Below are 112764 nucleotides of genomic sequence, written 5' to 3' on the forward strand. Positions count from 1 at the left end.
CAAGTTCATCGCCAACCGTCGCCTGTCGCAGATCGGCTTGAAGGAAGAGTACCCAGGGACCACTAACCCGTTCCCGTGGATGAGCGAGATCATGGACTTGAAGAAAGAGAAGAACTTCTTTGAGACCAGGGTGATCGAGTATCAGACCGGTGGGGCGTTGAGCTGGGATTGATCAGCTCATAGTTGCGATGTGAAAAAGCCCTGGGGTCGCACCCGGGGCTTTTTTATGGCCGCTGGTTTGCCATTTCTTGAAGTACATCACCTCAAGCACCTGGCCCGTAAGGGTTCGGATCGCATCTCCAATGCTGTAGCCTTGTGCCCCAATTGCCATCAGCGTTGTCACCGGTCGAGCGACCGGGATGATTTCACTGCGGGGTTTTACTCGAGAATCAGCAGATTGATACCGGAGTAGACTCCTGCGGTCACAGCTTATGCATTCCAAAAAAATAGTAGATAGGACCGAGGCCACCCCGTGAACCCAGACATGCTAGAAGCCGGCCCCGTGGGCGCCAAGGTACTTTCAGTGTTCGACTTCGACGGCACCCTGACCCGCCACGACAGTTTTGTGCCGTTTCTCAAGTTTGCTTTCGGCAAGCAGGAATTCAATCGCCGGATGCTCAAGCTGGCGCTGCCGGGCTTGCGCTTTCTGGTGCGCCGGATGAGCCGTGATGAGCTCAAGGCGCAGTTGATTCGCACCTTCATGACCGGCGTAGAGAAGGCCTGGGTGCAGCGCAAAGCCGAAGAATACTGCCAGGCTTATTGGAACAAGCTGATGCGCCCTGCCGGTTTGCAGTCGGTGGCCGATGAAATTGGCTCCGGTGCCGAAGTGACGTTGTGTTCGGCTTCGCCGGCAATCGTGTTGCAACCTTTTGCCGATCGCCTGGGAATCAAACTGATCGGGACCGAGCTTGAGGTGGTCGATGGGGTGTTGAGTGGGCGCCTTACGGGCAACAACTGCCGTTGTGAGAACAAGGTGTTGCGGCTTGAAGCGGTGTATGGCGACCTGGGTGAGTATCGGCTCAGGGCCTGGGGTGACACGCGCGGGGATCGCGAGTTGCTGGCGGCGGCGCAAGATGCGCATTGGCGGCATTTTCATTCGGCCAAGCGCCGAGGCAAACCGAAGCCGTAAGCCGCTTGGAACCAGCCCTTTCAGACGCGTTGAAAGGGCTGCGCCCTGATAGCGGACATTTGTGCTACCTGCGCAACCCCGCTATTAATAGCGAATCTTGCCACGGACCCGCCCCGATGAAATTCGACACAGCCTATTGCCTGAGCCTGGACGAAAAGCTGTCGATCTATGACGTGCGCGACCTGAATTTCGACGAAACCGCCGCCTTCGACTCCGACAAGGACAGCTTCCTCTGCCCCAACGATGATTGCCGCGCAGCGTTTGCGGCGGGCAATGTGCTGGGTACGTTCAATGGCAAGAACGTCAACTACCTGCGCACCCCGCACTTCAAGAACCTGCCCAGCACCCGGCATATCGACGGCTGCCGCTATGCCAGCCACAAGGCCGCTGCGGGAGACGCTGCGGACGAGCGCGAGGAGAACTTCCCGTCGGAGTTTGTGCTGACTCGACGTCAGTACGAACGCAAGACAGTCATCCAAGGTTCCGCAGACGCTATCCCACAAGATCCGGCGAAAGCACCTTCGAAAACCTCCAATACTTCCCACAGCGCCAGCGAAACCACCCCGGACAAGACCAGCGTCTTCGCCCACCCGGTGGAATGCTACGTGTCCAATATCGACGACAAGGACAAGCTCAAGGGCATGCCGTTGAAGATCGGTGAGCACACCGCGACGTATTGGGCGTTTTTCAAGAAGATCGAATACCTGCAAGACAACAAGGGCTTGATCTACTGGGGCCGGATCAAAGCGATCAAGGACTACACCAGCAGCGTTCGCATCGACTTTGAAAAGAAAGTGTGGCTCGACAAGAAGCCATACTCCGTCAACGTCTACCTGAACAAGAAGCTGATCGAGAACTACCGCAAGCGCAAGGCGTTCCTGGAGCAGATCAGGGCCGCCGTAAACAGCGATCGCCCGTTGTATTGCTTCTTTTATGGTGTGACGCCGGAGTTGAAACAGGTACCAAGCAAGAAAAACCCCGAGCAGACCTTCGGGGTGTTCAGTGCCGATATCCAGAACCTGGACCACCTGCTGATCCGCGAGGCGCCGGGGCTGGAGGAGAAGTGACCGGAAGCGCCCGCCAATCGCGGGCCGATCAGCCGAGAAAGAATCCAGTTGATGAACGGTCAAAACAACTGTACAAAAACACAGTATAGTTTGCCCTCCCCCGTTGGATTTCTGGAGAACCGCATGTCCTCTCTGGCAGTGAGCACCACCGTAGATCAGCAAATCGTCCTTCATCAATTCACCCCCCGGCACAGTGTGCAGGCCCGCGCGCTGCTGGGCTGGAGCCGGGAAGACCTGGCCCGACAAGCCGGGGTTGGGGTGGACGCTATCCAGCGTTTTGAAAGCCATCAGGAGGTGGATGACGCCATCCGCATCGCCCTGGCATTTCGCCTGGAGCACGAAGGCCTGGTGTTTTTCCCAGGGTTTGCGCCGGGATGGGGCATGAGCGGGCGTCGCTCCCCTGCGCCACAGGCGGATGCCGAACCGGCTCGTCGGAGCCTTATCGCCCGGCTGCTGGGCTCGCCATCCTCGAACACGCCTCAACCCAACGGCGCTTAGGCCCGATGACCGCGCAAAGGGTCACCTCACGGGCATGTCGGCGTGAGCCTGCATCGCCTGTTGATAGACCCGCACCAAGACCGACAGCGAGTCCCGTGCCCAACGGGCACCGTAGAACCAGAGTACGACCCTCGTGCCTTGGAGACCGTCGCTGAATATCTGGCATACGCCTGGGTATCCGGTTTTGCAGAAGAGGTGGAAGGCTGGGCTTTGGCCGTCTGACACCAACGCGTCGAGGCGATGCTCGTTCGTTCGCTTGTCGATCTCGTTGCTGGACTCCAGGGTGAAGTACGCGGCATCCGGTAACTGTGCCTCCACTGGCACCACTTGGGCGCCGGCAGCCTTTAACACCTCCAAAGCCTGGAGAAATCCGCTGGAATGCTCCACCGTTTCACGTACACCGTTGCGCAAATATCCGTCGGCAAAACCGATACGCCAATCGGCCAGGGCGGGAGCGGATTTGGCGGCGTTGTTTTCCATGATGGGCGGAACTTCCACCATGACCTGGCCTACAGGGTCCAGGCCGCTCAAGGCAATAAGCAATAGCGACGGATCACGTACGGTCTTCATCATCGGCCCAGGGATATCGAACCTGGGGCCCTGGACGGCAGGCGCAGCAGCAGGCTGAAACTCAATGCCACCGCGAGACGTTGACACATTGTCTGTCGACCCAGAAGGAGCGGCAGGCCCACAAGGCATTGCGTTAAAGGCGTTGAACACCAAAGGCAACCCCACGGAACAGGGTGCACCGGGTGACAAGGTTTTCCTACATTTGTCCTCCATCAGGCCCCACTCCCAGAAAATGGCTTTCCGAGATCATCGCACCCTTTTCCAGTCGATTCTCCGGGCAGAAATACCTTGAAAGCCCTTTTACCGTGTGGCTTTAGCAACCCCTTTCAACTCACTAACTGTTCTGCCGCCTGGGCCTCGACATCCAGCCACCAGGCATGCCCACGTTCAGGGGCAGCCAGCATAAAAGCCTGGCCCATGGCGGGTGTGGCAATTGACACATTGCGCTCCCAGGCCAGGGCCATGATGCGGTCAAACGGCTCATGCCAGGCATGAAATGCCAGGTCAAAGGTGCCATTGTGGATCGGCAGCAACCAGCGCCCCTTCAGGTCGATATGGGCCTGCAAAGTTTGTTCGGGCTGCATGTGGATATCGGGCCAGTCGACGTTGTAAGCACCGGTTTCCATCAGCGTCAGGTCAAATGGCCCATATTGCTCGCCAATACGCTTGAAACCTTCGAAATAGCCGGTGTCGCCACTGAAAAAGATACGCCGGGCATCATCGACCATCACCCAGGACGCCCACAGCGTCTGGTTGCCATCAAACAGGCCACGGCCGGAAAAATGCTGGGCTGGGGTGGCGACAAAGTGGATGCCGTCCACTTCAGTGCCCTGCCACCAATCCAACTGCCGCACCTTGCCTGGCGCCACACCCCATTTGATCAAGGTGTCACCCACGCCCAGTGGCGCGAGAAAATAGCGCGTCTTGGCGGCCAATTGCACAACAGCTTGGCGGTCCAGGTGGTCGTAATGGTCATGCGACAAGATCACCGCCTCAATCGGCGGCAGTTCTTCAAGGCTGATAGGCGCCTGATGAAAGCGCTTGGGGCCGGCCCAATTGAAAGGCGAAGCCCGCTCGGCGAACACCGGATCGGTCAGCCAGAACTTGCCGCGCATTTTCAGCAGGACGGTGGAATGCCCCAGGCGGTAGACACTGTGATTCGGGGCGCTCAATAACTGCTCACGCGTCAGGCGCTGTACCGGGATTTCACCTACCGGCCGCGTGCTGCGGGGCTTATGAAAGAGCATCTTCCAGAAAATCTGTAGCGTTTTGCCAAAGCCTGCACGGCTGACCGGCGCATGATTATTGAACTGACCTTGCTGCTGCTCGGACGATTTGAGCGCTGGGGAAGAGGTATCGACACGGGTAGAGATCGTGGCCATTACAGAGTGACTCCGGTACGTTCTGCTGATGCAGGTCAACAACTACACTGCACAGTGTAGTTTCAAGATTGCAACAAAACCCGGACCAAGTAAACTACCGAGTGTAATTTTCTTCCCAGAGCCGAAAGCCCCATGACTGCACCTCAACGCCTCACCGACCGTAAACGCGAAGCCATTGTGGCAGCGGCCATTGCCGAGTTTCGCGATAACGGTTTCGAGGTCACCAGCATGGACAAGATCGCCGCCACCGCTGGCGTATCCAAGCGCACGGTGTACAACCACTTCCCCAGCAAGGAGGAGTTGTTCACCGAGATCCTGAATAAGTTATGGGCCAGCAGCGTTGCGCAACTGGATGTCAGCTACAGCAGCGCACAGCCCCTGCGCGACCAATTGCGGGTGTTGCTGCAAGCGAAGATGAAGATGATGTCGGACGCCAACTTCCTAGACCTGGCCCGCGTGGCAATTGCCGCGACCATCCATTCCCCGGAGCGGGCCCAGGGCATCGTCAATCGCCTGAGCGAACGTGAAGAAGGGTTCACATTATGGGTGCGCGCAGCGCAGGAAGACGGTCGCCTCAAGCCCGTGGACCCGTGCTTTGCCGCCCATCAGGTGCAAAGCCTGCTCAAGGCCTTCGCCTTCTGGCCGCAAATCACCCTGGGCCAACCCACCCTGGATGCGGCTACCCAGGCCAACGTGATCGAGTCAGCGATGGACCTGTTTCTGGCCGGCTACGAGATTGCCACCCGCCCCCAATAAATCCCTCTGTCGTCAATACGACACTGGCGGGTCGTTTTTGCCTGAATCCTGCGGATCCCCGCGCAAATGGCCTGGAAGGACACTGATTATTCCTGCGTAAATCACTGACAATAATCACCTGTCATCTGGCGTAAATGGCCTTTTGACAAGGCACGCCTTCGCAACTTAAAAAAAGAACAACCTGACGCAGGAATCTATGGAAAACCTTCGAGGCAAAGGGCTGTCGTTTGCCCGGCGCATTTATCGGCCGCGCATTCTCGGGCTGGGCATCGGCAGCCTTTGCGTGCTGGCCGCCCTATACCCGCTGGCCATGCCCGGATGGGTCTGGGCACTGTGGCTGTTCAATGGGTTTATCTGGCCGCACCTGGCATACCAGCTATCAAGCCATTCAGCGTTTCCGTACCAGGCCGAGCGACGCAATCTGCTGTATGACTCAGTGTCCGGCGGGTTCTGGGCCGCAGCCACACAATTCACGCCCCTGACTGCAGTGACCATCCTCGCGATGATGACCATGCATAACGTCGCGGCGGGCGGCAAAAAGCTGATGATCCAGGGCATGCTCGCGCAACTGGTGGGCGTGGCAGTGGCCTGGCTGGTGTTCGGTCCTGCGTTCAACCCCAATGTCGGCCTGATCCAGGTGTATGCCTGCCTGCCGATGCTGATTCTCTACCCCGTCGCCATCGGCATGGCCAGCTATCGCCTGGCTATCAAGCTCTCGGAACACAAGCGCGCCCTGAGTGCCTTGAGCCGCACCGACAGCCTGACCGGCCTGCTCAATCACGGGTCGTGGAAGGACTTGCTGCAACTGAAGTTTCACAAGTGCCAGCAGCAACAATCCCAGGCCACCATCGCACTGATTGATGTCGACCACTTCAAGCAGATCAACGATGCCTATGGCCATATCGTCGGCGACCGGGTCTTGCGGCAACTGAGTAAGGAGTTGCAGCGCAATGTGCGGGAAAATGACCTGACGGGCCGCTACGGTGGCGACGAGTTCTGCGTGATCCTGCCGGACGTGTCGCTGGAGCAAGCCAGTTATGTGATGGAACGCCTGCGGGAAATGTTCAGCCGCTACCGCGACCCGCAGGTTCCAGAACTACGGGTCAGCCTGAGCATTGGCCTGGCGGCCTACCAGGTGCAATTCACCCAGGCGCATATGTGGCTCAACGCGGCGGACCAAGCCCTGTACGCCGCCAAGGGCACCGGGCGCAATCGGGTGACCGTCGCCGATTCACTGGTCGCACGCTCCGCCTGAAGGGGCTAATTACTCAGACCGCATGTTCGTCCACCCTGTAGAAGCCGGCTCGCCGGCGGGCGCTGAGCATGGTTGCCAATGCTCGGCTGGGCTTGTAGGCGCCGGCTGGCCGATGTCTATAAAGGGCGACGCAGGTGCCGGCCCAGCTCATCGAACAACGTCACCACTGAACGCAGCGCCCGACTGTCCGGGCGCGTCAGCAACCACAAGGCTGTGTCGTAACCTGTAAGCGCCGGCCCCAACGGCTGCAATCCCTGGCCATCCGCCAACAGAAAATCCGGCAGCGCCGCCACGCCCAGACCGGCACGTACCAATTGGGTTACAGACAACATGCTGTTGCACCGATAACTGGGCCTTACGCCGGGTAAATACTGGCGACGCCAAGCCACGGTGGGATGGTCGGGCAAGAAATCATCCGGGGCGATCCACGCCAGGGCCGCCAAATCTTGAGTAGCGTGTTGCTCTATGTAACCGGCACTGGCGCAGACCCGATAGGACACCGTCCCCAAACGCCGTCCCACCAGGTGCTCCGGCGGCGTCCTGGTCAGGCGCAAGGCAATATCCGCGTCGCGGCGGCTGAGGTTGGCGAAATCATTGGACGTACTCAATTCCAGGGTCAGTGCCGGGTAAGCGGGCATGAACTGCGCCAAGGCCGGCAATAACAGGCCCTGCAACACTGAGTCGGTGCAGGTCAGGCGCACCGTGCCGCTGATCACTTCACCGCCCTGCTCGACCCCCACGCGGGCTGCCTGCAGCGCCTGTTCGGCACGCTCGGCCTGCTGGGCCAAGGTGGTGGCCAAGCTGGTCGGCAGGTAACCGGCGCGGCTTTTTTCGAACAGTGCCTGCCCCAAAGACGACTCAAGACGCCGCACGGCCCGAAACACCGTAGACACATCCACCCGCAGCAAGGCCGCAGCCCGCGCCAAAGTGCCGCCACGCACCAGGGCAAGGATCAGCGCCAGGTCGGAATAGTCGATTTGATAGTGCGTGGCTGCATTGAACATGTGGGGTAACGCCAATATTGATTGCGCGAACGCCAATCTATAGTGCCCTTCAGGACTCGACAAGCCATTGGACGCACGCCATGACCCCCTCTGCTCTGCACCTCGCCCTGATCGGCGATTACGATCCTCAAGTCACCGCCCACCAAGCCATTCCCCTTGCCCTGCAACAGGCGAGTACACACCTGAGGCTGACACTTCAGATTGAATGGCTGGCCACCGACACCCTTAAGGACAACCACACCTTGCAGCCTTTCGACAGGTTCTGGTGCGTACCTGCAAGCCCCTATCGCGATGCCGACGGGGCGTTGCGGGCGATCCGCTTTGCCCGCGAACAGCGGCGTCCTTTCCTCGGCACCTGCGGCGGTTTTCAACATGCCGTGTTGGAATATGCACGCAATGTGCTGAGGTGGGCCGATGCCGAACATGGCGAGTTGGCACCTGATGCGCCACGGGCGGTGATCGCCCCCTTGTCGTGTGCTCTGATCGAAACCATCGCGCCCATCCACTTGATGGCCTTCACCCGTATCGCCGAGGCTTACGGCACCCTTGAAATCCAGGAGGGTTATCGTTGCCGCTATGGCCTCAATGCCGACTTCAAACAGGCACTGCTGGAGGACAATCTGATTGGCAGCGCCCATGATTCGGCGGGCGAGGTGCGGGCGATAGAACTGCTGGACCATCCGTTTTTTGTCGCCACTCTGTTCCAGCCAGAACGCGCGGCACTTACCGGTGCCAGCGTGCCGCTGGTCAGCGCATGGCTCCAGGCCTGCCTGGAGCGCTCGGCATGATCGCCCAGACACCCTCCCCGCCCTACTACGCAGTGATCTTCACTTCCCTGCGCACCGAGACCGACCAAGGCTACGCACAGGCCGCCGACCGCATGCTCGAACTGGCCCGCCAGCAACCGGGGTTTCTCGGTGTCGAATCAGCCCGCGGCGATGATGGCCTGGGGATTACCGTGTCCTACTGGAGCAACGAGGCCGCGATCCTGGCCTGGAAACAACACGCCGAGCACCGCAACACCCGCGAACAGGGCCGGGCCATCTGGTACGGCGCGTTTCAGACACGGGTATGCAAGGTAGAACGGGCTTATGCCTTCACCGCAAACGGCACCACCCCCGCGCCTACGGGATTGGCGTGATGGCGATCAACCTACCAGGCTGCGCACCGCGCTGATCTGCGGGATCTCCACCCGGCGCATATACACCCGCAGCGGCTCGGTGATGTTGATGCGGTCGTCGATGTTCTGGTCCAGCAGGAGTTGGATGTGCTCGCGGGACAGGGTCATGGCCTGGTCGGCCGCCGGCTGCCAGACAAACTCGCTGGTGGGGATGATGCCGTCGTCGGCGACGTCCATGCCGAACGAGTCTTCGCTGAAACGCACGATGTACTGGCCGGTCTTGCGGTTCAGGCCGACAAAGCCGTTGAGTTGGTCGGCGGCCTGGCAGATGAGTTCTGAAGTGATGCGCATGCTAAACCTCACTGAAAAATCCCACAGGGGAAGTGAACGATGGTTTACACGCGAGGCAGAGAAAGAAGGCAATGCAGGTTTCCCTCTGGCGGGGAAACTCGGGCCAAGAATACTGCATAGCACGGCACAAAAGCGCAGAAAAATAGCGCATGCGCACGTTAATGTCGGTTTGGTGATAGCGCGATTTGCATGCAATTGTTAAAAAGGAAGCCTTCTTGAAGCTACCTCCACGAAAGGACCTCGCACATGCCTGCTACGTTTACCAAGAGTGCCCTGCTGCTCGCACTGATGATGGGCCTTGGCCACGCACAGGCTGCAAGCCCCATCAGCCCGGTTGAACTGGCGACCAAGGAGGGCATTCCGCACCCTGCCGTGATCGCCCACCGGGGTGCGTCCTACGATGCACCGGAATCCACCGCCGCCGCCTACAAGCTCGCCCGCGACCTGGGTGCCGACTACCTGGAACTGGACCTGCAACGCAGCAAGGACGGCGTGCTGTTCGCCCTGCACGACAATAACCTGCAACGCACCACCGACGTGGCCACCAAGTTCCCCGAGCGCAAGGACAGCCCGGCCAACGAGTTCACCTGGAAAGAACTGCAAAGCCTGGATGCCGGCAGTTGGTTCAACACCGCCTACCCAGAGCGTGCGCGCCCGGGCTTCGTCGGGTTGAAAATCCTCAGCCTGGACGAAATCATCAAGATCGCCGAAGGCAACCCCCAGCATAAACCCGGCCTGTACATCGAAACCAAAGAGCCCAAGCAGTTCCCGGGGATCGAAGCCGATCTGAAGGACAAGCTGCTGGACAAGGGGTGGCTGAGTTCCGTGGGTTCCAAGCTGGGCAAGAGCAACACAGGCGTCGGCCAGGGCAAGGGCCGCGTGGTGTTGCAGACGTTCGAGACGGCCAGCCTCAAGGAACTGCAGAAAGAGATGCCCAACACCCCGAAAATCCTGCTGTTGTGGGTAGGTGAAGGCAGCATCGAGCCCAAGTCCAAGGTGACTTTCGCCGAGTCCGGCGAACCGACCAAGGCGGCCTACTATGCCAAGCAGGAACCCAAGGACGCGGCCGAATTCGAGAAGTGGGTCGATGAAGCCAAGAGCCTCGGTGCAATTGGCACTGGCCCATCGGCACAACTGACGAACCTGGGCGACCAGAGCTATTCGGACCTGGTCAAGCCCGAGATGAACCAACTGACCCACGACAAGGGCCTGCTGGTGCACGTCTATACCGTCGACGAGCCGGTGGACTTCGAGAAGGTCATGAGCGCCGGGGTCGATGGCATCTTCACCAACCGTGCCGCCGAACTGCTGAAGTTCTACAAGCGCTGGCCGTCTTCCAGCGTGCAGGATCTGCTGCAGGACAACGGTTACTGAGTGAGCGAGTGGTCAGGCCAACTGTGGCTGGGGCCTGATTACGGCCTGATCCTCGGTGAGACGGGGCGTACGGCGCCCCACGCGCATTACGCCCATCAATTTATCCTGTCCGCGGAGAGCCCCATCACGGTCAGCCTTGATGGGCACCTGCAAACGGCTTACCGCCTGTTCATCCCCTCTCGCCAGCCCCATGCCATCGTGCATGCCCCCGGTACAGTGTTGATGGCTTATGTGGAACCCGGCGCATTTGAAAGCCAGTCGTTGCAACACGCCCTGGAGACCGCCGATTTTTCCCATGAGCGCCTGGAGCAGACATTGCGCCAGCTACCACGTCGCCAGGCGGACGATGAGCGCGTGCAACGCGCCCTGCACACCCTCGATCAACAGTTGAGCGGCAAGGTCTCGGCGCAGTCATTGGCGCAGGCGGCGCACCTGTCGTTGAGCCAGTTGGAGCGCCTGTTTGTCAGCCAGCTCGGCGTGCCGGTGCGGCGCCTGGTGATGTGGCGCCGCCTGCGCCTGGCCCTGGATCTGGCCCTGAACGGTCACACCCTGACCCAAGCAGCCCATGGCGCGGGGTTTGCCGACTCGGCGCACTTCTCGCGGACCATGAAGCAACTGTTTGGCGTGACCGCCGGGGCCTCCTTGCGCCATCTTCAAGTACATCTCCTACAGTAGTGCGCTTGGCACCGCAGGCTCCTTGCTCAGTTGCGCCGCACTGAAGGGATCACGCAACTGCTCGACGTAATCCACCGGAAAATCCGGCCGGCTGCCAATCCCCAGGTCGCCCTCGCCCATTCGATAGTCCTCGGTGTAAAACGCAGTCCCCAACAGCCAGTCCCACAGGTTGAAAAACAAACCGAAATTCACATCCCCTGCGCGCCCGTACTTCATATGGTGGAAGCGATGCACGGGCGCCCAGGCAAATACCAAGCGCAACGGCCCCAGGCGCATATCGACATTGGAGTGCTGCAGCAACAGTTGGATGGCAATGGCCAACGCCAGCAGCATCGCCACCTCCAGCGGAATGCCCAGCAGGATCAACGGCAGCAGGCCGGCCGTGGCCTCCAGCATCTGGTGCAAGGGATGCTTCATCAAGCCATTGAACCCATAGAGCCGCTGCACGCTGTGATGCACCGCATGCAAACGCCAGAGTGCGGCGATGCGATGGCTGGCGTAATGCATCAGGGTGATGCCCGCATCGGCAATGATGATTGCCAGCAGCAATTGCGCCCACAGCGGCCAGGCGCGCGGCCAGGCGCCCTCGATCGCCAGCCATGCCGTGAGCAGCGGCAATGCCAGCAACCCCAGGGCATTCAGGCTTTCATTGACCAGCGAGTGGAGGACATCCCGGCGTCGGTCGCCCGAAGGGCGGTTCCACTGGGGCTCGTAGGGCAAGCACAGCTCGGCGATAAACGACACGCCGATGGCCAGCGCAAACACCGCCAGCAGCCACTGCGATGCCCCTAGCGTGACCAACCAGAGCCCCGCGCCAATAAAACCCGCCCAGAACAAGGGCGCGTATAGCCAAGCCAATATGTGTTTCATAAGTGTCTCCCGTGGGTGAGACACCAGCATGAAATTCCCCGGCGCGGGGCGATTGAACAAACAACGCAAACGTCCTACACAATTAAGGGTAAATTAAGTTGCGCGGGGTAATCTGATCCCACTTAAACAGCTCACCCCAAAGGACCACATCATGAAAAACCTGACCGCTCTGTTCGCTGCTGCTGCCCTGACGCTGACTGCCGGCCTGGCCCAGGCCGATGTTCGCCCGGACCAGATTCCAAGCCTGCTGCAATCGGGCGCCGTGAAGCCATTTGAACAGCTGAATGCCGCCGCCCTGGCCAAACATGCCGGCGCCACCATCAACGACACTGAGCTGGATAACGAAGCCGGGCGCCTGGTCTACGAAGTTGACCTGACCGACACCACTGGCAAGAAGTGGGATGTGAAGCTCGACGCCAAGACCGGCGAAGTGCTGGAAAACAAGCAAGACACTTAAGTTGCCCCAGCAACACAACGCGCCGCCTTCGGGCGGCGCAGTTGTGTCTGGTCAGGCGCTAAGGCGCGCCGTCACCTCATTCAGCTCAGCAGACAGCCCACGCAGGTTATGACTGGCCGCTTCGGTGCGCTGCACGTTGTCCAGGTTGGCGGTGGCCACCGTGGTGATTTGCGTGATGTTGCGCGAGATATCCTCGGCCACCGAGGTTTGCTCTTCGGCCGCTGTGGCAATCTGCCGGTTCATATCGCGGATCGCCTCTACAGCCTGGGTGATATGACTGAGCATCGCCCCGGCCTGGGTGACCTTTTCGACGCTCTCATCACTGCATGACTGGCCGCTGACAATCGCCTCGGCGGCATCCACGGCGCCGGTCTGCACTGCCTGGATGATCTGGTTAATCTCGATGATCGACGCCGCTGTGCGTTGCGCCAGGCTGCGCACCTCATCGGCCACCACCGCAAACCCACGTCCGGCTTCGCCTGCTCGCGCGGCCTCGATCGCCGCATTGAGGGCCAGCAGGTTGGTCTGTTCGGCGATGCCGCGAATCACTTCCAGCACCGTGCCGATGCGCACGCTGTCTGCTTCCAGGCGGCGGATAATGCCACCGGTGTTGAGGATCTCGTTACGCATCTGGCCGATGGTGGCAATGGTCACTTGCATCACCTCGCCGCCCTCACGGGCCGAATGATCGGCCTCGTCTGCTGCCCGCGAAGCGCTGGCGGCGTGGCGCGCGACTTCCTGGGCGGTGGCGGACATTTCGGTCATCGCCGTCGCCACTTGATCGGTACGGCTGAACTGATCCTGGGTGCCCGTCGCCATCTGCCCGGCAATCGAGTTCAACTCGCCACTGGCGCTCACCAGGTCCTTGGCACTGCGCTGCAGGCGGCCAAAGGTTTCAGCGAGGAAGTCGCGCAACGTATTGGCGGCTTGGGCCAAGTGCCCCAGTTCATCCTGGCGCTGGCTGGCAACGCGCTCGGCAAACCGGCCATGGCTCAATTGGGCCACATAGTCGATCAGGCCACGGATCGGCAAAATCAGGTTGCGGTTGATCAACCACAGGCTGAACAGACCGATCAGCCCTCCAGACAGCACCATCACCGCCAGGCCCAGCATCACGGTACGTTCGGCATAGGCGCTGATTGCCAGGGATTGCTGCTTGCCCTGCTCATGCAGTTGGGTAACCAGCGCGCTCATCTGCTCACTCACCGCGCGGTCCACACCCTTGACCGCGTTATCCCCGGCCGCCGCATCAGCCCCGGCGGCCACGTAAGCGTCACGCCCCTTCTGGTAGGCCACGCCCAGCATCTGGTGCTCTTGACGCAAGGTTTCCAGGCGACGGTTCAAGCCTGGATCGCCCTGGGTGTTGCTCACCAGGCGCGCCAGGATGCCCTGCACGTCTTGCTGCCGATCCTGGAACTGCCCCCAGTACTTGTTCATATCCTGGGGTTGCTTGCCACGCAGCAGGACGTTTTTCCATTCCTGGACCTGGACCTTGAATTGCAGGTTGGCTTCATCAATCAGCTGTGAGGTTTGCAACGGCCCCTCCAGCAAACTGCGGTAACTCTGCACACCGTTGGAGAGAAAATGAAAACACGCCAGGGCAATCAACAGCATTGCCAACAGGCTGCCACCGAGCAACGACAAAATCTGTGCTCTCAAGGACTTTCGCAAAAAACTCATCGGGGAGAAGCCTCGAAACAGGGAAATGGGGACCTGCACCGCAACATCCCTGTCAGCCAACACATGGCCAATCCAATTGCATACTTGCACCTTGAATCGGCCGGACTAGACGCTTCTTGAGCCCAGTGGATGAGCGGTCGTACGGCGTCGATCTGTGACTGACACAAAACGGTCAAATCCCCTTGCAATGATTGCGCAACGCGCATCTGTCGCCCTCCCCTGCGAGCCACCATGAACCACAGCATCGACCACGGCCACCAGGACTCCGACCTGTTTGGCCTGCTTTACGGTTTCCGCTTCAGGCCCGGCGAGAAAGCCGAGCAGATCGACTCGGCGGCCGTGCTCAAGGCCTTGCAAGCCCCGGCCGCCCCCGATGAATTCCTCTGGCTGCACCTGAACCTGGCCCACGCCGCCTGCCAGCGCTGGATGCAGGCGCACCTGGAGTTGCCACCGGAGTTCTTCGAAGCCTTGCACGAAGGCTCGCGCTCCACCCGTATCGAGCATGTGGACTCGGCCTTGCTGGCGGTGGTCAACGACGTGGTGTTCAACTTCAGCAGCATGATGTCATCGGACATTTCCACCTTGTGGGTCTGCGCCCGCAGCCGCCTGCTGATCAGTGCGCGCCTGCAACCGCTGCATTCGGTGGACAAGCTGCGCTCATCGGTAAAGGCCGGCGAACACTTCCGCTCGCCCCTGGAATTGCTGGTGCATCTGTTGCGCGATCAAGGCGAGGTGCTGACGCAGATCGTGCGCAAGACCAGCCTCAGCGTCGACCAGATCGAAGACCAGTTGCTGTCCTCGCGCCTGTCCACCAACCGCGCCGAACTGGGGGCCATGCGCCGGGTGCTGGTGCGCCTGCAACGCCTGCTGGCGCTGGAGCCGGGCTCGCTGCTGCGCCTGCTCAATCGCCCGCCGCAGTGGCTGCAGAAGGAAGACGTAAAGGAGTTGCGCAAATCCACCGAAGAGTTCGCCCTGATCATCAACGACCTCACGGCCCTGGGCGAACGGATCAAGTTGTTGCAGGAAGAAATCGCCGCCAACCTCAACGAACAGAGCAACCGCACGCTGTTTACCCTGACGGTGGTCACGGTACTGGCGCTGCCGATCAATATCATCGCGGGCTTCTTTGGCATGAACGTGGGTGGCGTGCCACTTTCCCAGGATCCCGAGGGTTTCTGGATTCTGGTGGCGCTGGTGGCGACGTTCACCTTGATTGCCGGCAGATGGGCGTTTCGCAAGCGCCAGGATTACTAAGGCTCAAATGCAATCAACCTGTGGGAGCGGCGGTGGGTTTTAGACCAGCGGCCGGCTGACAACACCAAACACTGACTTGAGGCAGCACCTCTGTAACATTCTGCAATGATCATGGGAAACATCCTCCCCACTCTGGATGCTCCGGCATGGCCACCCCTTCCCTGACCGCCTCCCACCAGGCAGCCGCCCCTGACGCAAAACCGCAACTGGACACCAAACCCAGCCTGCTCACGGTGATCGTGTTCTTTTCCGTGCTCGCCATGGGCCTGTTGTTCACCGCCTACAGCCTGATGCACGACATGCACGAACTGGGCACGGTGGTCACCACCTGGACCCCATTCCTGCTGCTGGGTGTGGCGCTGCTGATTGCCCTGGGGTTCGAGTTCGTCAACGGTTTCCATGACACCGCCAACGCCGTGGCGACAGTGATCTACACCAACTCGCTGCCGCCGCAATTCGCGGTGGTCTGGTCGGGGTTCTTCAATTTCCTCGGGGTGCTGCTGTCCAGTGGCGCAGTGGCCTTTGCCATCATTGCCTTGCTGCCGGTGGAGTTGATTTTGCAGGTTGGCTCTTCCGCCGGTTTTGCGATGATCTTCGCCCTGCTGATCGCGGCAATCCTGTGGAACCTGGGCACCTGGTGGCTGGGTTTGCCGGCGTCGTCCTCCCATACGCTGATCGGGTCGATCATCGGGGTGGGCGTGGCCAATGCCCTGATGCATGGCCGGGACGGCACCAGTGGCGTGGACTGGGCGCAGGCGATCAAGATCGGCTATGCGCTGCTGCTGTCACCGCTGATCGGTTTCGGCTTTGCCGCCCTGCTGTTGCTGGCGCTGCGGGCCTTTGTGAAAAACCGCGCGCTGTACAAGGCGCCCAAGGGCAACACCCCGCCGCCGTGGTGGATTCGCAGCCTGCTGATCGTGACCTGCACCGGCGTATCTTTTGCCCACGGCTCCAACGATGGCCAGAAAGGCATGGGCCTGATCATGTTGATCCTGGTGGGCACTTTGCCCATGGCCTACGCGTTGAACCGCACCATGCCGGCCGATCAATCCCTGCAATTTGCCGCCGTGGCTGAAGTCACCCAGCAAGCCCTGGTCAAAATCGCCCCGCAACCGGCGCCGGAGGACCCACGACCGACGCTGTCGACCTATGTGCGCACCAAGGACGTCACGCCCGAACTGATCCCCGCCCTCGCCGCCCTGACCGGGCATATCGGCGAGCAAGTCAAAGGCTACGGTTCCCTGGCCAAGGTGCCCGCCGAGGCCATGGGCAACGTGCGTAACGACATGTACCTGACCAGCGAAACCATTCGCCTGATGGACAAGGGCAAAGTCGGAAATTTCGACGCCGACACCGAGGGCAAGCTGCAACTGTTCAAGCAACAGATCGACAATGCCACGCGCTTTATCCCGCTATGGGTGAAGATCGCCGTGGCCATCGCCCTGGGCCTGGGCACCATGGTCGGCTGGAAGCGCATTGTGGTGACCGTCGGCGAGAAAATCGGCAAGACCCACCTGACCTACGCCCAGGGCGCCTCGGCGGAAACCGTGGCCATGCTGACCATTGGCGCCGCCGACATGTTCGGGTTGCCGGTATCGACCACCCACGTGCTGTCGTCGGGCGTGGCCGGGACCATGGTGGCCAATGGTGGCGGCTTGCAGATGAAGACCATCCGCAATCTGCTGTTGGCCTGGGTGCTGACGTTGCCGGCAGCGATTGTACTGTCGGGCAGTTTGTACTGGTTGTTTACCCAAATCTTCTGAAACTCTGGCACCCGGACGTGACCGACAAGGTCACGCCGGTAGCTCGCGAATAACCCGAAAGTGCCGCGTATATTCAGGATGCCCGCGTCATCGTTAACGTCCTTCGCGAGCAAGCTCGCTGTTGAAGAACTTTCCCCGCAGCACGTCGTAGCCCCAGTGGTACACATAGGTGTACGGCAGGAAGAACAGCAGCACGCCGATATCCAGGATAAACGCCTGCATCAGGCTGATATTCAGCCACGCGGCAATCAGCGGCACGGCGAACAGAATCAGCCCGCCCTCGAACAGCAGCGCGTGCATGATCCGGGTCTTGACGCTATTGGCCAGTTGCAGGCGCACTTTGAGGCGGTCGAAAAGGCTGTTGAAAATCATGTTCCAGGTCAGCGCCAACAAGCTGATAGCCAGGGTCACAGCGCCCATTTCCAGAGCCGGCCGGCCAGTGATCCACACCAGCAGCGGCGTACAGATCAACAGGGCCAGGCCCTCGAAACCAAGGGCCTGCAAAACGCGTTCAGTGATGGACTTGGTGGTGTTCATAAGCCTTGCTCTGTGAATGTCGAGGGTTGCCATCATCACTCCCACACTCGATACTTCATAATCAATAACCATCGACCAAGGCGATAGATGATGGCCTCTCATGAAGTGTTGCAAGCGTTTGTGCAGGCGGCGACCCAAGGCTCGTTTTCGGCAGCGGCACGCAAGCTGGGCAAGAGCCAATCGACCGTCAGCGCCGCGGTGGCCAGCCTGGAGATTGATCTGGACGTGGTGCTGTTCGACCGCAGCAGTCGCAAACCCACCCTGACCCCGGCCGGGCATGTCCTGCTGCAACGCGCCGAGCAGGTGCTGGAGGCCAGCAGCCGCCTGGAGCTTGCCGCCAGCCAGTTGTCCCAGGGGCTGGAACCCAAGCTCAGTATTGCCATGTCCGACACCTATCAGTCGGGACGTTTTGAAACGCTGCTCAGCGCCCTTGAGCAGCGTTATCCGGACCTGGAGCTGGAGTGGCTGATTGCCGAATGCGAAGACCTTATCGCCTTGGTCCAAAGCGGGCGGGCGCAGCTCGCGTTTATCGAGGCGCAGGAGGTCTACCCGCCAGACCTGACCCATGCCACCGTCGAAGAGCGCGCGCAACTTGCGCTGTTTGTATCGCCGCGGCATGCACTGGCCGGCCTTGAGGGCATCAACCAGCAAACCCTGGAACAACACCGGGAGCTGCGCCTGGCAAGCATCATCAGTCCCAACGAAAACCGGCCGAGCGGCCGTGTATGGTCCGCCCCCAGCTTTTTGATGCTGATGGAAATGGCCATCCTCGGTTTTGGCTGGGCCCCCTTGCCGCGCTGGCTGGTGGAGCGTTTTGCCAATGGCCAGCTGGTGGAGCTCAAGGCACGCGGCTGGCCACGTTCGGTGGCGGTGGATGCCTTGTGGTCACGACAACAGCCGCCGGGCCCGGCCGGCAGTTGGTTGCTGCAAAAGATGCTTGAGTAACCTCAGCCGGCGCCTACAAAGGGCTATCGGTGCAGGTTGCCAGGCGTCGTTCGATAAAGCGTTTTTCCGGGGCCTGCTGGGTCAGGCCCAGGGCTGTTTCATACGCCTGGCGCGCCTCTTTCATCCGCCCCAGTTGCCGACAGAACTCCCCCCGTGCCGAATGCGCCAGGTGGTAATCCCGTAACTCGCCACGCGCCAGGATCCCCTCGACTTGCTGCAACCCCGCCAACGGCCCATCGCGCATGGCCAGGGCAACGGCGCGGTTGAGCTCGATCACCGGCGACGGCAGCATCCGCAGCAGCACGTCATACAGGCCGACAATCTGTGGCCAGTCGGTCTGCGCCGCACTCGGGGCCTCGGCGTGTACCGCGGCAATCGCCGCTTGCAGGCAGTAAGGCCCGAAACGCCGGGTGGCCAGGGCCTGCTCTACCAACCCACAGCCCTGGGCAATCAGCGCTGCATCCCACAGCGTGCGGTCCTGCTCGTCCAGCAGCACCAGCTCAGCAGCGGCAGAAAGCCGGGCCGGGCGCCGGGACTCATGGAGCAGCATCAACGCCAGCAGGCCCATGACTTCCGGCTCCGGCAGCAACTCCAGGAGCAGGTGGCCCAGGCGGATGGCCTCGCGGGTCAAGTCGTCATGGGTCAGGTCAGCGCCCATGGACGCCGAATAGCCCTCGTTGAACACCAGGTAAATCACCCGCAATACGCTGTCCAGGCGCTCGGGCAACTCCGCCAGGGACGGCACCTGGTAGGGAATCCTGGCCTCGCGGATCTTGCCCTTGGCCCGCACGATGCGCTGGGCGATGGTGGCCGGCGTGACCAGGAAGGCCCGGGCAATTTCCTCGGTGGTGAGGTCACAAATCTCACGCAGGGTAAGCGGCACTTGCGCATCCGCCGCCAGCGCCGGATGGCAGCAGGTAAAGATCAGGCGCAGGCGGTCGTCTTCCACGTCTTCGGCACTCCAGTCAGCCGCTTCCAGCGTATCGGCCTGCTCCTGCAACAACGGGGTGAAACGGGCCTGGCGACGCAAGCGGTCGATGGCCTTGAAACGCCCGGCAGACACCAGCCACGCTCGGGGATTGTCGGGCACACCGTCCTGCTGCCAGCGTTCGACCGCGACGAAGAACGCCTCGTGCAGGGCTTCTTCGGCGAGGTCGAAATCCCCCAGCAGGCGAATCAACGTCGCCAGGATGCGCCGCGACTCACTGCGGTAGACCGCCTCGACTTGGGCCTTGACGGTCAATCGGGCATGCCCGTGGTCACCAGGGTCACCAGCCGGTCCAGGCTCTCGCCCCAGCCCTGATGAAAACCCATGGCTTCGTGGGCTTGTTTATCGGCTTCGCTCCAGTGCATGGCGCGGGCGGTGTAGCGGGTCTTGCCAGCCACCTCCTCGAAGGTCACTTCGGCGCTCATAAACGGCTTGCCCGAGGGGATCCAACCCGGCAGGAACGCATCGGTAAACACCAGGCGGCGCGGCGCGTCGATCTCCAGGAACACGCCCTGGGTCGGATACTCACTGCCGTCCGGCGCGCGCATCAGGGTGCGAAACAGGCCACCGACCCACAGGTTCATTTCGCACTCGGGCGTGGTCATGCCGTGGGGGCCCCACCATTGTTGCAAAAGCGCAGGCTCGGTCCAGGCGCGGAACACCCGGCTGGGCGGGGCGTCGATCACCCGGCTGATGGACAGTTCAAATGCAGCAGGTTGAGTGTTCATGGTTAAACCTCCTGAGTTTTATAAGTGTTGAGTCAGAGATTCAAATCACGCACGGGGCGCACTTCCACGCTGCCGACCCGCGCCGCCGGAATGCCGCCGGCCACCTGCAGCGCCTCATTCAAGTCCTTGGCTTCGATCAGGTAGAAGCCGGCAAGCTGCTCCTTGGTTTCGGCAAACGGCCCATCGGTGATCGACAACTTGCCGTTACGCATGCGCACGGTGGTGGCCGTGCTCACCGGCTGCAGGGCCTCGGCCGCAAGCATGCGGCCACTGCCGTGGACCGCCTCGGCGTAGGCGTGGCATTCCGGGTCCTTGGGGCTGTCGGGCAGGCTGTGCAGCAAAGCTTCGGCGCTGTAGACCAGGCACAGGTATTTCATGGCGTTCTCCGTTTTTCGGACTAATGACTATAGTTCGCGGCACTCACGGTTCCAGGTCGAACAGACCGGCGCCGGTTTCCATATCGAACGGTGCGGACCAATGCTCGTGCACCACCTTCCACTGGCCGTTGATTCGCTGGTAGCCGGCGCTGACCCGCATCCAGCAGGTTTTCAGCACGCCATCGGGCCCGGTGCCGCCGCAGTGGGCGAGCCAGTGGGCAAAGGCGCTGTCATCGGCGGCGACGATATGCAGTTCATGAAAGTCGAAAACACCGGGGCCCGGGCAAAACTCCATGCAGGCCTGCCAATGGGCACGGTAGGCCGCCTTGCCTTTGAACTGCAGGGCATTGACGGCGTCGAACGCGACGATATCGTCGGCGTAAAAGCTGACAATCTGCTCGACATCCTTGGCGACCACCGCTTGTTTCCATTGCTCGATCAGGGTGTTGATTGCGTTGCTCATGGCGATACTCCTCGGGGTGGAAAATCACAGAAGACACCCTTGGTCGAATGGGCCGCCTGCCAATCGACAAGCCTACAAAAAATAATTTCGCCAAGGGCAAAGCCGCTAGAATTTGCGACTTCCCTGTAGGACTTCGGATATCTGCTCGATGGAAACCCGCCTCGCGCCCTATGAGACGCTGACCGCTGCACAGCAACAGCAACTCGCCAGCCTCGAAGTCCACCCCGAGCAACTGGCCTATAGCGGCGATATCGACTGCGCGCTGAACAGCCTGCTGGTCAACCCCAACCCCGGCATCAAGGGCTTTGCCTTGCTGGCCGACGAAATCCCCGTGGCCTTCCTGCTGCTCAAGCGCCCGCCCTGCCTGCCCCATTGGGCCGACGAACACAGCGCCACACTGCATGCCCTGCAAGTCGATCGCCACCAACAGGGCCGCGGCTTGGGCAAAGCCTGCCTGCAAGCCCTGCCCGCTGCCGCCCGCCTGGCCTGGCCACAGATCACGGCGTTGGAGTTGTCGGTGGACAGCGACAATGTGGCGGCAATGGGCTTGTATTTGCAGCAGGGCTGGGTAGACCGGGGCGAGGCGTATAAGGGGCGGGTGGGTTATGAGCGGCGGTTGGCCCTGACACTCGGTTGATATCAGCGTTGACAACCCTAAAATGTAACGTATATATAACTTTAAAATACCAATGTAACGGTAACGCGACATGGATCCTGCACTTCTGAGCCAGAGAATCGGCAACCAGGTTCGCTCGATGCGCCTCAGCCGTGGCCATACCCAAGCACAGCTGGCAAAGCTGGCCGGTACGACGCGGCAAAAACTGATCGAGATTGAGCACGGCAGCTTGTCGGTGGCGATGAATGCCTACGCACGGGTTTTTGCAGCCTTGGGCAGTGAGGTCAAACTGGTCCCCGTCTCCATGCCAACGCTGGAGGAAGTGGAGGATTTGTTCAATGAGTAGCTACAAACTGCAGGTCCGTACGCCCGAAGGCGCAAGTGGCAGCGTGTTCGTCGGCACTGAGCACTACCACTTTCGCTACGCTGATGATGCCCTGGAGCAGAGTGCAATCAGCCTGCTGATGCCAGTGCGGGCCGAGGAGTATCGACGGCATGAACTGCACCCGATCTTTCAAATGAACCTGCCCGAAGGTTATGTACTGGAGCAACTGAAAAACCGTCTGGCGAAGACCGTCAAGGTAGATCCGATGCTGTTGTTGGCCCTGTCAGGCAGCAGCGCACCTATCGGCCGCGTCTTCACCTCGTCCGCGCAAGTCAACCAACTGATTGAGCGCAACAGCCCCGTGTCGTACGGTGAGCGTCTGGATGAAATCCTCGCCTGGGATGGTGCCGAGGATTTGTTTACCCATCTGGTCGATCGCTACATCCTTCGCGCCGGCATTTCCGGGGTACAGCCTAAGGTATTGGTACCCGAAATCCCGCTGATACCGGAACAGAAATTCACATCGAAAACCAACGATCTGATCATCAAGAGCGGGCGCGACGAGTTTCCAGGCCTGGCGATCAACGAATACCTGTGTATGTCGATTGCAAGGGAGGCAGGTATCCCCGTGCCACCCTTCTACTTGTCACAGAACCACAAGCTTTTCATCATGCGCCGCTTTGATCGGGACGAAAAATTCAACCCCCTGGGCTTTGAAGACATGACCACATTGATGGGCCTGTCCGCCGAGCAGAAATACAGCAAGAGCTACAACATGATTGCCAAGGCTGTTCGCCTCTTTTGTGCAATCGAACATGAACGCAGCTCCCTGGAGCAGTTGTTCGATAGCGTTGCGCTGAGCTGTATCGTCGGCAATGGTGATGCCCATCTGAAAAATTTTGGCTTGCTCTACAGCGATCCACTCAAACGTGACGCCCGTCTTGCACCCGCTTATGATATCGCCAATACCACCGCCTATATTCCCGAAGATGCCCTGGCTCTGGACCTGGACGGCAACCGCTCATTCTTTGCGTCACGCTTGGGAATCCTTGAGTTTGCCAAGACCTGCAGCATAGAAAACGCCGAGGAGCGCATCCGGGCTCTGCTGCAGACCCTTGAAGTGGTGCTCGCACGTGAAGACGATTATTGTCGGCAAGCACCCCACGTTGCTCAGGCCATCCGGCAATCAGCGCAGGGCTACCAACGCAGCTTTGGCGGATAATCGCCAGCGCTCCCTGGGCAAGGAGACCCACATGCTAACCACCCTGGACCAACTCGAAACCCTCTACGGCCTGCCCCAGGAGCGTGCCCTGCGCAAGGAAATCGCGTTTCTCAATGAGGATTACCAGGCGATGGTCAAAGCCTCGCCGCTGGTGATTGTCAGTTCTTCAGGCGCCGATGGCCTCGACGGCTCGCCTCGGGGCGATGTGCCGGGGTTTGTGCGGATCATTGATGAGCGCACGCTGGCGATCCCCGATCGGCCGGGCAATAACCGCCTCGATACCTTGCGTAACCTGTTGGTGGATCCGCGGATTGCCTTGCTGTTCATCATTCCGGGGATCGGTGAGACGTTGCGGGTCAACGGGCGGGCGCAGATATCCATCGAACCTGAGTTGCTGCAGAGCTTTGCGGTCAACGGCAAGCCGGCGCGGTCGGTGATTGTGGTGCAGGTAGAGGCGGCGTATTTCCACTGCTCGAAAGCTTTTGTGCGCTCCGATTGCTGGAACCCGGACAAGCATGTGGAGCGTTCGACACTGCCGTCAGCGGGGGCTTTTCACAAGCGTTTGAATGATGGGCAGTTTGATGCCGAGGCCTACGACCGGGAAATGCCGGAGCGGGTCAAGGCCACGTTGTATTGAGGCACTGGCCGGCTCGGGCGCCCTTGAGATCGCCATCGCGGGCAAGCCCGCTCCCACAGGTAATTGCGCCGTACCTGGCTTTGAGTAACCCCCCAATACAAATGTGGGAGCTGGCTTGCCTGCGATGGCGGTGGATCAGGCGATGTACAGGTTATGCGGACTTTTCGACAGGCAGCCAGATTTCCACGGTACCGGTGCCCTTATCCACATCGAAGTCGGCGCTGTAGCGCTCCAGATCCGGCCCGGCGACCTTGTACCCCGACGTCGGCAACCACTCGTACATAATCCGCTCATAGGTCTGCGACAGCGCATACACCGGCCCGTAGTGCGCGAAGACCGCATAATGATTGGCCGGCACTTCAATGGATTGAAAGTTGCCCGGCACATCACTTTTGGCTGGCACTTCGACCCCGGCGATGTAATCAAACTCTTCCTGGGTGGCGTTGTAGCAAACGCCGTAGGTCACGCCGCCCATGCGCTTTTTGATGTCCTTGATGCAGCTGTCGAACAACTCCCAAAGCTTCGGAATGTCCCCCAGCGTGGCCTTGCCGTAATGACCGCCGACCCCGGCAATGACCATCGCCCTGCCCTCTTCCATGCGGGGTTCCAGGGGTAACGTTACCTGTTGGTTCATCTGCACAATCTCCATTGATAAATGACCAAAACCATACTGAGTATAGGGGCATAGTCATCCAACACTCCAGGCCGAAAATTTTCCGGCGCCATCTGGACAACCTACCCTCATCGCCCGTATTGTCTGCCCCGCAGGCCACCGCAGTGGCCGACGTCGCTCGGACGGTTCCGGGCGCTTACGTATTCCGAGGCAACAATGGCAGACCAAGGTTCGCCGCGCCGCTTTGCGCGCATAGATCGACTCCCCCCTTATGTTTTCAATATCACTGCCGAGCTGAAGATGGCTGCGCGTCGGCGCGGCGAAGACATCATCGACTTGAGCATGGGTAACCCCGACGGCCCGACTCCACCGCATATCGTGGAAAAACTGGTGACCGTCGCCCAGCGCGAAGACACCCACGGCTACTCCACCTCCAAAGGCATCCCGCGCCTGCGCCGCGCCATTTCGCGCTGGTACAAGGACCGCTATGAGGTGGATATCGACCCGGAAACCGAGGCCATCGTGACCATCGGCTCCAAGGAAGGCCTGGCGCACCTGATGCTGGCCACCCTGGACCAGGGCGATACCGTTCTGGTACCCAACCCCAGCTACCCGATTCACATCTACGGTGCGGTGATTGCCGGCGCCCAGGTGCGCTCGGTGCCGCTGATTCCCGGCGTGGACTTCTTTGCCGAGCTGGAGCGGGCGATCCGCGGTTCGATCCCCAAGCCGAAGATGATGATCCTCGGCTTCCCGTCCAACCCGACCGCGCAGTGCGTGGAGCTGGACTTCTTCGAACGGGTGATCGCCCTGGCCAAGCAGTACGACGTGCTGGTGATCCACGACCTGGCCTACGCCGATATCGTCTACGACGGCTGGAAAGCCCCGTCGATCATGCAGGTACCGGGGGCCAAGGACATTGCGGTGGAGTTTTTCACCTTGTCCAAGAGCTACAACATGGCCGGCTGGCGCATCGGTTTTATGGTGGGTAACGCGGAACTGGTCAACGCCCTGGCGCGCATCAAGAGCTACCACGACTACGGCACCTTCACCCCGCTGCAAGTGGCGGCGATTGCCGCGCTGGAAGGCGACCAGCAATGTGTGAAAGACATTGCCGAGCAGTACCGCCAGCGCCGCAATGTGCTGGTCAAGGGCCTGCATGAACTGGGCTGGATGGTAGAGAATCCGAAGGCGTCGATGTATGTCTGGGCAAAAATTCCCGAGGCGTATGCCGCCATGGGCTCGCTGGAATTTGCCAAGAAGCTGCTGCTCGAAGCCAAGGTGTGTGTGTCGCCGGGGATCGGCTTTGGCGAGTATGGCGATGACCATGTGCGCTTTGCGCTGATCGAGAACCAGGACCGCATTCGCCAGGCGGTACGCGGGATACGGGCAATGTTCCGGGCCGATGGCCTGGTCACCAAAGCCTGACCGAGTGATCGTTCCCACGCTCTGCGTGGGAACGATCAGTCACCCCAGGTTGGGTTACACCACCAACGACAGCAACATGATAAAGCCCAGCGCCACGATGGACAGGATGGTCTCCATCGCCGTCCACGTCTTGAACGTCTCGGCCACGGTCATGTTGAAGTACTGCTTGACCAGCCAGAACCCTGCATCGTTGACGTGCGACAGAATCAACGACCCCGCCCCCGTCGCCAGCACCAGCAATTCCAGGTTGACCCCCGGCACCATCCCCACCACCGGCACCACAATGCCTGCGCCAGTAATGGTGGCCACGGTCGCCGAACCCGTGGCAATCCGAATCACCGCGGCTACCAGCCAGGCCAGCAGGATCGGGTTGATCTGCGCCGTCACCGCCATATGGCCGATCACGTCACCCACACCGCTGGTCACCAGCATCTGCTTGAAGCCACCACCGGCACCGATGATCAGGATGATCGCGGCGGTCGGCGCAAGGCTCGCATCCAGCAGCTTGAGGATCTGTTTGGAATGGATGCCCTGGCGATGGCCAAAGGTGTACAGCGACAGCAGCAACGCCAAGAGCAAGGCACTGATCGGGTGGCCGATCATGTCCATCCAGTTACGCACGATGTGCCCGTCTGGCAGGGCAATGTCAGCGAAGGTTTTCAGCAGCATCAGGAACACCGGCAGCAGCACGGTGATCAGGGTGATGCTGAAGCTCGGCAGGTTTTTTGCGTCGGACTCGCGGGCCAGTTGGTCCACCAGTTCCTGGGACGGGTTGCCGGGGATGTACTTGGCAATGAACGTCCCGAAGATCGGCCCGGCAATGATGGCGGTCGGCAAGGCGACGATCAGGCCGTAAAGAATGGTCTTGCCGATATCCGCGCCAAACACGCCGATGGCCAGCAACGGCCCCGGATGCGGCGGCACCAGGCCGTGCACCGCCGACAGGCCGGCGAGCAACGGGATGCCGATCTTGATCAGCGACACACCGGTGCGCCGCGCAACGATAAACACCAGCGGGATCAGCAATACAAAACCGATCTCGAAGAACAGTGGGATGCCCACCAGGAAGGCCGCGAACATCATCGCCCACTGCACCTTTTCCTTGCCGAAGGCGCGGATCAGGGTCTGGGCGATCTGATCGGCACCGCCGGATTCGGCCATCATCTTGCCGAGCATCGTACCCAGCGCCAGGATAATCCCGACAAACCCGAGCACCCCGCCAAAACCGTCCTGGAAGGCCTTGATGATCTTGTCCACGGGCATGCCCGAGGTCAGGCCGAGAAAGCCTGCGGCGATAATCAGCGCAATAAAGGGGTGGACCTTGAACCGGGTGATCAACACGATCAGCCCGATGATAGTGACCACTGCATCAAGCAGCAGGTAAGACTCGTGGGACATGCCAAACATGGGGGTCGTCTCCTGTTTGTTGTTGTTATTAAAGCGGGTGTTGAATTTCGTGCCGTCGGATAGCGCTATCTTTCGGGCAAAAAATCATCGGGAAGGTTCAAAACCGTGGGTCAGCCACCACGCGTGGGTCTGCGCGGCCAACGCCTCGATGCTGTCTTTACTGGCGTTGAGGGCCAGGGTCAGCGGCTCGCCAATGGGCGATTCGAGGGTGGCGAACTGGCTGTCGATCAGGCTGGCCGGCATGAAATGGCCGGGGCGATGGGACACGCGGTCGGCGGCCACTTCGCGGGTCAGTTCGAGGAAGACAAACCCCAGGCCCGGCGCGGCTTCGCGCAGGTGATCGCGGTATTTTTTCTTCAAGGCCGAACAGGTGAGCACCGGATGCTCGCCGGCCTTGAGCGCACGACGCAACTCATCGCAGAGGATGTCGAGCCAGCCGGCGCGGTCGTCGTCGTTCAGGGGATGGCCTGCGCTCATCTTTTCGATATTGGCAGCCGGGTGAAAGCTGTCGCCTTCAATGGCGGTGGCGCCGTTCAACAGGCACAGGGCCTCGCTGACACTGGACTTGCCACATCCGGAAACACCCATGATGACCAGGGCAGTAACAGGTTGACTCATGAAACACCTCAGGACGCAGATAGCGCTACCTTTGCACGCCCTAAGGCTAGTGCAAAAACAGGCTTTTCCCGCGCCTAATTGTCATTTTTATGGAGTGACGCGTGCATCCTCTGCCACCGCTTGCACCAGGATCAGGCAACCCTTTGCGCAAGTATTTGCAGGCTTTTGGAGACAGCGCTACCTTAGTGCCTCGATTTTTGTTTGGCAAGCCGCCTGATGACCTCCAAGAACGATAAAAATACCCGCACCACGGGTCGCCCTACCCTTAACGAAGTCGCGCGCCTGGCCGGCGTCAGCCCGATTACCGCCTCCCGGGCCCTGCGCGGGATCAGCACCGTGGCCACCGAACTGGTGGAAAAAGTGCAGAAAGCCGCTGCCGAGCTGAACTACGTGGTCAACCCGGCCGCCCGCGCCCTGGCCTCCGCCCGCAGCCAGTCGGTGGTGGTGCTGGTGCCCTCGCTGTCCAACCTGCTGTTTATCGAAACCCTCGAAGCCATTCATCAGGTACTACGGCCCAAGGGCTTCGAAGTGCTGATCGGCAACACCCACTATTCCCGGGACGAAGAAGAAAACCTGTTGCGCAACTACATGGCCTATCAGCCACGGGGCCTGCTGCTGACCGGCTTTGACCGCACCGAAAGCGCCCGGCGCATGGTGGAGTCGAGCAATGTGCCCTGCGTGTACATGATGGACCTGGACCCGACGGCCGGGGTCAACTGCGTCGGTTTCTCGCAGATCAGTGCCGGCGAAACCGCAGCAGCGCACCTGATCTCCCGGGGCCGCAAACGCCTGGCCTATGTCGGCGCGCAACTGGACCAGCGTACGCTGCTGCGCGGTGAAGGCTTCCGCCGTGGCCTGCAACAGGCCGGTTTGTATGACCCGACCCTCGAACTGCTGACCCCGCGCCCCTCGTCGGTGGGCCTGGGTGGCGAGTTGTTCCTGCAACTGCTGGCCAGCCATCCGGATGTGGACGCGATCTTCTTCGGCAACGACGACCTGGCCCAGGGTGCACTGCTCGAAGCCCTGCGCCACGGGATCAAGGTGCCGCAGCAAGTGGCGGTACTGGGCTTCAACGACCTGCCCGCCTCCAGCTTCATGGTGCCGCGCCTGAGCAGCATCAGCACCCCACGCGAAGCCATTGGCCGACGCGCGGCAGAGCATTTGCTGACGGTGATGGCCGGCAACAAAATCGCCCGGCCGGTGGTGGATATGGGGTTTGAGTTGAAGGTACGCGAGAGCAGCTAGGCATTGGCTGTAGGAATGGGCTGACTGTGCGGCCACGCCTTGCTCCGTTACCTACGGTTGCGTCAGAATCCGCCGGCTTGTGCGCCTGGGTGGGGCTCTCTAAGGTGGCTCGGTCGCTGAATGTCTCGGTGATCGGGTTTAGTAGCCCGAACCTCCCACAAAACGTGCAAGAGCTTCATCAATCGGATGCAACTGTCCGTGCTTGATGGTGGCTGTGCGCAGGGCGCCCTCGTGGTGCGCCGGGTTTTGTGGGATCTACCGGTCTACTAACCTGCGTGCAGCCGCCACCCTTTCGTTTAGTAGCGATCAGGTGGTGGCCCCGTTAGAGATCCTGTATATGTTCAAAATAACTCCAAATCCCCCGCTTCATGACGCAAAACTCAACCTGGCCGCCCACCGCGCCATTGATCACTACCTCAATCCCCCAACCGCCCCCGCGCCCGAACCTTCCACTCTGTTCACCGTCACTTCCGGCGCCAGCAGCGAAAGCCTGATTGCCAACAGCTATGAAACCCTATCCTCGGTCACCACATTACTGCTGGACCTGTCCGAAGACCTGACCGGCAAAGACCGCGACAGGGCCCTGGCGATTCACCAGTTGAGCGAGTTGGGCGTGTTGCTGATGGGCACGTTGATGGACCAGCAAACACTGCACAACTAAAGCCCAGACGCGATCCAAAAGGTGGGAGCTGGCTTGCCTGCGATGGCGGTGTGTCAGCCACCCAAGATAATGACTGGCACACCGCCATCGCAGACAAGCCAGCTCCCACATTTTTTACCGTGCCCACTTGGCCCCTGCTAAATTGGCCAACGCCAACTCACACCTGCCAGGGAAGCACCATGGGACACGCGCTGAAAATCTTGGGTCGCACTTCGTCCATCAACGTACGAAAAGTCCTGTGGACCTGCCAGGAACTGAACATCCCCTACGAGCGCGAAGACTGGGGCATCGGCTTCACCCCCACCCAATCACCCGCCTTCCTCGCCCTGAACCCCAATGCCCAGGTGCCGGTGATCATTGACGACAACGGCGTGCTCTGGGAATCCAACACCATCTGCCGCTACCTGGTGGGCCTGCACCAGCGCCATGACTTGCTGCCCGCCGCCCCCGCGCCTCGCGCCAGGGTCGAGCAATGGATGGACTGGCAAGCCACCGAACTCAACCCCTCCTGGGGCTATGCCTTCCACGCCCTGGTGCGCCAGAACCCGGACTTCCAGGACCCACAGCGCATTGCTGCCGGCGTGCGCGGTTGGAACGACAAGATGGGATTGCTGGAGCAGCAGTTGATCAAGACCGGCGCCTATGTGGCCGGTGACAGCTTCAGCCTCGCCGATATCCTGGTCGGCCTGTCGGTGCACCGCTGGCGGATGACGCCCATGGAGCGCCCTCGCTACCCGGCTGTCGATGCGTACTACGCCCTGCTCAGCCAGCGCCCAGGTTTCCAGGCCTTTGCCCTCGACGGTCACAACTAAGGATTACACGATGAAAGGACTCAACGTACTGCTCACCGGCGCCTGCGGCAGGATCGGCAAGACATTTTTCGAAGCGTCGAAAGATCGCTACCGCTTTACCCTCACCGACCGCGTCGCACCGGGCTTCGCCCTCGACGGCCATCGCTTCGTGCAGGCCGACTTGAGTGACAGAACGGCCCTCACCGCACTGCTCGACGGCATCGACGTGGTTGTGCACCTGTCGGGCATTCCCCACGCCAGCGCCACCTTCGACGAACTGCTCCCCAACAATATCCTCGCCACCACCTATCTGTTCGAGGCCGCCGTGGCCGCCAACGTCAAGCGCCTGGTCTTCGCCAGCAGCGCCCAGACCATCGAAGGCTACCCGGTGGATCGGCAAATCACCCCGGGCATGCCGGTGCTGCCGGCCAACCTGTATGGCGTGAGCAAATGCTACGGCGAAGCGCTGTGCGGGTATTACGCAGCCAAAACCCCACTCTCCACCATCGCATTACGCATTGGCGCGTTTGAATTTGCCGAAACCCACGAACTGAACAACGCCCGCGACCTCAGCGCCTGGCTCAGCCCTCGGGATGCCGTGCAGTTGTTGCAGCGCTCGGTGGAGGCCGAGGGGGTCAAGCACCTGATCGCCCATGGCATTTCCAATAACCGCTTCAAGCGCCTGGACTTGAGCGAGACCACACGGGTTCTGGGGTATCAGCCGCAGGACGATGCTTTCCAGGTCTTCGAGATTCCCATTACCTACTGAAGGCAATGGCCGCCGACGGCAAACATTGGCCGTCGGCAACCCGCCTCTTGCCTCGGTATTGCCCTCACAGCCAATGAATACGGGGTTTTAGTTCCCGGCACGCTAATTGCTAAACCCTATGGACCGTTCAAAACCACAGGTGCCCGATCATGTTGGTCAATACCCAAGTCTCGTCCGTGATCCAACAGTCCAAACGCCCCGACCTGGACCCGGCCAACGCCGCCGCCAGCGCGCTGTACAGCGGCGTGATGCAAAACGTGCAGAACGCTGCCGCCGCGACCCAGGTACAGGCCACGCAAAAGGCCACCGACACCACGGCCAGCAACGTGGATGCGGCGTTTGCCAAGACCCGCCTGCAGTTGCAGGCAACACCGCCGACCAGCACCACACCGGCCACCGCGAGCAGCACCCAGGCCCGGACAGAGTTCACCGACTACATGGCCAAGACGCCGGCCGAGCGCATTCGCGATCAGATCCTCAAGGAAAAGGGCCTGACCGAAGAAGAAGTGAAAGCGATGCCTATCGAACAGCAGAATGCCATTGCCCTGGAAGTGACTGAGCGCCTGAAGATGCAGGCGGCGCAGCAGTTCGCCGAGAAGACCGCTGACCCGCAGATCAAGGCCGTGAAAGATACCCTGGCTGCCATCTGATATCACCCGCCACTGCCGCTCTGCGCGGGTTGAGCCTGGCAACCCACTCTCCCGTTGACCTGTGGCGAGCGGGCTTGCTGTGGCGAGGGAGCTTGCTCCCGTTGGACTGCGTAGCAGTCCCATTTCAGGGCCGCTTCACGCCCCAACGGGAGCAAGCTCCCTCACCACAGAGTGGGCACGGTCCCGTTACTGCAACTGCAGGGTGGAGTTGAACTGGCCGATAGCATCCACCACATGCCGCGAGCCCTCCTGGATCTCCAGGATCACCTGCCCCGCTTCATTGGCCAACTCCACCCCCAGCCCGGTACGGCTCAGGCTCGACTGCATGCTCGATACCGCGCTCAGGGACAAGTCGTGGTTTTTGCGCACCACGTCGACAATCTCAATCGTCGCCTGGCTGGTACGCGCGGCCAGGCTGCGCACCTCGTCCGCCACCACCGCAAACCCACGCCCGTGCTCACCGGCGCGTGCAGCTTCAATGGCCGCGTTAAGCGCCAACAGGTTGGTTTGATCGGCAATACCGCGAATGGTCTGCACGATGGTGCCGATAATGTCCGACTGCTTGCTCACCGCGTCGATACTCAGCGCCGCCTGATTCAGGTCGCGGGAAATTTCTTCGATGATCTGCACCGTCTGCTGCACCACTTCCGACCCCTTACGGGCGCAGGCGTCGTTCTGCACCGAGGTGGCGTGGGCCGAATCGGCAGCGGTCCGCAACGTGGTGACCTGGTGGGTGATATCACTGGCGAACTTCACCACCTTGTACAGGCGGCCATTGGCATCGAAGATCGGGTTGTAGGAGGCTTCCAGAAACAGCGTCTGGCCATACTTGTTGCGCCGTTCAAAACGATGGGAGTGAAATTCACCCCGGTTGAGCGACGCCCAGAACGCCTTGTAAGTCGGTGACTCCACCTCGGCGCGGTCACAGAACATGCTGTGGTGCTGGCCAACGATTTCACCGAGGGAATATTGCACCGTCTTCAGGAAGTTCTGGTTGGCATTGAGGATCTGCCCCTGGGGCGTGAACTCGATGACCGCCATGGAGCGGCCGATGGCGTCAATCAGGCTCTGGTTTTCATGTTCGCGGTGGATCCGTTCGGAAATGTCCGACGCCACCTTGATCACGCTCTGCACCTGGTCATCCGGACCGAACACCGGCATGTAGCTGGCCTCCAGCCACACTTCCTCGCCGCTCTTGGTCAAGCGCATGAACGTGTCGCTGATGGGCTCGCCCTGGGCCAGGTCGCGCCACAGCTTGGCGTAGGCGTCGCTGCGGTAGTAGGACTCTTCACAGAAGATTCGGTGGTGTTTGCCACGTACTTCCTCGGCGCTGTAACCCATTGTCTTACAGAAGTTTTCGTTGGCATCCAGGACTATGCCGTCGCGATCAAACTCGATCATCGCCATGGAGCGGCTGATCGCCGCCAGCTTGGCCTGGGCCTGGGTCAACGCGCAGGAAAAACGTTCGATTTGCAACAGGTCGGATTTGTGGTGCAGGTTAAACATGGTCGGATCACCTTCAGCGCTGTCTTTGAATGACGGTTAGTTCTTGGATTTGACCCAGCACAACTTTCCACAAAACAGGCAAACGCAATCGTCCAGAGACAGGACAAGTGTCAGGCGATAGATAAATGATGACTAATCGGAGAGTCCATGGGGCAACACTCGCTTCAAGGCATCCTTTTCTTGATGACCCTCTCTGGGGCCTGCTTCAACCGACACACGCAAGTCCATTTAACTTAAGGCTCCATTTTTCCCGGCGCGTTGAGGTACGCGCTCGCTATGCCAAAAACCACCCAGAACGCTTCATATGGCAAGCGACATAAGTGGTTATGGGTGAGCATAGACAGGGCTTGGCACTCTGCAAGGCCATTAATCAGCCAGCATTGGTAAATAGAGGTTGGAGGGGCGTGCGAGGGGGATATCAGGATGTATCTTGCCGTGTAGAAGCGAGCTCGCTCGCTCCTACAGTGAAGGGCTTAGTGACCGAACAGGCCTGTCTCAGTTTTCTTGGCTTTTTTGTCCGCGCGTTTTTCATCGGCGGTCTTTGCCGGTTTTTTCTTCGCGGCTTTCTTTGAATCCATACCTTTGGCCATGATGCATGCTCCACTAACAGAGGAAGTAAGCATGGGTATAACACCTATTGCCCAACAGAAGGCGCTTTGCCCGACTTATAATCCCCAGCCCTTGATCACGCTTGTCCAAATACCATGCCCGAGTTGCACATTGATCTACTGGCAGAGCCCCTGTGGCCGTTGCTGAACAAGTTCTACCGCCGCCATAACTCGCCGATGAAGGCCCTCAAGGGCGGCCAGTTGTGGGTCGCGCGCAACAGCGAGGTCGTCGCCGGCCTGTGCCTGAGCCCCGTGGTCGGCGGTCAGTGGCTGACCGGGCTGTTTGTCGATCCGGCATTACGCGGGCAAGGGCTGGCGGCGCGGCTGATCGCTGAAGCGATTGCGCCTGTCGAAGGCACGGTGTGGCTACTGTGCCACCCCGACCTGGAAGGGTTTTATACAGCCCAGGGCTTCAGCCAGCAGACCGTGTTGCCGCAGTCGCTGGCAGAGCGCCTGGTGCGCTATAAACGCAACAAGCCGATGATTGCCATGGGCCTGTGCCGCCAGGGTTAAGCGTCGGCGGCGGGATCCAGCTCCGGAAACATCACCTCGATAAACCCGAATTTGCTGAAGTCTGTGATCCGCGACGGGTACAGGCGACCGATCAGGTGGTCGCATTCATGCTGCACCACCCGCGCATGGAAGCCATCGGCAATCCGCACAATCGGCTCGCCCTTGGGGTCAAAACCCTCGTAGCGAATCTGCTGGTAGCGATCCACCGCACCGCGCAGGCCTGGCACCGACAGGCAGCCTTCGTAACCCTCCTCCAACACCGGGCTCAGCGGGGTAATCAACGGGTTGATCAGGATGGTCTGGGGCACCGCCGGGGCATCCGGGTAGCGCTCGCTGCTCTCGAAGCCGAAGATCACCAGTTGCAAGTCGACACCAATCTGCGGCGCGGCCAGGCCAACGCCACCCACGTGTTCCATGGTCTGGAACATGTCGTCGATCAGTTGCCACAGCTCGGGGCTGTCGAACATTTCCGGGGGCACCGGGGGCGCGATACGCAGCAGGCGTTCGTCGCCCATTTTCAGGATTTCACGAATCATCGATCAACTTTCATCAGAGGTGGGTTTGGGCAGCGAATGGTCCCGGCCAAGGCCCGAGACATGCTGTTTTTGATCAGGGTGGTGTTCGCCAAAGTCTTTTTCGCCCGGGTCTTTGCCTTCGGCAGACATGTGCTCGATCACCGCGTTCATCTCCGCGCCCAGCAGTAATACGGCGGCGGAAATATAGAAGTACAACAGCAGGACAATGATCGCGCCGATGCTGCCGTACATGGCGTTGTAGTCGGCGAAGGTTTTCACGTAATAGCCAAAGCCCAGGGAAGCCACGATCCAGACCACCACCGCCAGCACCGAGCCTGGCGTGATAAAGCGAAATTTCTGCTTCACGTCCGGCATCACGTAGTACATCAAGGCCACGGCGAACATCAGCAGGATCACAATCAACGGCCAGCGCAGGATGGTCCACAGGGTAACGACGAACTCCTGCATGCCAATCTGCCCGGCCAGCCACTCCATCACTTGCGGCCCCAGGACCATCAACGCGGCGGCGGCCAGCAACATACCAGCGATACCCACGGTGTAGAGAATCGACAGCGGGAAACGTTTCCAGATCGGCCGGCCTTCCACCACGTCGTAGGCGGCGTTCATCGCGCTCATCATCAGGCGCACGCCCGCCGAGGCGGTCCACAGCGCGATGACGATACCCACCGACAACAGCCCACCCTTGGATTGCTGCAATTGGTCAATCACCGGGTTGACCTGCTCCAGGGCCTGGGGCGGCAACACCAGCTCCGATTGCAGGCGCAACCAGCTGAAGAAGTCCGGCAGGTGCAGGAAACCAATCAGGGCAATCAGGAACAGCAGGAAGGGAAACAATGAAAACAGCATCTGGTAGGCCAGTGCCGAGGCGTAGGTGGGCATCTCGTCGTCGATGAACTCTGTGACGGTGCGCATCAATACGCGGTGCAGCGGCAGATCTTTTAATACCGGAAAAATCATAGCGTCTCCTTTCGCCGCAAAAAGGTTGAGTTCGTGGGCGACTCAGGGGCCGTTTTCTACATCAAGGTAGCCTATTTGGCGACCTTGAAACAATTTCGAAACTTTAATCCGCCGGTTTGACATAAAAACGGCCATCCGTGGATGACCGTTATGCTGCGTGTTGGCAGGCGGGTGAATCAGGCTTTGTCGACCGTATTCTTTACCGCGTCCTTGACCTTGCCGATCGCTTGCTGGGCTTCGCCCTTCTTCTCTTGGATCTTGCCTTCGGCCTCAAGCTGGGTGTTGTCAGTGGCTTTGCCGACACCTTGTTTGATATTGCCAATGGCTTCGTTCGCTAAACCTTTTGCCTTATCCGCTGTGCTGCCCATGGTATTTCTCCGTAAGAACAATCAAGGGTTTTGGTCATTACCTAAAGATTGACCCTGGGCGTTTGCGTAGAGTTTCAATTATTTGCGTCAGGCATTTCATCACCCCGTACAGGTTTGGCTTTATGTTTTGCGGCCAACCCACGAGAATGCCCGGCAGATTCAGGCTCAACCGCTGAATAACAGATCCCGTAGGAAGGTTATGAAACTCAATAAATCACAGGCCATCGCCCGCAGAAACCTGGAACTGGGCGGTGCCGTGCTCGGTGTCAACAACTGCCACTTCACCGACCTGGACCGCAAGCGCAACATCTGGTGGTTCGACCTGCCGGTGGCGCGCATCGCCATTGGCCAGTACGAGTGGATTCATTTGTTGATGCACAACGCCGAAACCGATCAGCTGCTGCACCTGAAAGTACCGACCGTGTACCTGCGTGAGAAGCTTGAAGGGTTGGTGGTACGCAATGCAGGCAAGCGCAAGCCGGAGATTACCCTGGAGCTGAGCGCAGACAAGGACTCGTTCCTGAAGGATGTACGCCCGGCAGGCGCTGGCGTGAGCTTCGCGCAGTTCGCCCTGTAAACACCCGATCGGAAATGTGGGGGCTGACAGGACGCCATCGCGGGCAAGCCCGCTCCCACAGGGGTTGTGTGCTACAGGAGTTTTGAGTGCGGCCCAGGACAAATGGCTTGTCGGGTCGCCGCATCGCGGCGACAGCGGTGGGTCAGTCGACACTCAGCGCCCAATAAAAAGCCCCGCATTCGCGGGGCTTTTTGTTTACTTCTTCAGGCCCAGTTTCTTCATCTCTTCATCGCGCAACTCACGACGCAGGATCTTGCCCACGTTGGTGGTCGGCAGTGCTTCGCGGAACTCGACAGCCTTCGGCACTTTGTAGCCGGTGACGTTGGCGCGCATATGCTCCATCACCTGCTCCTTGGTCAGTGTCGCGCCTGGCTTGACCACGATGAACAGCTTGATGTGCTCGCCCGATTTCTCGTCCGGTACACCAATGGCCGCGCATTGCAGCACGCCCGGCAGGCTTGCCAGCACGTCTTCCAGCTCGTTGGGGTAGACGTTGAAACCGGAGACCAGAATCATGTCCTTCTTGCGATCAACGATGCGCATGTAGCCGTCTGGCTGGATGATCGCGATATCGCCGGTCTTCAGCCAGCCTTGGCTGTCGAGCACTTCGGCGGTGGCGTCTTCACGCTGCCAGTAGCCCTTCATCACTTGCGGGCCCTTGACGCACAGCTCGCCGATTTCGCCCAGGGGCAACTCGACGCCCTCATCCGAGATGACTTTGCACAGGGTCGAGGGCACCGGGATGCCGATGGTGCCGATCTGGATATTCTGGATCGGGTTGACCGTGGCCACCGGGCTGGTTTCGGTCATGCCGTAACCTTCACAGATATTGCAGCCGGTCACGGCCTTCCAACGCTCGGCCGCCGCCAGTTGCAATGCCATGCCACCCGACAGCGTGACCTTGAGCCCCGAGAAGTCCAGCTTGCGGAAGCCTTCGTTGTTGCACAGGGCCACGAACAGGGTGTTCAGGCCGACAAAGCCGCTGAACTTCCACTTCGACAACTCCTTGACCATCGCCGGCAGGTCGCGCGGGTTGCTGATCAGGATGTTGTGGTTGCCGATCAGCATCATCGCCATGCAATGAAAGGTGAAGGCATAGATGTGGTACAGCGGCAGCGGCGTGATCAGGATCTCGCAGCCTTCGTTGAGGTTGGAGCCCATCAGCGCCTTGCACTGCAGCATGTTGGCGACCAGGTTGCGATGGGTCAGCATTGCGCCCTTGGCCACGCCGGTGGTGCCGCCGGTGTATTGCAGTACGGCGACGTCTTCGCTGGCCGGGCTGGCGTCGGTGACCGGCTGGCCATGCCCCTTGGCCAGGACGTCGTTGAACTTGATCGCCTGGGGCAAGTGATAGGCCGGGACCATCTTCTTCACGTACTTGATGACGCTGTTGATCAGCAACCGCTTGAGCGGCGGCAACAGGTCAGCCACTTCGGTGACGATCACGTGCTTGACGCCAGTCTTGGGCACGACTTTTTCTGCCAGGTGCGCCATGTTGGCCAGGCAGATCAGGGCTTTGGCCCCGGAGTCGTTGAACTGGTGTTCCATCTCCCGCGCGGTGTACAGCGGGTTGGTGTTGACCACGATCAGGCCGGCGCGGATAGCGCCAAACACGGCGACCGGATACTGCAGGAGGTTGGGCAATTGCACGGCGATTCGATCACCGGGCTGCAAGTCGGTATGCTGTTGCAGGTACGCGGCAAAGGCACCGGACAATTCGTACAACTCACCGTAGGTGATTGTCTTGCCCAGGTTGCTGAAAGCCGGTTTGTCGGCGAAGCGTTGGCAGGACTGTTTCAGTACCGCCTGAATATTTTGATACTCGTCTGGATTGATGTCTGCAGCAATCCCGGCGGGGTACTTATCCTTCCAAAAGTCTTCGATCATGGAAGCCCACTCCTCAGCGACGCGAATTCATTCACCGCATTTGATGCGATTATTATTTGTGTGTTTTTAGGTGATTCCGGCTGTTTCAAGCAGGCCGAGAGGTCACAAAGCGCGCCGAGAGTAGCAGCTTTGCCAAGGGCCGCCTAGAGCCAAAAGAGGCCCCTACAGTCATAAACATGACTCAAGAATATGCAGTAGTCATTTTTAGAGCAAAGATTCTATAACCTGCGAAACCGCTCTACTTTAAGGGTGTACACCGTAAATGTGGGAGCTGGCTTGCCAGCTCCCACATTTGAATCGCATTTCAATTCAGGTCAGGCGATATCGCGAAGCTCTCTGCGCAGGATCTTGCCTACCGGCGTCATCGGCAGCGAGTCGCGCAACACAATGTGCTTGGGCACTTTGTAGCCGGTGAAGTTGGCCTTGCAGTAAGTCTTCAGCTCCTCAAGGCTGACACCCTGGGCCCGCGCCACCACGAACAGTTTCACCGCCTCGCCGGTACGCTCGTCAGGCACGCCGATCACCGCGCAGTTGGCAACGTTCGGGTGGGCCATCACCACGTCTTCGATCTCGTTGGGGTACACATTGAAGCCCGAGACGATGATCAGGTCTTTCTTGCGGTCGACAATGCGCACAAAACCGTCGGGGTCGATCACCGCAATATCGCCAGTCTTGAGCCAGCCCTCGGCGTCCAGGGTCTCGGCAGTGGCCGCCGGTTGCTGCCAGTAGCCCTTCATGACCTGCGGGCCCTTGATGCACAACTCGCCCCGCTCGCCCATCGGCAACTCGACGCCGGCGTCATCAATAACCTTCATCGCCGTGCCCGGCACTGGAATACCCACGGTGCCCAGGCGCGATTGATCACCGTAGGGGTTGGTGCTGGCCACTGGCGACGTCTCAGTCAGGCCGTAGCCTTCACCGATGGAACAGCCGGTGATCTGCTTCCAGCGCTCGGCGGTGGCCTTGACCAGGGCGGTACCGCCGGAGTTGGTGATCTTCAGGTGGGAGAAGTCCAGGGTCTTGAAATCCGGGTGCTCCATCAAGGCGACAAACAGTGTGTTGAGCCCCAGCAACCCGGTAAACCGCCACTTCTTCAATTCCTTGATAAAGCCGCCGATGTCCCGTGGATTGGTGATCAGCACGTTGTGGTTGCCGGTGACCATCATGCACATGCAGTTCGCCGTAAAGGCATAGATGTGATACAGCGGCAGCGGCGCAATCATTACCTCCTGCCCTTCCTTGACCAGCGGATGCCCGTCTTCACGCAGCTGTGACATGCACGCCCGCACCTGCTGCATGTTGGCTACCAGGTTGCCGTGGGTGAGCATCGCGCCCTTGGCCAGGCCGGTGGTGCCGCCGGTGTATTGCAGCACGGCGATGTCATCGAGGGTTATCGGGTGGCGGGTCACGGCCAGGCCCGCGCCCATGCGCAACGCGCGCTTGAACGACACCGCCCGGGGCAGGCTGTAGGCCGGGACCATCTTCTTCACTTTGTCGACCACGGTGTTGATCAGCCAGCCCTTCGCGGCGGGCATGAAGTCGCCCATCTTCGCTTCGATCAGGTACTCGATCTCGGTGTCAGCCGCCACTTCCTGGACCCTGGAACCAAACAGGTTGAGATAGACCAGCGCACGAATGCCCGCATCCTTGAACTGATGGCGCATCTCCCGCGGGGTGTACAACGGGTTGGTGTTGACCACCACCAGCCCGGCGCGCAAGGCGCCGAACACGGCAATCGGGTAATGCAGGACGTTGGGCATCTGCACCGCAATACGGTCGCCCGGCTTGAGATCGGTGTGGTGTTGCAGGTAGCCGGCGAACGCCGCACTCTGGCGCTCCAGGTCGGCGTAGGTCAGGGTGATCCCCATGTTGCTGAATGCCGGACGGTCGGCAAAGGCTTTGCAGGAACGCTCGAAGACTTCGATTACTGACTTGTACGCCGACAGGTCAAGCTCGTTGGGAACGCCTGTTGCGCGTTTGTCATTCCAGAAATCAGGTTGCATTATTCTTGTCCTCTTACCCGAGTGTGCCCGACCGCTTCCGGCTGTTTAAGGGAAGCGGAGCTTCGGGGACGTTAGCAGCTATGGCCAAACAGGCAAATACACTAAAACGTGTCATTGATTGTATGAATCTTGCCCCTGAGGCCGCGGGTGATCAGACGCCGGCCCTCGGATGAGCTATACACTGCAACGACCCTGAGCAAAGGAAGCGCCATGAACCACACCACTTTCTGGCTGACCGCGAACGACCGCAGCCGCCTGTACGTCAACCAGTGGCTACCGGACGGCACGCCCACGGCGCTGGTGATGCTGGCCCATGGCATGGCCGAGCACAGCGGCCGCTATGCGCGCCTGGCCCAGGCCCTGTGTGATGCCGGCTACGGCGTGTACGCCCCGGACCTGCGCGGCCATGGCCGTACCGCCGATGAAGGCACCCTGGGCCTGTTTGCCGAGCGCGATGGCTGGAACAAAGTGGTAGGTGACCTGGCCGCGCTCAACCAGCACATCGGCCAGCAAGCCCCCGGTGTGCCGATCCTCCTGCTGGGCCATAGCATGGGCAGCTATATCGCCCAGGCCTATCTGTTGCATCACAGTGCCAGCCTGCACGGGGCGATTCTCAGTGGGTCGAACTTCCAGCCGGTGGCCCTGTACCGCGCCGCCCGCCTGATCGCCCGGGCCGAACGCCTGCGCCAGGGCCTCAGGGGCCGCAGCGCACTGATCGAGTTTCTGTCGTTTGGCTCGTTCAACAAGGCCTTCAAGCCCAACCGCACGGCGTTTGACTGGCTGAGCCGCGACCCGGACGAAGTGGACAAGTACGTCAACGACCCCCTGTGCGGCTTTCGTTGCACCAACCAGCTATGGATCGACCTGCTGGGTGGCTTGCAGCAAATCAGCAAAGCGTCCAATCTCAAACAGATTGATCCGGGCCTGCCGATTTTGGTGATGGGCGGCGAATGTGATCCGGTCAGTGAAGGCAAGCGTCTCACCAGCCTGGCCAACGCATTGCGCGATGCCGGCTGCCAGAACCTGCACGTGAACATCTACCCGCAGGCGCGCCACGAACTCTTCAATGAAACCAACCGCGATGCGGTCACCGCTGATGTGCTGGCCTGGATGGCCCAGGCCGTGAACCATCGCCGGCCGGCGCGCTGCGAGTGAACGCATAAATATTTTCGTTTAAAATCAACGAATTAAGATTACCGATTAGCCACAGGATGCAGGATCAGATGACCCAGGTTACCAACACTCCGTACGAAGCCCTCGAAGTTGGCCAGAAAGCCACCTACAGCAAAACCGTAGAAGAGCGCGATATCCAGCTGTTCGCGGCAATGTCCGGCGACCATAACCCGGTGCACCTGGATGCCGAATTCGCCAAGGCGACCATGTTCAAGGAGCGGATCGCCCACGGCATGTTCAGCGGCGCCTTGATCAGCGCGGCAGTCGCTTGTGAGCTGCCTGGGCCGGGCACCATCTATATCGGTCAGCAGATGAGCTTCCAGAAGCCGGTGAAAATCGGCGACACCTTGACCGTACGTCTGGAAATCCTCGAGAAGCTGCCCAAGTTCCGCGTGCGGATTGCCACCCAGGTGTTCAACCAGCGTGATGAGTTGGTGGTGGATGGCGAAGCCGAGATCCTCGCGCCACGCAAACAGCAGGTTGTGACCTTGACCGAGTTGCCGGCGATCAGCATCGGCTGACCAGGCATGTGAAATAAAAAATGTGGGAGCGGGCTTGCCCGCGATGGCGTCATTTCAGTCGATACATACATCGACTGATCAACCGCTATCGCAGGCAAGCCAGCTCCCACATTTGTATCGGGGTACGGCGCAATTACCAGTGGGAGCAGGTTTGCCTGCTCCCACATTTGTTACCTCGGCGCAGCTCAGGACTGGGCGCGAGCCTGGTTACGCAGGGCTTTCACCTGGTCGTGATTGCGTTGCGCACCATGATACTGGCGCTCAACCAGGTCACGAATACCGACCAGGTTGTGCTTGTTGATTTTCTCGATGGCCTCTTTGTAAGCCTTCAGTGCGTGGTCTTCACCGCGCTCGGCTTCGTTGAGTACCGCTTCTTCGTCCTTGCCGGTGACCATCGACTTCACGTCGACCCAGCCACGGTGCAGTGCGCCGGCCACGCTGCCGGAATCTTCCGGATCGCCACCCAAGGCCCGCACCGCCGTTTGCAGTTCGGCAGCCGCCGACGCGCAGTCTGCGGAACGCTTGATGAACAGCGCCTTGAGCTCAGGGTGCTTGATGTCTTCTGCGCAGGTCTTGAAGCCTTCCTGGCCGTCTTTGCTGGTTTCGATCAGGTCATTGAGTACGGAGATCGACTCTTTGTTGATATCAGTCATTTTTCAATTCCTTCGCGGGTTTAGAAAGGTATTGAGGTAGTTGCAGCGCCCGTGCCAGGTCTTGAATCAATATTTATTCCTTATTTTTCAACATGTTATAAATAACCCTCAAATCTGTATCCGCTTTATTTGCATGATCTGTCATTTGGCCTTCATGCAGAATGCCTGTATTTTCCAAGGCATCCTCCTGATTGCCTGAAGCCCGTATGAACCCCGAAAAACTCGAACTGCTGATCACCCGCCAAATGCCGTTCGGCAAGTACAAGGGCCGGATCATTGCCGACCTGCCCGGCCCGTACCTGAACTGGTTTGCCCGCGAAGGTTTTCCCCACGGCGAGCTGGGCGGTTTGCTGGCCTTGATGCAGGAAATCGACCACAACGGCCTGTCCGAACTGCTGGAACCGCTACGCGCCAAACACGGTAAACCCGCCCCGCGCCACTAACCGAGCCCGCCCATGCCCCACACCCGCGACGAAGCCTATTGGCAGGCCATTGCCCAGCGCTATGACCTGGAGCCCAGCCCCATCAACCTGGAAAACGGCTACTTTGGCCGCATGAGCCGGGCCGTGTTGGCCCAGTATCAGGAGCACGTGGCCTTCATCAATCGCAGCAACTCGGTGCATGTGCGCCAGCGCTTCGAGCAAGGGCAACATGTCGAGATTCGCCGGCAACTGGCCGAGTTGGTCAACGTCGACCCAGAAGCGATTGCTTTCACCCGCAATGCCACCGAAGCCCTGCAGTCGCTGATCCGCAACTACAACCGCCTGCAGCCGGGCGACCAGGTGCTGATCAGCGATCTGGAATACGACACGGTCAAAGGCGCCATGCGCTGGCTCGCCGGCTACCGGGGTGTAGAGGTGATCGAAGTGTCCCACGCCCATCCGGCCAGTTTCGACAGCCTGCTGCAGACTTATCGCGACACCTTCAGCCGCTACCCACGCCTGAGGCTGATGGCGCTGACCTATGTCACCCACCGCACCGGCCTGGTCATGCCGGTGGAGGCCATCGCCCAGGTTGCGCGGGAATATGGCGTCGAAATCATCCTCGATGGCGCCCATGCCCTTGGCCAGATCGAGTTCGACCTGGCCCAGTTGGGCATCTCGTTCGCCGGCTTCAACCTGCACAAGTGGATCGGTGCACCGCTGACCCTGGGCTTTCTCTATATCGCCCCGCAGCGGCTGGCGGACATTGACCCGGACATGGGCGAGTTCCATTACCCAGCCAGCGACGTGCGCGCCCGTACGTCCTACAGCACGCCGAACTTTCCAGCGCTGATGACCTTGCCGCTGGTGCTCGAAGAGCATCGGGCCCTGGGCGGCGCGCAGGCCAAGGGGGCGCGGGTGAAATACCTGCGTGACCTGTGGGTGAGCCAGGTACGGCCATTGCCGGGGATCGAGGTGCTGACCTCGGATGATCCACGGTTGTATTGCGCGATTACGGCGTTCAAGTTCAACGGGCGTGATCAACAGCTGATGGCGAATCGACTGCTTGATGAATACAACCTGTTTACCACCCTGCGCAGTGGGGCAGCGTTTGGTACCTGCATACGGGTGACACCGGGGGTGGTGACGTCGGCGGCGGACATCGACGTGCTGGTCAATGCCATTACCAAGCTGAACACTGATTAAAATGTGGGAGCTGGCTGGCCTGCGATGGCGGTGGGTCAGTCAAATATCGGTTAACTGAACCAGCGCTATCGCAGCATAGGTATCTACACAACTCTTTTCTGGGGTTGTGTACATATCCGTTGTTGCGGTTATGGCGGCTATTGGTTCCGCCCTTACGGCGGGTCACTTTTGGAAAAGAGCCCCAAAAGTAACCAAAAGGGCTCTTGCCCCACCACTCGGCACCTCGCCTAGGCTCGGTGTGCCCGTCATCCGACATTGATTTGGGGGGCCGCCGCGATGGGCCATCCATGGCCCAGCGCGGCTAACCCGGCGTCCTGCCGGGTTACCCCCCAAATCAATATCGGATGACGGCCAGCGTGGTTTAACGGGGCGCCTAAGATCAAAATCAAAGCAAAGCGAGGCGGCCTGACAGCCGACCTGATCGTCGAGATGTACGCATATACCTGTGGGAGCTGGCTTGCCTGCGAAGGCGGTGTATCAGTCGATAAATGTATTGGCCGATACACCGCCATCGCAGCGATGCGGCGACCCGACAAGCCAGCTCCCACAGGGGGGGAATGCAGCTTCGCGCCCCGGCTTTGCTGTTGCTGTTGCTCTGCTTTTGATCTGGCTTTTGATCTTGATCTGAGGCGCCCCGTTAAACCACGATGGCCGCAGGCAGGTATTGCGCAGTGGGCACCCCGGCATGGATGCCGGGGTAGCCGCGACACGGCCATGGATGGCCGATCGCGGCGGGCCCACGGAGCAATGCCTGACTGCGGGCATGCCGAGCCTAGGCGAGGCACCGAGTGGTGGGGCAAGAGCCCTTTTGGTTACTTTTGGGGCTCTTTTCCAAAAGTGACCCGCCGTAAGGGCGGAACCAATAGCCGCCATGACCGCAGCAACGGATATGTACTCACACCCAATAACCAAAAAAAGCGAGTTGTGTAGATACCTATGGCCATCACAGGCAAGCCAGTTCCCACACAAGCCCCCCCCATTTGAATTACGGTGATATTTCGCTTTTCTATAGGCAAAAAAAAGCGGCGCACCGACCAAGTGCACCGCAAACATGCCGTGAAGCACAGCAACAACGATTCGGTAAAGCCAATCAGTCCAGCAGTGCCAGCGCCTCGGCGGTGACTTCCTGGATGCGCGCCCAGTCGCCGTTCTTGATCCACTCCGGATCAAGCATCCAGCTACCGCCCACGCACATCACGTTTTTCAACGCCATGTAGTGTTTGATGTTGGCCGGGCCAACGCCGCCAGTGGGGCAGAATTTCACTTCGCCAAACGGTCCGCCCAGGGCCTTGATTGCCGCCACACCGCCGCTGACTTCCGCCGGGAACAGTTTGAAACGACGATAGCCCAGGCCATAGCCTTCCATGATGCCGGAGGCATTGCTGATGCCGGGCAGCAGCGGGATCGGGCTGTCGACACTGGCTTCAAGCAGGTCACGGGTAATACCGGGGGTGACGATAAACTGCGAACCCGCCGCCTCGGCAGCCGCCAGCATGGTGCGATCGAGCACCGTGCCCGCGCCCGTCACCAACTCCGGACGCTGCTCACGCAGGACCTGGATGGCCTTGAGGCCGAACTGCGAACGCAGGGTCACTTCCAGCGCGGTCAAGCCACCCGCCGCCAGGGCATCGGCCAGGGGCAGAATGTCCTGTTCGCGGGCAATGGTGATCACTGGCAGGATCCGCGCCTTGGCGCAGAGGCTGTCGATCAGGGCAACTTTATCCGCCATGGACACGGTCGGGTGAGGGCTTTTCATAGCGGCTGATCCTTGGCTCATGGGCACCAGTAAATCTCTAGAGTGGGTTGCAAAAACGCGCGAATCGGCATGCCGGCAACATCGTCGCTGGCCAGCGCTTCGCTCAGGGTATGGAGTTTCGAATCGCCGGCAATCGACAACACGGTGTAACGGGCGCTGGCCAGCAATGCACGACTCATGGTCAGGCGCTGATGGGGCACGCTCGGCGCCAGCATCGGCCAGCACCGGCGGGTGCCATCGGGCTGCAGCGCTTCGGCCAGGTTCGGGCTGTTGGGGAACAGCGACGCGGTATGCCCGTCATCGCCCATGCCCAGCACCAGCACATCAATCGCCGGCAGTTCGGCCAGCAAGCGATCCGCCTGCTCGGCAGCGCCGTCCAGGTTCGCGGCGGCGCTGTAAAGGCTCAAGAACTTGGCCTTGGCCGCCGGGCCTTGCAGCAGATGTTTCTTCAACAGGCCGGCGTTGCTGTCGGCATGTTCCACCGGCACCCAGCGCTCATCGGCCAGGGTAATGGTGACCTTGGACCAGTCCAGGCCCTGGCTGGCCAGGTTCTGGAAAAACGCCACCGGGCTGCGGCCACCGGACACCACCAGGGTCGCCTCGCCACGGGCACTTATGGCCGCGCGCAGTTGTTCGGCCACGTCGTTGGCCAAGCCTTCGGCCAGCAGTACCGGCGTGCGGTACTCATGAGGTGTTACGCCCTGGGGCAGTTTCAAATCAGATATCGCCATACCACGACCTCCCATCCCGCGTAATCAGTGCAATGGAGCTCATCGGCCCCCAGGAACCCGCCGCGTACGGCTTGGGCGCATCACCGGACTTCTTCCACCCGGCGATCAACTGGTCACACCACTTCCACGCGGCTTCGATTTCATCTTTACGGACAAACAGGTTCTGATTGCCGCGCATCACTTCCAGCAACAACCGCTCGTAGGCATCGGGAATCCGTGCGCTGCGGTAGGTGTCGGAAAAATTCAGTTGCAGTGGCCCGCTGCGCAGTTGCATGCCCTTGTCCAGGCCCTGCTCCTTGGTCATCACGCGCAAGGAAATACCTTCGTCCGGTTGCAGGCGGATGATCAGCTTATTGCTGATCTGCAGGCGCTGTTCGGGGGCAAAGATATAGTGGGACGGTTCCTTGAAGTGGATAACGATCTGCGACAACTTTTGCGGCATGCGCTTGCCGGTGCGCAGGTAAAACGGCACCCCGGCCCAACGCCAGTTGCGAATATCGGCCCGCAGGGCGACGAAGGTTTCTGTATCGCTCTGGGTGTTGGAGTTATCTTCTTCCAGGTAACCCGGCACCGGCTTGCCGGCGCTGTAGCCAGCAATGTACTGGCCGCGCACGACCTGGGTGGTCAGGCCTTCCGGGCTGATCGGCGCCAGGGCCTTGAGCACCTTGACCTTCTCGTCGCGGATGCTGTCGGCGGACAAGTCGGCCGGCGGGTCCATGGCGATCAGGCAGAGCAGTTGCAGCAGGTGATTCTGGATCATGTCCCGCAGTTGCCCGGCCTTGTCGAAGTAGCCCCAGCGGCCTTCGATACCCACCTGCTCGGCCACGGTGATTTCCACGTGGGAGATGTAATGCTGGTTCCACTGGGTTTCAAACAGGCTGTTGGCAAAACGCAGGGCAATCAGGTTCTGCACCGTCTCTTTGCCCAGGTAGTGGTCGATGCGGTAAGTGCGGTTTTCCGGGAAAAACTGCGCCACGGCGTCGTTGACCTTGCGCGAGGACTCCAGGTCCGAACCGATGGGTTTCTCCAGGACCACCCGGGTATTTTCCGCCAGGCCGACCTTGGACAGGTTCTCGCAGATCGCGCCGTACACCGCCGCCGGGGTGGCGAAGTAGGCGATCAGGCGTTGTTCGGTGCCGGCCTTGGCGGCCAGGGCCACGTAGTCATCGGCATTCATGAAATCGACATGCACATAGGCCAGGCGCGCGAGGAAGCGCGCAGCTACCGCTTCATCCAGTTCCTGACCGACGTATTTGCGCAGTTCGCGCTCGATATGGTCCAGGTGCTGCTGCTCGGAGCCAGCTTCACGGGCCAGGGCCAGGATGCGGGTGTCGGCATGCAAGAGCCCGGCGCCATCGAGTTGATAAAGGGCAGGAAATAACTTGCGCAGCGCCAGATCACCCAAGGCGCCAAACAGGGCAAAGGTGCAGGGTTCCACGGTTATCGAAGGCATGATGTTTGTTCTTTTATCAAGTTAAGCTACAAATACCTTTTTTCAAGGCATCACTCAAGGAAAAATGTAGTAATAACCACAACATTTTCCCAAAATACGCATTGCGAGTGGTGGTGTTCAACTACCCTCAGTAGGATAGGCCACCGCCAAGGGCCGCTCGTCGACCTGTTACTGGCCCTTACTTGCATCGTCGCCCGAAGGAAAGACTGAATGGACCGCGTGCGCAATCTTCTGGAACAGATCCGGAACCGCCTCGAAGAATTGAACAAGGCCGAGAAAAAAGTCGCCGAGGTCATCCTGCTCAACCCACAGCAGGCGACCCGCTTCTCGATCGCTGCCCTCGCCCAAGCCGCCTCGGTCAGTGAACCGACGGTCAACCGTTTCTGCCGCTCGTTCGGCGTCAGCGGTTACCCTGAACTGAAATTGCAACTGGCGCAAAGCCTGGCCAGTGGCGCGGCCTATGTCAGCCGCGCCGTGGAGGCCGATGATAACCCCGAGGCCTACACGCAGAAGATTTTTGGCAGCGCCATCGCTTCATTGGACAGCGCCTGCCAGGCCCTGGACCCCGCGCTTATCAGTAAGGCCGTGGACTTGCTGATCCAGGCACGGCAGATCCACTTCTTCGGCCTCGGTGCTTCGGCGCCAGTGGCCATGGATGCCTTGCACAAGTTCTTCCGTTTCAACCTGTCGGTGACGGCCCACGCCGACGTATTGATGCAACGCATGATTGCCTCGGTGGCGCATACCGGCGAGCTATTCGTGATCATTTCCTACACCGGCCGCACCCGGGAATTGGTGGAAGTGGCGCGCATTGCCCGGGAGAACGGCGCCTCGGTGCTGGGCGTGACGGCCGAAAACTCGCCATTGGCCAAGGTCAGTACGGTGAGCTTGAACATCCCGCTGCCGGAAGACACCGACATCTATATGCCAATGACCTCGCGGATCATTCAGTTGACAGTGCTGGATGTGCTGGCGACCGGCATGACCTTGCGCCGTGGTGTGGATTTCCAGCCCCATCTGCGCAAGATCAAAGAGAGCTTGAATGACAGCCGGTATCCGGTGGGGGATGAGTTCAACTAAAGCTGGAATCGCCTCCAGCAGGGCCAGCCCAGCCCGCTACCTTGTGGGAGCGGGCTGGCCCGCGATGAGGCCCAGGGCAACACCACTACCCCCCCGCCCGGGCCTGCAAACTCAAATGCGCCCTCTCCCCCGGCGCCAAGCTGGCCCCAGCCATGGCCGACTCCACACACACAAAGCCCGACGCCTCGTTAAAGCTCACCCCCAGCAATGGCCGGCTGCCCGGATGCCAGACCACCGTGTCAGCACTGTCGCCAGTGTCGATGCACAGTTCGCGCTGCCAGGCGTGGTCCTTGAGCTGCAACTCCCCCTCATGCTGGAACACGCGCTGGCAGCCGCCATCGACGCGCAACTCACCTTGCTGCTGGCAAACCTGACGACTCAACTGGTCGTAACCCTGCGCCCCGTCGAGCCCAGACAGCGCTATCTCGCCCACGTTGCCAATCCGCCAATAGGCGTGCAAAGCGTGGCTCAACTGGCACGGCAGCTCATCCTGATGCTCGGTGCTCAGGCGCAGTTCGAGGGTTTCGCCCAGGTGCGCATGCAGGTCCACCTGCCAATCGCACAGCTGCAATTGCCAATGCAGGCGCACACCGTCGTCATCGGTGCTGCTGTCCAATAGCTTCCAGTCAATCAAGCGTGCCCAACCATGGGAGGGCCAGGCGTTTTCGCTGGGATGGCGGCCATACCACGGCCAGCACACTGGCACGCCGCCACGGATCGCCCCGACCTGCGGCCACTTGGCCGCGCACCACAGCCATGGCTTCTGGCCCGTGGGTTGGAAATGCAGCAACTGCGCGCCCTGGCGGCTGAATACCGCCTGACACAGGGGATGGTCAATCACCAATACGTCGCGCATCTGGAAGCGCTCCCAGGCGAATATCGGTTGCTCGCGCAGGGATTTGAAAAAGCGTTGCAGCGGATGCTCATGCATGTGCCACGGTCCTGTAGATCACTATCGCTCACCTCTTTGGTGAACCTGTGGAAGCTGGCTTGCCAGCTCCCACACGCGTTATGCGCACCCGCTCAAAAAAAAGCGGATAGCCATGGCTACCCGCAAAATGCGCACAGAGAGAAGGAGCTTATCGCAACCGCGTTAGAACACCGACTGAATTTTCAGACCGGCGACCAGGGCGTTGTCGACTTTATCCACGCCACCTGGGTGGGTGACGTATTGCAGGTTGGGACGCACGGTCAACCAGTTGGTGACGTGGAAGCCGTAGTTGATTTCGTAGTTGTACTCGGTGCCGCGCAGTGGCGCATAACCTGCCTGGCTGTAATCGGTGAAACCGCCCGCTTCGTTCAACAACTCGGCGTTCTTGCGCACGTCATCGTTGACATGCAGGCGAGCAGCGCCAATGCCGACGTCATCTTTTGGACGCGCATCGAATGGGCCTTTGTACACCAGCATGATCGACTGATAGTTGTCGACCGTGTTGGTTTCCTTGTCGTGGAAGGTGGCGTTGGCCGCGATGTTCAGGCCGCGGGAAGCGTCGCCGTTATGGGTGGTGAGCTGCTGCTGGGCAACGAACCAATAGCCTTTTTTGCTGCTGCGGGTACGGTAGTCTGCGCCAGTGGTGGCCGCATTGTCGCCGTTGACGTCTTCACGTACGTCGGGAGCATCGGCGGCGCTCTTGTAGTAACCCACACGGTATTCGCCCGGCAGGTTATTGACCTTCGGCGACCAGACCAGCTCCACCGGAATCACGGTGCCCTTGGTGCCACTGCCGCTGAGCTTGAAGCCGTTGCCGTGCTCCAGTTGCGAGGGGTTCTGGTTGTACGCGCCGATCTGCGCATACAGCTCAGGCGTGATGTGGTACTTCACGCGGATCGCGGCCTGGCTGACCGGCCAGTTGTACCAGGTGTTGACGTAGTTACCCACTTGGGAGCCGCAGAACGAGAGGTTCTGGAAGTCGCACGGGAAGGTGTTGAAGTCTTCGCCTTCACCGAAGTAACCGAGTTTCACATCCAGCTTGTTGTCGAACATCTGGTGCTGAATCCAGAACTGGGTCAGGCGCACCATATGGCCACGGCCGTACACTTCTTGAGACGAACTCAAGGTGCCGGCACGCGGGTCGCCAATGCGGTCATTGGAGATGTTGCGGCCATTACGGCTGGTCATCTGGATCTTGGCCTGGGTGTTGTCCCAGCCCCAGAGTTTTTGCAGGTCCAGCGCTACGCCGAGGCCGAACTGGTCAGCATAACGACCGGTCTTGTCATCGTTGTAGCCGCCGTGGGCGTTGTAGCCCGCTTCCCCAACGTAGTCGGCCTTGATGTCGATACCCCGCTCGATCAGCTTGGTCCGCTCGCCGCCCCAATCGCCGGTCATCCACTTGGAATCGGCACTGAAGGCCTCGTCTGCCATCGCATTGGCGGACAAAACCAGCGCTGCCGCTGCTGACAGCTGGCAGATCAAGCGAGTGTTGTTGTGTTGCTTTTTCATCCCTACATCCTCGTCTTTATTGTTATTAACTGTTTTTATCTAACGCGGTTTACAGCTATTTCCGAAACATCCACATCGAATGTGTGGGAGCGGGCTTGCTCGCGATGGCATCACTGCGGTGTGCCTGGTAGACCGAGCGGCCTGTATCGCGGGCAAGCCCGCTCCCACATTTTGATTTTCAGCGGCCTTTAAATTGGGTGACGTTGTCGGCGTGTGGCACTGGCACTGACGCGGCGGTGCCCAGGCGTTCGCCGGTCTTGGCGTCGAACAGCAGCACCTTGGCCGGATCGAACTGCAAGGTCAGGCTCTCGCCCACTTGCGGCGCCACATCCGGCGCCAGGCGGCAGCAGACCTTGGTGTCATTGAGCTGCACGAACACCAGGGTGTCCGGGCCTGTGGGCTCGGTCACCTGGACTTCGGCACGAATGCTCGGCAAGCCATTGCCCTCGCCGCTGGCCAGAACAATTTGCTCCGGGCGCAGGCCGAGGATCACATCGCGGTCTTCAAGGCCCGCATCGTTCATGCCCAGTGGCAATTCGCAACGCGCCTGGCCGCTGTCGAGCAGGGCCAGCAGGCGGCCCTCCTTGCGTTGCAGGCGCAGGGGGATGAAGTTCATCGGCGGCGAGCCGATAAAGCTCGCCACAAACAGGTTGGCCGGATCGTTGTAGATGTCTTTCGGCGTGCCGAACTGCTGGATGATCCCGTCCTTCATCACCGCCACTTTGTCGCCCAGGGTCATCGCTTCGATCTGGTCGTGGGTCACGTAGACCGTGGTGGTTTTCAGGCGCTGGTGCATCAGTTTCATTTCGGTGCGCATCTCGACCCGCAGCTTGGCGTCGAGGTTGGACAGTGGCTCGTCGAACAGGTAGATCTTCGGCCGCCGCGCCAGCGCCCGGCCCATGGCCACACGTTGTTGCTGGCCGCCCGAGAGCTGGCCCGGCTTGCGATTGAGCAGGTGCTCGATCTGCAGCAGCTTGGCCACCCGCGCCACTTCCTCGTCGATGTCGGCCTGGCTCATCTTGCGGATTTTCAGGCCGAACTCGATGTTCTCGCGCACGCTCATGGTCGGGTACAGGGCGTAGGACTGAAACACCATGGCGATGTCCCGGTCCTTGGGGCTCATGCCGCTGACGTCCTGGTCACCGATCATGATCGCGCCGCCGCTGATGTTCTCCAGGCCGGCGATGCAGTTCATCAGGGTCGACTTGCCGCAGCCCGAGGGCCCGACAAGAATCAGGAACTCACCGTCCTTGATCGACAGTTCGATGTTCTTCAGGGTGTCCGGCAGACCGGCACCATAGGTCTTGTTTACGTTGCGAAGTTCGAGCGTAGCCATGATTACCCCTTGACCGCGCCAGCCGTGAGGCCGCGCACGAAATACTTGCCTGCGACCACATAGACCAGCAGGGTCGGCAGCCCGGCGATCATCGCCGCCGCCATATCAACGTTATATTCCTTGGCCCCGGTGCTGGTGTTGACCAGGTTGTTCAGCGCCACCGTGATGGGCTGCGAATCACCGCTGGAGAACACCACACCAAACAGGAAGTCGTTCCAGATCTGGGTGAACTGCCAGATCAGGCAGACCATGATGATCGGGGTCGACATCGGCAGAATGATCCGACGGAAGATGGTGAAGAATCCTGCGCCATCCAGGCGCGCAGCCTTGACCAGCGCATCCGGAATGCTCACGTAGTAGTTGCGGAAGAACAGCGTGGTGAATGCCAGGCCGTAGACCACGTGCACGAACACCAGGCCGGTGGTGGTGCTGGCCAGGCCCATTTTGCCGAGGGTGAACGAGGCCGGCAGCAAGACGGTCTGGAACGGCAGGAAGCAGCCGAACAGCAACAGGCCGAAGAACAACTGCGAACCGCGAAAACGCCACATCGACAGCACGTAGCCGTTCAACGCGCCGATGGTGGTGGAGATCAGCACCGCCGGGATGGTGATCATGAACGAGTTCCAGAAGTACCCGTTTACCGTGGCCCAGGCCTTGACCCAGCCGATCCCGGTAATCACCGTCGGCCAGCTCAGCAGGTTGCCGGTGCTGATGTCTTCCGGGGTCTTGAAGCTGGTCAGCAGCATCACCACCAGCGGCACCAGGTACAGCACCACGGCGAGGATCAGCACCGCATGGATCGCCAGGCGGCTGAAGCTGATGGAAGGTTTGGCGAGACTAGTCATGGCGCTTGGTCCTCAGCTCGGAGTACAGGTAAGGCACGATGATCGCGAGGATCGCGCCGAGCATCAGGATCGCACTGGCCGAGCCCATGCCCATCTGGCCGCGACTGAAGGTGAAGGAATACATAAACATCGCCGGCAGGTCGGACGAGTAGCCAGGGCCACCGGCCGTCATTGCCGCCACCAGGTCAAAGCTCTTGATGGCGATGTGCGCAAGGATCATCACCGCGCTGAAGAACACCGGGCGCAGGCTGGGCAGCACCACGCTCCAGTAGATACGCGGCAGGCTCGCGCCGTCGATCTGTGCGGCACGGATGATCGACTGATCAACCCCACGCAGGCCGGCGAGGAACATCGCCATGATAAAGCCCGAGGCTTGCCATACCGCCGCAATCACCAGGCAATACACCACGCGGTCCGGGTCGATCAGCCAGTCCAGCCGGAAGCCTTCCCAGCCCCAATCGCGCAGCAGTTTGTCCAGGCCCATGCCAGGGTTGAGCAGCCATTTCCAGGCAGTACCGGTGACGATCATCGAGAGCGCCATCGGGTACAGGTAGATGGTGCGGATAAAGCCTTCGCGGCGGATGCGCTGGTCGAGAAAGACCGCCAGCAGCACGCCGATCACCAGGGTGATGCCGATAAACATGCCGCCGAACAGCGCCAGGTTTTTGCTCGCCACCCACCAGCGGTCGTTGTCGAACAACCGTGCGTATTGCGCCAGGCCCACCCATTTGTAGGTGGGCAGGAAGGTGGAGTTGGTGAACGACAGCACGAACGTCCACAGGATGTAGCCATAGAAGCCCACCAGGACGATGAACATGCTCGGGGCCAGCACCAGTTTGGGGAGCCAGCGCTGCAATGCATCGAACGGCGAGGCCTTGCTGAACACAGCAACAGAACTCATGGGGAAATCCAGGGCAGGGAGTAAGGGACTAATGGGTAACCTTGTGGGGGCCGGCTTTAGGTGGGGGCTGGTTTGCCTGCGATGGCATCACCTGGGTGTCACTGCTACACCGAGGCGCCTGCATCGCGGGCAAGCCCGCTCCCACACTGAAACCGATTGCCCCTAGGGGTTACTTGGCAGACTTGATCGCCGCACCAAGTTTCTTGGCGGTGTCGGCCGGGTCGGCTTTCGGGTCGTTGATGAAGTTGGTCACCACATCAAAGAACGCGCCCTGTACCGCCAGCGTGGTCGCCATGTTGTGCGCCATGCTCGGTTGCAGGCCGCCGGACTTGGCATCCACCAGGAAGTCCTTGGCCGCCGTCTGGGCGCAGCTGTCGAAGCCGTATTTGGCCATGTCGCCGAGCATGTCGTTGCGCACCGGGATCGAGCCCTTGTTGATGCTGAAGACCTTCTGGAAGTTCTCACCCAGCACGACCTTGGCGATGTCTTGCTGACCGGCCGAGGTGCCGGCATCTTTCTGCTTGAACACCGCCAGGGAGTCGATGTTGTAGGTGAAGGCCTTGTCGGTGCCCGGGAAGGCTACGCACTCGTAGTCCTTGCCGGCGATTTTCTTGGCGGCTGTCCACTCGCTCTTGGCCCAGTCACCCATGATCTGCATGCCGGCCTTGCCGTTGATGACTTTGGCGGCTTCCAGGTTCCAGTCCTGGCCCTTGCCGTCGGCGTCCATATAGGTCGCGACCTTTTTCAGCTCGGTCAGCGCCTTGACCATGTCCGGGCCGGTCAGAGTCGCGTTGTCGAGGTCGACCAGGGCTTTCTTGTAGCCGTCCACGCCCATGACCGAGAGCACCACGGCTTCGAACACCGTACTGTCCTGCCAAGGCTGGCCACCGTGGGCGAGCGCAATGAAGCCGGCAGCCTTGAGCTTGTCACCGGCGGCATAGAATTCTTCAAGGGTCGTAGGGTTTTTGCTGATGCCGGCTTTCTTGAAGACTTCAGGGTTGATCCACAGCCAGTTGACGCGGTGGATATTCACCGGCACGGCCACGTAATCACCTTCGTACTTCACCGTGTCGGAGACTTTCTTGTCGAGCAGTTCGTCCCACTTCTCGGCCTTGGCCACGTCCTTCAGGACGTCGGTGTCGAGCAGCCCGGTGGACGCCCATTCCTGGATGTCGGGGCCTTTGATCTGGGCCACGCCTGGCGGGTTGCCGGCGACCGCGCGGCTTTTCAGCACGGTCATGGCCGTGGCACCGCCGCCGCCTGCGACGGCCCCGTCTTTCCAGGTAAAACCGTCTTTCTCAACTTGGGCCTTCAGGACATCCACCGCCGCCTTCTCACCGCCCGAGGTCCACCAATGCACAACTTCAACCGTCCCTTTGGAGTCGGCGGCAAATGCACTGAGGGGAAACAACGAGGCAATGGAAATAGCAACGGCGAGGCGATTAATCGCGTTCATCTGAGTACCTTTTTCTTGTTGTTATGCATGCAAGTCTGGAGCTTGCGCTGCATAGGATTCTAAACAGGGATTTTTGCCAGGCACGTAACAAAGGGACGGGCAAATGTCACCACTTGGTGACATAGCAGCCGGCCCCCAGCGCACTGGCCATGCTTGGGGATAACGGCAGGCCCGGCAGCAATACGGCCTGCCAGGCATGGTACAGGTCCGGCTTGCCACCCCAGATCTTGCTGGCGGGCAGGTTTTGCGGGTCGAGTTCGTGGTGCCAACTGCCCTGGACCCGGTCGATCAGGTGGGTTTCACAGAACTCCCAGAAGCGCCGGTACCAGACCTCGTAATGCCACTCGCCGGTGCGCTTGAGCAGGGCCTGGGCGGCCGCGCTGGCTTCGGCGTGGGTCCAATGCAGACGCTCGCGCACCACCGGGCGGTAGTGCCAGTCCAGGGTGTAGACCAGGCCCGGGCCACCGTCCACCGACCAGCCATACTCGCAGGCGCTGGCGAACAAAGCCTTGGCATCCTCCAGCAACCACGCTGGCGTGACGAGCCCCGCCTGCTGGCGTGCGGCTTCAAGGTGCAACACCAGGCGCGCCCATTCAAAGCCGTGCCCGGGAGTGATGCCGTAGGGGCGAAAGCCGTCGGCCGGGTTGTCTTCGTTGTAACGGTGCAGGGGTTGCCAATAGCGGTCGAAATGCTCGATCACCATAAATTCATTGGCGGCGGCGTGCCGATGGATCACCCGTTCGACAATACGCAGCGCCCGCCCCAGCCAGCGCGTGTCGCCGGTGACATCGGCCAGGGCCAGAAAGGCTTCGGTGGCGTGCATATTGCTGTTGGCGCCGCGATAGGCTTCTTCACCGCTCCAGTCCCGGGCGAAGGATTCAAGCATTGCGCCCTCCTCCTCGCACCAGAAATGCTGGTCGATGATCTGTATGGCATCCGCCAGCAACGCTTGCGCCCCAGGGGCACCCGCCACCACTGCGGAACTGGCGGCCAGGGCGACAAAGGCGTGCAGGTAGGCGGCCTTGCCCGTATTGCCATCACCCGCGCCGGCGACGGCAAACCAGCCGCCATGCTCGGCATCCCGCAACGGGCCGGTGACGCTGGCCACACCGTGCTCCACCAGCTCGGCATAGCCCGGCAGCCCTTGGGCGTGAGCCATGGCGAAGCTGTGGGTCATGCGGGCGGTGTTCATGGTTTCGGCGTGGGCATCGACGGGCAGACGGCCCTGTACATCGAGGTTGCCGAAGCCTTCAGGCAGCCGCGAGGCCTTGGCAAAACCCAGCAGGCGCTGGCCTTCGGCGGCGAGCCAGGCGTGATGGGCAGGGGCGTTCAGCCAACTGCTGGCAGGCAGTGGTTGCATGATCATGGGTGGCCCTTTTTGTTTTTATGGGATGACCGCAGTCTAAACAAGGGTCGGGAGAGGGCATGTAACGAAAGAGCGAGGAAATGTCACCGATTGGTGACATTGGCAAGAGCCGGCAAGCCGGCCCCAAAAGTAACAATGGCGTCACTGGCCCAGAGGCGTGACCTTGGCCGGCGCACTCACCTCCCGTTGCAGGTTCTGCATCTGGGTTTGCAAGGTGGTGATGTTGCGGGTGGTCTGGATACGGAACACGTCGAACTCTTTATTCGACGGCCCTTCGGTGGCGGCGCGGTTGTCCAGTTCGCTCTTGACCACCAGCAGGTCCTGTTCCAGGCGTGCAATGGCCGTGGCCGGATTGCCCTGCTTCTTCAAGGCGGCCACCTCCGTGCCCAGTTCCTTGACGTCGGCATTCAATTTGGCGGCTTCGGCCTGTGCGGCCTTGAGGGCGGTCAATTCATTGACCAGGCTCAGCACCTGGGCCTGCAACTGGGTATTGGCGGTGGCCAGGTCCGTGGTGCTGGCACTCATCTGCGCCAGGCGCTTGTCCAGGTCGGTGGCCTGGCCCGCCACGCCCAACTGTTGCTTGCCCTGCTCCAGCAATTGGCTTTCCAACTGCTTGATCTGCAACTTGAGCGCTTCGCTACCGGTATTGACGATGGCCTCACTGGCCACCACCTTGCCGGAAATGTCCTGCAAGCGGCCGGCGGCTTCTTCGCTGATGCGCGCAAAGCTTTCCTGGGTGGCCACCAGTTGCTGCCCCATCAGGGAGATCTGCTGGAAACTCCACCAGGCCAGGCCCACGAAGGCGAACAGCAGCGCGCCGACCAGGGCCCACAACGGCCCGGTACTGGCACTCTTGACCTTGACCACCGGCGCCGGGCGCGAGCGGATGGAGGTGGCAGCTGTCGGCACAAAATCATCGTCATCGCCAACGTCGGCCCGCAGGCTCGGCACATTGTCGAAGTCGTCTTTAGTATCGTTACGCATGAATCAACCTTGAGATAGCCACATAAAAAACCAAGCGGCGGGAGTATAAACCCCTGGCCCGTCGCCTTGGTCGAGCGGCAACCGAAAAATCGGTTCCCGGTGTTGCGAAGGCTACTGGGAGCCCGGTTCCTCGACTTTCCACCAGTGGCAAAATTCGTCGAGCGCTGTCCACAGGCTGACCCTGGGTTGGTAATCGAGGTAGTGCTGCGCGCGGCTGATGTCCAGGGTGAAATCCTTGTTCATCACCTGCATGCCCAGGCGTGACAGTGACGGCTCCGGACGCCCCGGCCACATCGCGCAGAAGGCTTCATTGAGCGCCGCGACGCTATAGGACAAGCCGTAGGAACGGTAACGCGTGACCTGGGGCATTTCCATCTGGCGCATCACGTAGTTGATCACGTCCCACACCGGCACCGGCGCGCCATTGCTGATGTTATAGGCCTTGCCCAACGCCGAGCCGGTGGCCAGCAGGCTGCTGAGCAGGGCCTCGTTGAGGTTGTGCACACTGGTGAAATCAACCTTGTTCAGGCCGTCGCCGACGATGGCCAGGCGGTTTTTGCGCTGCATTTTCAACAGTCGCGGGAAGATGCTCATATCCCCGGCCCCGGTGACAAAGCGCGGGCGCAGGGCCAGCACTTCTAGGCCGAACTCCTGGGCACCGAAGACTTTTTGCTCGGCCAGGTACTTGGTGGCCGCATAGGGATGCTTGAAGCGCTTGGGCACTTGCTCTTCGGTCAGCCCCAGGTGATCGCGGCCATCGAAATAGATCGACGGAGACGACAAGTGCACCAGGCGCCCGACCCGCTGTTTCAGGCAGGCTTCGACCACGTTTTCGGTCACCTGCACATTGCCCTGGTAAAAGTCCTGGTAACGCCCCCACAACCCTACGGCACCGGCACAATGCACGACGGCTTCGACGTCGCGGCACAGGTTGCGCACCAGATCCGGATCATTCAGATCACCTTGGATAAACTCGGCGCCGCGCCGTACCAGGTGCTCGACACCCTCGGCCCGCCGCCCGTTGACCCGCACGTCCAGGCCCTGCTCCAGGGCGAAGCGCGCAAAGCGCCCGCCAATGAAGCCGCTTGCGCCGGTGACCAGAATTTTCATGTATTACTCCGTGTTCTTTACATTTTTCATCGCAGTTGCGTTGACGCCAGCAGTCACCCCAACGGCACCAACAACTGGCCGGTCGCCCGCGCCAGATGCTCGGTCAACAAGCCGAGCAATTGCCCACCGCTGCGCCAATGATGCCAGTACAACGGCACATCAATGGGTTTATCTGGCAATAACTCCACCAACACCCCACGCTGCAGTTGCTCACGCACCTGTAACTCCGGCACCAGCCCCCAGCCCAGGCCGGCCTCGGCCAGGCGGATAAACCCTTCGGAAGACGGGCATAAATGGTGTTCGAAACCGCCGTCCACGCCCAGCGACGCGAGGTAGCGATGCTGCAGGAAATCATCCGGGCCAAATACCAGCGCCGGGGTCCGGACCAACTGATCGGCGCGCACCCCGCCGGGAAAGTGCCGGGCGATAAACGCCGGGCTGGCCAGGGCCCGATAGCGCATAGCCCCCAGCAGCAGGCTGCGGGCACCGGCCACCGGGCGCTCGCTGGCGCAGACGCAGGCCGCCACTTCGCCGGCGCGCATGCGCTTGAGGCCGACGGTCTGGTCTTCCACCACCAACTCCAGCAACACATGCTGATCGGCGCAAAAATCCCCCACCGCCTGCCCCCACCATGTGGCCAGGCTGTCGGCGTTGATGGCAATGCGCAGGCGCTCCGGCATGCCCTCCTCGTCCAACGCCGGCACCTGGCTTTGCAGGTCGCGCTCCAGCAGGCGCACCTGCTGCACATGGTTAAGCAGGCGCCGGCCGATTTCCGTGGGGGTGGGCGGCGTTGCGCGCACCAGTACTGGCTGACCGATACGCGCTTCGAGCAATTTGATGCGCTGGGAAATAGCCGATTGCGACACGCCCAGCACCTGGGCGCCACGTTCGAAGCCGGCCTGTTCAACCACCGCCGCCAGGGCAGAGAGCAATTTGTAGTCGAACATCAGTTTTCCTAATGAGCGATGAGCAATATTGGTTTTTCTTATACAGCGCCAGACCGGAGAATGACCAGCATCCCGTGTTTATCTTCTTTCAAGGATCTTCCAATGGCTGGCGAAACCGCCCTGGCAACCCTGCTGCGCAGCATGAGCCCACAGCTCAACGCGGGCGACTATGTGTTCTGCACCCTGGCCGACAACCGCCTGCCCGACTGCGAAGTGATCGGCAGCTTTCGCGAACAGGAAGGCTTGACGGTGATTGTCGAGCGCCAACAGGCCGAACAGGCCGGCCTGAGCTTCGAGTACGTGGCGGCATGGATCACCTTGAACGTGCATTCAGCCCTGGAGGCCGTCGGCCTGACCGCCGCCTTCGCCACTGCCCTGGGACGTGCCGGGATCAGTTGCAACGTGGTCGCCGGCTACTACCACGACCATTTGTTTGTCGGCAGCAACGATGCCGAGCGGGCAATGGATGTATTGAAACAACTGGCAGCGGGCGCGGAGTGAATCCTATGTGGCAAAGTTATGTGAACGGCTTGCTGGTGGCCCTCGGGCTGATCATGGCTATCGGTACGCAAAACGCGTTTGTGCTGGCGCAGAGCCTGCGTCGCGAACATCACCTGCCAGTGGCGGCCTTGTGCGTGGTGTGTGATGCGCTGCTGGTGGCCGCCGGGGTGTTTGGCCTGGCGACGGTGCTGGCGCACAACCCGTTATTGCTGGCGATTGCCCGCTGGGGCGGCGCGGCTTTCCTGCTGTGGTATGGCGCCCTGGCCTTGCGCCGCGCCTGTTCGCGGCAAAGCCTGGGGCAAGGCGAGGGCCAGAAGGTGCGCTCATTGCGCGCGGTGATGCTCAGCGCCCTGGCCGTAACCCTGCTCAACCCTCATGTGTACCTGGACACGGTGTTACTGATCGGTTCCCTGGGCGCCCAGCAAACCGAGCCGGGCGCTTATGTCGCAGGCGCCGCCAGTGCGTCGTTCCTCTGGTTTTCCGCCCTGGCCCTGGGCGCGGCGTGGCTGGCCCCGTGGCTCGCGCGCCCGGCGACCTGGCGCCTGCTGGACCTTTTGGTGGCGGTGATGATGTTCAGCGTGGCCTATCAATTGATCAGCACCTGAGGAATATTCCAAAACGCTCTGGAACCTCTATCCCACACAGTTGTTGCGTGGTTTTGCCGCACCCCCGGTGCTATGATCCAGCCCCTGCGCCGCAAAGAGTACAAACTCCCCGGCGCTTGTTTGGCCGCCCGTGATCGGCCTTGCGCTCACCGCAACTGACCTGATTAGGAGAATTATCATGGCTTTCGAATTGCCGCCGCTGCCCTACGCACACGATGCCCTGCAGCCGCACATCTCCAAGGAAACCCTGGAGTATCACCACGACAAGCACCACAACACCTATGTCGTGAACCTGAACAACCTGGTGCCTGGCACCGAGTTCGAAGGCAAGACCCTGGAAGAGATCGTCAAATCCTCTTCGGGTGGCATCTTCAACAACGCCGCCCAGGTCTGGAACCACACTTTCTACTGGAACTGCCTGGCGCCAAACGCTGGCGGCCAACCGACTGGCGCACTGGCCGAGGCGATCAACGCCGCTTTCGGTTCGTTCGACAAGTTCAAGGAAGAGTTCACCAAGACTTCGGTCGGCACCTTCGGTTCCGGTTGGGGCTGGCTGGTGAAAAAGGCTGACGGTTCCCTGGCCCTGGCCAGCACCATCGGCGCCGGCAACCCGCTGACCAGCGGCGACACCCCGCTGCTGACCTGCGACGTCTGGGAACACGCCTACTACATCGACTACCGCAACGTGCGTCCAAAGTATGTGGAAGCGTTCTGGAACCTGGTCAACTGGAAGTTCGTTGCCGAGCAGTTCGAAGGCAAGACCTTCACTGCGTAAGTAACCCTTGCAGTAAAAAAGAGCCCGGCGTTTGCCGGGCTTTTTTGTGCCAGATTGAAACCACCTCACCCAACACCCGTGGAACTCACCGACAGCAATTGACCACTGAGCCGGTGAGAGAAATAACTCCCTCATCTATTTTAGGAGTATCAACCATGCTTGGAATAATGGAACTCGCCAAGGGCGCCATGCCAGGGATCGGAGAGCTTGTGGGTGCCTTGGCGGGAGTGCTGGGGAATGCAATAAAGGGCAAGTCAGGTGAAGACGAGGAGAAAGAACCCGGCAAAATAGCCGAAGATGTACACGCCAAAGTCGATATGCAGATTACCTACCCGCACCCTTGAGGCCATCGACGTGCTCTTGCGACAGGCAGAAAAGCCTACGCCTGTACGCCCGCCAGCCGTGCAAAAGGGCGGAAGATTTGATCCGCCCATCGCCTTCCAGATCTTGCCCCGCTAGCGTCCAGACGCCACGCACCGCAATGTTCCTTTGACTGCCACCACGGGATTGCCAATACTCATGGCATATTGAGGCTACCCGCATGGAACAAGGAATAACCCTTTGAAGCTGGAACTCAAAAACAGCTTGTCGGTGAAGTTGCTCCGGGTGGTGCTGTTGTCGGCACTGATAGTGGGCGTGGCACTGAGCGTGGCGCAGATCGTCTTTGATGCCTACAAGACGCGCCAGGCGGTGGCAGGCGATGCCCAGCGCATCCTCGACATGTTTCGCGACCCCTCGACCCAGGCCGTCTACAGCCTGGACCGTGAGATGGGTATGCAAGTCATCGAAGGCCTGTTTCAGGATGATGCGGTGCGCATGGCCTCCATTGGCCATCCCAATGAACCCATGCTCGCCGAAAAAAGCCGGGACTTGCAGCAGTCCCCCACCCGCTGGCTGACGGACGTGATTCTGGGACGGGAACGCACCTTTACCACCCCGCTGGTAGGGCGCGGGCCTTATAGCGAGTATTACGGCGACCTGAGCATCACCCTCGACACCGCCACCTATGGCCGGGGCTTTATCGTCAATTCGGGGATCATTTTTATCTCCGGGGTGCTGCGCGCCCTGGCCATGGGCCTGGTGTTGTACCTGGTCTATCACTGGCTGCTGACCAAGCCCCTGTCGCGGATCATCAGCCACCTGAGCTCGATCAATCCCGACCGCCCCAGCGAGCACAAGATCCCGCAACTCAAAGGCCACGAAAAGAATGAACTGGGGCTGTGGATCAACACTGCCAACCAGTTACTGGCGTCTATCGAGCGCAACACCCATTTGCGCCACGAAGCAGAAAACAGCCTGTTGCGCATGGCCCAGTACGACTTTCTTACCGGCCTGCCAAACCGCCAGAAACTGCAGGAACAGTTGGACAAGATCCTGGTCGACGCCGGGCGCCGACAACGCCGGGTCGCGGTGCTGTGCGTGGGGCTGGATGACTTCAAGAGTGTCAACGAGCAGTACACCTACCAGGCCGGCGACCAGTTGCTGCTGGCCCTGGCCGACCGCTTGCGTGCCCACAGTGGGCGCCTCGGCGCCCTGGCGCGCCTGGGCGGCGACCAGTTCGCCCTGGTCCAGGCCGATATCGAGCAACCCTACGAAGCCGCCGAGCTGGCACAGAGCATCCTCGATGACCTGGAAGCCGAGTTCGCCCTCGACCACGAACAGATCCGCCTGCGCGCCACCATCGGTATCACCTTGTTCCCCGAAGACGGCGACAGCACCGAGAAACTGCTGCAAAAGGCCGAGCAGACCATGACCCTGGCCAAGAGCCGCTCGCGCAATCGCTATCAGTTCTATATCGCCAGTGTCGACAGCGAGATGCGCCGTCGCCGCGAACTGGAGAAAGACTTGCGCGAAGCCCTGGGCCGCGACCAGTTTCACTTGGTGTACCAACCGCAGATCAGCTATGCCGATCATCGCGTGGTCGGCGTCGAGGCGCTGATTCGCTGGCAGCACCCGGAACACGGCCTGGTACCACCGGACCTGTTTATCCCGCTGGCGGAACAGAACGGCACCATCATCCCCATTGGCGAGTGGGTGCTGGACCAGGCCTGCCGGCAATTGCGCGAATGGCATGACCAGGGCTTTACCGAGCTGCGCATGGCGGTCAACCTATCCACGGTGCAACTGCACCACGCCGAACTGCCACGGGTGGTCAACAACCTGCTGCAGATCTATCGCCTGCCGCCGCGCAGCCTGGAACTGGAAGTGACCGAGACCGGCCTGATGGAAGACATCAGCACCGCCGCCCAGCACTTGCTGAGCCTGCGCCGCTCCGGCGCGCTGATTGCCATCGACGATTTCGGTACCGGCTACTCGTCACTGAGTTACCTGAAAAGCCTGCCTCTGGACAAAATCAAGATCGACAAGAGCTTTGTCCAGGACCTGCTGGACGACGACGACGATGCGACCATCGTGCGGGCGATCATCCAGCTGGGCAAAAGCCTGGGCATGCAGGTCATCGCCGAAGGTGTGGAAACACCCGAGCAGGAAGCCTACATCATCAGCGAAGGCTGCCACGAAGGTCAGGGCTATCACTACAGCAAACCCCTGCCCGCCCGTGAGCTGGCGGCCTATCTCAAGCAAGCCGAGCGCAATAACGCCGCCATCCTGTAAAGCCTTAATGCCCCCCAAGGCACGGCCTTGGGGGGCTGGCGCCTGACTGTGAAACTTTTCCTGCGTTAACCCTTTACAGAAAATGCAAATCTTTCGCATTATGTTGCAGTTTTGCGCGCTGCACTGCGCCCCGATCCACTACCGAAGCAGGATGTTCGCCATGATTCGTATGCCCCTGGCCACCGCCAGTCTGCTGGCCATCGCCATTTCTCTCGCCGGCTGCGGCGAGGGCAAAGACAAGGCTGCCGCGCCTCAGGCGCCGACGCCAGCTGCCAGCACTACCGCTCCAGCGGCTGCCGCTACCGCCGGCCAGGTTGACGAGGCCGCCGCCAAGGCAGTCGTCGCGCACTACGCAGACCTGGTGTTCGCGGTGTACAGCGACTCCGAGTCCACCGCAAAAACCCTGCAGACCGCGATCGACACCTTCCTCGCCAACCCCAACGACGAGACCCTGAAGGCCGCCCGTACCGCCTGGATCGCCGCGCGCGTACCGTACCTGCAGAGCGAAGTGTTCCGCTTCGGCAACACCATCATTGACGATTGGGAAGGTCAGGTGAACGCCTGGCCGCTGGACGAAGGCCTGATCGACTATGTCGACAAGTCCTACGAACACGCCCTCGGCAACCCGGGCGCCACTGCCAATATCATCGCCAACACCGAGATCCAGGTCGGCGAAGACAAGGTCGACGTCAAGGAAATCACCCCGGAAAAACTCGCCAGCCTCAATGAGCTGGGCGGCTCCGAAGCCAACGTCGCCACCGGCTACCACGCCATCGAATTCCTGCTGTGGGGCCAGGACCTGAACGGCACCGGCCCTGGCGCCGGCAACCGTCCAGCGTCGGACTACCTGCAAGGCGACGGCGCCACCGGTGGGCATAACGAGCGTCGCCGCACTTACCTGCGCGCCGTGACCCAACTGCTGGTCAGCGACCTCGAAGAAATGGTCGGCAACTGGAAACCCAACGTCGAAGACAACTACCGCGCCACCCTGGAAGCAGAACCTGCGACCGACGGCCTGCGCAAGATGCTGTTCGGCATGGGCAGCCTGTCCCTGGGTGAACTGGCGGGCGAGCGCATGAAAGTGTCCCTGGAAGCCAACTCGCCGGAAGACGAGCACGACTGCTTCAGCGACAACACCCACAATTCGCAGTTCTACGACGCCAAGGGCATCCGCAACGTCTACCTGGGCGAGTACACCCGCGCCGATGGCACCAAGCTGACCGGCGCCAGCCTGTCGTCCCTGGTGGCCAAGGTCGACCCGGCCGCCGATGCAGCCCTCAAGGCTGACCTGGCGGCTACCGAAGCGAAGATCCAGGTCATGGTCGACCATGCCAACAAGGGTGAGCACTACGACCAATTGATCGCCGCCGGCAACACGGCGGGCAACCAGATCGTGCGCGATGCCATCGCCGCCCTGGTCAAGCAGACCGGCTCCATCGAGCAAGCGGCTGGCAAGCTGGGCATCGGTGACCTGAACCCGGATACCGCTGATCACGAGTTCTGATCCACGCGGTTTGAATGAGGCGGCCTTCGGGTCGCCTTTTTTGTATTCATCGTTTGCAGGCGCCCTCTCCCCTGTAGGAGCTGGCTTGCCTGCAATGGCGGTGGCTCAGTCAAGCATTCGGGCCTGACCCACCGCCATCGCAGGCAAGCCAGCTCCCACACAAGCCAGCGCCCCTGTTAAGCCAAGTCCTACATCAGATCCGCGCCCCCCTTTGCAGCCCCCGGTTTACAAGCCCTGCACCGTAGGTAGAATGGCGCCTCCGACTGTTACCCGAGCGCTATTCATGGCAATGCCGACCCTGCGGATCATTGGTTTCATCATCGGCATCTTCCTGATTACCCTCGCGGTCGCCATGGTCGTGCCCATGGCCACCTTGATGTTTTTCGAGCGCACCAGCGACCTGCCGTCCTTTCTCTGGGCCAGCATGATCACTTTTATCGCCGGCCTGGCCCTGGTGATTCCCGGGCGTCCGGAGCAGGTGCAACTGCGCCCCCGGGACATGTACCTGCTGACGGTCAGCAGTTGGGTGGTGGTGTGCATCTTTGCCGCGCTGCCGTTTTTGCTGACCCAACACATCAGCTATACCGACTCATTTTTTGAAAGCATGTCCGGCATTACCGCCACCGGCGCCACCGTGCTCAGCGGCCTGGACACCATGTCACCGGGCATCCTGATGTGGCGCTCGATGCTGCACTGGCTCGGCGGCATCGGCTTTATCGGCATGGCGGTGGCGATCCTGCCGCTGCTGCGCATCGGGGGCATGCGCCTGTTCCAGACCGAATCCTCGGACCGCTCCGAAAAGGTCATGCCGCGCTCCCATATGGTGGCGCGCCTGATTGTGGCGGCCTATGTGGGGATTACTATCCTCGGCAGCCTCGGGTTCTGGTGGGCCGGCATGGGCTTGTTCGACGCGATCAACCACGCGATGTCGGCCATTTCCACTGGTGGGTTCTCCACCTCCGATGAGTCCCTGGCCCACTGGAAACAGCCGGCGGTGCATTGGGTGGCGATCGTGGTGATGATCATGGGCAGCCTGCCGTTTGCCCTGTATGTCGCGACATTGCGTGGCAACCGCAAGGCGCTGATCAAGGACCAGCAGGTACAAGGTTTGCTGGCGATGCTGCTGGTGACCTGGGTGGTGCTCGGCACCTGGTACTGGTGGACCACCAACCTGCACTGGCTGGATGCACTGCGCCATGTCGCGCTGAACGTCACGTCCGTGGTGACCACTACCGGCTTTGCCCTGGGCGACTACAGCCTGTGGGGCAATTTCTCGCTGATGCTGTTCTTCTACCTGGGCTTTGTCGGCGGTTGCTCGGGCTCCACCGCCGGCGGGATCAAGATCTTCCGCTTCCAGGTCGCCTATATCCTGCTCAAGGCCAACTTGAACCAGTTGATTCACCCAAGGGCGGTGATCAAGCAGAAATACAACGGCCATCGCCTCGACGAAGAAATCGTGCGTTCGATCCTGACGTTCTCGTTCTTCTTCGCCATCACCATCTGCATGATTGCCCTGGCCCTGTCGCTGCTGGGCGTGGACTGGATGACCGCCTTGACCGGCGCCGCCAGTACCGTCTCCGGTGTAGGTCCGGGGCTGGGCGAAACCATTGGCCCGGCTGGCAATTTCGCGACCCTACCGGACGCCGCCAAGTGGATCCTGTCCCTGGGCATGCTGCTGGGCCGGCTGGAGATCATTACGGTGTTTGTGCTGTGCATTCCGGCGTTCTGGCGCCACTGACACTCACCGACGTTTCCTGCAGCCGCGCCCGGTATTCGCCGGGCGTGGCATCGAACCAGCGGCGAAACGCGCGGAAGAAGTTACTCGGGTCGGCAAACCCCAGCAGGTAGGCGATTTCCAGCAGGGTCATGCTCGGCTGCGCCAGGTACTGCTCGGCCAGCTCGCGGCGGGTGTCGTCGAGCAAAGCCTGGAAGCTGGTGCCCTCCTCCTGCAAGCGCCGCTGCAAGGTGCGCTGGGACAAGTGCAACGTCTGCGCCACCACCTCACGCTTGGGCTCGCCCTGGGGCAACAGCCGGCACAGCACCTGGCGGGCCTTGTGGGTCACCCGGCTCTCGGAAAACCGCGCCAGGTACTCCCCGGCAAACCGATCGTGCAGCAGCGCCATCGCCTCATTGGCGGTGGGCAACGGCGCTTCCATGTCCGCCCGCTCGAAGATCAGCGCGTCATACGGCGCATTGAACACCAGCGGTGCATGAAAGGCCTGCTTGTAAGGCTCCAAGTCCACTGGCTGATCGCCCTGCACCAGCACCTTGCGCGGCTGCAAGGTGCGCCCGGTCAGCCAGCCACATAACGCCAGGGCACAGGCCAGCGAAGCCTCGGCGCTTTGCCGGGTGGGTGGCAGATGGTCGCCGTGGACCGTGAGGATCAGCGCATAGCCTTCGGGTAACAGGCGGAAACTCAGGTCGGCACTTTCGGCAATGATCCGCTGGTAACGCACCAGCCGGGCAAAGCCTTCAGCCAGGGTACTGCTGGACATCAAGGCATAACCCGCCACATGGAAGGACGCCGGACGCACCACCTTGCCCATATTCAAGCCAATGGCCGGATTGCCCGACAGCTCTACCGCGCGCTGCCAGAGCCGGGTCATGGAGTCCTGGGGGAAACGCGCATCGGGGTCATCCAGGGCGCGATAATCCAGGCCCAGTTGTTGGAACAGGGCACGGCAATCCAGGCCATCGAGCTCCAGCGCCTTGACTATCCCCATCGCCCAACTTGCAGAAGTGGTTCGTTCGTTCATGGCGTTTTCTTGCGCGCGTTCTATGAAGGGACGGCTGAAACCGCAGCCCGGAACCCAAGGATACTAAAGTGGCGTCTATTGTCACTGGCCCTTGCCTGTGATGACTCTAGACTCAAATAAGCTCCCCGCCGAACATCCGTCGGGCACAACAACAAACAGAGGGCCGGCCAACGTGGAAAATGTCAGACAATTCAATAGCTTCGCCGAGTTCTATCCGTATTACCTGAGCGAACACGGCAACAGCACCTGCCGGCGCCTGCATTTTATCGGCACCAGCCTGGTGATTTTTATTCTCGCCTTCGCCGTCGGCAAAGGTGCCTGGTGGCTGCTGTGGGTGTTGCCGGTGGCCGGCTACAGCTTTGCCTGGATCGGCCACTTCTTCTTTGAAAAGAACCGCCCGGCCACGTTCCAGCATCCGTTCTACAGCCTGCTGGGTGATTTCGTGATGTACCGCGACATGATTCTGGGCAAGGTACCGTTCTAAACCCGCAAAACAATAAGAGACATGTCGATGAGCCAACAGGCCCGCTTTACCCATATGCAGGACGGCACCCAGGAAGACTGGGCAATCATCGCTGCCGACTTCAGTGCCTACGCCCGCCAACTGCCCGGACGGATCCTCGCGCACCTGCGCCTGCTGGAAGGTGACTTCGGCGGTTTCCCGGTGGACCGCCTGACCCATTCCCTGCAAACCGCCAGCCGCGCCTGGCAAGATGGCCGCGACGAAGAATATGTGGTCTGCGCGCTGCTCCATGACATCGGCGACACCCTGGGTTCCTACAATCACCCGGACATTGCCGCCGCCATCCTCAAGCCGTTCGTCAGCCCGCAGAACCTGTGGATGGTGGAAAAGCACGGGATTTTCCAGGGTTACTATTTCTTTCATCATCTGGGTATGGATCGCCACCTGCGCGAGCAATTTGGCGAACACCCGCAGTACGAGCAAACCATCGAGTTCTGCGCACTGTATGACGCGGCGGCGTTCGACCCCGCCTATGCCACCCTGCCCCTGAGCTTTTTCGAACCGATGCTGGCGCGGGTCTTTGCCCAGCCGAAAAACTCGCTCTACAAAGCTGCCATGGAACGCCAGGCCAGCCTGTGACCTCTTGTCACTTGCGCCGGGTAGATGAAGGTTTGCGCATTTGGCGAGATAAAAGTCTTTTTGTCATTTGCAGTGCTGTATCCTGCCCAGGCTTTGTGAAAAGCGTGGCACATCTGCAATTGCACAACAGACCTTGCGAGGAGCGACGACGATGCACGAGATTCCCAATCTCCCCTTCCCAAGCCTGCACGAGACTGAGCAGCCAACCCCGCAACAGGCCGGCAGTGACAAACAAGCGCCGGCACAGGCAACACCGGTCGACAGCGATAGCGACGACTGACCGCAGCACCCAGACCGTGTGGAAAGCGTGACATTGCGCGCTTTCCACACCGCCTGAATCAAGAGACACGCCACATGCCCGATACCCCCCACAATTCCCCCGATGAAGCGTTACTCGGCGCCGCCCTGCAAATGGTCGACGTATGGAGCCGCCTCAGCCCGGAAAAACAGGCGCTGCTGCTCAAGCGCTTTGGCACCCAGGAAAACGCCCTGGCCGCGCTGGTGACCACGCGCATGCTCGACCCCGAAACCCCCTGATTTTTATCCTGTGGCGAGGGGGCTTGCCCCCGTTGGGCTGCGCAGCAGCCCCCCTGTCAGGTAAACCGAGGTGGCAGGTTTTGGGGCGGCTACGCCACCCGACGGGGGCAAGCCCCCTCGCCACAGCAAGCCCCCTAGCCACCACAAGCCCTCTGGTCACAGTAAGCCCCTTTGCCACAGTTGCCGTGGTGAATGATTTTCTGGCAGCGTAAAGCACCGGTATCATAAGCAACCTATCTTTTCCTGCCGCGACAGTGGATCTTTCCCATGCCAGATACCCAGCGCCCCATGGCGGTCACGCTGCAAGTCGTTTCCATCGTGCTGTTCACCTTTATCGGCTACCTGAATATCGGCATCCCCCTGGCCGTATTGCCGGGCTATGTCCACAGCGACCTGGGCTTTGGCGCCGTGATCGCGGGCCTGGTGATCAGCGTGCAGTACCTGGCCACCCTACTGAGCCGGCCCTACGCCGGGCGCATCATCGACAACCGCGGCAGCAAGCGCGCGGTGATGTACGGCCTGGCCGGTTGCGGCTTGAGCGGGGTGTTCATGCTGGCATCCGCCGCCCTGACCCACCTGCCGGCCCTGAGCCTGGCCAGCTTGTTGATTGGCCGGCTGGTGCTGGGCAGTGCCGAAAGCCTGGTGGGTTCGGGCTCCATTGGCTGGGGCATCGGCCGGGTCGGCGCGGTGAATACCGCCAAGGTCATCTCCTGGAACGGCATTGCCAGCTATGGCGCCCTGGCGATTGGCGCCCCGCTGGGGGTGCTGCTGGTCAGTCGGTTCGGGCTGTGGAGCATGGGTGCCAGCATTATTGCCCTGGCGGTGCTGGGCCTGTTGCTGGCCTGGCCGAAAGTCGCGGCGCCCATTGTGGTCGGCGAGCGCTTGCCCTTTATGCATGTGCTCGGTCGCGTGCTGCCCCACGGCTGCGGGCTGGCCCTGGGTTCCATCGGTTTTGGCACCATCGCCACGTTTATCACCCTGTATTACGCGACCCGCAACTGGGATAACGCAGTGCTGTGCCTGAGCCTGTTCGGCGCCAGCTTTATCGGGGCGCGGTTGCTGTTCGGCAACCTGATCAACCGGATCGGCGGGTTTCGCGTGGCGATTGCCTGCCTGTCGGTGGAAACCCTCGGCCTGCTGCTGTTATGGCTGGCCCCGAGCGCCGAGCTGGCCCTGGCGGGCGCGGCCTTGAGCGGTTTCGGGTTTTCCCTGGTGTTCCCGGCGCTGGGGGTTGAAGCGGTCAACCTGGTACCCGCCTCCAGCCGTGGCGCGGCGGTAGGGGCCTATTCGTTGTTTATCGACTTGTCATTGGGTATCACCGGGCCGCTGGCCGGGGCGATTGCGGCGGGTTTCGGCTTTGCCTCGATCTTTTTGTTTGCCGCGCTGGCGGCCTTCGCCGGGCTGCTGCTGAGCCTGTACCTGTATCGCCAGGCCCCCAAATACCGCGACGAACGTAACGCCGGCTAGAAATCCACCTTGCCGCGCCCGGCCTTGATGCTGCCGCGCTTGGTCTTGGATTCCAGGCGACGCTTTTTCGAGCCCAGGGTGGGCTTGGTCGGGCGGCGTTTTTTCTCGACCTTGGTCGCGCTGAGGATCAACTCCACCAGGCGCTCCAGGGCATCGGCGCGGTTCTGTTCCTGGGTCCGGTATTGCTGGGCCTTGAGGATCAATACGCCGTCGCTGGTAATCCGACTGTCACGCAGTGCCAGCAAGCGTTCCTTGTAGAACGGCGGCAGCGACGAAGCGCCGATATCGAAGCGCAAGTGCACGGCGCTGGAGACCTTGTTGACGTTCTGCCCGCCAGCGCCCTGGGAGCGGATAGCCGTCAACTCGATTTCGGCATCGGGCAGGTGCACGTTACTGGAGATCACCAACATCGAAAGCGGGTCCGTGAGCGAGGGTAGAGGCCGGGTTGCCGGCCCCTACGCGGTGGGCTAGGGGTTCAGCGAGGATACAGCACTCACGTCAGCCTGAGCCTTGCGCTTGTTCTTGAGCACATAGCACACCCACATAAAGGCCAGCCAGACAGGAATCGCATACACCGAGACCTGGATCCCCGGAATCAACAACATGACCCCCAGGATAAACACCACAAACGCCAGGCACACGTAGTTGCCATAGGGGTACCACAGCGCCTTGAACAGTGGCACCTGACCGGTGCGGTTCATGTGCTGGCGGAACTTGAAGTGCGAGAAGCTGATCATCGCCCAGTTGATCACCAACGTGGCCACCACCAGGGACATCAGCAATTCCAGGGCATGCTGCGGGATCCAGTAGTTCATCAACACCGCCACCAGGGTGACGGCCGCCGAGGCAAGGATCGAACGCACCGGTACACCGCGCTTGTCGATCTTCGCCAACGCCGCCGGGGCGTCGCCTTGCTCGGCCATGCCCAGCAGCATGCGGCTGTTGCAGTAGGTGCCGCTGTTGTACACCGACAGCGCCGCCGTCAGCACCACGAAGTTGAGGATATGCGCGGCGGTGTTGCTGCCCAGCATCGAGAACACCTGCACGAACGGGCTGCCGCTATAGGCATCGCCGGAAGCATTCAGGGTCACCAGCAGGCTGTCCCACGGCGTCAGCGACAGCAGCACTACCAGGGCGCCAATGTAGAAAATCAGGATGCGGTAGATCACCTGATTGATCGCCTTGGGGATCACGGTGCGTGGCTGGTCCGCTTCAGCGGCGGTAAAACCGAGCATTTCCAGGCCGCCAAAGGAGAACATGATGATTGCCATGGCCATCACCAGGCCGCCGACACCATGGGGGAAGAACCCGCCGTGTTCCCACAGGTTGGTCACCGACGCCTGGGGCCCGCCGGTGCCGCTGACCAGCAGGTAGCTGCCCAGGGCGATCATGCCGATAATCGCCACCACCTTGATAATCGCAAACCAGAACTCGGCTTCGCCAAACACTTTGACGTTGGCCAGGTTGATCACATTGATCAGCACGAAAAAGGCCGCCGCCGAGACCCAGGTCGGAATCTCCGGCCACCAGTAATGCACATACTTGCCGACCGCCGTCAGCTCCGACATGCCCACCAGGATATAGAGGATCCAGCAGTTCCAGCCCGACAAGAAGCCTGCGAAACCGCCCCAGTACTTGTGGGCAAAATGGCTGAAGGAACCGGCCACTGGCTCTTCGACGATCATTTCGCCCAACTGGCGCATGATCATAAAGGCAATGAAACCGCAGATGGCATAGCCGAGGATCATCGACGGGCCGGCTGACTTCAGCACCCCCGCCGAGCCCAGGAACAGGCCGGTACCGATCGCGCCACCGAGGGCGATCAATTGAATATGACGATTTTTCAGGCCGCGCTTCAGTTCGCCTGAATGCGAGTTGGGTCCACTCATGAAAAGGGTCTCACGCAAGGTTTGATGATGTTCAATACACGATGCTGCTTTGAAACCGACTCAAGCAGCGCCGATCAAACCCCAGCGCAAACACCAGGAGTCCAGCGTCTTTCTAACGGTCATGCGTCACCTGTTTGTTTTTATCTGTGACGAAATCGAACCCGTCCGGCTTATGGCCGGGCGGAGTTAACAAGGCAGCTAGCCTTGGCCTTTTGCGTGGGTACGCAAGGGGGGGTCACAGTAAAACGCGGCGCATTGTACACCGCTCGATCCGCTAGGGAGGGTTGCGGGAGAGATTGTTCGTCAAATGGAAGATTTTCTTTACACAGAAAGTTCATCAAGAGCACGCCCTGCGTAGGCTCAGCCCAATCGTAAAATAATCGTTACATAGCGGAAGCCATTCCTGACACACCACCGACTCCCCGTGGCGAGCGGGCTTGCCCGTTGGACTGCGCAGCAGTCCCTTGAAAGAACAACCCAGTCAACCAGGCAGACCGAGACAGCAGAGTGTGGGGCTGCTGCGCAGCCCGACGCGGGCAAGCCCGCTCGCCACACAGCGTGCAAAAAAAAACGCCAACCCGCAGGTTGACGCTTTTTCTTACAGCTTAAAGCTTGCTGCTGCTCTTAAGGCTTCTTACGCCCAAACCCCGGACGCTGGCCGGAACCTGCCGGTGCGCCACGGCGCTTGCCCGACGGCTCGTCCGCGACCAGTTTGAGCCCTGGGCGCTTTTTCGGCGCGGGCTTGGCTGGACGCTTGGCACCTTCGGCTGGGCGATCAGTCTGCGGAGCACCACGGCCGGTATCGCCACGGTTGCTGCGACCGCCCGTTGGTGCTTCGCCACGACCGGCAGGCCGCGGGGTACGCGGTGCACGCTCGCCATCCTGACGGGCTGGAGCCGATGGACGACGATCGCCCTCGATCTGCGGCTGACGGGAAATACGACCGCCTGTAGCCGGAGCATCCAGCGCCGGGCGCAAGGTGCGCGCAACGCGTTCGGTACGTGCCACCGGGCGCGACGATTTACGCTGCATGCGCTCCAGCTTGTCTTTGCTCTTGGCATTCATCTGCGGCATGGCCACAGGGGTCAGGCCCACTTCAGCACTGAGGATGTCGACTTCGTACTGGCTCATTTCGCGCCAGCGACCCATCGGCAGGTCCGAGTTGAGGAACACCGGGCCGAAACGCACGCGCTTCAGGCGGCTGACCACCAGGCCCTGGGATTCCCACAGGCGACGTACTTCACGGTTACGCCCTTCCATCACCACGCAGTGGTACCAGTGGTTGAAACCTTCGCCACCGGGGGCCTGCTTGATGTCGGTGAACTTGGCCGGGCCGTCTTCCAGCACCACGCCAGCCTTGAGGCGTTCGATCATCTCGTCATCGACTTCACCCCGTACACGTACCGCGTACTCACGGTCCATCTCGTAGGACGGGTGCATCAGGCGGTTGGCCAGTTCACCGTCGGTGGTGAACATCAGCAAGCCGGTGGTGTTGATGTCCAGGCGGCCGATGTTGATCCAACGGCCTTCTTTAGGCTTGGGCATCTTGTCGAACACGGTTGGACGGCCTTCCGGGTCGTCACGGGTGCAAATCTCGCCGTCGGGCTTGTTGTACATGATCACGCGGCGCACCGATTCGGCGGCCTCTTCACGCTTGATGACCTTGCCATCAATGGTGATCGCATCATGCAGATCGACGCGCTGGCCCAGGGTGGCTTCGACGCCATTGACCTTGATGCGCTTCTGGGTGATCCAGGCTTCTACGTCGCGGCGCGAGCCGACGCCGATGCGGGCGAGGACTTTTTGCAGTTTCTCGCCGGCTGGGCCGATTTCCTGGCTGTCGTTCTGGTCTTGGTCTTTCATCTTAAGCACCTCCCGGTGTGTCGATTCAGGCGTGGCCTGAAGGTATTGAAACTGTTGTCTTGGGCGAACGCATCGCCGAAGGGTCGCGAATCATACGCTCATGGCGCGCATTGCGCATCAGAGACTAGTCGATATGGGCCGGCTCATTTGCTTTTCCGCCGACCGGTGGCACCCAGGGCGATCAGCCGCAGCTCGGCTTCGGCCAGCACCGCGCGCTTGTCGACCTTGTCGAGCTTCTTCCAGGCCCGGATCTCACGCTTGCTGCGCCCGCAGCCGACGCAGATATCGTCGCTGAACTTGCAGAGGCTGATGCAGGGGTCTTTGGTGGAGCTCATATACATTCTCCCTGGTGCAGAAGATCCAATGTGGGAGCGGGCTTGCTCGCGATTGCGGTAGATCAGTCATATATCCAGTGGCTGACACTCCGCAATCGCGAGCAAGCCCGCTCCCACATTTGCTTCTGGGTCAGTCTTCGAATTCGCGGCGTTCGTTTTCGATGGCTTCGGCCAGTGCCCGGGCTTCGGCTTCTTCTTCGCTCAACTCGGGCTGTTCCAGGGCAGCGACGGCGGCCAGCAGTTTTTCGCGGGCCGCAGCCACGCCGAGGATATCCTCCTCGGGGGCCGCTTCCACGTTTACCTCAAGTTCAGGCTCAGGCTCAGACTCAGGCGCCACCGCCCCATCACGCAGCAAGTCATCAAAGTCGGTCTTGATCCCCTGCTCCATATCGTCCAGCTCCAGCAGCAAGGTGTGGAAACTGGTCTCGTCCTTCGGCTCTTCCGGCTCGGCGCTGGCATCAGCCAGCTCCTGCAAGCCGGGCGGCACCGGGGCATCGTCGAAATCGAGCACCGGTTCGGCCTCGATCTCGCGCAGCTCGGCCAAGGGCGGCAGGTCGTCGAGGTTCTTCAGGTTGAAGTGATCGAGAAACACCTTGGTGGTGGCGAACATCGCGGGTTTGCCGGGTACGTCGCGGTAGCCGACGATACGGATCCACTCGCGCTCCAGCAGCGTCTTGACGATATGGCTGTTGACTGCCACGCCGCGCACGTCTTCGATCTCGCCACGGGTGATGGGCTGGCGATAGGCAATCAGCGCCATGGTTTCCAGCATCGCCCGGGAATACCGTTGCGGGCGCTCTTCCCACAGGCGCCCCACCCACGGCGAAAACTTCTCACGGATCTGCAAGCGATAGCCCGAGGCCACTTCGCGCAGTTCAAAAGCACGGCCGTCACAGGATTTACGCAGGATTTCCAGGGCCTTCTTGAACACCGGCGGTTCCGGGCGCTCGGCCTCTTCAAACAGTTCAAACAGGCGTTCCAGCGATTGCGGCTTGCCCGAGGCCAAGAGGAAGGCTTCCAACAGCGGTGCCAGTTCGCGAGGTTCAGTCAGATTCATCAATTCAGCTCGTTATTCGGCTCGCGCCCGCACGTGGATAGCCGCAAAAGGCTCATTCTGCACCAGCTCGACCAAGGATTCCTTGACCAGCTCGAGGATCGCCATAAAGGTCACCACCACGCCCAGGCGCCCTTCTTCGGCGGTAAACAGCTCGACAAACGGCACAAAGCCGCCGCCCTTGAGACGCTCCAGCACATCGCTCATACGCTCGCGGGTGGACAAGGCTTCGCGGCTGACCTGGTGGCTTTCAAACATATCGCCACGGCGCAGCACCTCGGCCATGGACATCAACAGTTCTTCCAGGCTCACATCCGGCAATAATTTGCGCGCCCGGGCTTCCGGGGCATCGAGCTTGGGCACCACTACGTCACGGCCCACGCGGCTCAAGCCATCAATGCCTTCGGCGGCAGCCTTGAAGCGCTCGTATTCCTGCAGGCGGCGGATCAGCTCGGCGCGGGGATCGTCCTCTTCGGCTTCGATTGTCTCGGAACGCGGCAGCAGCATGCGCGACTTGATCTCCGCCAGCATCGCCGCCATCACCAGGTACTCGGCGGCCAGTTCCAGGCGCACCGACTGCATCAACTCGACATAGCCCATGTACTGGCGGGTAATTTCCGCCACAGGGATATCGAGGATATTGATGTTCTGCTTGCGGATCAGGTACAGCAGCAAGTCCAGCGGACCCTCGAAGGCCTCAAGGAACACTTCCAGGGCATCCGGCGGGATATACAGGTCCAGGGGCATTTCCATGACCGCCTGGCCGTAGACCATGGCAAATGGCAGCTCCTGCTGGGCGCCGGCCTGACTGTCGACGGTTTCCACGGCCGACATTCAGGCCTCGACCAGGAACGGTGCTGGGTCGCCACAACCCACACGGATCACCTCCGGCTCGCCGTCGGCCAGGTTGATCACGGTGGACGCCTTGTTGCCGCCGTACCCGCCGTCGATGATCAGGTCTACGTGCTTTTCCAGGAGTTGGCGCATTTCATAGGGATCTTCCAGCGGCTCAGTGTCGCCGGGCATGATCAACGACACGCTCATCAGCGGCTCACCCAGCTCAGCCAGCAGCGCCAGGGCAATGGGGTGCTCCGGCACCCGCAGGCCGATAGTGCGCTTTTTCGGGTGCAGCAACAGACGCGGCACCTCGCGGGTGGCATTCAGAATAAAGGTGTACGGCCCCGGCGTATGGGCCTTGAGCAGGCGGAAAGTGCCGGTATCGACTTTGGCGAACAGGCCCAATTGCGACAGGTCGCTGCAAATCAGCGCAAAGTTGTGATTCTTGTCCAGTTCGCGCAGGCGTCTTACGCGCTCCACGGCGTTCTTGTCGCCGATCTGGCAACCGATGGCGTAGGAGGAATCCGTGGGGTAGATCACCACGCCGCCGCCTCGAATGATCTCCACGGCCTGCTTGATCAGCCGCGCTTGCGGGTTTTCCGGGTGAATCTGGAAAAATTGACTCACGTTCTCTACCTGTTCAGACGGTGGCGGTAATGGGGTCATGCTTGAATCGCCCCCACAGGAGCGGCAAGTCTTCCGGGACCGGGCGATATTCGCCGATCTCCGACCAGCCGCCTGGGCCATGGAAATCACTGCCGGCACTGACCAGCAGACCAAATTCACGGGCAAGAATCGCCAGGCTGCCAACCTGTTCGGCGGGTTGATGCCCATTGACCACTTCGATGGCGTGGCCACCCGCTTGAATATAGTCGCCTATCAGCTTGCGACGCTTGCTGCGGGTAAAATCGTAATGCCAGGGGTGCGCCAGGCTGACCCAGGCCCCGGAAGCACGCAACGTGGCAACCGTGTCCTCCAGAGTCGGCCAGTGCAGCTTGACGTCCCCCAGCTTGCCGGCGCCCAGCCATTTGCGGAACGCTTCGGCGCGGTCCTTGACGAACCCTTCACGCACCATCCAGTCGGCAAAATGCGGACGGGCCGGCGCGTTGCCGCTGTCGCCCAGCTCCTGCTGGATCGCTCGGGCGCCCTCCAGCGCGTTGGGCATTCCCTTGAGCGCCAGTTTGCGGCTTATTTCTTCGGACCGCAGCCAGCGGCCATCGTGCAAATTGGCAATGGCCGCCACCAATGGCGGGGCCGTGACGTCAAAACCGTAGCCCAGGACATGAATGGTCGCGCCGCCCCAGGTGCAGGACAATTCGACGCCATTGACCAGATGCATCCCCAGGGCCGTGGCGGCACTACGCGCCTCTTCCAGGCCTTCGAGGGTGTCGTGGTCAGTCAGCGACAGGACTCGCACGCCTTTTTCAAACGCACGCGCAACCAGTACCGCGGGCGCCAGGGCGCCGTCGGAGGCCGTGCTGTGGCAGTGCAAATCAACATTCACGGAAGTGTGTAACCTCAAGTCAGCTGGCGCTTTCGCTACCAAGGATGTTTGTTATTATGCCGCCACATCCAGCTTCTGGCTCTTACTGTGAAACAATTCATCGACTTCATCCCGCTGTTGCTGTTCTTCATCGTTTTCAAAACCGATCCACGGGTCCTTGATATCGGCGGCCATGAGCTGTCGTTCGGCGGCATCTACAGCGCCACGGCGGTGCTGATCATCAGCTCCCTAGTGGTCTACGGCGCGATCTTCATCTCCCAGCGCAAGCTGGAAAAAAGCCAGTGGCTGACCCTGATCGCCTGCCTGGTCTTTGGCGGCCTGACCCTGGCCTTCCACAGCGAGACCTTCCTGAAATGGAAAGCCCCGGTGGTCAACTGGCTGTTTGCCCTGGCCTTTATCGGTAGCCACTTCATTGGTGATCGCCTGCTGATCAAGCGGATCATGGGCCACGCCCTGAGCCTGCCGGAGCCGATCTGGACCCGCCTGAATATCGCCTGGATCGGGTTTTTCCTGTTCTGTGGCGCGGCCAACCTGTTCGTGGCCTTTACCTTCCAGAGCTACTGGGTCGACTTCAAGGTGTTCGGCAGCCTGGGCATGACCGTGGTGTTCCTGGTTGCCCAGGGTATCTACCTGTCGCGCCATCTGCATGACACCGACCCCACCACGCCAAAAACCGAGGACTGACATGCTCTACGCCATCATCGCCACCGACGTCGCCAACTCCCTGGAAAAACGCCTGTCCGTTCGCCCGGCCCACGTGGAACGCCTCAAGGCGCTGCAGGCCGAGGGGCGCTTGGTGATCGCCGGCCCGCACCCGGCGGTCGACAGCAATGATCCGGGGGACGCTGGCTTCACCGGCAGCCTGATCATCGCCGAGTTCGCCTCCCTGGCCGATGCCCAGGCCTGGGCCAAGGCCGATCCGTATGTGGCGGCCGGCGCCTATGCCGATGTCGTGGTCAAACCGTTCAAACAAGTCCTGCCCTGATCCCGGTGGTGCTGAACCTATTGGGCTCGGCAAACGCCTAATCGCTCATTATTCTCGGTAACCTGCCGACAACGTTCTGAATATTCGTGTGGAATCAGGAGTTCCGATGCGCTTACGTCAGTTGTGTCTGTTGGCAGTGTTAACGATCGGGGCTACGGCCCAGGCTGAAGAAACCTCGAACACCGGCAGTTCCACGCCCCTGTCCTTGAGTGCCGGCAGCCAGATCACCGAGTTGCAGCAACGCTTGAAAGAAAGCGAACGCCTGCGCGAAGAGCTGAGCAAACAATTGCAGACTGCCGATGCTGCCCGCGAGAGTGCGCAACTGAGCCGGCTGCGCCAGGACAATCAGCGCCTGGCCCAGCAACTCAAGGAAGCACAAGGTGGCGCCCTGCCACGCTGGCTCACTGACCAGCAGCAGTGGTTTGTGATTGGTGCGGGAGTTGCGCTGGTCGCCCTGCTGTGCGGTATCTTCGCCAGTGGCGGGCATCGGCGCCGTCGACAATGGCTAAATTGAGTGAGTCATGAGCGAGCTGTTACTGATAGATGATGACCAGGAGCTTTGTGAGCTGCTGACCAGTTGGTTGAGCCAGGAAGGTTTCCAGGTGCGCGCTTGCCATGACGGCGTGAGCGCGCGCAAAGCCCTGGCCGAAGCCGCGCCGGCGGCGGTGGTGCTGGATGTGATGCTGCCCGACGGCAGCGGCCTGGAGTTGCTCAAGCAATTGCGCGCCGACCACCCGGAGTTGCCGGTACTGATGCTCTCGGCCCGGGGCGAGCCCCTGGACCGGATCCTCGGCCTGGAACTGGGTGCCGATGACTACCTGGCCAAGCCCTGCGACCCCCGCGAACTGACCGCCCGCCTGCGGGCGGTACTGCGCCGCAGCCACCCGACGGCGGTGTCGACCCAGCTGGAACTGGGCGACCTGTGCTTCAGCCCAGTGCGTGGTGTGGTGATCATCGACCATCAGGAACTGACCCTCACCCTGTCCGAAAGCCGCCTGCTGGAAGCCTTGCTGCGCCAGCCGGGCGAGCCCCTGGACAAGCAGGAGCTGGCGCAGATCGCCCTGGGGCGCAAGCTGACCTTGTATGACCGCAGCCTGGACATGCACGTCAGCAACCTGCGCAAGAAAATCGGCCCGCATGCCGACGGCCGCCCGCGGATCGTTGCATTGCGCAGCCGTGGCTACTACTACAGCCTCTGAACCCCCTGCAGGAGCCGGCAAGCCGGCGCCTACAGGTTTGTAAGCCCCCACCCAATCCGTCTTTACCCAAGCTTTACCCTTCCCTGACCGCCGCTGACCTTGATCTTCGTAATCTACTCACATCCGGACTCACCGGAACCGAGACAAGGAGAAACACCATGCGCAAGACCCTTATCGCTCTGATGTTCGCCGCAGCCCTGCCGACCGTCGCCATGGCCATGCCAGAAGGCCATGGCCCGATGGGCGGCCCTGAAGGCCACATGATGGGTGGCCCGGGCCACGGCGGTGAACACGGCATGCGCGGCAAAGGCGGCCCGTTCAGCCAACTGGACCTGACCCGCGAGCAGCGCCAGCAGATCGGCAAACTGATGGGCGAACAACGGGAAGGCCGCCAACAACTGGTCAAGAAGTACCTGGACAAACTCCCGGCCGCTGACCAGAAGGCCATGAAGGACGAAATGGCCGCCGCCAAGCAGAAAACCCAGGCGGATATCCGCGCCCTGCTCAAGCCTGACCAGCAGAAGAAGTTCGACGAAATGGCGAAGAAACGCGCCGAGCGTCAAGCCGAGTGGCAGCAGTTCCAGGCCTGGAAAGCGCAACAACCGCAAAAAGCGCAATAATGCGTTAGCAACCTCCCAGCCCAGTGGCCCGTGCCGCTGGGCTTTTCCTGTTTGAGGGTTTCCTGTGCGTTCACTCTTCTGGCGCATCCTTGCCAGTTTCTGGCTGGCTATCGCTCTGGTTGCCGGGCTGTCGATCCTGCTTGGGCATATGCTCAACCAGGACGCATGGATTCTCAGCCGCCATCCCGGCCTCAACAACCTGGCCGAAGAATGGACCCAGCGTTATGAAACCCAGGGCGAGGACGCCGCCCAGGATTTGTTGCAACAGCGCAAACGCCAGTACCACGTCGATGTGCAGGTGCTCAACGAGAGCGGCGACCCGGTGGTGCGTGGCACCTTCCCGCGCCGCGCCGCCGCCTTCGAAGCCCGCCAGCATGAGAGCCATGAGGGCCGGCTACCGTGGCGCCGCCTGACGGCCGAGTACACCAGTGAAAAAACCGGCGATACCTACCTGCTGATCTATCGCATCGCCCTGCCGGAACTGGATGCCTGGCACCGCAGCAGCCTGCTCTGGCCCTTGAGTGCCCTGGCGATTGCGTTGGTGGTGCTGACCCTGTTCAGCCTGCTGGTGACCCTGTCCATCACTCGCCCCCTCAGCCGTCTGCGCGGTGCAGTGCATGACCTGGGCCAGACCACGTACCAGCAAAACAGCCTGGCGCGCCTGGCCGACCGACGTGATGAATTTGGCGTACTGGCCACCGACTTCAACCGCATGGGCGCTCGCCTGCAAAGCCTGATCGGCAGCCAGCGGCAATTGCTGCGCGATGTGTCCCACGAACTGCGCTCGCCCCTGGCGCGCCTGCGGATCGCCCTGGCCCTGGCGGAACGCGCCACGCCCGAAGCCCGGGAGAAGCTCTGGCCGCGCCTGACCCTGGAATGTGATCGCCTGGAAGCCTTGATCAGCGAGATCCTGGTGCTGGCGCGGGTCGACGCCGACAACGCCAGCGCCGAAGACATCGACCTCAACGCCCTGCTCAAGACCCTGCAAAAGGACGCCCAACTCGGCGCCCCGGAGCAGCAGGTGCAACTGCAAGCCGAGCCGGCGCTGCAACTCAAGGGCTGGCCCCATATGATCGAGCGGGCGCTGGACAACCTGTTGCGTAATGCCCAGCGCTTCAACCCTCCCACCCAGCCGATTGAAGTCCAGGCCCAGCGCCAAGGCGAACGCATTGTGATCAGCGTGCGCGACCACGGCCCGGGCGTGGAGGCCGAACACCTGCAAAAACTGGGCGAGCCGTTTTACCGCGCCCCCGGGCAAACCGCCCAAGGTCATGGGCTGGGCCTGGCCATCGCCCGCCGGGCCGCCGAACGTCATGGCGGCAGCTTGAGCCTGGCCAATCACCCGGAGGGCGGATTTATCGCCACCCTGGACTTGCCCTTGCAGCCGGGGATTGCAGCACACCCCTGAAGATCTTCTATGATGGCCCCTCTCTTATGGAGGGCCTTTGATGACTGATCTGCTCACCTCGATCCAGCGTGCACTCGATCTGCCGCCCACGCCGCTGGCGACCACTGAAGCCGGCGCCCTGCCGTCAACCTTCGCTGTCACCGAGCTGGCCTGCGCCAGCATCGGGGCTGCAGGTCAGGCCATAGCCCGGCTGCTGGAACAACAAACCGGGCGTCTGCCCCTGGTCTGCGTCGACCCGCGCCTAGCCTCCTTCTGGTTCTCCAGCTCCCTGCGCCCACTGGGCTGGAGCGTACCGCCGCTGTGGGATCCGATTGCCGGCGACTACGCCTGCGCTGACGGCTGGATTCGTCTGCACACCAACGCCCCCCACCACCGCGCAGCTGCCGAGCGTGTACTGGGGCAGGTCGCGGATCGGGCGGCGATGGCGCTCAAGGTCGCCTCCTGCAACGCCGCCGAGCTTGAGCAGGCGATTGTCGATGAGGCCGGCTGCGCCGCGCAGATGCGCACCTGGCAGCAGTGGCAGGCTCATCCCCAAGGGTTGGCGGTCAATCAGGAACCGTTGGTGGCATGGGAGCGCTTCGAGGCAGCCGGCAACACCACCTGGCTGGGCAACGTGGCGCGCCCGTTGGCGGGGGTCAAGGTACTGGACCTGACCCGCGTTCTGGCCGGTCCTGTGGCCAGCCGTTTTCTCGCAGGGCTTGGCGCCGACGTATTACGCATCGACTCCCCCACCTGGAACGAACCAGGGGTCGTGCCGGAAATGACCCTGGGCAAACGCTGCGCGCGCCTGGACCTTAAAAACACCGACGACCGGCAATTGTTCGAAGGTTTGCTCAAGGATGCCGACATTCTGTTTCACGGTTATCGGGCCGATGCACTAGAGCAACTGGGTTACAACGCGAGCGCACTGCAGCAACTCGCCCCCGGCCTGATCGACGTCAGCCTCAACGCCTACGGCTGGAGCGGCCCGTGGCGCAATCGCCGGGGCTTCGACAGCCTGGTGCAGATGAGCAGCGGCATCGCCCACGCCGGCATGCAATGGAAGCAGGCGGATAAACCCGTGCCGCTGCCGGTGCAGGCGCTGGACCATGCCACCGGTTACCTGATGGCGGCCAGTGCGATACGGGCCTTGGCCGAGCGTTTAAGCAGCGGGCATGGGGGGTCGGCCCGGCTGTCGCTGGCGCGTACGGCGAAATTGTTGATCGAGGCGGGACAAGACGTGAAGCAGCCAGCGCTGCGTGAAGAAGAACCGGGTGATCAGGGGCTGCTGGTGGAGCAGACGGCCTGGGGGGCGGCGCATCGGTTGCTGGCGCCGGTCACTCTTGCCGGGACACCGCTGCAGTGGGATTTGCCGGCTGGGGAATTGGGCGCGCATCGGGCACGGTGGTGACCTTGAAATGGTCATCGCGGGCAAGCCCGGCTCCCACAGTTGACCGGGTACACGATCAACTGCGGGAGCGGGCTTGCCCGCGATAAGGCCCTCCCCAGCACAATCAACCAAGCGTCATGCTCACAGGGTCAGCACCCCGCTATACAACCCATACGCCGCCAGGCTCGCCCCGGCAATCACGCAACTGAAAATCCCCTTTTCCAGCAAGGTAAACAGCGGCTGGCCCTGCTCGCGCTTGGCCTGGGCAAACAGAATCACCCCAGGTGCATACAGCAACGCCGACAGCAGCAGGTATTTCAAGCCCCCGGCATACAGCAGCCACACCGCATAGCCCAGGGCAATCACGCCGACCAGCAGGTCCTTGAGCCGCTGGCCATGGGCTTCTTCGTAGGTTTCTCCGCGCCCGCACAACAACACGGCATAGGCCGCCGACCATAAATACGGCACGAGGATCATCGACGACGCCAGGTAGATCAACGTGGTGTAAGTGCTGGCCGAAAACAGCGTGATCACCAGGAACAGCTGGATCATCACATTGGTCAGCCACAACGCATTGACCGGCACGCGGTTGGCATTTTCCTTTTTCAGGAAGGCCGGCATGGTCTTGTCATGGGCAGTGGCGTAGAGAATCTCGGCACACAGCAAGGCCCATGACAGCAACGCCCCCAGCAGCGACACCGCCAGGCCGATGCTGATCAACATTGCGCCCCAGGGGCCGACGATATGTTCCAGCACGCCCGCCAGTGAGGGGTTCTGCAAGTTGGCCAACTCGGGCTGGCTCATGATCCCCAGGGACAGCACGTTGACCAGCACCAGCAGGGCCAGCACTCCGACAAACCCGATCACCGTGGCGCGGCCCACGTCCGAGCGTTTTTCCGCGCGCGCCGAGTACACGCTGGCCCCTTCGATACCGATAAACACAAACACGGTGACCAGCATCATATTGCGCACCTGGTCCATCACCCCACCGAACTGCGGGTTGCCCAGGCCCCAGATATCCCGGGTGAATACATCCGCCTTGAAGGCCACGGCGGCGATCACGATAAACATCAGCAGCGGTACGATCTTGGCCACGGTGGTGACCTGGTTGATAAACGCTGCCTCCTTGATCCCGCGCATCACCAGAAAATGCACAGCCCACAGCAGCAACGACGCGCAACCGATCGCCACCGGCGTGTTGCCCTGGCCGAACACCGGAAAAAAATAGCCCAGGGTGCTGAACAGCAACACGAAATAGCCGACGTTGCCCATCCAGGCGCTGATCCAGTAGCCCCAGGCTGACGAGAAACCCATGTAGTCGCCAAACCCCGCCTTGGCGTAGGCATACACCCCGGAGTCGAGGTTGGGCTTGCGGTTGGCCAGGGTCTGGAACACGAACGCGAGGGTCAACATGCCAATGGCAGTGATCCCCCAACCGATCAGGATCGCCCCCACCTCGGCCCGCGCAGCCATGTTCTGTGGCAACGAGAAGATTCCGCCGCCAATCATCGAGCCCACCACCAATGCCACCAGGGCACTGAGACGCAGCTTTTGTGCCGGTTGCGACATAGAAACTCCTGCAGATAAAACAGTTATTGAGCGCTGCACTCAGCTAATTTATCGAAATCAATCAATGTTTATTAGCTATAGCGAATAAAACTGCTCGCCTCATAACTTAATGACATTTCAATTAGTCGAGTTTAGGTAAATTTAGAATTTAAATACGGCTTGTCTTTTATCCATGGGAGGTATTTGGCAAAGCCTCTGAAAAAGTTTGCACATCTGCGAAAACGGGCTAGCTTCAAGCGTCCACGTCTTGCGCACAAAAGGATTAACCCGAACGGAGAGATGCTCTGAAATGAGCATATCCGGGCAATTATACGCCTGTAGCATTTATTCATAAGTCTTTAATTCACAATGGAATGTGCCAATGAAGTGATCTAAGTCAGCTATTTGAATAGCGCACAGTTTTATTCTGTGGTCTCTCTTCTCCTGCATTGGAGTCACGCAATGTCTGAATCTCCCGGAAAACTTCGATTAGGCGCCCTTGTTGCTCTTGTTGTGGGCTCAATGATTGGCGGCGGGATCTTCTCGTTGCCACAGAACATGGCCGCCAGCGCCGATGTCGGTGCGGTGTTGATTGGTTGGGTTATCACTGCCGTGGGTATGTTGACCCTGGCCTTTGTATTCCAGACCCTGGCCAATCGCAAACCTGACCTGGACGGCGGCGTGTACGCCTACGCCAAGGCCGGTTTTGGCGACTACATGGGTTTCTCGTCAGCCTGGGGCTACTGGATCAGTGCCTGGCTGGGCAACGTCGGCTACTTCGTGTTGCTGTTCAGCACCCTGGGCTACTTCTTCCCCATCTTCGGCGAAGGCAACACCCCGGCGGCAGTGATCGGCGCCTCGGTGCTGTTGTGGGCCGTGCATTTTCTGGTATTGCGCGGGATCAAGGAGGCGGCGTTTATCAACCTGGTGACCACCGTCGCCAAGATCGTACCGCTGGTGCTGTTTGTATTGATCGCGCTGTTCGCGTTCAAGCTGGACATCTTCACCGCTGATATCTGGGGCCTGAAAAACCCCGACCTGGGCAGCGTGATGAACCAGGTGCGCAACATGATGCTGGTCACCGTCTGGGTATTTATCGGTATCGAAGGCGCGAGCATCTTCTCGTCCCGTGCCGAAAAACGCTCGGACGTGGGCAAGGCCACCGTCATCGGCTTTATCACCGTGCTGCTGTTCCTGATGCTGGTGAACGTGCTGTCCCTGGGCATCATGACCCAACCGGAACTGGCCAAGCTGCAGAACCCGTCGATGGCCGCCGTGCTGGAGCATGTGGTCGGCCACTGGGGCGCGGTGCTGATCAGCGTCGGCTTGATCATCTCGCTGCTGGGTGCGCTGCTGTCGTGGGTGCTGCTGTGTGCAGAGATCATGTTCGCCGCTGCCAAAGACCACACCATGCCGGAGTTCCTGCGTAAGGAAAACGCCAACCATGTGCCGGTCAACGCCCTGTGGCTGACCAATGCCATGGTCCAGGTCTTCCTGGTGATCACCCTGTTTTCCGCCAGTACCTACCTGTCGCTGATCTACCTCGCCACCTCGATGATCCTGGTGCCCTACCTGTGGTCGGCGGCCTACGCGCTGCTGCTGGCAGTGCGCGGCGAGACCTACGAGGCGGCCCTGGCCGAGCGCAAGAAAGACCTGTTTATCGGCGCCGTCGCTCTGATCTACGCGGTCTGGCTGCTGTATGCCGGTGGCACCAAGTACCTGCTGCTGTCCGCCCTGCTCTACGCCCCTGGCGCGATCCTGTTCGCCAAGGCCAAGCGTGAACTGGGCAAACCGATTTTCACCAACGTCGAGAAGCTGATTTTCGCCGCAGTGGTCATTGGCGCCCTGGTGGCGGCCTATGGGCTCTACGACGGCTTCCTGACCCTGTAACACCTGAATCTTTATGTTCACTGGAGGATCTGTAATGACCACGGAAAAAGTTAAGTACGGCGTACATTCCGAAGCCGGCAAACTGCGCAAAGTCATGGTGTGTTCCCCAGGTCTGGCCCATCAGCGGCTGACCCCCAACAATTGCGACGAACTGTTGTTCGATGACGTGCTCTGGGTTGCCCAGGCCAAGCGGGACCATTTCGACTTCGTCACCAAGATGCGCGAACGCGATATTGATGTGCTGGAAATGCACAACCTGCTGACCGACATTGTTGCCATCCCCGCAGCCCTGGACTGGATCCTGGAGCGCAAGATCACTGCCGATACAGTTGGCCTGGGCCTGGCCGATGAAGTCGGTTCCTGGCTGCGCAGCCTGGAGCCGCGCAAGATCGCCGAGTTCCTGATCGGTGGCGTGTCGGCCGATGACCTGCCGAGCAGCTTTGGTGGCAAGACCATCGAGATGTTCCGCGACTTCCTCGGCCACTCAAGCTTTATCCTGCCGCCGCTGCCCAACACCCAGTTCACCCGCGACACCACCTGCTGGATCTACGGTGGCGTAACGCTCAACCCGATGTACTGGCCGGCGCGACGTCAGGAAACCCTGCTGACCACCGCCATCTACAAGTTCCACCCCGAGTTCACCAACGCCGACTTCCAGATCTGGTACGGCGACCCTGACCTGCAACACGGTGCAGCCACCCTGGAAGGCGGCGACGTGATGCCGATTGGCAACGGCGTGGTCTTGATCGGTATGGGCGAGCGCTCGTCCCACCAGGCCATCGGCCAACTGGCGCGCAACCTGTTCAAGAACAAGGCCGTGGAAAAAGTCATCGTGGCCGGCCTGCCGAAATCCCGCGCCGCGATGCACCTGGACACCGTGTTCAGCTTCTGCGACCGCGACCTGGTCACCGTCTTCCCCGAAGTGGTAAGCCAGATTGTTCCTTTCACCCTGCGCCCTGACGAAAGCAAGCCCCACGGCATTGATATCCAACGGGAGAAAACCAACTTCCTCGACACCGTGGCCGCAGCCCTTGGCCTCAAGACCCTGCGCGTAGTGGAAACCGGCGGCAACAGCTTCGCCGCCGAACGCGAACAGTGGGATGACGGCAACAACGTGGTAGCGGTAGAGCCTGGCGTGGTGATCGGTTACGACCGCAACACCTACACCAACACCCTGCTGCGCAAGGCCGGTGTGGAAGTCATCACTATCAGTGCCGGTGAACTGGGCCGCGGCCGTGGCGGTGGCCACTGCATGACCTGCCCAATCATCCGCGATCCTATCGACTACTAAACGACCGTCTCCCCGGTCGGCACCTACCCGATGCCGACCGGGCCGATTACCGAATCCAAGGAGAATCATCATGGCGTTCAACATCCACAACCGTAACCTGCTGAGCCTGGAACACCACACCCCGCGCGAGCTGCGCTACCTGCTGGACCTGTCCCGCGACCTCAAGCGCGCCAAGTACACCGGCACCGAGCAGCAGCACCTCAAAGGCAACAACATCGCGCTGATCTTCGAGAAAACCTCGACCCGCACCCGATGTGCCTTCGAAGTCGCAGCCTATGACCAGGGCGCCAACGTCACCTATATCGACCCGAACTCGTCGCAGATCGGCCACAAAGAAAGCATGAAAGACACCGCCCGCGTACTCGGGCGCATGTACGACGCCATCGAATACCGTGGCTTCAAGCAGGAAATCGTCGAAGAACTGGCGAAATTTGCCGGGGTACCGGTGTTCAACGGCCTGACCGACGAGTACCACCCAACCCAGATGATCGCCGACGTGCTGACCATGCGTGAACACGCTGACAAGCCGATCCACGACATCAGCTACGCCTACCTGGGCGACGCCCGTAACAACATGGGCAACTCGCTGCTGCTGGTCGGCGCCAAACTGGGCATGGACGTACGCATCTGCGCCCCCAAAGCCCTGTGGCCCCACGATGACCTGGTCGGTCGCTGCAAAAAATACGCGGAAGAAAGCGGTGCACGCATCACCCTCACCGAAGACCCGAAAGCGGCGGTCAAGGGCGTGGACTTTATCCACACTGACGTCTGGGTCTCCATGGGCGAGCCAGTGGAAGCCTGGGCCGAGCGTATCGAGCAACTGCTGCCGTACCAGGTCAATGCCCAACTGATGAAAGCCACCGGCAACCCACGCACCAAGTTCATGCACTGCCTGCCGGCGTTCCATAACAGCGATACCAAGATCGGCAAACAGATTGCCGAGCAGTATCCGCACCTGGCCAACGGCATCGAAGTGACCGACGACGTGTTCGAGTCCCCAGCCTGCATCGCCTTCGAGCAAGCGGAAAATCGCATGCACACCATCAAGGCGATCCTGGTTTCGACGCTGGCTGACTTGTAATCCAACACCGCTCCCACTGATGTAACACGGTCAATGTGGGAGCGGGCTTTATGCGGCCTTGCCCGCGATGCAGTCACCTCGGTCTGCCAGGCATATTGAGGTGATGCCATCGCAGGCAAGCCAGCTCCCACATAAAGCCAGCTCCGACATTTTGTCCGGTGTTCACAAAGCCGCACTCTAAAAGGACAACCGCTATGCGTATCGTCGTTGCTCTGGGCGGTAACGCCCTGCTCCGCCGTGGTGAACCCATGACTGCGGACAACCAACGCGCCAATATCCGGATCGCCACCGAACAGATTGCCAAGATCCATCCCGGCAATGAGCTGGTGATCGCCCACGGCAATGGGCCGCAAGTCGGCCTGCTGTCCCTGCAAGCCGCCGCCTACACCCAGGTCTCGCCCTACCCGCTGGACGTGCTGGGTGCCGAAACCGAAGGCATGATCGGCTACATCATCGAACAGGAACTGGGCAACCTGCTGGACTTTGAGGTGCCATTCGCCACCCTGCTGACCCAGGTTGAAGTGGACGCCAACGACCCGGCCTTCCAGAACCCGACCAAGCCGATCGGCCCGGTCTACTCCAAAGCCGAAGCGGAAAAACTGGCCGCCGAAAAAGGCTGGGCGATTGCCCCCGATGGCGATAAATACCGCCGGGTAGTGGCCAGCCCACGGCCCAAACGCATCTTTGAGATCCGCCCGATCAAGTGGCTGCTGGAAAAAAGCAGCATCGTGATCTGTGCCGGCGGCGGCGGCATCCCGACCATGTATGACGAGAACGGCAAGCTCAAGGGCATCGAGGCCGTGATCGACAAAGACCTGTGTTCCTCGCTGCTGGCCCAGCAACTGGAAGCCGACCTGCTGGTGATCGCCACCGACGTCAACGCCGCCTTTATCGACTTCGGCAAGCCGACGCAAAAGGCTATCGCCCAGGCCCACCCCGACGACATGGAAACACTCGGCTTCGCCGCCGGCTCCATGGGGCCTAAGGTCCAGGCCGCCTGCGAGTTCGCCCGCAACACTGGCAAAACCGCAGTGATCGGTTCACTCTCGGACATCGAAGCGATCGTCCAGGGCACCGCCGGTACCCGTATCAGCACGGCAAAACCTGGCATCACCTACTTATAACTACACCCCGGGCGGCTGTTGCAGCCGCCCTTCTCCAATGCCTTGTTAGGGAGAGACGCCTATGGCCATTTTTGAACCCGGTCACTTGCATGTTGAACGCCACGCCTTGAATGCCCAGGACCACAGCTACGACCTGTGCATCGACTATGAAGTCAGCCAGGATCCAAAGGAAGGCAAGGGAATGCTCTTCAAGATGCATGGTTCGGTGCAGGGCAAAGAGCTCAAGGAAGAATTCTTCCTGCCCAAGGACCAGGCCTTCGACTTTGCCCGCCATGCCATGAACATCGCGCAGAAATACGGCATGCCGAAAACCGCGGTCCTCAACGGAGGCATGCATAAACAGTACGACTTGATGTTCGAGGATGTGCGCCACCAGCTGGATGTAAAGCCGGGCGATCCGATCAAGCCTGAACACCTGGAATAACCCCTGCTCCACGGCCAAAACAGATCAAATGTGGGAGCCAGCTTGTGTGGGAGCTGGCTTGCCTGCGATGAAGGCACCTCGATGTATCAGTCACACCTCGATGAGGCTATCGCAGGCAAGCCAACTCCCACATTTTTGATCTCCACCGTCGCTCAGGCATACTGGCCACCCTCCGCATTGCAGAATCAAAGTCCGCCCCATGCGTATCCACGTCAGCTTCATCGACCGCGTCGGCATTACCCAGGAAGTCCTGGCCCTGCTCGGTGGGCGCAATCTCAACCTGGATGCGGTGGAGATGATCCCGCCCAACGTCTACATCGACGCGCCGACCCTGAGCGTGGAGGTGCTGGAAGAGTTGCGCGACGCGCTGTTCAGCGTCCATGGCGTACAGGCGGTGACGGTGGTGGATATCCTTCCCGGCCAGCGCCGCCACCTGCAACTCGACGCCCTGCTGGCGGCCATGACCGACCCGGTCCTGGCCCTGGACAGCGCCGGCAAGGTGCTGCTGGCCAACCCGGCGCTGATCGCCCTCTATGGCCGCGAGCCGGCTGGCGAAAGCATCGCCGAGCTGTTTGACGATCCGGCGCTGCTGGAAGCCTTGCTCGAACATGGCTTTCGCCTGCCCCTGCGCGAGATCAGCGTCAACGGCCAGACCTTGCTGCTGGATGCCACGCCGATTACCGATGCCGGCGCGCTGCTGACTTTGTACCAACCCAATCGCATCGGCGAGCGGCTCTCGGCGCTGCACCATGACCATGCCGAAGGCTTCGATGCGTTGCTGGGCGAGTCCGTGGCCATCCGCACCCTCAAGACCCGTGCGCAACGGGTGGCGGCCCTCGACGCCCCGCTGTTGATCCAGGGCGAGACCGGCACCGGCAAAGAGCTGGTGGCCCGCGCCTGCCATGCCATCAGCGCACGCCACAGCTCACCGTTCCTGGCGCTGAACTGCGCGGCGCTGCCGGAAAACCTCGCCGAAAGCGAGCTGTTCGGCTACGCCCCCGGCGCCTTTACCGGTGCCCAGCGCGGCGGCAAGCCAGGGCTGATGGAACTGGCCAACCAGGGCACGGTGTTTCTCGATGAGATCGGCGAGATGTCGCCGTACTTGCAGGCCAAGCTGCTGCGTTTTCTCAATGACGGCAGCTTTCGCCGGGTCGGCGGCGACCGCGAGGTCAAGGTCAATGTGCGCATCCTCAGCGCCACCCACCGCGACCTGGAAAAGATGGTCAGCGAAGGCACCTTCCGCGAAGACCTGTTCTACCGCCTCAATGTGCTGAATGTGGAAGTGCCGCCCCTGCGCGAACGCGGCCAGGACATCCTGCTGCTGGCCCGCTACTTCATGCAGCAGGCCTGCGCGCAGATCCAGCGCCCGGTCTGCCGCCTGGCACCGGGCACCTACCCGGCGCTGCTGGGCAACCGCTGGCCGGGTAATGTGCGCCAGTTGCAGAACGTGATCTTCCGCGCCGCCGCCATTTGCGAAAGCAACCTGGTGGACATTGGCGATCTGGATATCGCCGGCACCTCGGTCGCCCGCCAGAGCGACGGCGAAGTGAACAGCCTGGAGCAGGCCGTCGAGGACTTTGAGCGCAGCCTGCTCGAAAAGCTCTACAGCACCTACCCCTCGACACGTCAGTTGGCCAACCGTCTACAGACGTCTCACACCGCTATCGCCCATCGGTTGCGCAAATACGGCATCCCCGGCAAACCCTGATCACCACAGGACCCTGCGCCCACGCTGGATCACCGCCCCCGTCGCGCTGAAAAACAGCTGCTGGGCCATGGCTGGACTGATCCGCGAATAGTAGATCGCAATCACATCGCTGTCGGTCTTGTCGGCCAGGCTGCGAAAGCTCATAAAGCGTTGTTCCGGCCGTTTCAAATGGCCGGCGCTGTATGGCGCGTTGGCCGCCTCGCGTGTGCGGTAATGAAAATGGGCGTAGGCCAATACCTTGCCGCCAGTGTCCTTGACCAGGTATTCCTGCAGGAAATCATTCTCCCGTTTAAGCGCTATGCGCCCCTCTATCGGTAGGATTTGCACCTCATTCTGGCTCTTGAGGTAGGCAATCCCCTCTTCATCAGGTGCCAGGCGCTTGACCATCTCGATACGGATCAGCCTGCCGTGCTCCGCCAGGCGGCTGGAGGCCTGCCCCAGCTCCTTGAGCAGGGGCTCCTGCGTTTGGCTTTGCTCCTGCCCCAGGGCCTTGCGGATCTTATCGGCCACCCCATTGATTTTCCCGGCATGCCGTAACAACCGGGCCTCGACGCTGGCGGGCTGGCTGGAGAGGCGCGCTTCGTTACGCCCCTGCTCAAGCACAGTCGACTGGCGCGCCAGCAGCTTGCGCCCATCGTCCTTGAGCCTTTCCAGGGAGCGCACCGGGCGCACTGGCGGCGTACTGGCCTGGGTGATTGCCTCAAACTCATCACTGCCAGGCGCCTGCCGAAAGCTCGCCACCACACTCTGATCGACCGGATTGATGACATCGACAATGTGCTCGTTCATCTGCGGCGTACGCGCCCGAACCTGGCCCACCAGATAGCGGCTCTTGCGGTCACGGATCAGGCGCTTGCCAGAGCCAAGCGCGGGCCCGGGCGCGCGTGCAGGAGTCTGCTCGCGCTCACGCAGCAGCGCCGCCAGGGAACCGCGCGCTTCATGCTCCAAGGCGTTGAGCATGCGATTCAAGCGCTCGATGCTGCCCTCATAGAGCAGGTCGGAATCCATGTCGCCGTACTCACGCAGGGACGCTTGGGTGTTGTCATAGTCGAGCAAAATCGCGTCATAGCCGTCGATGCGCTGTTGCACACTCAGGGGGCCTGCCTCCTGCAGGTTTTTTTGTGACTGCACCGATTGGGTCGCCTCATCGACCAACGAGCCGATCCGGATGAAATCCTCATATTCCTCGGGCTTCGGCGGCCTGCGCACTATCACCCCGCCCAATGCCTTCAACTGCAGCGACTTCCAGTCCAGCGGCGTGCCAAGCGTGGAGGGAAGCAAGGCTTCAGGCCGCGAGTCATACCCGGGTACTTGGGCCAGCCTGGCATAGTTGTTTCGCTCCAGGATGCTCAAGTCGATCAGTTGGTCGTTGTAGCCAATAATTGTCTGCATCGACTCGACGAGCGTGTGGTGCGCAGCCTGAACAACGGCTACGTCTTCATGCTCCAGCTGTTCACCCAACTGGCTGCGACGCTCACCGGGAAACACCTCGTTCGAGCGGTTTGCGATCAGCATCACCATCTGCACACGCAGGGTCTGGACAAGGTCCTCCAACTGCAGGATCTTTTCCGGCTCGAACCGCTCCACGGGTTTGTTGGCATTTTTTGCGATCAACGCGTCCAGCCGGTTGAACTGCGCCCGGCTTTGTTTCTCCAGGGCGGTCAGATAGCTGGCCCGCAGCGCTTGCAGGGATGGATCAAAGAGTTTTTGCTGATCGCCGCCGTGGGCGTGTTCAAAGCGCTCTTCGGCGGCCGCCGCGGCTTTTTCAGCCTCCATCAGGCGTTCCGTCATCTCTTGATAATGACGTTCAAACATCTGGTTCTGACGCTGGATATTGGCGCGGCGGCTGGCAGCCGACAGCTTGGGATGGCCACCGAGCAATTGCAGGCCCAGGTCGACTTTCCACACCCCGCGTGAATCTTTCCTGAGCCAGGGGCCGGCGCGCAGGGGATTTCTCAGGTCCACGATGCGCCAACGCCCATCCACCTGCTTGCCCCCATACAGCTGGCTGTCAATTAACAGGTAATCTTCATGGCTGACCGTGCCGCCGGGGCGCCGCACCGCGACCCGGCCGCGTATAGGGCTGTCTGGCGAGCTGACCGTGGGCGTTCCCGGCCACTGCTCGCCCTGCCCTGGGGACCAGCGGAAGGTCTCAAGCTGTGCCTGTTGCGCGGGATCAAGGCGCAACCGCGCGTTGGCCCAGGAAAAGTCCATGCCCGTGACATCGGCCAGTGAACGCTGCCAGGCAAACGTCGACGGCGTCTGCTGGACATGCCTGACCGCCGTGGTTTCGATCGCGCCAGTAGACAGTGACCGGGTCTCACTCAACCGCAAACGCTGATCAAGGCTGACCACCGGGCTCAACAGCAGGCCGGCCAGGCTGCCGAGCAAATCGACCAGGGCACCGGCGGTGTCTTCCTGACTGGCTGCGGCCGGCAAAGCCAGCACCGTGCGAAAGCTGACATACACCTGGGACAACCACCCCGCCACTGCCACCGATCCCCTGAGCAGGGGCAGCAGGGCATTGAAGATCTGCCAGAGATTATTCTTGAACAACGTCCAACGCAGCGCCTCGATAGAGGTGGCGCGTTTTTCGGCGGACTGCCAAAGGCTCCTGGTGTTTTCATCAAATACCGTCTCAAGAAACACCCCAGGTACTGGCTCGTCGCTGAGCAATGCCGGGCTCGCCGCAGCGTGCTCGCTGTATTCGTCCCCCTGTAGAAAGCGCTGGACATGGGGGCTTGAAAACCCGCCGTTGGCAAACAATGCGCGGCTGCTTTCAGACAGTTGCTCAAGCACCACCGCCTGCAGGTCACTGCCCGTTCGAGTGATCTCGTCGAGCAGCGCCTGGCGGCTGGCGAACTGCTGGAGCAGCGCCTCGGCCTGATCAGGCCGGTACAGAATATGGGGCAACGGGCTGTTATCCCGCGGACCGATGACAAACAGGTTGCTGGCTTTATGCACCGTTCCCCCAGCATGCGTCAGAAAAGCCAAGGGCCGGGCGATGATCATCTGGTTACCGACTGCCCGCTTGAGTGGGTCGCTCTGCAGCAAGGCTTGCACCACCTCTGCGCCGGGCGGGGTAAACCCGTTGCGTTGGCGCAGGCTGTTCTCAAGGGCGCACAATGGAAGCTGCAAGGCCATCTGCTCGACAAACAAGCGTCGGCGCCGTGCAGACTCTGCCGGGTCCGACACCAGCGCCCGCTTGAGTAGCGCGGGGTAATGCCGACCCACATCGACCGTCTCAATCAGTTTTTCCAGGTACGCCGGCCTGATCCACCCGGCAACCTCCTGCCCCGGCGCCGCCTGATGGGCGATCTGCACACTGGCATAGGGGGTAGCAAAGGGGTTTTCCAACGACCATGAGGTCAAGGACTTGGTGGTGCGCTGCGTCCAGCCCACCGTGGCGCCTTGGGTGCGTTCAAACGTCAGCAGGTAATCATCCGGATTGATCGCGGCTTCTTGCGGGAAATCCAGGTGCATCTGGCGTTGCAGCGCTTGGCGGGCATACACGTCAATCGGCTCCAGCCCGTCGAGAAACGATGCACCGCCCGTGCGTTTTTGCAGGTGTGCCAGACGCTCCAGCCATTGGCCGTAGGTGTTCCGGTCGGCCCCGCTGGCGACCTGCAACCACAGCGGCAACTGCTCTTCGTGGGGCTGCTGGAGGTAATCGCCCTCGAACCACACCTCGGGTGCGGTGAGTTGGCTGAACAGGCGCTTGTAGCTGTCGATGCCGGGAAGCGCCGACCAATTGAGCTGCTGCAACGCCCTTAACTGGCGCTCCAGCAAGGTCTGGGCCTGTGCATCGAACACATCGCCTTGCGGCTCCTTGAGCACCCAATTGACGAGCAGTCCGGGGGTGTAGTGGCTCATGTAGCGCGGCAGCAGGCTGCCCAACTCGTCCAACGCAGTCAGTTTGAGCAGGCTTATCGCGGGAACATAAACCAGGTTGACCTGTTGCTGCGCGACCTGACGCTGCAAGACCAACAACGGCAGCCACTCGCCGGGCCGCCCCTCCTGGCCGGCATAGACTTGATAGATCCGCAGCACATCGGCCCCGCCCAGCGCTTGCCGGTCCACCTGATGGCCCCACAGTTCCTGCGGCCCGTCCCCCAGCCCCAGCAGCGCGCTTGCTTGCTGCGGTGTCAGGGGCGGAGTCTGCCGGGCGCTGAGCAGACACTCACGCAACTGCGTGCCGACTGCGCCCCAGCGACTAAGCCCCGCATCGCCGGGGGCAGGCGCGTTCCAGTAGGCCACCAGCCTTGCGTTAAAACCGGCGAGCAACTGGGGGGCCAGGGCGTTGAGCATGAACTCAATATCATCGACCGACACCACATCGGTTATCGGCACGAGGCCATGGCTTATGGAACTGACCAACAGGTAATGGTGACCGGCCACGTAGTTCAGCACTTCGCTGCTCATGCAGCGCCTGATCAGGGCATCACCCAGGGTCGTGAGCTGGGTGTAGCTATCAGCGCCGGCTTGAGCGGGCTGCCTCACGCCGATCCAGGTGATGTTGGCCCGTAAGCGGGAGGCCGCGAACCCGTCGGCGATCCAGTCCTGGACCATGGACTCGGCCACTTGCGTCAACGTCGGGCGCTGGGCAAACAGGCGCCGGAGAAAATCGCGGGATGCGTTTAGCTGGGAAGTGCCCTGAAATGCCGCTATTGAATGGCTCATGCCGCGCGTCCTAATCATTGGATAACGGCAAAATAAGCCGCCCCCTGCCGGCCCGTGCGCTACATACATCTCGCGCAGCTGTATCGAAAACGCTACAGCGGAACGTTTTCAATACACGCCTGGTCCGCCTTCGCCATGCAAGGCTTTGATCCAAATAGGCTTTTTTTCCACTGTCGATCCGTAGCGATTTCGCTACAGGGCGTGTCCCTCACTCACCACCACATATCTATAAACAATTGATTAATAACAATAAATTTATATTGGCCGCATTTTTGCTAAGGACTCTCCCATTCCAATCCCGTCCACCAGACGATTCTGGCCCTGAGGAGTTTCCATGAGCGAATTGCGTTTTACTGAAGATCACGAATGGCTGCGTGCCGAAGCTGACGGCAGCGTCACCGTAGGTATTACCGCGTTCGCGCAAAACGCCCTGGGTGATGTGGTTTACGTGCAACTGCCGGAGTTGCAGGCCTACGAGCAGGGCGCCGAAGCCTCCACTGTGGAATCGGTCAAGGCCGCCAGCGGCGTGTACATGCCCCTGACCGGCGAAGTGCTGGAAGTCAACGACCAGCTCAGCGAAAGCCCGGAACTGGTCAACGAAGACCCGACGGGCGAAGGCTGGTTCTTCCGCTTTAAACCGGCTGACGCCGATGCAGTAGCTAAGCTGTTGGATCAGGATGCGTACGACCGCCTGATCAAAGCCAACGCTGAAGCTTGAGGAGCGCGCCATGAGTATCAACCTGAGCACCGCCAACGAATTTATCGCCCGCCACATCGGCCCGCGCCAGGACGACGAGCAACAGATGCTCGCGACCCTGGGTTTTGACTCCCTGGAAGCCTTGAGCGCCAGCGTGATCCCGGAAAGCATCAAGGGCACCGCCGTGCTGGGCCTGAGCGACGGCCTGAGCGAGGCCGATGCACTGGCCTCGATCAAGGCCATCGCCGCCAAGAACCAACTGTTCAAGACCTACATCGGCCAGGGCTATTACAACTGCCACACGCCGTCGCCGATCCTGCGCAACCTCCTGGAAAACCCGGCCTGGTACACCGCCTACACGCCTTACCAGCCCGAGATCTCCCAAGGCCGCCTGGAAGCGCTGCTGAACTTCCAGACCCTGATCAGTGACCTTACCGGCCTGCCGATCGCCAACGCATCCCTGCTCGACGAAGCCACTGCCGCCGCCGAGGCCATGACCTTCTGCAAGCGTCTGAGCAAGAACAAGGGCAGCAACCAGTTCTTTGCCTCCGTGCACAGCCACCCGCAGACCCTCGACGTGCTGCGCACCCGTGCCGAGCCGCTGGGCATCGAGGTGGTAGTGGGCGACGAGCGTGAACTGACGGATGTCAGCCCGTTCTTCGGCGCACTGCTGCAATACCCGGCCAGCAACGGTGATGTGTTCGACTACCGCGCACTGACCGAGCGCTTCCACGCCGCCAACGCCCTGGTGGCCGTGGCCGCCGACCTGCTGGCCCTGACCCTGCTGACCCCACCGGGTGAGTTCGGTGCCGACGTGGCCATCGGCAGTGCGCAGCGCTTCGGCGTGCCGCTGGGCTTTGGTGGCCCGCACGCCGCTTACTTCTCCACCAAGGACGCGTTCAAGCGTGACATGCCGGGGCGTCTGGTCGGTGTGTCCGTAGACCGTTTCGGCAAGCCGGCCCTGCGCCTGGCCATGCAGACCCGCGAGCAACATATCCGCCGCGAAAAGGCCACCAGCAACATCTGCACCGCCCAGGTACTGCTGGCCAACATTGCCAGCATGTACGCGGTGTACCACGGCCCCAAAGGCCTGGTGCAGATCGCCACGCGCATTCATCACCTGGCCGCAATCCTCGCCAAAGGCCTGGGTGCCCTGGGCCTCAAGGTTGAACAAGAGACGTTCTTCGACACCCTGACCCTGGCCACCGGCGCCAACACTGCGGCCCTGCACGACCAGGCCCGTGCCCAGCGCATCAACCTGCGCGTCGTGGACGCGGCACGCCTGGGCCTGTCGGTGGATGAAACCACCACCCAGGCCGATATCGAAACCCTGTGGAGCGTGTTCGCAGGCGGTAAAGCCCTGCCGGACTTCGCAGCCCTCGCCGCCAGCGTCGACAGCACTCTGCCGGCCGCGCTGCTGCGCCAATCGCCGATCCTCAGCCACCCGGTGTTCAACCGCTATCACTCGGAAACCGAGCTGATGCGCTACCTGCGCAAGCTGGCCGACAAGGACCTGGCGCTGGACCGCACCATGATCCCGCTGGGCTCGTGCACCATGAAGCTCAACGCTGCCAGTGAAATGATCCCGGTGACCTGGGCCGAGTTCGGGGCCCTGCACCCGTTCGCCCCGGCCGAGCAAAGCGCCGGCTACCTGCAACTGACCACTGAACTGGAAGCCATGCTCTGCGCGGCCACCGGCTACGACGCCATCTCCCTGCAGCCGAACGCCGGTTCCCAGGGCGAGTACGCGGGCCTCTTGGCGATCCGTGCCTATCACCAGAGCCGTGGCGAAGAACGCCGCGATATCTGCCTGATTCCTTCGTCGGCCCACGGCACCAACCCGGCCACCGCCAACATGGCCGGCATGCGCGTCGTCGTCACCGCGTGCGATGCCCGTGGCAACGTGGACATCGAAGACTTGCGCGCCAAGGCCATCGAGCACCGCGAGCACCTCGCCGCGCTGATGATCACCTACCCGTCGACCCACGGCGTGTTCGAGGAAGGCATCCGCGAAATCTGCGGGATCATCCATGACAACGGCGGCCAGGTGTATATCGATGGCGCCAACATGAACGCCATGGTCGGCCTGTGCGCCCCGGGCAAGTTCGGCGGCGACGTGTCGCACTTGAACCTGCACAAGACCTTCTGCATCCCCCACGGCGGTGGCGGCCCGGGCGTTGGCCCGATTGGCGTCAAGTCGCACCTCACGCCATTCCTGCCCGGCCACGCGGCCATGCAGCGCAAGGAAGGCGCAGTCTGCGCAGCGCCATTTGGCAGTGCGAGCATCCTGCCGATTACCTGGATGTACATCAGCATGATGGGCGGTGCGGGCCTCAAGCGCGCTTCGCAGCTGGCGATCCTCAATGCCAACTACATTTCCCGTCGCCTGGAAGAGCACTACCCGGTGCTGTACACCGGCAGCAACGGCCTGGTGGCGCACGAGTGCATCCTGGACCTGCGCCCGCTCAAGGACAGCAGCGGCATCAGCGTGGATGACGTGGCCAAGCGCCTGATCGACTTTGGTTTCCATGCCCCGACCATGTCGTTCCCGGTGGCCGGCACCTTGATGATCGAGCCGACCGAAAGCGAATCCAAGGAAGAACTGGACCGCTTCTGCGACGCCATGATCGCTATCCGCGAGGAAATCCGCGCGGTGGAAAACGGCACGCTGGACAAGGACGACAACCCGCTGAAAAACGCGCCGCACACGGCAGCTGAAATCGTCGGTGAATGGAGCCACCCGTACAGCCGTGAACAGGCGGTGTATCCGGTAGCGTCGTTGATCGAAGGCAAGTACTGGCCGCCGGTCGGCCGGGTCGACAACGTGTTTGGCGATCGCAATCTGGTGTGTGCGTGCCCGTCGATCGAGAGCTACGCGTGATCTGACTGAAGAGACGCAGTCAGTGTAGGAGCTGGCTTGCCTGCGATAGCCTCACCTCGGCGCCACTGATAGACCGAGGTGTCTGCATCGCAGGCAAGCCAGCGCCTACACAAGCCCGGCTCCCACAGTGATCGCATTGCGCAGAACAGCTTGCTTCCAATAATAAGAAACCGGAGAACAACTCATGTCTTTAAGCGTGTTCGACCTGTTCAAGATTGGCATCGGCCCCTCCAGTTCCCACACCGTTGGCCCGATGCGTGCCGCCGCCCGCTTCGCCGAGGGCCTCAAGCGGGACGACCTGTTGCACGCCACCACCTGCGTCAAGGTGGAACTCTACGGTTCACTCGGCGCCACCGGCAAAGGCCACGGCAGTGACAAGGCCGTGCTGCTGGGCCTGGAAGGTGAACACCCGGACACCGTCGACACCGAAACCGTGGCCGCACGCCTGGTGCAGATGCGCGGCGACGCTCGCTTGAACCTGCTCGGTGAACACAGCATTGCGTTCAACGAGAAAGAACACCTGGCGATGATTCGCAAACCCCTCGCCTACCACCCCAACGGCATGATCTTTCGTGCGTTTGACGCAGCCGGCATCCAGATCCGCAGCCGTGAGTACTACTCGGTGGGCGGTGGTTTTGTGGTGGATGAAGACGCGGCCGGCGCCGACCGGATAGTCGAAGACGCCACGCCCCTGACCTTCCCTTTCAAGCACGCCAAGGATTTGCTTGGCCATTGCACCACCTATGGGCTGTCCATCAGCCAGGTGATGCTGACCAACGAAAGCGCCTGGCGCCCGGAAGCCGAGACCCGCAGCGGCCTGCTGAAGATCTGGCAAGTCATGCAGGACTGCGTGGCGGCCGGCTGTCGCAATGAAGGCATCCTGCCCGGAGGCTTGAAGGTCAAGCGCCGTGCGGCCGCGTTGCATCGCCAGTTGTGCAAGAACCCGGAATCGGCGCTGCGCGACCCGCTGTCGGTGCTGGATTGGGTCAACCTGTATGCCCTGGCGGTCAACGAAGAAAACGCCAACGGCGGGCGCGTGGTCACGGCGCCCACCAACGGTGCCGCCGGGATTGTGCCGGCGGTGTTGCATTACTACATGCGCTTTATCCCCGGCGCCAATGAGGACGGGGTGGTGCGCTTCCTGCTGACCGCCGCGGCCATCGGCATCCTCTACAAAGAAAACGCCTCGATCTCCGGGGCTGAGGTCGGCTGCCAGGGCGAAGTGGGCGTGGCCTGTTCCATGGCCGCCGGAGCCTTGTGTGAAGTGCTGGGCGGCACCGTCTCCCAGGTGGAGAACGCCGCCGAAATCGGCATGGAGCATAACCTCGGCCTGACCTGCGACCCAATTGGCGGCCTGGTGCAGGTGCCCTGCATCGAGCGCAATGCCATGGGTTCGGTGAAGGCGATCAATGCGGTGCGCATGGCCTTGCGCGGTGATGGGCAGCACTTCGTGTCCCTCGACAAGGTGATCCGCACCATGCGCCAGACCGGCGCCGATATGAAAAGCAAATACAAGGAAACCGCCCGTGGCGGTTTGGCCGTCAACATTATCGAGTGCTGATGCTTATAAACGCGCCAGCACGTTTTTCAGGAGCTGAATATGTCCACCGAAACCCTGTTGAAAACCCCGCTGCACGCCCTGCACCTTGAACTGGGCGCACGCATGGTGCCGTTCGCCGGTTATGACATGCCGGTGCAATACCCCCTGGGCGTGATGAAAGAACACCAGCACACCCGTGAACAGGCCGGGTTGTTTGATGTGTCGCACATGGGCCAGATCCGCCTGACCGGGTCCAACGCCGCCAAGGCCCTGGAAACCCTAGTGCCGGTGGATATCATCGACCTGCCCGTGGGCATGCAGCGCTACGCCATGTTCACTAACGACCAGGGCGGCATCCTCGATGACCTGATGGTCGCCAACCTGGGTAACGACGAGCTGTTTCTGGTGGTCAACGCCGCCTGTAAGGATCAAGACCTGGCGCACCTGCGCCAGCATCTGGGCGACCAATGCCAGATCGAGCCACTGTTTGAAGAACGTGCCCTGCTGGCCCTGCAAGGCCCGGCAGCGGTGAAAGTGCTGGCGCGCCTGGCGCCGGAAGTGACCAAGATGACCTTTATGCAGTTCGCACCCCTGCGCCTGCTGGGGGTCGAGTGCTACGTCAGCCGTTCCGGCTATACCGGCGAAGACGGTTTTGAGATCTCGGTGCCTGCGGCCAGTGCCGAAAGCCTGGCCCGTAGCCTGCTGGCCGAAACTGAAGTCGAAGCTATCGGCCTCGGCGCCCGCGACTCCCTGCGCCTGGAAGCCGGGCTGTGCCTCTATGGCCACGATATGAACACCGAGACCACGCCGATTGAAGCCAGCCTGCTGTGGGCGATTTCCAAGGCCCGTCGCGCCGATGGCGCGCGTGCCGGGGGCTTCCCGGGGGCAGATCGGATTTTCACCCAGCAGCAAACCGGCGTCAGCCGCAAACGCGTTGGCCTGCTGCCCCAGGAACGCACCCCGGTCCGTGAAGGCGCCGAGATTGTCGATGAACACGGTACCGTGATCGGCCGTGTGTGCAGCGGCGGCTTTGGCCCGAGCCTCGGCGGCCCGCTCGCCATGGGCTACCTCGACACGGCCTTTACCGCGCTGGAGAGCGAAGTCTCTGCATTAGTGCGTGGGAAAAAGGTGCCACTTCGTGTAAGTAAAATGCCATTCGTGCCACAACGTTACTACCGTGGCTGATCGACTGTTCCTATAAGTAACGCGGTTGTGTTCATTTGCACTAATCTGTAACGCAACCGCCATAAAACAGTGCACTGACGATAGTCAATGTTATATCGATTAACCTATAACAAGTGACCCACGCTATCGAATAACACAGTGCCGCAATGTTGACCGAAGTGTCATGAAGGCGAGTAAATACGTGGCTTGCAGAGGGCTTGTTTTTTCTGTGTTAGTTGTCGTAGAGTTTGCCCACTGTGTTTGCATGGGTCGCTTTGAACCTGGACCTGGGCAGTAGCCAAAGTTTGCTACAACCCGTTCGACGTCTCTTACTTTCCTGCAACCCAGCCCAGTACTCTTTCAGGTGAAAGGGGCTGTCATTAATTTTTAGCGTCAAGGAAATAAGAAAATGGCTGAACGTCAGAGCGGTACCGTCAAGTGGTTTAACGACGAGAAAGGTTTTGGTTTTATCACTCCAGAAAGCGGTGCGGATCTGTTCGTGCATTTCCGCGCTATCCAGGGCAACGGTTTCAAGAGCCTGAAAGAAGGCCAGAAAGTGACCTTCATCGCCGTGCAGGGCCAGAAAGGCATGCAGGCTGACGAAGTACAAGCAGAAGCCTGATCCTTACTGCGACAAAAAGCCTCTGATGGTGACATCAGAGGCTTTTTTATGTGCGTTTGTCCGTAAAATGGCTTTTTTCCTCCAGAGAGCCGAGCCATGTCGAAACACCTGCTAAGCCCCCAAGGCGAATTCCCCGCCGTTGGCCTGGGCCGTCGTCTGGCAGCGATGTTCTATGACTTCCTGTTGTGTACCGCCCTGCTGATCGTCACCGCCTTCCTCTATAAGCTGGTGTGGATTGCCTTTGTCGGTGAAGCGAAGATGCGCACGCTCTCGGAGTCCGGCGCCCTGGACGGTGATCCGTTGCTGTCGACGATTCTGTTTTTTGTGCTGTTTGGCTTCTTCGCCAAGTTCTGGACCCATTCCGGACAGACCCTGGGCATGCAGGTGTGGGGCGTACGTGTGCAGAATGCGGACGGCTCGCGCATCAGCCTGTGGCAGGCGCTGTTGCGTTTTGTGGTGTCGATTGCGTCGTGGTTGTGCGCGGGGCTGGGGTTTATCTGGTCGCTGGTGGACAAGAAACAGCGGGCCTGGCATGACATCTACTCGGACACGCAATTGGTGCGGATCCCGAAGAAAAAGAAATAGCCCCAGGCCAATAAGATCCAAATGTGGGAGCGGGCTTGCCCGCGATGGCGGTGTGTCAGTCACTACATGTGCAGACTGATCCACCGCTATCGCGGGCAAGCCCGCTCCCACATTTTTTGCTGCATCAGCCGTGGATCAGGCGTTGCCCGCCAGCTTCAGGCGGGCCGCCTGGGTAAAGTCCAGCATGCGCTTGAGTGGGCGCACGGCATGGGGGATCAAGGACGGCTCGACAAAGATCTCGTTGCTGCCTTCCCGCAGGCATTGCAACGTGCGCTCCAGGGTATTCATCGCCATCCACGGGCAGTGCGCACAACTGCGGCACGCCGCGCCGTTGCCGGCGGTTGGCGCTTCGACAAACACCTTGTCCGGGCACAGCTGCTGCATCTTGTAGAAAATGCCGCGGTCAGTGGCGACGATAAACGTCTTGTTCGGCAAGCGCTGCGCCGCCGCAATCAACTGGCTGGTGGAACCCACTGCATCGGCCAACTCGATGACCGAGGTCGGTGACTCCGGGTGTACCAGGATCGCTGCGTCCGGGTACAGCGCCTTCATGTCTTCCAACTGCTTGGACTTGAACTCCTCGTGGACGATGCAGGCACCGTCCCACAGCAGCATGTCGGCACCGGTCTGGCGCTGGATATAGGTGCCCAGGTGCTTGTCCGGGCCCCAGATAATGGTCTCGCCGTTATCCATCAGGCTTTCGACGATTTCCAGGGCGCAACTGGAGGTCACCACCCAATCGGCACGGGCCTTGACCGCCGCCGAGGTGTTGGCATACACCACCACGGTGCGTTCCGGATGCTGGTCACAGAACGCCGAGAACTCTTCCACCGGGCAACCCAGGTCCAGGGAGCATGTGGCTTCCAGGGTCGGCATCAGGATGCGCTTTTCGGGGGTGAGGATTTTCGCTGTCTCGCCCATAAAGCGCACGCCGGCGACCAGTACGGTCTTGGCCGGGTGGGCGGCGCCGAAGCGGGCCATTTCCAGGGAGTCGGAAACACAGCCACCGGTTTCTTCGGCCAGGGCCTGAATCACCGGGTCACAATAGAAGTGCGCCACCAGCACCGCGTCTTGAGCCTTGAGCTCGGCAGCAATGGCAGAACGTAAGCTTGCCTCTTGCTCGGCACTGAGCACCTTGGGCTGCTTGGCATCGAGGTGGGCTTGGACCAGAAGGCGTTCGGAAATTTGCGTCATGTTCGCAAGACCTGCAGGCGCAGTTGCGCGAAAGTCGAGTGTACCACCGGCTCCGGAGCCCTTCGGGCGCCGCCGGACGAAGTGATTGTGTTCATCAAGCACGGGTTAAGGTGAAGCTGCGCAAGGCTACAGAATATCGAATGGATTCAAAAGCCTAATATGCCGCAAAACGCCTACCCGGCGGGAGCATACGGGTGATATCCCGCGACATTGGCATCGTTTAGGGCGCAGGGACATTGCCCATTTCCCTGGCCAGGTCCAACCAGGCTCGTGCAGCCGGCGGCAGATGAGCATTGCGCCGCCAGGTCAAAGCAATATGCCAGTCGGTCTGAGGCTCATCCAGGGCAATCAGGGCAATGCCGGCATGCAAGTGTTTGTAGGCCAGCATGCGCGGCAGGAAGGCGACTCCCAGGCCCGCGCCCACCAGGTCGACGATAAAGTCGATCTGGGCGCTGCGCACCGAAACCTTCGGCGATACACCACGACGCTCGCAGGCGGAAAGAATGATGCGGTTCAAGGCAAAACCGGCTTCGAACAGTATGAATGGCGAGTCGGACAGGTCGGAAAAATCCACACTCTCACGCCCGGCCAATGGATGGCTGCTGGGCAGGACGACCATCAGCGGCTCGACGCGCACGTCCTGATACTCAAACTCGCCCTCCACCGGCACCAGTAGCGCAGCCACATCCACCTCCCCCGCTTGCAGGCACTCGCCCAGCTTCTTGCTACCGTGCTCGATCAGCTCAATCTCTATCTGTGGGTAACGCTGGCGGTACACTGCAAACATCGCCGCAAACAATTCACCACTGCCCACCGGCGGCAAGCCAATGCGCAATACGCCACGCTTGAGCCCCAGCAGGTCGTTGATCTCGGCGACCAAGTCACTGCGCTCGGCGAGCAACACCAGGGCGCGGCGGTAGGCAATTTCACCGGCTGCTGTCAGTTCGCTCTTATGGCCGATACGACTGAACAACGGCGTGCCCAACTCTTCTTCAAGGGTCTTGACCGCTTTGCTGACGCTCGATTGGGTAAGCGAAACCATCTCGGCCGCCTGTGAGAAACTGCCTTGGCGCACCACTTCGACAAAGGCTCGCAGCGTTCGCAGGTTCATGACTATTCCATTTGCGACTTGAATGAAGTTGTAAAAGTTGTTTTTACCATGAAATGCCTTTGACTATCCTCCACCCACCGTTTTCTTTATTCCGGGGCCTCACTGTTCATGATCATTTCGTCCGCATCGGATTACCGCGAAGCCGCACGCCGCAAACTGCCGCGTTTCCTGTTCGACTATATTGACGGTGGCGCGTACGCCGAGCACACCCTCAAGGCCAACAGTTCGGACCTGGCAGACATCAGCCTGCGCCAGCGTGTCCTGCGCAACGTCGAAAGCCTGAGCCTGGAGACCACGCTGTTCGACCAACCGCTGGCGATGCCGGTGGTCATGAGCCCGGTAGGCCTGACCGGCATGTTTGCCCGACGCGGGGAAGTCCAGGTGGCCAACGCGGCGGCCAATAAAGGGGTGCCGTTTTGCCTGTCGACCGTGTCGGTGTGCCCGATCGAGGAAGTAGCGTCGCAGACGGCGCAGTCGATCTGGTTTCAACTGTATGTATTGAAAGACCGCGGCTTCATGAAAAACGCCCTGGAGCGTGCGCAAGCCGCCGGGGTGAAAACCCTGGTGTTTACCGTCGACATGCCCACCCCCGGCGCCCGCTACCGTGATGCCCACTCCGGCATGTCCGGCCCGTACGCCGCCCAGCGGCGCATGTTGCAGGCCGTGACCAAACCGGCCTGGGCTCTTGATGTAGGGCTGATGGGCCGCCCCCACGACCTGGGCAATATCTCCAAATACCTGGGCAAGCCGACCCACCTTGAAGACTACATCGGCTGGCTCGCTACCAACTTCGACCCCTCCATCAGCTGGAAAGACCTGGAGTGGATCCGCGAGTTCTGGAAGGGCCCGATGATCATCAAGGGCATCCTCGACCCACAGGACGCCAAGGACGCGGTGAGTTTCGGCGCCGACGGCATCGTCGTGTCCAACCACGGCGGCCGCCAGCTCGATGGTGTGTTGTCCACCGCCAAGGCTCTGCCTGAGATTGCCCAGGCGGTTGGCAGCGACCTCACGGTGCTGGTGGACTCCGGGGTGCGTTCGGGGCTGGACGTGGTGCGCATGCTCGCCCTCGGCGCCCGTGGCGTATTGCTGGGACGAGCGCCTGCTTATGCGCTGGCTGCCGATGGCCAGCGCGGTGTAGAGAATCTGCTGGATATCTTTGCCAAGGAAATGCGCGTGGCCATGACCCTGACCGGGGTTACGTCGATTGCGCAGATTGATGAGTCAATCCTGGTGCGCGGGCAGATCTGACCCGCCAGCCTCAGGCTTCGCTGATTTTGCTGACACTGGTGATCTGTCCATTCCAGACCATCTCGTAATGGGCGGCCTGGACAATCGACGACACCGGCCTGGGTGTCAGCAACGCCCAGCAGTGATCGCCTTCTGAGCGCACCGACAGGTAACGAAGGCCGGGACAACCGGCCTTCTTTAGCGCGCCCCCCAAGCGCTGGGCGTAGCTGTAGTCGTCAGGGTCGTAGATCGGATCGCTCATCGGCACCGACGTCGCATCCTTCATGGCGTCGCCGGCAAAGGTGCAAGACAGCCCCCGGAAAACAAAGCGCTCATAGTTAAGGCCATGAACTCCGGACCAATACTGGTTCTGGTGATAACGCACTTCTGCCAGTGCCGTCTCGACCGTGGCCGCCAGGTACAGCACGCCAAAATCACCCGCGCTGAAACGCGATCCGGCCGGATTGACGTGGGTGAACGGGGCAATGGCGTAGGAACATCCCACAATCCCGAAGGGGATTTCCCTACGGGGTATCAGCTCGATCCGACCGACCTCATTGCCCAATCGTGGGTTGGTCAGGGCCTGGATCTGATAGAGCGCCTCAAACTCGTCGGCATCCGCCACATCGTCAAACAACGCAATCGGCGGGAATTTGGAATTGACCAGGCGATAGGCGTGCAACGGCCCGCTGGGCAAATCGCCCAACTGGCTCACCTTCACCATTGCGCACCACGCAACACGTCAATACGGCGGAAGGTCTCGTACAGGGAAATCATATCGCCCTGGGCCATAACCTCGAGGGGCGAGCGCCCGTTGAAAAACGCATTGTCGTTGGCCATCGCCGCAAAGCCGTACACGTTCTCGGGGTTATCGAACACCATGCGCAGCGTGGCGTGGATGTTCAGCACAAAACTGATGCGCTGCATCTGGTCGGCATCCAGGCTCACCGACCACGCGGCATCGCGCTGCCGCGCACGGGTATAAGTGCTGCGCGAGATACGCAGGATGCGACAGGCCTGGTCGCTGCTGGCCTGCCATTTTTCCAGGATGCCCACGGCCGCCCGGAGTCCGGCGACACATTGCTCCCGGGTGAAGGGCTGTGCTTGAAGGGCTAGGCTCATGGTTGCCACCTCGGAATTAATCTATAGATTCAAATATAGACAATATGAGTCTACAGAGCAAACCAGCGTTGGATAAACGTCAGCTATTACAACCAAAACCATCAGCAGTGTGGTTTTTGTATTTCGAATCGCACTTTACCGCCTGATGGGTGAGAATGGTTCCCGTCTACCTCTTCCCAATCTCTTTGTGCACGAGCCCCCAAGAAATGGAATTCAACGCGCCTTCTTCGTCCCGCTGGCTCCTGGCCTTGTTCGGTGCAAGCCTGCTGTCACTGTCCGGCTGCCAGAGCCACACCCCCGAACAGGCGGCAGCCTCAGCGGCAGCACAGCTGCAACAAAAAGACGAAAAATTCGTCACTACGTTCCAAACGATATTGCGCGGCTATGCC

113 protein-coding genes and 4 pseudogenes (1 of these 117 only partly in view) are annotated in these 112764 nt (G+C 60.8%); 66 read left to right on the forward strand and 51 right to left on the reverse strand.

Annotated elements, in window-relative coordinates:
• The 5 genes and pseudogenes from PSFL_RS21440 to PSFL_RS21460 form a co-directional block, all read left to right on the forward strand.
• Window positions 1-172 (forward strand): annotated as a pseudogene (locus tag PSFL_RS21440) (ribonucleotide-diphosphate reductase subunit beta); the annotation flags it as partial.
• A 51-nt stretch (window positions 173-223) separates the two neighbouring features.
• A pseudogene (locus tag PSFL_RS21445) lies at window positions 224-412 on the forward strand (HNH endonuclease); the annotation flags it as partial.
• Window positions 413-484: 72 nt separating this feature from the next.
• Window positions 485-1129, forward strand: coding sequence for an HAD family hydrolase (locus PSFL_RS21450; protein ID WP_057960453.1), 645 nt, complete (start codon window positions 485-487; stop codon window positions 1127-1129).
• A gap of 116 nt (window positions 1130-1245) precedes the next feature.
• Window positions 1246-2196: a hypothetical protein gene (locus tag PSFL_RS21455; protein WP_057441908.1), complete on the forward strand. Its 951-nt coding sequence runs from the start codon at window positions 1246-1248 to the stop codon at window positions 2194-2196.
• Between the two features lie 123 nt (window positions 2197-2319).
• Window positions 2320-2694, forward strand: coding sequence for a helix-turn-helix transcriptional regulator (locus PSFL_RS21460; RefSeq protein ID WP_057441910.1), 375 nt, complete (start codon window positions 2320-2322; stop codon window positions 2692-2694).
• A 21-nt stretch (window positions 2695-2715) separates the two neighbouring features.
• Here PSFL_RS21460 and PSFL_RS21465 read toward each other — a convergent pair whose 3' ends face one another.
• The gene (locus PSFL_RS21465) at window positions 2716-3264 is read right to left on the reverse strand and encodes a hypothetical protein (protein ID WP_157717316.1); all 549 of its coding nucleotides are present in this window, start codon (window positions 3262-3264) and stop codon (window positions 2716-2718) included.
• A gap of 326 nt (window positions 3265-3590) precedes the next feature.
• Window positions 3591-4646 carry an MBL fold metallo-hydrolase gene (locus tag PSFL_RS21470; RefSeq protein ID WP_397470463.1) on the reverse strand — a complete coding sequence of 352 codons (1056 nt, stop codon included), beginning with the start codon at window positions 4644-4646 and terminating at the stop codon, window positions 3591-3593.
• A 132-nt stretch (window positions 4647-4778) separates the two neighbouring features.
• On the opposite strand from PSFL_RS21470, the gene PSFL_RS21475 reads away from it, so the two are divergent.
• Both PSFL_RS21475 and PSFL_RS21480 read left to right on the forward strand, forming a co-directional pair.
• Window positions 4779-5402 (forward strand): TetR/AcrR family transcriptional regulator, encoded by a 624-nt coding sequence (locus PSFL_RS21475; RefSeq protein WP_115128784.1) that lies wholly within the window; start codon window positions 4779-4781, stop codon window positions 5400-5402.
• A gap of 196 nt (window positions 5403-5598) precedes the next feature.
• Window positions 5599-6657 carry a diguanylate cyclase gene (locus PSFL_RS21480; protein ID WP_170045744.1) on the forward strand — a complete coding sequence of 353 codons (1059 nt, stop codon included), beginning with the start codon at window positions 5599-5601 and terminating at the stop codon, window positions 6655-6657.
• Window positions 6658-6773: 116 nt separating this feature from the next.
• Here the strand turns inward: PSFL_RS21480 and PSFL_RS21485 are convergent, their stop codons facing one another.
• Complete coding sequence (locus PSFL_RS21485; RefSeq protein ID WP_397470464.1) at window positions 6774-7661, reverse strand: LysR family transcriptional regulator; 888 nt, start codon at window positions 7659-7661, stop codon at window positions 6774-6776.
• Between the two features lie 80 nt (window positions 7662-7741).
• Between PSFL_RS21485 and PSFL_RS21490 the strand changes: the two genes are divergently transcribed.
• Together PSFL_RS21490 and PSFL_RS21495 are read left to right on the forward strand one after the other, a co-directional pair.
• A complete protein-coding gene (locus PSFL_RS21490; RefSeq protein ID WP_397470465.1) occupies window positions 7742-8449 on the forward strand; it encodes a CTP synthase in 708 nt (235 codons plus the stop codon).
• Complete coding sequence (locus PSFL_RS21495; protein ID WP_057441923.1) at window positions 8446-8802, forward strand: antibiotic biosynthesis monooxygenase; 357 nt, start codon at window positions 8446-8448, stop codon at window positions 8800-8802. Before PSFL_RS21490 ends, PSFL_RS21495 begins: the two co-directional genes overlap by 4 nt.
• A 6-nt stretch (window positions 8803-8808) precedes the next feature.
• On the opposite strand, the gene PSFL_RS21500 is transcribed toward PSFL_RS21495, so the two are convergent.
• The gene (locus tag PSFL_RS21500; RefSeq protein ID WP_076962912.1) at window positions 8809-9132 is read right to left on the reverse strand and encodes a DUF2025 family protein; all 324 of its coding nucleotides are present in this window, start codon (window positions 9130-9132) and stop codon (window positions 8809-8811) included.
• A 246-nt stretch (window positions 9133-9378) separates the two neighbouring features.
• Between PSFL_RS21500 and PSFL_RS21505 the strand changes: the two genes are divergently transcribed.
• Together PSFL_RS21505 and PSFL_RS21510 are read left to right on the forward strand one after the other, a co-directional pair.
• The gene (locus PSFL_RS21505) at window positions 9379-10506 is read left to right on the forward strand and encodes a glycerophosphodiester phosphodiesterase (protein WP_169961349.1); all 1128 of its coding nucleotides are present in this window, start codon (window positions 9379-9381) and stop codon (window positions 10504-10506) included.
• The gene (locus PSFL_RS21510) at window positions 10507-11181 is read left to right on the forward strand and encodes a helix-turn-helix domain-containing protein (protein WP_397470466.1); all 675 of its coding nucleotides are present in this window, start codon (window positions 10507-10509) and stop codon (window positions 11179-11181) included.
• Here PSFL_RS21510 and PSFL_RS21515 read toward each other — a convergent pair.
• On the reverse strand, window positions 11173-12051 hold the full coding sequence (locus PSFL_RS21515; RefSeq protein WP_397470467.1) for a sterol desaturase family protein: 879 nt from the start codon (window positions 12049-12051) through the stop codon (window positions 11173-11175). The genes PSFL_RS21510 and PSFL_RS21515 overlap by 9 nt on opposite strands.
• Before the next feature lie 151 nt (window positions 12052-12202).
• Here PSFL_RS21515 and PSFL_RS21520 point away from each other — a divergent pair, with 151 nt between their 5' ends.
• The gene (locus PSFL_RS21520; protein WP_038442689.1) at window positions 12203-12508 is read left to right on the forward strand and encodes a PepSY domain-containing protein; all 306 of its coding nucleotides are present in this window, start codon (window positions 12203-12205) and stop codon (window positions 12506-12508) included.
• A gap of 51 nt (window positions 12509-12559) precedes the next feature.
• On the opposite strand, the gene PSFL_RS21525 is transcribed toward PSFL_RS21520, so the two are convergent.
• Window positions 12560-13327 carry a methyl-accepting chemotaxis protein gene (locus tag PSFL_RS21525; RefSeq protein WP_370693747.1) on the reverse strand — a complete coding sequence of 256 codons (768 nt, stop codon included), beginning with the start codon at window positions 13325-13327 and terminating at the stop codon, window positions 12560-12562.
• 117 nt (window positions 13328-13444) lie between these two features.
• Window positions 13445-14188: pseudogene (locus tag PSFL_RS21530) on the reverse strand (methyl-accepting chemotaxis protein); the annotation flags it as partial.
• A 231-nt stretch (window positions 14189-14419) separates the two neighbouring features.
• On the opposite strand from PSFL_RS21530, the gene PSFL_RS21535 reads away from it, so the two are divergent.
• Together PSFL_RS21535 and PSFL_RS21540 are read left to right on the forward strand one after the other, a co-directional pair.
• Window positions 14420-15442, forward strand: a complete 1023-nt coding sequence (locus PSFL_RS21535) for a transporter (protein WP_397470468.1) — start codon at window positions 14420-14422, stop codon at window positions 15440-15442.
• A 146-nt stretch (window positions 15443-15588) separates the two neighbouring features.
• Window positions 15589-17205 (forward strand): inorganic phosphate transporter, encoded by a 1617-nt coding sequence (locus tag PSFL_RS21540; RefSeq protein ID WP_397470469.1) that lies wholly within the window; start codon window positions 15589-15591, stop codon window positions 17203-17205.
• Window positions 17206-17298: 93 nt separating this feature from the next.
• Here the strand turns inward: PSFL_RS21540 and PSFL_RS21545 are convergent, their stop codons facing one another.
• Complete coding sequence (locus PSFL_RS21545) at window positions 17299-17742, reverse strand: multidrug/biocide efflux PACE transporter (RefSeq protein ID WP_057441938.1); 444 nt, start codon at window positions 17740-17742, stop codon at window positions 17299-17301.
• 90 nt (window positions 17743-17832) lie between these two features.
• Here PSFL_RS21545 and PSFL_RS21550 point away from each other — a divergent pair, with 90 nt between their 5' ends.
• Window positions 17833-18687: a LysR family transcriptional regulator gene (locus PSFL_RS21550; RefSeq protein WP_397470470.1), complete on the forward strand. Its 855-nt coding sequence runs from the start codon at window positions 17833-17835 to the stop codon at window positions 18685-18687.
• 13 nt (window positions 18688-18700) lie between these two features.
• Here the strand turns inward: PSFL_RS21550 and PSFL_RS21555 are convergent, their stop codons facing one another.
• The 4 genes from PSFL_RS21555 to PSFL_RS21570 are packed head-to-tail and all read right to left on the reverse strand — an operon-like array spanning window position 18701 to window position 21243.
• A complete protein-coding gene (locus PSFL_RS21555) occupies window positions 18701-19930 on the reverse strand; it encodes an RNA polymerase sigma factor (protein ID WP_397470471.1) in 1230 nt (409 codons plus the stop codon).
• Window positions 19927-20403 carry an SRPBCC family protein gene (locus PSFL_RS21560; protein ID WP_057441942.1) on the reverse strand — a complete coding sequence of 159 codons (477 nt, stop codon included), beginning with the start codon at window positions 20401-20403 and terminating at the stop codon, window positions 19927-19929. The genes PSFL_RS21555 and PSFL_RS21560 overlap by 4 nt, the downstream gene beginning before the upstream one ends.
• Before the next feature lie 32 nt (window positions 20404-20435).
• On the reverse strand, window positions 20436-20780 hold the full coding sequence (locus PSFL_RS21565; protein ID WP_057441944.1) for a YciI family protein: 345 nt from the start codon (window positions 20778-20780) through the stop codon (window positions 20436-20438).
• A 43-nt stretch (window positions 20781-20823) separates the two neighbouring features.
• Window positions 20824-21243, reverse strand: a complete 420-nt coding sequence (locus tag PSFL_RS21570; RefSeq protein ID WP_057960470.1) for a nuclear transport factor 2 family protein — start codon at window positions 21241-21243, stop codon at window positions 20824-20826.
• Between the two features lie 148 nt (window positions 21244-21391).
• Here PSFL_RS21570 and PSFL_RS21575 point away from each other — a divergent pair, with 148 nt between their 5' ends.
• The 4 genes from PSFL_RS21575 (at window position 21392) to PSFL_RS21590 (ending at window position 24043) form a co-directional block, all read left to right on the forward strand.
• Window positions 21392-21880, forward strand: a complete 489-nt coding sequence (locus tag PSFL_RS21575; RefSeq protein WP_057960471.1) for an N-acetyltransferase — start codon at window positions 21392-21394, stop codon at window positions 21878-21880.
• 70 nt (window positions 21881-21950) lie between these two features.
• Window positions 21951-22205, forward strand: a complete 255-nt coding sequence (locus PSFL_RS21580) for a helix-turn-helix domain-containing protein (RefSeq protein WP_170045752.1) — start codon at window positions 21951-21953, stop codon at window positions 22203-22205.
• Window positions 22198-23406: a type II toxin-antitoxin system HipA family toxin gene (locus PSFL_RS21585; protein ID WP_397470472.1), complete on the forward strand. Its 1209-nt coding sequence runs from the start codon at window positions 22198-22200 to the stop codon at window positions 23404-23406. The genes PSFL_RS21580 and PSFL_RS21585 overlap by 8 nt, the downstream gene beginning before the upstream one ends.
• Before the next feature lie 31 nt (window positions 23407-23437).
• Window positions 23438-24043, forward strand: coding sequence for a pyridoxamine 5'-phosphate oxidase family protein (locus PSFL_RS21590; RefSeq protein WP_057960474.1), 606 nt, complete (start codon window positions 23438-23440; stop codon window positions 24041-24043).
• Window positions 24044-24194: 151 nt separating this feature from the next.
• On the opposite strand, the gene PSFL_RS21595 is transcribed toward PSFL_RS21590, so the two are convergent.
• Complete coding sequence (locus tag PSFL_RS21595; RefSeq protein WP_057441956.1) at window positions 24195-24677, reverse strand: GyrI-like domain-containing protein; 483 nt, start codon at window positions 24675-24677, stop codon at window positions 24195-24197.
• Between the two features lie 195 nt (window positions 24678-24872).
• Between PSFL_RS21595 and alaC the strand changes: the two genes are divergently transcribed.
• Window positions 24873-26084: an alanine transaminase gene (gene alaC / locus PSFL_RS21600; protein ID WP_029296464.1), complete on the forward strand. Its 1212-nt coding sequence runs from the start codon at window positions 24873-24875 to the stop codon at window positions 26082-26084.
• A 54-nt stretch (window positions 26085-26138) separates the two neighbouring features.
• Here the strand turns inward: alaC and PSFL_RS21605 are convergent, their stop codons facing one another.
• Both PSFL_RS21605 and PSFL_RS21610 read right to left on the reverse strand, forming a co-directional pair.
• Window positions 26139-27491, reverse strand: a complete 1353-nt coding sequence (locus PSFL_RS21605; RefSeq protein ID WP_057960476.1) for a GntP family permease — start codon at window positions 27489-27491, stop codon at window positions 26139-26141.
• A gap of 84 nt (window positions 27492-27575) precedes the next feature.
• Complete coding sequence (locus PSFL_RS21610) at window positions 27576-28109, reverse strand: gluconokinase (RefSeq protein WP_057441958.1); 534 nt, start codon at window positions 28107-28109, stop codon at window positions 27576-27578.
• Window positions 28110-28322: 213 nt separating this feature from the next.
• Between PSFL_RS21610 and PSFL_RS21615 the strand changes: the two genes are divergently transcribed.
• The 5 genes from PSFL_RS21615 to PSFL_RS21635 all read left to right on the forward strand — a co-directional run bounded on the left by PSFL_RS21615 (window position 28323) and on the right by PSFL_RS21635 (window position 32225).
• Window positions 28323-29354 (forward strand): LacI family DNA-binding transcriptional regulator, encoded by a 1032-nt coding sequence (locus PSFL_RS21615; RefSeq protein WP_162947806.1) that lies wholly within the window; start codon window positions 28323-28325, stop codon window positions 29352-29354.
• Window positions 29355-29691: 337 nt separating this feature from the next.
• The gene (locus PSFL_RS21620; RefSeq protein WP_057960477.1) at window positions 29692-30015 is read left to right on the forward strand and encodes a DUF6124 family protein; all 324 of its coding nucleotides are present in this window, start codon (window positions 29692-29694) and stop codon (window positions 30013-30015) included.
• Between the two features lie 179 nt (window positions 30016-30194).
• On the forward strand, window positions 30195-30827 hold the full coding sequence (locus PSFL_RS21625) for a glutathione S-transferase family protein (protein ID WP_057439933.1): 633 nt from the start codon (window positions 30195-30197) through the stop codon (window positions 30825-30827).
• A gap of 10 nt (window positions 30828-30837) precedes the next feature.
• Complete coding sequence (locus PSFL_RS21630) at window positions 30838-31575, forward strand: NAD-dependent epimerase/dehydratase family protein (RefSeq protein ID WP_397470473.1); 738 nt, start codon at window positions 30838-30840, stop codon at window positions 31573-31575.
• 149 nt (window positions 31576-31724) lie between these two features.
• Window positions 31725-32225, forward strand: a complete 501-nt coding sequence (locus PSFL_RS21635; protein ID WP_169961340.1) for a hypothetical protein — start codon at window positions 31725-31727, stop codon at window positions 32223-32225.
• Window positions 32226-32411: 186 nt separating this feature from the next.
• On the opposite strand, the gene PSFL_RS21640 is transcribed toward PSFL_RS21635, so the two are convergent.
• Entirely contained in the window at window positions 32412-32984 is a 573-nt protein-coding gene (locus PSFL_RS21640) for a methyl-accepting chemotaxis protein (protein WP_397470523.1), read from the reverse strand.
• Window positions 32958-33731 (reverse strand): annotated as a pseudogene (locus tag PSFL_RS21645) (PAS domain-containing protein); the annotation flags it as partial. The gene PSFL_RS21640 and the pseudogene PSFL_RS21645, both read right to left, overlap by 27 nt.
• A gap of 704 nt (window positions 33732-34435) precedes the next feature.
• On the opposite strand from PSFL_RS21645, the gene PSFL_RS21650 reads away from it, so the two are divergent.
• On the forward strand, window positions 34436-34852 hold the full coding sequence (locus PSFL_RS21650; protein ID WP_273866093.1) for a GNAT family N-acetyltransferase: 417 nt from the start codon (window positions 34436-34438) through the stop codon (window positions 34850-34852).
• Here the strand turns inward: PSFL_RS21650 and def are convergent.
• From def to PSFL_RS21665, 3 genes are all read right to left on the reverse strand, one after another.
• Window positions 34849-35388: a peptide deformylase gene (def, locus tag PSFL_RS21655; protein ID WP_029296447.1), complete on the reverse strand. Its 540-nt coding sequence runs from the start codon at window positions 35386-35388 to the stop codon at window positions 34849-34851. The genes PSFL_RS21650 and def overlap by 4 nt on opposite strands.
• Before the next feature lie 3 nt (window positions 35389-35391).
• On the reverse strand, window positions 35392-36345 hold the full coding sequence (locus PSFL_RS21660; RefSeq protein WP_115128800.1) for a YihY/virulence factor BrkB family protein: 954 nt from the start codon (window positions 36343-36345) through the stop codon (window positions 35392-35394).
• Between the two features lie 176 nt (window positions 36346-36521).
• On the reverse strand, window positions 36522-36713 hold the full coding sequence (locus PSFL_RS21665) for a CsbD family protein (protein ID WP_057439941.1): 192 nt from the start codon (window positions 36711-36713) through the stop codon (window positions 36522-36524).
• Window positions 36714-36912: 199 nt separating this feature from the next.
• On the opposite strand from PSFL_RS21665, the gene PSFL_RS21670 reads away from it, so the two are divergent.
• Window positions 36913-37290, forward strand: a complete 378-nt coding sequence (locus PSFL_RS21670) for a hypothetical protein (RefSeq protein ID WP_057439943.1) — start codon at window positions 36913-36915, stop codon at window positions 37288-37290.
• A 195-nt stretch (window positions 37291-37485) separates the two neighbouring features.
• Here the strand turns inward: PSFL_RS21670 and fadD1 are convergent, their stop codons facing one another.
• Together fadD1 and fadD2 are read right to left on the reverse strand one after the other, a co-directional pair.
• Window positions 37486-39177: a long-chain-fatty-acid--CoA ligase FadD1 gene (gene fadD1, locus PSFL_RS21675; protein ID WP_057439947.1), complete on the reverse strand. Its 1692-nt coding sequence runs from the start codon at window positions 39175-39177 to the stop codon at window positions 37486-37488.
• A 314-nt stretch (window positions 39178-39491) separates the two neighbouring features.
• Window positions 39492-41180, reverse strand: coding sequence for a long-chain-fatty-acid--CoA ligase FadD2 (fadD2, locus tag PSFL_RS21680; RefSeq protein WP_057439948.1), 1689 nt, complete (start codon window positions 41178-41180; stop codon window positions 39492-39494).
• Between the two features lie 210 nt (window positions 41181-41390).
• On the opposite strand from fadD2, the gene PSFL_RS21685 reads away from it, so the two are divergent.
• The 3 genes from PSFL_RS21685 (at window position 41391) to PSFL_RS21695 (ending at window position 43108) form a co-directional block, all read left to right on the forward strand.
• Entirely contained in the window at window positions 41391-42335 is a 945-nt protein-coding gene (locus PSFL_RS21685) for an alpha/beta hydrolase (protein ID WP_169961339.1), read from the forward strand.
• Between the two features lie 68 nt (window positions 42336-42403).
• Entirely contained in the window at window positions 42404-42874 is a 471-nt protein-coding gene (locus PSFL_RS21690) for a MaoC family dehydratase (RefSeq protein ID WP_032862565.1), read from the forward strand.
• An 87-nt stretch (window positions 42875-42961) separates the two neighbouring features.
• Window positions 42962-43108 carry a 4Fe-4S binding protein gene (locus tag PSFL_RS21695; protein WP_397470524.1) on the forward strand — a complete coding sequence of 49 codons (147 nt, stop codon included), beginning with the start codon at window positions 42962-42964 and terminating at the stop codon, window positions 43106-43108.
• Here the strand turns inward: PSFL_RS21695 and PSFL_RS21700 are convergent.
• Entirely contained in the window at window positions 43060-43527 is a 468-nt protein-coding gene (locus PSFL_RS21700) for a PA2169 family four-helix-bundle protein (protein WP_057439949.1), read from the reverse strand. The genes PSFL_RS21695 and PSFL_RS21700 overlap by 49 nt on opposite strands.
• A 206-nt stretch (window positions 43528-43733) precedes the next feature.
• Here PSFL_RS21700 and PSFL_RS21705 point away from each other — a divergent pair, with 206 nt between their 5' ends.
• Window positions 43734-43970: a DUF3820 family protein gene (locus tag PSFL_RS21705; protein WP_008056784.1), complete on the forward strand. Its 237-nt coding sequence runs from the start codon at window positions 43734-43736 to the stop codon at window positions 43968-43970.
• Window positions 43971-43982: 12 nt separating this feature from the next.
• Window positions 43983-45155: an aminotransferase class V-fold PLP-dependent enzyme gene (locus PSFL_RS21710; protein ID WP_397470474.1), complete on the forward strand. Its 1173-nt coding sequence runs from the start codon at window positions 43983-43985 to the stop codon at window positions 45153-45155.
• 1090 nt (window positions 45156-46245) lie between these two features.
• Here PSFL_RS21710 and PSFL_RS21715 read toward each other — a convergent pair.
• The 3 genes from PSFL_RS21715 to zwf are packed head-to-tail and all read right to left on the reverse strand — an operon-like array spanning window position 46246 to window position 49095.
• Complete coding sequence (locus PSFL_RS21715) at window positions 46246-46911, reverse strand: bifunctional 4-hydroxy-2-oxoglutarate aldolase/2-dehydro-3-deoxy-phosphogluconate aldolase (RefSeq protein WP_057439953.1); 666 nt, start codon at window positions 46909-46911, stop codon at window positions 46246-46248.
• A 17-nt stretch (window positions 46912-46928) separates the two neighbouring features.
• Entirely contained in the window at window positions 46929-47642 is a 714-nt protein-coding gene (gene pgl / locus PSFL_RS21720) for a 6-phosphogluconolactonase (protein ID WP_169959654.1), read from the reverse strand.
• Entirely contained in the window at window positions 47629-49095 is a 1467-nt protein-coding gene (gene zwf, locus PSFL_RS21725; protein ID WP_057439956.1) for a glucose-6-phosphate dehydrogenase, read from the reverse strand. The genes pgl and zwf overlap by 14 nt, the downstream gene beginning before the upstream one ends.
• Window positions 49096-49314: 219 nt before the next feature.
• Between zwf and PSFL_RS21730 the strand changes: the two genes are divergently transcribed.
• On the forward strand, window positions 49315-50175 hold the full coding sequence (locus tag PSFL_RS21730) for a MurR/RpiR family transcriptional regulator (protein ID WP_169866643.1): 861 nt from the start codon (window positions 49315-49317) through the stop codon (window positions 50173-50175).
• 85 nt (window positions 50176-50260) lie between these two features.
• On the opposite strand, the gene PSFL_RS21735 is transcribed toward PSFL_RS21730, so the two are convergent.
• From PSFL_RS21735 to PSFL_RS21780, 10 genes are all read right to left on the reverse strand, one after another.
• Window positions 50261-51106, reverse strand: coding sequence for a D-hexose-6-phosphate mutarotase (locus PSFL_RS21735; protein WP_057960488.1), 846 nt, complete (start codon window positions 51104-51106; stop codon window positions 50261-50263).
• A gap of 162 nt (window positions 51107-51268) precedes the next feature.
• Window positions 51269-52615, reverse strand: coding sequence for a carbohydrate porin (locus PSFL_RS21740; RefSeq protein WP_057439963.1), 1347 nt, complete (start codon window positions 52613-52615; stop codon window positions 51269-51271).
• 178 nt (window positions 52616-52793) lie between these two features.
• Window positions 52794-53951 (reverse strand): ABC transporter ATP-binding protein, encoded by a 1158-nt coding sequence (locus PSFL_RS21745; RefSeq protein WP_128593440.1) that lies wholly within the window; start codon window positions 53949-53951, stop codon window positions 52794-52796.
• A gap of 2 nt (window positions 53952-53953) precedes the next feature.
• Window positions 53954-54796 (reverse strand): carbohydrate ABC transporter permease, encoded by an 843-nt coding sequence (locus tag PSFL_RS21750; RefSeq protein ID WP_057439965.1) that lies wholly within the window; start codon window positions 54794-54796, stop codon window positions 53954-53956.
• Window positions 54789-55697 (reverse strand): carbohydrate ABC transporter permease, encoded by a 909-nt coding sequence (locus tag PSFL_RS21755; protein ID WP_029296391.1) that lies wholly within the window; start codon window positions 55695-55697, stop codon window positions 54789-54791. Before PSFL_RS21755 ends, PSFL_RS21750 begins: the two co-directional genes overlap by 8 nt.
• Before the next feature lie 169 nt (window positions 55698-55866).
• On the reverse strand, window positions 55867-57153 hold the full coding sequence (locus PSFL_RS21760; RefSeq protein ID WP_057439967.1) for an ABC transporter substrate-binding protein: 1287 nt from the start codon (window positions 57151-57153) through the stop codon (window positions 55867-55869).
• A 106-nt stretch (window positions 57154-57259) separates the two neighbouring features.
• The gene (locus tag PSFL_RS21765) at window positions 57260-58519 is read right to left on the reverse strand and encodes an AGE family epimerase/isomerase (protein ID WP_397470475.1); all 1260 of its coding nucleotides are present in this window, start codon (window positions 58517-58519) and stop codon (window positions 57260-57262) included.
• Between the two features lie 141 nt (window positions 58520-58660).
• On the reverse strand, window positions 58661-59503 hold the full coding sequence (locus tag PSFL_RS21770; protein ID WP_057439969.1) for a hypothetical protein: 843 nt from the start codon (window positions 59501-59503) through the stop codon (window positions 58661-58663).
• A 111-nt stretch (window positions 59504-59614) separates the two neighbouring features.
• A complete protein-coding gene (locus PSFL_RS21775; RefSeq protein ID WP_397470476.1) occupies window positions 59615-60613 on the reverse strand; it encodes an NAD-dependent epimerase/dehydratase family protein in 999 nt (332 codons plus the stop codon).
• 53 nt (window positions 60614-60666) lie between these two features.
• Entirely contained in the window at window positions 60667-61560 is an 894-nt protein-coding gene (locus PSFL_RS21780; RefSeq protein WP_397470477.1) for a LysR family transcriptional regulator ArgP, read from the reverse strand.
• Window positions 61561-61662: 102 nt separating this feature from the next.
• Here PSFL_RS21780 and PSFL_RS21785 point away from each other — a divergent pair, with 102 nt between their 5' ends.
• The 7 genes from PSFL_RS21785 (at window position 61663) to PSFL_RS21815 (ending at window position 69296) form a co-directional block, all read left to right on the forward strand.
• Window positions 61663-62061: an ACT domain-containing protein gene (locus PSFL_RS21785; protein WP_170045580.1), complete on the forward strand. Its 399-nt coding sequence runs from the start codon at window positions 61663-61665 to the stop codon at window positions 62059-62061.
• A 5-nt stretch (window positions 62062-62066) separates the two neighbouring features.
• A complete protein-coding gene (locus PSFL_RS21790; protein ID WP_057439975.1) occupies window positions 62067-62666 on the forward strand; it encodes a LysE/ArgO family amino acid transporter in 600 nt (199 codons plus the stop codon).
• A 178-nt stretch (window positions 62667-62844) separates the two neighbouring features.
• Entirely contained in the window at window positions 62845-63441 is a 597-nt protein-coding gene (locus PSFL_RS21795) for a superoxide dismutase (RefSeq protein WP_003212997.1), read from the forward strand.
• Window positions 63442-63596: 155 nt separating this feature from the next.
• Window positions 63597-63785, forward strand: a complete 189-nt coding sequence (locus PSFL_RS21800) for a hypothetical protein (protein ID WP_057439976.1) — start codon at window positions 63597-63599, stop codon at window positions 63783-63785.
• A 217-nt stretch (window positions 63786-64002) separates the two neighbouring features.
• Window positions 64003-66054: a bifunctional diguanylate cyclase/phosphodiesterase gene (locus tag PSFL_RS21805; RefSeq protein WP_170045578.1), complete on the forward strand. Its 2052-nt coding sequence runs from the start codon at window positions 64003-64005 to the stop codon at window positions 66052-66054.
• Window positions 66055-66214: 160 nt separating this feature from the next.
• The gene (locus tag PSFL_RS21810; protein WP_057439978.1) at window positions 66215-67558 is read left to right on the forward strand and encodes an imelysin family protein; all 1344 of its coding nucleotides are present in this window, start codon (window positions 66215-66217) and stop codon (window positions 67556-67558) included.
• 283 nt (window positions 67559-67841) lie between these two features.
• Window positions 67842-69296 (forward strand): TrkH family potassium uptake protein, encoded by a 1455-nt coding sequence (locus PSFL_RS21815; RefSeq protein ID WP_057439979.1) that lies wholly within the window; start codon window positions 67842-67844, stop codon window positions 69294-69296.
• On the opposite strand, the gene PSFL_RS21820 is transcribed toward PSFL_RS21815, so the two are convergent.
• Window positions 69253-70314, reverse strand: coding sequence for an AraC family transcriptional regulator (locus tag PSFL_RS21820; protein ID WP_115128811.1), 1062 nt, complete (start codon window positions 70312-70314; stop codon window positions 69253-69255). The two genes, PSFL_RS21815 and PSFL_RS21820, sit on opposite strands and share 44 nt — an antisense overlap.
• A gap of 172 nt (window positions 70315-70486) precedes the next feature.
• On the opposite strand from PSFL_RS21820, the gene PSFL_RS21825 reads away from it, so the two are divergent.
• The 5 genes from PSFL_RS21825 (at window position 70487) to PSFL_RS21845 (ending at window position 73420) form a co-directional block, all read left to right on the forward strand.
• Window positions 70487-70798: a DUF962 domain-containing protein gene (locus tag PSFL_RS21825; protein ID WP_057439981.1), complete on the forward strand. Its 312-nt coding sequence runs from the start codon at window positions 70487-70489 to the stop codon at window positions 70796-70798.
• Between the two features lie 27 nt (window positions 70799-70825).
• Window positions 70826-71416 (forward strand): HD domain-containing protein, encoded by a 591-nt coding sequence (locus tag PSFL_RS21830; protein WP_397470478.1) that lies wholly within the window; start codon window positions 70826-70828, stop codon window positions 71414-71416.
• Between the two features lie 151 nt (window positions 71417-71567).
• Complete coding sequence (locus PSFL_RS21835; protein ID WP_258558642.1) at window positions 71568-71696, forward strand: hypothetical protein; 129 nt, start codon at window positions 71568-71570, stop codon at window positions 71694-71696.
• 74 nt (window positions 71697-71770) lie between these two features.
• On the forward strand, window positions 71771-71953 hold the full coding sequence (locus tag PSFL_RS21840; protein ID WP_115128812.1) for a hypothetical protein: 183 nt from the start codon (window positions 71771-71773) through the stop codon (window positions 71951-71953).
• A gap of 267 nt (window positions 71954-72220) precedes the next feature.
• Window positions 72221-73420: an MFS transporter gene (locus PSFL_RS21845; protein WP_057960499.1), complete on the forward strand. Its 1200-nt coding sequence runs from the start codon at window positions 72221-72223 to the stop codon at window positions 73418-73420.
• Here PSFL_RS21845 and arfB read toward each other — a convergent pair.
• The 8 genes from arfB to PSFL_RS21885 all read right to left on the reverse strand — a co-directional run bounded on the left by arfB (window position 73417) and on the right by PSFL_RS21885 (window position 80902).
• On the reverse strand, window positions 73417-73830 hold the full coding sequence (arfB, locus tag PSFL_RS21850; RefSeq protein WP_397470479.1) for an alternative ribosome rescue aminoacyl-tRNA hydrolase ArfB: 414 nt from the start codon (window positions 73828-73830) through the stop codon (window positions 73417-73419). The two genes, PSFL_RS21845 and arfB, sit on opposite strands and share 4 nt — an antisense overlap.
• 57 nt (window positions 73831-73887) lie before the next feature.
• Window positions 73888-75309, reverse strand: a complete 1422-nt coding sequence (locus tag PSFL_RS21855; protein WP_057439985.1) for an amino acid permease — start codon at window positions 75307-75309, stop codon at window positions 73888-73890.
• Between the two features lie 624 nt (window positions 75310-75933).
• Window positions 75934-77172, reverse strand: a complete 1239-nt coding sequence (gene rluB / locus PSFL_RS21860) for a 23S rRNA pseudouridine(2605) synthase RluB (protein ID WP_057960500.1) — start codon at window positions 77170-77172, stop codon at window positions 75934-75936.
• Window positions 77173-77315: 143 nt separating this feature from the next.
• Complete coding sequence (locus tag PSFL_RS21865) at window positions 77316-77507, reverse strand: DUF1289 domain-containing protein (RefSeq protein ID WP_057439987.1); 192 nt, start codon at window positions 77505-77507, stop codon at window positions 77316-77318.
• A 130-nt stretch (window positions 77508-77637) separates the two neighbouring features.
• Entirely contained in the window at window positions 77638-78564 is a 927-nt protein-coding gene (gene scpB, locus PSFL_RS21870) for an SMC-Scp complex subunit ScpB (protein WP_397470480.1), read from the reverse strand.
• Window positions 78565-78576: 12 nt separating this feature from the next.
• Window positions 78577-79275: a ScpA family protein gene (locus tag PSFL_RS21875; protein ID WP_169851199.1), complete on the reverse strand. Its 699-nt coding sequence runs from the start codon at window positions 79273-79275 to the stop codon at window positions 78577-78579.
• 120 nt (window positions 79276-79395) lie between these two features.
• Complete coding sequence (locus PSFL_RS21880; RefSeq protein WP_057439989.1) at window positions 79396-80025, reverse strand: L-threonylcarbamoyladenylate synthase; 630 nt, start codon at window positions 80023-80025, stop codon at window positions 79396-79398.
• Between the two features lie 13 nt (window positions 80026-80038).
• Window positions 80039-80902 carry a PHP domain-containing protein gene (locus PSFL_RS21885; RefSeq protein WP_057960503.1) on the reverse strand — a complete coding sequence of 288 codons (864 nt, stop codon included), beginning with the start codon at window positions 80900-80902 and terminating at the stop codon, window positions 80039-80041.
• Window positions 80903-80989: 87 nt separating this feature from the next.
• Here PSFL_RS21885 and PSFL_RS21890 point away from each other — a divergent pair, with 87 nt between their 5' ends.
• From PSFL_RS21890 to PSFL_RS21920, 7 genes are all read left to right on the forward strand, one after another.
• The gene (locus tag PSFL_RS21890; protein ID WP_057960504.1) at window positions 80990-81586 is read left to right on the forward strand and encodes a septation protein A; all 597 of its coding nucleotides are present in this window, start codon (window positions 80990-80992) and stop codon (window positions 81584-81586) included.
• A gap of 1 nt (window position 81587) precedes the next feature.
• A complete protein-coding gene (locus PSFL_RS21895) occupies window positions 81588-81887 on the forward strand; it encodes a YciI family protein (protein WP_057439992.1) in 300 nt (99 codons plus the stop codon).
• 106 nt (window positions 81888-81993) lie between these two features.
• Window positions 81994-82401 (forward strand): hypothetical protein, encoded by a 408-nt coding sequence (locus PSFL_RS21900; RefSeq protein ID WP_057439993.1) that lies wholly within the window; start codon window positions 81994-81996, stop codon window positions 82399-82401.
• A 7-nt stretch (window positions 82402-82408) separates the two neighbouring features.
• The gene (locus PSFL_RS21905) at window positions 82409-83086 is read left to right on the forward strand and encodes a response regulator transcription factor (RefSeq protein WP_057960506.1); all 678 of its coding nucleotides are present in this window, start codon (window positions 82409-82411) and stop codon (window positions 83084-83086) included.
• A gap of 158 nt (window positions 83087-83244) precedes the next feature.
• A complete protein-coding gene (locus PSFL_RS21910) occupies window positions 83245-83706 on the forward strand; it encodes an LTXXQ domain protein (protein ID WP_057439995.1) in 462 nt (153 codons plus the stop codon).
• Between the two features lie 64 nt (window positions 83707-83770).
• Entirely contained in the window at window positions 83771-85114 is a 1344-nt protein-coding gene (locus PSFL_RS21915; protein WP_397470481.1) for a sensor histidine kinase, read from the forward strand.
• A 40-nt stretch (window positions 85115-85154) separates the two neighbouring features.
• Complete coding sequence (locus tag PSFL_RS21920; RefSeq protein WP_170045573.1) at window positions 85155-86504, forward strand: CoA transferase; 1350 nt, start codon at window positions 85155-85157, stop codon at window positions 86502-86504.
• A gap of 120 nt (window positions 86505-86624) precedes the next feature.
• On the opposite strand, the gene arcD (PSFL_RS21925) is transcribed toward PSFL_RS21920, so the two are convergent.
• Entirely contained in the window at window positions 86625-88052 is a 1428-nt protein-coding gene (gene arcD / locus PSFL_RS21925) for an arginine-ornithine antiporter (RefSeq protein ID WP_057439996.1), read from the reverse strand.
• A 441-nt stretch (window positions 88053-88493) separates the two neighbouring features.
• On the opposite strand from arcD (PSFL_RS21925), the gene arcD (PSFL_RS21930) reads away from it, so the two are divergent.
• The 6 genes from arcD (PSFL_RS21930) (at window position 88494) to PSFL_RS21955 (ending at window position 95549) form a co-directional block, all read left to right on the forward strand.
• Window positions 88494-89921, forward strand: coding sequence for an arginine-ornithine antiporter (gene arcD / locus PSFL_RS21930; RefSeq protein WP_057439997.1), 1428 nt, complete (start codon window positions 88494-88496; stop codon window positions 89919-89921).
• A 34-nt stretch (window positions 89922-89955) separates the two neighbouring features.
• On the forward strand, window positions 89956-91212 hold the full coding sequence (arcA, locus tag PSFL_RS21935; protein WP_115128819.1) for an arginine deiminase: 1257 nt from the start codon (window positions 89956-89958) through the stop codon (window positions 91210-91212).
• Window positions 91213-91282: 70 nt separating this feature from the next.
• Entirely contained in the window at window positions 91283-92293 is a 1011-nt protein-coding gene (locus PSFL_RS21940; protein ID WP_029296316.1) for an ornithine carbamoyltransferase, read from the forward strand.
• Window positions 92294-92487: 194 nt separating this feature from the next.
• Window positions 92488-93417, forward strand: a complete 930-nt coding sequence (gene arcC, locus PSFL_RS21945) for a carbamate kinase (RefSeq protein WP_057439999.1) — start codon at window positions 92488-92490, stop codon at window positions 93415-93417.
• A 61-nt stretch (window positions 93418-93478) separates the two neighbouring features.
• A complete protein-coding gene (locus PSFL_RS21950; RefSeq protein ID WP_057440000.1) occupies window positions 93479-93841 on the forward strand; it encodes a DUF5064 family protein in 363 nt (120 codons plus the stop codon).
• 199 nt (window positions 93842-94040) lie between these two features.
• Window positions 94041-95549, forward strand: coding sequence for a sigma-54-dependent transcriptional regulator (locus PSFL_RS21955; RefSeq protein WP_057440001.1), 1509 nt, complete (start codon window positions 94041-94043; stop codon window positions 95547-95549).
• Here PSFL_RS21955 and PSFL_RS21960 read toward each other — a convergent pair whose 3' ends face one another.
• A complete protein-coding gene (locus tag PSFL_RS21960; RefSeq protein WP_397470482.1) occupies window positions 95550-100229 on the reverse strand; it encodes a hypothetical protein in 4680 nt (1559 codons plus the stop codon).
• 334 nt (window positions 100230-100563) lie between these two features.
• Between PSFL_RS21960 and gcvH the strand changes: the two genes are divergently transcribed.
• The 6 genes from gcvH (at window position 100564) to PSFL_RS21990 (ending at window position 107718) form a co-directional block, all read left to right on the forward strand.
• Entirely contained in the window at window positions 100564-100947 is a 384-nt protein-coding gene (gene gcvH / locus PSFL_RS21965) for a glycine cleavage system protein GcvH (protein ID WP_057440003.1), read from the forward strand.
• 10 nt (window positions 100948-100957) lie between these two features.
• Window positions 100958-103807: an aminomethyl-transferring glycine dehydrogenase gene (gene gcvP, locus PSFL_RS21970; protein ID WP_273865545.1), complete on the forward strand. Its 2850-nt coding sequence runs from the start codon at window positions 100958-100960 to the stop codon at window positions 103805-103807.
• Between the two features lie 184 nt (window positions 103808-103991).
• Entirely contained in the window at window positions 103992-105368 is a 1377-nt protein-coding gene (locus PSFL_RS21975) for an L-serine ammonia-lyase (protein WP_057960516.1), read from the forward strand.
• 39 nt (window positions 105369-105407) lie between these two features.
• The gene (gene gcvT, locus PSFL_RS21980; protein ID WP_169959664.1) at window positions 105408-106532 is read left to right on the forward strand and encodes a glycine cleavage system aminomethyltransferase GcvT; all 1125 of its coding nucleotides are present in this window, start codon (window positions 105408-105410) and stop codon (window positions 106530-106532) included.
• 388 nt (window positions 106533-106920) lie between these two features.
• Entirely contained in the window at window positions 106921-107133 is a 213-nt protein-coding gene (locus tag PSFL_RS21985) for a cold-shock protein (protein ID WP_029241865.1), read from the forward strand.
• Window positions 107134-107229: 96 nt separating this feature from the next.
• The gene (locus tag PSFL_RS21990; RefSeq protein ID WP_029300279.1) at window positions 107230-107718 is read left to right on the forward strand and encodes an RDD family protein; all 489 of its coding nucleotides are present in this window, start codon (window positions 107230-107232) and stop codon (window positions 107716-107718) included.
• 135 nt (window positions 107719-107853) lie between these two features.
• Here PSFL_RS21990 and nadA read toward each other — a convergent pair whose 3' ends face one another.
• Window positions 107854-108912, reverse strand: coding sequence for a quinolinate synthase NadA (gene nadA, locus PSFL_RS21995; RefSeq protein ID WP_029300280.1), 1059 nt, complete (start codon window positions 108910-108912; stop codon window positions 107854-107856).
• A gap of 220 nt (window positions 108913-109132) precedes the next feature.
• The gene (locus tag PSFL_RS22000; RefSeq protein WP_057440005.1) at window positions 109133-110023 is read right to left on the reverse strand and encodes a LysR family transcriptional regulator; all 891 of its coding nucleotides are present in this window, start codon (window positions 110021-110023) and stop codon (window positions 109133-109135) included.
• A 108-nt stretch (window positions 110024-110131) separates the two neighbouring features.
• Here PSFL_RS22000 and lldD point away from each other — a divergent pair, with 108 nt between their 5' ends.
• Window positions 110132-111274, forward strand: coding sequence for an FMN-dependent L-lactate dehydrogenase LldD (gene lldD, locus PSFL_RS22005; RefSeq protein ID WP_120734006.1), 1143 nt, complete (start codon window positions 110132-110134; stop codon window positions 111272-111274).
• Between the two features lie 10 nt (window positions 111275-111284).
• Here lldD and PSFL_RS22010 read toward each other — a convergent pair whose 3' ends face one another.
• Both PSFL_RS22010 and PSFL_RS22015 read right to left on the reverse strand, forming a co-directional pair.
• A complete protein-coding gene (locus PSFL_RS22010) occupies window positions 111285-111977 on the reverse strand; it encodes an RES family NAD+ phosphorylase (protein ID WP_057444165.1) in 693 nt (230 codons plus the stop codon).
• Window positions 111971-112375 (reverse strand): antitoxin Xre-like helix-turn-helix domain-containing protein, encoded by a 405-nt coding sequence (locus tag PSFL_RS22015; RefSeq protein ID WP_057440007.1) that lies wholly within the window; start codon window positions 112373-112375, stop codon window positions 111971-111973. Before PSFL_RS22015 ends, PSFL_RS22010 begins: the two co-directional genes overlap by 7 nt.
• A 206-nt stretch (window positions 112376-112581) precedes the next feature.
• Here PSFL_RS22015 and PSFL_RS22020 point away from each other — a divergent pair, with 206 nt between their 5' ends.
• A protein-coding gene (locus PSFL_RS22020; protein ID WP_397470483.1) for a hypothetical protein crosses the window boundary here: on the forward strand, window positions 112582-112764 show its 5' end (the start). 624 nt of this gene lie beyond the right edge of the window; the window shows 183 of its 807 coding nt (coding positions 1-183); the start codon lies at window positions 112582-112584; its stop codon lies off the right edge, out of view.

It is taken from the genome of Pseudomonas sp. DD1 (assembly GCF_044510355.1).
In the GTDB taxonomy this organism is placed as follows: Bacteria; Pseudomonadota; Gammaproteobacteria; order Pseudomonadales; family Pseudomonadaceae; genus Aquipseudomonas; species Aquipseudomonas shahriarae.

Excerpts from the sequence above, each read along its gene's own strand:
- arfB (WP_397470479.1), bottom strand. The coding sequence starts at position 73,830 with ATGTTGGTGATCTCCAGTAACGTGCACCTGCCCGATGCCGAAATCGAG.
- PSFL_RS21715 (WP_057439953.1), bottom strand. The coding sequence starts at position 46,911 with ATGAAAAGCCCTCACCCGACCGTGTCCATGGCGGATAAAGTTGCCCTG.
- PSFL_RS21710 (WP_397470474.1), top strand. The coding sequence starts at position 43,983 with ATGCCCCACACCCGCGACGAAGCCTATTGGCAGGCCATTGCCCAGCGC.
- gcvP (WP_273865545.1), top strand. The coding sequence starts at position 100,958 with ATGAGTATCAACCTGAGCACCGCCAACGAATTTATCGCCCGCCACATC.
- PSFL_RS21485 (WP_397470464.1), bottom strand. The coding sequence starts at position 7,661 with ATGTTCAATGCAGCCACGCACTATCAAATCGACTATTCCGACCTGGCG.
- PSFL_RS21900 (WP_057439993.1), top strand. The coding sequence starts at position 81,994 with ATGCGCTTACGTCAGTTGTGTCTGTTGGCAGTGTTAACGATCGGGGCT.
- PSFL_RS21550 (WP_397470470.1), top strand. The coding sequence starts at position 17,833 with ATGGCCTCTCATGAAGTGTTGCAAGCGTTTGTGCAGGCGGCGACCCAA.
- PSFL_RS21835 (WP_258558642.1), top strand. The coding sequence starts at position 71,568 with ATGCACGAGATTCCCAATCTCCCCTTCCCAAGCCTGCACGAGACTGAG.
- gcvT (WP_169959664.1), top strand. The coding sequence starts at position 105,408 with ATGTCCACCGAAACCCTGTTGAAAACCCCGCTGCACGCCCTGCACCTT.
- PSFL_RS21635 (WP_169961340.1), top strand. The coding sequence starts at position 31,725 with ATGTTGGTCAATACCCAAGTCTCGTCCGTGATCCAACAGTCCAAACGC.
- PSFL_RS21865 (WP_057439987.1), bottom strand. The coding sequence starts at position 77,507 with ATGAGCTCCACCAAAGACCCCTGCATCAGCCTCTGCAAGTTCAGCGAC.
- PSFL_RS21810 (WP_057439978.1), top strand. The coding sequence starts at position 66,215 with ATGATTCGTATGCCCCTGGCCACCGCCAGTCTGCTGGCCATCGCCATT.
- def (WP_029296447.1), bottom strand. The coding sequence starts at position 35,388 with ATGATTCGTGAAATCCTGAAAATGGGCGACGAACGCCTGCTGCGTATC.
- PSFL_RS21650 (WP_273866093.1), top strand. The coding sequence starts at position 34,436 with ATGCCCGAGTTGCACATTGATCTACTGGCAGAGCCCCTGTGGCCGTTG.
- PSFL_RS21940 (WP_029296316.1), top strand. The coding sequence starts at position 91,283 with ATGGCGTTCAACATCCACAACCGTAACCTGCTGAGCCTGGAACACCAC.
- PSFL_RS21660 (WP_115128800.1), bottom strand. The coding sequence starts at position 36,345 with ATGATTTTTCCGGTATTAAAAGATCTGCCGCTGCACCGCGTATTGATG.
- PSFL_RS21770 (WP_057439969.1), bottom strand. The coding sequence starts at position 59,503 with ATGCGTAACGATACTAAAGACGACTTCGACAATGTGCCGAGCCTGCGG.
- PSFL_RS21895 (WP_057439992.1), top strand. The coding sequence starts at position 81,588 with ATGCTCTACGCCATCATCGCCACCGACGTCGCCAACTCCCTGGAAAAA.
- arcC (WP_057439999.1), top strand. The coding sequence starts at position 92,488 with ATGCGTATCGTCGTTGCTCTGGGCGGTAACGCCCTGCTCCGCCGTGGT.
- PSFL_RS21470 (WP_397470463.1), bottom strand. The coding sequence starts at position 4,646 with ATGGCCACGATCTCTACCCGTGTCGATACCTCTTCCCCAGCGCTCAAA.
- PSFL_RS21565 (WP_057441944.1), bottom strand. The coding sequence starts at position 20,780 with ATGAAATACCTGTGCCTGGTCTACAGCGCCGAAGCTTTGCTGCACAGC.
- PSFL_RS21765 (WP_397470475.1), bottom strand. The coding sequence starts at position 58,519 with ATGATCATGCAACCACTGCCTGCCAGCAGTTGGCTGAACGCCCCTGCC.
- PSFL_RS21790 (WP_057439975.1), top strand. The coding sequence starts at position 62,067 with ATGTGGCAAAGTTATGTGAACGGCTTGCTGGTGGCCCTCGGGCTGATC.
- PSFL_RS22000 (WP_057440005.1), bottom strand. The coding sequence starts at position 110,023 with ATGAACCTGCGAACGCTGCGAGCCTTTGTCGAAGTGGTGCGCCAAGGC.
- PSFL_RS21905 (WP_057960506.1), top strand. The coding sequence starts at position 82,409 with ATGAGCGAGCTGTTACTGATAGATGATGACCAGGAGCTTTGTGAGCTG.
- PSFL_RS21545 (WP_057441938.1), bottom strand. The coding sequence starts at position 17,742 with ATGAACACCACCAAGTCCATCACTGAACGCGTTTTGCAGGCCCTTGGT.
- PSFL_RS21990 (WP_029300279.1), top strand. The coding sequence starts at position 107,230 with ATGTCGAAACACCTGCTAAGCCCCCAAGGCGAATTCCCCGCCGTTGGC.
- zwf (WP_057439956.1), bottom strand. The coding sequence starts at position 49,095 with ATGCCTTCGATAACCGTGGAACCCTGCACCTTTGCCCTGTTTGGCGCC.
- PSFL_RS21750 (WP_057439965.1), bottom strand. The coding sequence starts at position 54,796 with ATGACTAGTCTCGCCAAACCTTCCATCAGCTTCAGCCGCCTGGCGATC.
- PSFL_RS21580 (WP_170045752.1), top strand. The coding sequence starts at position 21,951 with ATGGATCCTGCACTTCTGAGCCAGAGAATCGGCAACCAGGTTCGCTCG.
- PSFL_RS22015 (WP_057440007.1), bottom strand. The coding sequence starts at position 112,375 with ATGAGCCTAGCCCTTCAAGCACAGCCCTTCACCCGGGAGCAATGTGTC.
- PSFL_RS21960 (WP_397470482.1), bottom strand. The coding sequence starts at position 100,229 with ATGAGCCATTCAATAGCGGCATTTCAGGGCACTTCCCAGCTAAACGCA.
- PSFL_RS21910 (WP_057439995.1), top strand. The coding sequence starts at position 83,245 with ATGCGCAAGACCCTTATCGCTCTGATGTTCGCCGCAGCCCTGCCGACC.
- PSFL_RS21685 (WP_169961339.1), top strand. The coding sequence starts at position 41,391 with ATGAACCACACCACTTTCTGGCTGACCGCGAACGACCGCAGCCGCCTG.
- PSFL_RS21520 (WP_038442689.1), top strand. The coding sequence starts at position 12,203 with ATGAAAAACCTGACCGCTCTGTTCGCTGCTGCTGCCCTGACGCTGACT.
- PSFL_RS21670 (WP_057439943.1), top strand. The coding sequence starts at position 36,913 with ATGAAACTCAATAAATCACAGGCCATCGCCCGCAGAAACCTGGAACTG.
- PSFL_RS21500 (WP_076962912.1), bottom strand. The coding sequence starts at position 9,132 with ATGCGCATCACTTCAGAACTCATCTGCCAGGCCGCCGACCAACTCAAC.
- arcD (WP_057439997.1), top strand. The coding sequence starts at position 88,494 with ATGTCTGAATCTCCCGGAAAACTTCGATTAGGCGCCCTTGTTGCTCTT.
- PSFL_RS21495 (WP_057441923.1), top strand. The coding sequence starts at position 8,446 with ATGATCGCCCAGACACCCTCCCCGCCCTACTACGCAGTGATCTTCACT.
- gcvH (WP_057440003.1), top strand. The coding sequence starts at position 100,564 with ATGAGCGAATTGCGTTTTACTGAAGATCACGAATGGCTGCGTGCCGAA.
- PSFL_RS21540 (WP_397470469.1), top strand. The coding sequence starts at position 15,589 with ATGGCCACCCCTTCCCTGACCGCCTCCCACCAGGCAGCCGCCCCTGAC.
- PSFL_RS21830 (WP_397470478.1), top strand. The coding sequence starts at position 70,826 with ATGAGCCAACAGGCCCGCTTTACCCATATGCAGGACGGCACCCAGGAA.
- PSFL_RS21950 (WP_057440000.1), top strand. The coding sequence starts at position 93,479 with ATGGCCATTTTTGAACCCGGTCACTTGCATGTTGAACGCCACGCCTTG.
- PSFL_RS21560 (WP_057441942.1), bottom strand. The coding sequence starts at position 20,403 with ATGAACACTCAACCTGCTGCATTTGAACTGTCCATCAGCCGGGTGATC.
- PSFL_RS21700 (WP_057439949.1), bottom strand. The coding sequence starts at position 43,527 with ATGACTGATATCAACAAAGAGTCGATCTCCGTACTCAATGACCTGATC.
- PSFL_RS21475 (WP_115128784.1), top strand. The coding sequence starts at position 4,779 with ATGACTGCACCTCAACGCCTCACCGACCGTAAACGCGAAGCCATTGTG.
- PSFL_RS21490 (WP_397470465.1), top strand. The coding sequence starts at position 7,742 with ATGACCCCCTCTGCTCTGCACCTCGCCCTGATCGGCGATTACGATCCT.
- nadA (WP_029300280.1), bottom strand. The coding sequence starts at position 108,912 with ATGACGCAAATTTCCGAACGCCTTCTGGTCCAAGCCCACCTCGATGCC.
- PSFL_RS21755 (WP_029296391.1), bottom strand. The coding sequence starts at position 55,697 with ATGAGTTCTGTTGCTGTGTTCAGCAAGGCCTCGCCGTTCGATGCATTG.
- PSFL_RS21535 (WP_397470468.1), top strand. The coding sequence starts at position 14,420 with ATGAACCACAGCATCGACCACGGCCACCAGGACTCCGACCTGTTTGGC.
- PSFL_RS21480 (WP_170045744.1), top strand. The coding sequence starts at position 5,599 with ATGGAAAACCTTCGAGGCAAAGGGCTGTCGTTTGCCCGGCGCATTTAT.
- PSFL_RS21740 (WP_057439963.1), bottom strand. The coding sequence starts at position 52,615 with ATGAAAAAGCAACACAACAACACTCGCTTGATCTGCCAGCTGTCAGCA.
- lldD (WP_120734006.1), top strand. The coding sequence starts at position 110,132 with ATGATCATTTCGTCCGCATCGGATTACCGCGAAGCCGCACGCCGCAAA.
- PSFL_RS21785 (WP_170045580.1), top strand. The coding sequence starts at position 61,663 with ATGGCTGGCGAAACCGCCCTGGCAACCCTGCTGCGCAGCATGAGCCCA.
- PSFL_RS21855 (WP_057439985.1), bottom strand. The coding sequence starts at position 75,309 with ATGAGTGGACCCAACTCGCATTCAGGCGAACTGAAGCGCGGCCTGAAA.
- PSFL_RS21845 (WP_057960499.1), top strand. The coding sequence starts at position 72,221 with ATGCCAGATACCCAGCGCCCCATGGCGGTCACGCTGCAAGTCGTTTCC.
- scpB (WP_397470480.1), bottom strand. The coding sequence starts at position 78,564 with ATGAATCTGACTGAACCTCGCGAACTGGCACCGCTGTTGGAAGCCTTC.
- PSFL_RS21840 (WP_115128812.1), top strand. The coding sequence starts at position 71,771 with ATGCCCGATACCCCCCACAATTCCCCCGATGAAGCGTTACTCGGCGCC.
- PSFL_RS21605 (WP_057960476.1), bottom strand. The coding sequence starts at position 27,491 with ATGTTTGGCATGTCCCACGAGTCTTACCTGCTGCTTGATGCAGTGGTC.
- PSFL_RS21620 (WP_057960477.1), top strand. The coding sequence starts at position 29,692 with ATGTTCAAAATAACTCCAAATCCCCCGCTTCATGACGCAAAACTCAAC.
- PSFL_RS21800 (WP_057439976.1), top strand. The coding sequence starts at position 63,597 with ATGCTTGGAATAATGGAACTCGCCAAGGGCGCCATGCCAGGGATCGGA.
- PSFL_RS21525 (WP_370693747.1), bottom strand. The coding sequence starts at position 13,327 with ATGGCGACGGGCACCCAGGATCAGTTCAGCCGTACCGATCAAGTGGCG.
- PSFL_RS21595 (WP_057441956.1), bottom strand. The coding sequence starts at position 24,677 with ATGAACCAACAGGTAACGTTACCCCTGGAACCCCGCATGGAAGAGGGC.
- PSFL_RS21460 (WP_057441910.1), top strand. The coding sequence starts at position 2,320 with ATGTCCTCTCTGGCAGTGAGCACCACCGTAGATCAGCAAATCGTCCTT.
- PSFL_RS21690 (WP_032862565.1), top strand. The coding sequence starts at position 42,404 with ATGACCCAGGTTACCAACACTCCGTACGAAGCCCTCGAAGTTGGCCAG.
- PSFL_RS21735 (WP_057960488.1), bottom strand. The coding sequence starts at position 51,106 with ATGCATGAGCATCCGCTGCAACGCTTTTTCAAATCCCTGCGCGAGCAA.
- PSFL_RS21665 (WP_057439941.1), bottom strand. The coding sequence starts at position 36,713 with ATGGGCAGCACAGCGGATAAGGCAAAAGGTTTAGCGAACGAAGCCATT.
- PSFL_RS21760 (WP_057439967.1), bottom strand. The coding sequence starts at position 57,153 with ATGAACGCGATTAATCGCCTCGCCGTTGCTATTTCCATTGCCTCGTTG.
- PSFL_RS21975 (WP_057960516.1), top strand. The coding sequence starts at position 103,992 with ATGTCTTTAAGCGTGTTCGACCTGTTCAAGATTGGCATCGGCCCCTCC.
- PSFL_RS21795 (WP_003212997.1), top strand. The coding sequence starts at position 62,845 with ATGGCTTTCGAATTGCCGCCGCTGCCCTACGCACACGATGCCCTGCAG.
- PSFL_RS21985 (WP_029241865.1), top strand. The coding sequence starts at position 106,921 with ATGGCTGAACGTCAGAGCGGTACCGTCAAGTGGTTTAACGACGAGAAA.
- PSFL_RS21920 (WP_170045573.1), top strand. The coding sequence starts at position 85,155 with ATGACTGATCTGCTCACCTCGATCCAGCGTGCACTCGATCTGCCGCCC.
- PSFL_RS21505 (WP_169961349.1), top strand. The coding sequence starts at position 9,379 with ATGCCTGCTACGTTTACCAAGAGTGCCCTGCTGCTCGCACTGATGATG.
- arcA (WP_115128819.1), top strand. The coding sequence starts at position 89,956 with ATGACCACGGAAAAAGTTAAGTACGGCGTACATTCCGAAGCCGGCAAA.
- rluB (WP_057960500.1), bottom strand. The coding sequence starts at position 77,172 with ATGAAAGACCAAGACCAGAACGACAGCCAGGAAATCGGCCCAGCCGGC.
- fadD2 (WP_057439948.1), bottom strand. The coding sequence starts at position 41,180 with ATGCAACCTGATTTCTGGAATGACAAACGCGCAACAGGCGTTCCCAAC.
- PSFL_RS21820 (WP_115128811.1), bottom strand. The coding sequence starts at position 70,314 with ATGAACGAACGAACCACTTCTGCAAGTTGGGCGATGGGGATAGTCAAG.
- PSFL_RS21630 (WP_397470473.1), top strand. The coding sequence starts at position 30,838 with ATGAAAGGACTCAACGTACTGCTCACCGGCGCCTGCGGCAGGATCGGC.
- PSFL_RS21585 (WP_397470472.1), top strand. The coding sequence starts at position 22,198 with ATGAGTAGCTACAAACTGCAGGTCCGTACGCCCGAAGGCGCAAGTGGC.
- PSFL_RS21570 (WP_057960470.1), bottom strand. The coding sequence starts at position 21,243 with ATGAGCAACGCAATCAACACCCTGATCGAGCAATGGAAACAAGCGGTG.
- PSFL_RS21465 (WP_157717316.1), bottom strand. The coding sequence starts at position 3,264 with ATGAAGACCGTACGTGATCCGTCGCTATTGCTTATTGCCTTGAGCGGC.
- alaC (WP_029296464.1), top strand. The coding sequence starts at position 24,873 with ATGGCAGACCAAGGTTCGCCGCGCCGCTTTGCGCGCATAGATCGACTC.
- PSFL_RS21775 (WP_397470476.1), bottom strand. The coding sequence starts at position 60,613 with ATGAAAATTCTGGTCACCGGCGCAAGCGGCTTCATTGGCGGGCGCTTT.
- PSFL_RS22010 (WP_057444165.1), bottom strand. The coding sequence starts at position 111,977 with ATGGTGAAGGTGAGCCAGTTGGGCGATTTGCCCAGCGGGCCGTTGCAC.
- PSFL_RS21575 (WP_057960471.1), top strand. The coding sequence starts at position 21,392 with ATGGAAACCCGCCTCGCGCCCTATGAGACGCTGACCGCTGCACAGCAA.
- PSFL_RS21745 (WP_128593440.1), bottom strand. The coding sequence starts at position 53,951 with ATGGCTACGCTCGAACTTCGCAACGTAAACAAGACCTATGGTGCCGGT.
- PSFL_RS21450 (WP_057960453.1), top strand. The coding sequence starts at position 485 with ATGCTAGAAGCCGGCCCCGTGGGCGCCAAGGTACTTTCAGTGTTCGAC.
- PSFL_RS21590 (WP_057960474.1), top strand. The coding sequence starts at position 23,438 with ATGCTAACCACCCTGGACCAACTCGAAACCCTCTACGGCCTGCCCCAG.
- PSFL_RS21815 (WP_057439979.1), top strand. The coding sequence starts at position 67,842 with ATGGCAATGCCGACCCTGCGGATCATTGGTTTCATCATCGGCATCTTC.
- PSFL_RS21705 (WP_008056784.1), top strand. The coding sequence starts at position 43,734 with ATGAACCCCGAAAAACTCGAACTGCTGATCACCCGCCAAATGCCGTTC.
- fadD1 (WP_057439947.1), bottom strand. The coding sequence starts at position 39,177 with ATGATCGAAGACTTTTGGAAGGATAAGTACCCCGCCGGGATTGCTGCA.
- PSFL_RS21955 (WP_057440001.1), top strand. The coding sequence starts at position 94,041 with ATGCGTATCCACGTCAGCTTCATCGACCGCGTCGGCATTACCCAGGAA.
- PSFL_RS21625 (WP_057439933.1), top strand. The coding sequence starts at position 30,195 with ATGGGACACGCGCTGAAAATCTTGGGTCGCACTTCGTCCATCAACGTA.
- arcD (WP_057439996.1), bottom strand. The coding sequence starts at position 88,052 with ATGTCGCAACCGGCACAAAAGCTGCGTCTCAGTGCCCTGGTGGCATTG.
- PSFL_RS21455 (WP_057441908.1), top strand. The coding sequence starts at position 1,246 with ATGAAATTCGACACAGCCTATTGCCTGAGCCTGGACGAAAAGCTGTCG.
- PSFL_RS21610 (WP_057441958.1), bottom strand. The coding sequence starts at position 28,109 with ATGAGTCAACCTGTTACTGCCCTGGTCATCATGGGTGTTTCCGGATGT.
- PSFL_RS21515 (WP_397470467.1), bottom strand. The coding sequence starts at position 12,051 with ATGAAACACATATTGGCTTGGCTATACGCGCCCTTGTTCTGGGCGGGT.
- PSFL_RS21780 (WP_397470477.1), bottom strand. The coding sequence starts at position 61,560 with ATGTTCGACTACAAATTGCTCTCTGCCCTGGCGGCGGTGGTTGAACAG.
- pgl (WP_169959654.1), bottom strand. The coding sequence starts at position 47,642 with ATGGCGATATCTGATTTGAAACTGCCCCAGGGCGTAACACCTCATGAG.